Origin of the sequence: Hymenobacter sp. YC55 (genome assembly GCF_029433095.1) — a bacterium.
Taxonomy (GTDB): Bacteria; Bacteroidota; Bacteroidia; order Cytophagales; family Hymenobacteraceae; genus Hymenobacter.
This window is the reverse complement of sequence record NZ_JARNTX010000002.1, coordinates 1,554,230-1,669,572: the sequence shown is the minus strand read 5'-3', so window position 1 is coordinate 1,669,572 and position 115,343 is coordinate 1,554,230. Positions and strand designations below refer to the sequence as shown.

Here is a 115,343-nt window from a genome sequence, read left to right as displayed (position 1 = left end):
ATCTAACAGTGTTTCGGCTTTGTCAAGCCTCTATCAAAAAAATTTGTTCTATGGTAGAACCTGTAAGGCAAGCATACCTAGACAAAATTTAGACCACCAAGGTGTACCCCATAGTGTACAAGGTATTAAACAAAAAAGGAGCGCTTGGGCGCCCCTTCTTAGATATATGAATCTGGTTTTATCTATAGTTGAGATGTAAGGTACTTACTCGGTCTGGGCCTACGCTAACGATGCTAATAGGCACCTCTAAGTAATTCTCTAGAAACTGTACGTAATCCTTCAGTTCGGCAGGAAGGGACTGAGGGTCAGTCAGCTTTTGCAATTCGGTTTTCCAACCTGGCAGACTCTTATATACAGGCTTCATAGTCTGCAAATCGCCATGGTCAGGCAGATGGTCTGTTTGCTGGCCGTCCGGATACTCGTAATGGGTGCACACGTAGATTTCGTCAAACTCATCTAAGACGTCAGCCTTCATTAGATGAATCTCAGTGACTCCATTAAGCATGATACTATACCGTAAAGCGGGTAGATCTATCCAGCCACAACGACGTGGCCGTCCTGTAGTAGAGCCAAACTCACTGCCTGCTTTGCGTATTTGCTCTCCTACTTCATCGAGTAATTCAGTTGGGAAAGGGCCACTACCTACTCGAGTGCAGTAGGCTTTACTAATGCCATAGACTTTATCTATATGGCGGGGGGCAATACCCAAACCCGTACAAGCGCCAGCTACTATCGTACTAGATGAGGTGACGTAAGGATACGTACCGAAATCAACATCCAACAGGGAGCCCTGAGCACCTTCTGCGAGAATTTTTTTGCCTTGCTTTAATAGGTCATTTAACAGATACTCGGTATCCGTAAGTTGAAGGCTGCGCAGGAATTCGACAGCAGAGAAGAAGTCAGCTTCTAGCGCTTCAATTTCTAGCTCCTTGTTGTGAAAAGCAGCTAATGTGGCATGGCGAGCCACGGCTTCTTCATAACGCTGCTGGAAATCCGGCAATAGTACGTCACCTACACGCAAGCCCGTGCGACCAATTTTATCTTGGTAAGTAGGACCTATACCTTTCAAGGTAGAACCTATTTTGCTACCTCCGCGGGCATCTTCGCTAATACGGTCGAGGGCACGGTGCGAAGGAAGGATAAGTTGTGCTTTCTTCGAGATATATAAGTTGGCTGCCCAATTGATACCCCGATCTGTCAATTTTTGGAGCTCCTGCCGAAACACAACCGGGTCGAGAACAACGCCGTTGCCTACAACATTCAGGATGTGGGGATGAAAAATTCCGGAAGGCACTTGGTGTAAGACGTGCTTAACGCCACCGAAGGTAAGGGTGTGACCAGCGTTAGGTCCTCCTTGGAAACGGGCTACTACATCGTAAGTGGGGGCTAGTACATCCACAATTTTACCTTTTCCTTCGTCGCCCCACTGTAAGCCTACTAAAACGTCAACTGGCATTAATTCGAAGCTTTCAATTGTTGAGCGGCGGCGGAATCGTCGTCGGCAATAGAGAAAATAGCGTTGAGCTTGGTGAGAGCTAGCATTTTGCGCGGATGGTCGGCGGGATTAATGAGAACTAGTTCTCCTCCACGACTGCGAAATTTGGTGAGCAATGACACCAGCACCCCGATACCAGTGCTGTTTATGTAGCGCACCTCCGACAGATCGACTGCACAATGGCGCAACTCATCGCCAAGATGCTGATCAACCGACTGAAGGAGCTGCTGAGTATCGGGGCTACCGATAAGGTCGCCGGAGAGGCGCACGAAGAGGATGCCGTCTTGAACGGCAGTTTCTGTTTTCATTCGGCTTGAGAGCGGGTGGCGGCTTTGGCACGGCAGTCGCCGCACACGCCATAAAGGTTCAAAGAGTGGTGCAAGATATGGAAGTTGAGTAACTCCCCTACCATCGTCTGGATGCCATGGATGCGAGGGTCACAAAACTCAACCACCTTGTGGCACTCTGTGCATATCACGTGGTCGTGCTGCCGGTACCCATATGACTTCTCGTATTGGGCAAGATTACGTCCGAACTGGTGCTTGCTAACAAGGCCGTGCTCCACCAGCAAATCGAGGGTGTTATATACTGTAGCACGGCTCACTTGTAAGCCCTGCCCTTTCATACCAGCAAACAGCTCTTCTACGTCGAAGTGACCGGTACGAGAATAAATCTCCTCCAGAATAGCATAGCGCTCCGACGTTTTGCGCAAGCCTTTATTTTCGAGGTACGCGGTGAAGATCTTTTTGACCTCCTCGTACTTTTCTTTATCAAGCATTTTGTGTGACCTTATATACAAGGAGTACTGCAAAGCTACAATACAACATGCATAACCTTAAAAGCTCCATCATAAGATGCCTTTTCCGCTAACAGTTATATACTGTTTTAAACTTTGGCTCTTTGTTAAGACTATTTAAGACTAAATGCTTACTTAAGAATCGAACCGCTCAACTAGCAACACCCCGTTTACCTTGGAAAGGCGTTGGATGAGTTTAGTAAGGTGGTCGGTATCATTGACGAAAACCATAATCTGCCCTTCAAACATACCATCATCCGAATCGATAGTGATGGAGCGCATGTTCACTTTGAGGCTATTACTGATGATGCGTGTCACATCATTTACTAGTCCTACCCTATCGGAGCCTTTAATGCGTAAACCAGCGAGGAAAGCAAGCTCCAACTGATCGGTCCACTTTGCGCGCACAATGCGGTTGCCGTAATTGGACATCATCTTCACTGCTTTCGGACAAGAAGTACGATGGATAACGATACCTGCTTCTGTTTCGAAGCCGAACACATCATCGCCGGGGATAGGGTTGCAACAAGGCGCGATGGTGTAATCAAACTTATCGGTTCGTTCGCCAATAACAAGCATGTTGGCACTAAGCCCTCGGATTTTCTGAACCTCGTGGTCGAATGCTTTGGGCTCTAGTTTAGACGGTAGACGGGGAGCTTCCGTAGTGGGGTCGAAAAGGTCAGTTTTGATTTCGCGACCGTCAATCTGGCCGATGGCTACGCGGTAGAAGAACTCTTGCGCATTATAGGTATGAAAGTGTGCGAGCAAGCGGTTGAAGTTGTCCTGCGTGTATTCGACTCCAAGTAGCTCTAGCCGCTTCTCCACAAGGAAGCGGCCATCTTCAGCCTTGCTACGTTTATCATCACGCAGCCACTCCTTGATTTTCGAGCGGGCTTTGGACGTAATGACATATTGTAGCCATTCTTCCGTAGGCTTCTGCTTGTGCGACGTCAAAATTTCGACTTGGTCGCCGTTGTGAAGTTGGTAGCTCAGCGGTTGCAGTTTCTGGTTGACCTTGGCCCCCAAGCACTGCAACCCAATGTGCGTGTGAATTTCGAAGGCGAAGTCTAAAGCGGTAGACTTATCAGGCAGAATGAGCAGCTTGCCTTTGGGTGTAAAGGCATAAACTTCTTTTACAAACAGGTTCTGGCGGAACTCGTCCATAAACTCTAGAGCACTAGAGTTATTGGTTTCGAGCATCTCACGCACCTTGTTGATCCAGACTTCTAGCGTGGACTCCGGCTGAATGGCGCCGGTATCCTTGTATTTCCAGTGAGCAGCGTAGCCTTTCTCCGCAATTTCATCCATGCGGCGTGAGCGAATCTGCACTTCGACCCACTGCCCAGCACGAGACATAACAGTGGTATGTAAACTCTCATAGCCATTGGCTTTGGGCGTACTTACCCAGTCGCGCAGCCGATCAGGGTTAGGCTGGTAGAAGTCCGTCACGATAGAATATACTTGCCAGCAGGCTGCTTTTTCCTGCTCGTGTGGCACATCCAGAATTACGCGGATGGCAAACAGATCATACACCTCGTCGAAGGTGATGTTTTGCTTGCGCATCTTTTTTAGAATGGAATAGATGCTTTTAGGGCGGCCTTTAATTTCAAAGGTGAACCCTTGGGCTTTCAGCTCCTCGTCGATAGGGAGCACAAACTCCTTGATAAAGCGGTTGCGGGCACTACGGCTTTGGCGCACCCGGTTCACCAACTCATTATATACGTCGGTATCCGTGTATTTTAAATGGAGGTCTTCTAGCTCCGTTTTGATGGCATATAGACCAAGACGGTGGGCCAGCGGGGCGTAGAGGTAGATAGTTTCCGAGGAAATCTTGAGTTGCTTGTGGCGCGGCATCGAGTCGAGGGTCCGCATGTTGTGCAGCCTGTCAGCCAGCTTGATCAGGATGACACGCACATCTTCGGAGAGCGTGAGCAGCATCTTGCGGAAGTTCTCGGCTTGCTCGGAGGTGCCGTACTCGAAAACGCCGGAGATTTTGGTTAGGCCATCTACTATACGGGCCACCTTGGAACCAAACTCCCGCTCTACATCGGCAATTTCCCACGGTGTATCTTCAACTACATCGTGTAGTAAGGCCGCCACAATGCTGGTAGTGCCGAGGCCAATTTCTTCTACTACTATCTGGGCTACTGCCAGCGGGTGCAGAATGTAAGGCTCGCCAGACTTGCGGCGCATCTCTTTGTGAGCCTCCAATGAGGTATTGAAGGCCTTCTTTATTAGTCGGGCGTCGCCTTCCTGTAAGTAAGGCTTAGCGGTGCGGAGGAGGCGGCGGTAGTGGCGCAGAATTTCTTGGCGCTCTACTTCGGGGTCAATTAAGGTGGCCATGATGCATGGGCAGCGCCGGAGCGCCAAAGTCAATAAACACTAAAGTACGAAGAGGGGGGCGGCTTATGAACAAGTAGCAGCACGGAAAAGGTTGACTACTGCTTGGCGAAGCCTTTTGCAATTCCTTCTTTAAATAAATAACACTGCCATCGACCCGTCTGCAAGAGAACAGGATTCCCTTCTAACTCTATTGGTATCATGTCCCTTATGTATCACCAGCTGCTGCACTAGGAGGTTTAAGCAAGGGCAATAAGAACCCGTGGAAACTCTTTTTAAATTTTATGCTAGAGGTTGCGTTTGGTTTTTCGAAGAGCTTGCGTAGCTTTGCGCCCCCGAGGCGAATGGCCTTGAGGCGGATGTGGCGAAATTGGTAGACGTGCCAGACTTAGGATCTGGTGCCGCAAGGCGTGTGGGTTCGAGTCCCTCCATCCGCACATTTTTTTAAACATCATCGAAAACGCCCCGAGCCCTCAACCCAACCGTTGGGGGTTTCTTTTTCCCGGTTTCGGTGTCTTTTACCCGTAGTTTACCTTTAACCGACGCCCCGCTTTGGACATCACCTTAGATAAAAAAGACGACCAACTGAGTGCCATCCTGACAGTAAACCTCAAGGAAGCGGATTACGCTCCTGCTGTAGATGCCAAGCTGAAGGACTATAGTAAGAAGGCGCAAATCAAAGGGTTCCGCCCCGGCAAGGTTCCGGCCACGCTGGTGCGTAAAATGTACGGCAAAGGCATTCTGGCCGATGAAATCAATTCTTTGCTTGGCAAAGCTGTTGACGGCTATATCAAAGAAAACAACCTCAAGATTCTAGGTGAGCCTCTTCCTGTGCCAACCGACGTGAATTTTGACACCGAGAAAGAATTCTCCTTCCCCTTCGAACTAGGTTTACTACCTGATTTCGAGCTACCTGCTGACCAAAGCATTACTGTTGACCGCCACAAAGTAGAGCTGGACGAGGCTACGCTGCAGGAAACCTACGAGCAAATTGAGCGTCAGTTCGGTGAGAGCACCAACCCTGAGGTTTCGGAAGCTGGCGACTCCTTATATGGCAAGCTGAAGAAAGCTGACGAAGAAGGCGACGGCCGTCCAGTGCTTTTCCCTATCAAGAAGGTGAAGAACGGGGCTGACAAGTTCGTAGGTCTCAAGCCTGAAGACACTGTTACGTTCGACCTGAAAGAAGCTTTTGACAGTGACGCTGCTACCATTGCCAGCGTTACGGGCCTGAGCAAGGAAGATGCTGAAGCTGTAGAAGGCGAATACGTGTTGAGCGTAGAAAAAATTAACCGCACAACGCCAGCCGAGCTAAATCAGGAGCTGTTCGACAAGGTGTTCGGCAAGGACATCGTGACCTCGAAAGAGGAGTTCGACCAGAAAGTACGCGAAACGGTACAGGAAAATTATGACCGGGAAGCTGACAACTTGATCAACCGCACCATCATCGATAAGATGGTAGAGGCGACTACGGTGCAGATTCCAACCGAGTTCTTCAAGAAGTGGCTGGTACGTGCCAACGAAGGCAAACTGACTACTGAGCAGGTAGAAGAGCACTACACCGACTACGAGAAGGAGTTGAAGTGGTCGATGATCCGCAACAAAGTAGTTGAGGAGCAAGGCCTAAAGGTAGAGAACCAGGAAATCTTGGATCGTACGATGCAGAAGATCCTTGGTCAGTTCAACATGGAGATGACGCCGGAACTGGAAGAATCGGTACGCGGATTTGCTGACAACTACCTGCGTCAGGAGAACGGCAAGAACTACGTACAGGAGTATGAGGCCATTCTGGCAGAGAAAGTAGTGGAAAACCTACGCGGCAAAGTTGTTGTTAACGACAACCCGATTACGGCCGAAGGCTTCCGCAATCAAAACGCTGGCTAACCCTAGCGTTCCGGTTTTTCAACCAACAAAAAAGCCCTTACTTGCCGTATGGGCTTTTTTGTTTTCGAGAAGCTAGAAGTCAGGAGCTGGATGTTAGAATATTCTGGCTGTTTATGCGTCCTAGACTCTACCCTCTCTCCTAGTTCCTAGCTTCTACATTACTAACTCCTTTTTTCCTGTCATGCTGAATAAACAAGAGTTCCGCAAGTTCGCTGTGAAAGGCCAGGGCCTCAGCGGCCTAGGTGTGGATCAGTATCTGCATCATATTGAAGGTCAAGCTGCCGGTTTGGTGCTGCCTACCAACATGACCCGTTCGGTTATTGAAGAGCGTCCGACGCGTTTCGCGGAGATTGACGTGTTTTCGCGTCTGATCATGGACCGGATCGTGTTCTTAGGCACAGCCGTCGACGACTATATTGCCAATATTATTACGGCTCAGTTCCTGTTTCTCGAGTCGGTAGACGCGAAGAAGGACATCCTACTTTACATCAATTCACCCGGTGGTTCGGTGTATGCTGGTCTCGGCATTTATGACACCATGCAGTACGTAAACCCCGACGTAGCAACGATCTGCACAGGTCTTGCTGCCTCTATGGGAGCCGTATTGCTGGCTGGCGGTGCTAAAGACAAACGCTCTGCCCTGCCTCACGCCCGCGTTATGATTCACCAGCCTTCGGGTGGCGCACAAGGTCAGTCGTCGGACATTGAAATCACAGCCCGTGAGATTCTGAAGCTCAAGAAAGAGCTGTACGACATTTTGGCGCAGCACACTGGCAAAACCTACCAGGAAATCCACGACAACTCGGACCGCGACTACTGGATGCGTGCCGATGAGGCCAAAGAGTATGGCCTGATTGACGAGGTACTGGAAAAGAAGAAGGCTTAGGCTTTATCTTACTTTCAGTTGAAGGCAAAAATCAGGTTTGATTGCTCGTCTTTTTCGCTTAGATTTCTCCTTGACTGGAACCTGTTTAGAAAAGAAAAGCTCGCTTCGGCGGGCTTTTCCTTTTTATAGGGACCTACCGTGCAGGCACTTTTTTCCTGGTGTACGGCGTTGGCCTTTTCGTACCTTTGAGGTAGGTTACTGAAATTAGCTTATCCTCCTCTACTCTGAGAGTTCCTTAACAATGGCAGATATAACGTGCTCCTTCTGCGGCAAGAGCAAAAAAGACGTTTCGGTTATGATTTCCGGCATCAACGCTCACATTTGTGAGCGGTGTGTAGGGCAGGCCCAACAAATTCTCAACGAGGAGAATAAGATTCGATCTAACTCGAAGACACCAAAGTTTAATTTGGTGAAGCCGCGGGAGATGAAGGAGTATCTCGACCAATACGTAGTAGGCCAGGATGAAGCAAAAAAGGTGATGTCGGTAGCGGTGTACAACCACTACAAGCGCCTCATGCAGAAGCCGCAGAAAGACGACGTAGTGATTGAGAAGTCTAACATTATTATGGTAGGCGAAACTGGCACGGGCAAGACGTTCCTGACCCGAATGCTAGCTAATATCCTCCAAGTACCTTTCTGCATTGCAGACGCAACCGTACTAACTGAGGCAGGCTACGTGGGCGAAGATGTAGAAAGCATCCTGACCCGCCTGCTACAAGCTGCCGATTACAATGTAGAAGCGGCTGAGCGCGGCATCGTTTACATCGACGAAATCGATAAGATTGCCCGCAAGAGCGACAATCCGAGCATCACGCGTGATGTAAGCGGCGAGGGCGTGCAGCAGGCCATGCTGAAGCTATTAGAGGGCACTACGGTAAACGTACCCCCACACGGTGGCCGCAAGCATCCCGAGCAAAAGATGATTACGGTGAACACCGAGAATATCCTCTTTATATGTGGTGGGGCTTTTGTAGGAATTGAGCGCATCATCAAGAACCGCCTCAACACCAAGCCAATTGGTTTCGCCAAAACGCAACTCGAAGAGAAGGTTGATACAGAGAACTTCCTGCGCTATGTAACGGCTCAGGATTTGAAAGCTTTCGGCTTGATTCCGGAGCTTATTGGCCGTCTGCCCGTGCTGACGCACCTCAACCCACTCGACCACGCCACGCTGCGTAAAATCCTGACGGAGCCTAAGAACTCTATCGTGAAGCAGTATCAGCGGCTGTTCGACATGGAAGGCATTCAGCTCTCTTTCACGGAAGGGGCTCTAGAATACATCGTTATAAAGGCTGATGAATATCGTCTTGGTGCTCGTGGCCTCCGCTCCATCTGCGAAGGCATTATGACGGATGCTATGTTCGATATGCCTTCGGAAATAGACCCTAAAGAACTGGTTATTGATCTGGAGTATGCTCGTAGCAAGTTCGAGCAGTCGCCTATGAAGCAGTTGAGAGCCGCGTAATATCTCACTTAGACTTAAGAAAAAGCCCGAACTAGGTAGCCGATCGGCTTTCCTAGTTCGGGCTTTTGTTTGCAAGTGCAAATTGACTTCAGAGAGTATTAGTTCTCAAGGAAACGATGCAGGTTTTTATAGAAGCCTACAGGCGTTAAGTATTCTTCCCACACCTCTCTTGCTCTCTTCTGCATTTCAAGAAACTCTTCCTCAGAAATTTTACTGTGGAATTCCTGCACAATAGCATCTACTTTATCTACGTCTTTTTCCTCCACCCAAACGCAATACTTTTTCCAGTCGATCATTTCATCGAACGGCAGTGCGCTATCAGTGTCTACAAACACAGGAATACGACCGCAACACAATGTCTCGAAGAAACGAACGGAATTATTACCTATACCCCGAATACATAAAGTGTAGTCGCTCTCCAGAATATTTTCTACGAAGTTTTTTCTGAAATCGAAATTACTTTCTGTTGTGTTACCAGTGTTTAAGCCCCCAGTAGGTCCAAACGCAAAATTGCTTTTCAATATAAAGTTTGGAGTGATTTTGTTAGACTTCTGTAGTCCTATAATTGACCGGGCTCTGTAGGAGTGAGATATTTTATCTGGGAATTTTTGCAGTAAGCCAGCGTAATTAGCAGCTAATTTTAAGCTACTAATTATTTTCTCACGGCTCATCTTGATGTTCAACGGTGGCGCATAACCACAAAAACCTATTACTGGCTTAACGCCTTTTTTACGGGGCCGCGGTTTGCCGTCATTATACTTTTCTAGAAAATCCTCGAAAAAATGCGGCCACGAATGTATATTCTTGGCTTGGGTGGATTTACTTATTGCGCTGTTAAACAGAATAGCATTCTTAACGGGTATATTGATGTGCAACACATCATGCCCGACAAAAATTAATATCTTCTTATTATGGCTTTCAACTTTTTGAATAAAGGGAGCTATTTTCTTTTCAAACCCTGCTTGATCAAATAAAACGTCGTAGAAGATAGGCAGCAAACAGGCATCACATTCTTCTATGCTTGTTAATTCAATAAGGTCTTTACCAATTCGCTGATATTCATCAAAGCGGCCTTGCCGAACCGCACCAGATTCATCTTCTTTATTAAAAGTGCCTACGAAGGGAATAAGCAATTCTATTGGATGGCCCTTGTCTAAAAGACTTAAATCTGTGTGAAGCTTAAGTTTCATATTTACCTTTTCAGAGGTTTTGATTTTAGGTCTTAGAAGTCAGGCTATGCTATTCGGGCACATTATAAGCATATATAAGCTATACTTATTGAAATGAAGCAAGAAGCATTTCCTCGGGTTCAACCCGACTGACTCGTTTACTTCTGCAAGTAACCAATCATTAGTTTCGCTGCCTTTTCGGCTGCTCGTTGCTGGCCTAGCTTCTCCCGTATTTCGGCATAGCCCGCCTTTTGCCGGATTATAAACTCATCGTCGGTTAGAATCTTGCGAAGCTCTTTCACAAGGTTGCGTGAGTTAAACTCGCCTTGAATAAGCTCTTTTACTACTTCCCTATCGGCAATTAAATTCACCAAAGAGATATAGGGCACTTTGATGACGGCCTTACCAATGGCGTAGGAAACAGCGCTGGTGCGGTAGCAAACCACTTGCGGTACACCAAACAAAGCTGTTTCGAGGGTGGCGGTACCGCTGGTGACTAGAGCCGCGGTGGCGTGAGCAAGTAGGTCGTACGTCTCGTTGAAGAGGATGCGGACGTTGTTGCGCTCGAAATGGGCATAGTAATTCCGGTCGAGGTTATCGACGCCGGCTACTATGAACTGGTAATCGAGGAAAGGCGGCAGGATGGCTACCATTTCATAGAGCATTTCCTCTATTTCCTGCTTGCGCGAACCAGGCAATACGGCCACAATCTTGCGGCTCGGATCGAGGTTGTTGCGCTGATAGAAGTCATTGCTTTTCTGGTGTTCGGCTACAGCATCGGCGGTGGGGTTGCCAATGTAGTCGACCCCGTAGCCGAAACGTTGGTAGAATTCCTGCTCGAAAGGCAGGATGACGAACATCCGGTCGACGATTTTTTTGACGGTGTGAACCCGGCCCTGGTTCCAAGCCCATATTTTGGGCGAGATGTAGTAGAACACCTTGATGCCATGCTCCTTGGCAAACCGGGCGACCCGCAGGTTGAAACCGGCGTAATCAATCAGAATCAAGACGTCCGGCTGGTAGGCTAGCAGGTCGCGCTGACATTCTTTCAGGTAACCACGAAACTTGAGAATACTCGTGGCCGCTTCCCAGAAACCCATAATGGCCATTTCCTGGTAGTGGTGCACGAGCGTGCCGCCTTCGGCCTTCATCATGTCGCCGCCCCAACCCCGAAACTCTGCCTCAGGGTCTTGCTGGTGCAAGTTTCGCATCAAGTTGGCGGCGTGAAAGTCGCCGGACCGTTCGCCAGCTATCAGGTAGTACTTCAATGAGTTAAATGGTTGAATTGTTGAACTGTTAAATGACTGAGCCGTCGACTTCGCTGGCTTTGAGCGGGCATCACGCACTGGTCAGCCATTCAACCATTTATTCGCCGAGGTATTCTACGAAATTGCGGGGCGTTTCGTAGAGCTTGATGCTGTGCAAACGGGCGGTGGAAATCCGCTCGATTTCGGGTTCTAGAATCTTCCAGAAAGCAATGGCTAAGTTTTCGGTGCTGGCCATTTGGTCTTGCATGAAGGGCACATCGAGGTTGAGGTTTTTGTGGTCAACCTGGTCGATGATGTGCTCCCGAATGAGTGTGCTGAGTTGCTTGAGGTCGATTACGAAGCCAGTTTCCGGGTCGGGTTTCCCCTTCACGGTCACGATAAGGTCGAAGTTATGGCCGTGCCAGTTGGTGTTGGCACAGGGGCCGAACACCTCACGGTTCCGCTCCTCACTCCACTTCGGGTTGTAGAGTTTGTGGGCCGCATTGAAGTGTTCCTGCCGACTGATGTAAATCATTGGGTATTGCTTGTTGATGGCTGATTGCTGGAAAAGGCCGTCCTCCCGTGTGTTCCGTACTCTAAATCAAGCGGCAACAAAGGTCTTTTTACCTGGCAGACTCCTCTTTACTGACGCAAAGAGGGAAGGACTACCAGCCAAGAGGCTACTCCTACTGGAGACGGAAAGTCGGCATCAGCCTTTATTTCGCAGCAAATATACGAAGAACGGTACGCCGAATAGGGCTGTGACCAAGCCGACGGGTAAGCCAGCCGGCGGATAAAGCAGCCGAGCCAACAGGTCGCATGCTAGTAGGAAGTTGCCGCCGAGCAATACGCAGAACAGCGCATTGGCCCGACCAGTGACGCCCAAAAGCCACCGGGTGAGGTGTGGTACAACTAGCCCGACAAAGCCTACTGGCCCACACAAAGCAACTACGCAGCCGGTCAGGACGGAGGCCATGAGCAGTAGCAACCAACGGGTACGGGCCACATCAACGCCCAGCCCTTGGGCTCTTTCCTCCCCTAGTAGCAGAATGTTCAAGTCCTTTTGCAGAAAGAGGAACAGCCCCAAAGACGCCACCAAGGCTACAGCCGGATAAGGCAATACGGTCCAACCAGCCCGCTCGAAGCTGCCGGCAGCCCAGAACGTGATGCTCCGTAGCTTCTCCTGCGTGGAAGACAGAAACGTGAATACTCCGCCAATAGCGATAGTTAGTGAACCTATAGCTACTCCCGCCAGCAATAGCTGCGTGGGAATAATTCGTCCTCGCTGCGTGCCGACGGCTACTACCACCAATGTAGTACCTAACGCGCCACCAAGGGCAAACAGAGGCGGCAGGTAGAAACCACCTAAGGTGAGAGTCGGTAAGAAAGAAAAGCAGAAAATGGCGCCTAGCGAGGCGCCTGAAGCCGTTCCGAGCAAGTAAGGATCAGCCAACGGATTGTTGACCATGGCCTGCATAAGGTAACCACTGAATGCCAATCCGCCCCCGGCCAGCAAGGCCAGCAAGATGCGGGGCAGCCGAAGCTCCACCAGTACCAAATGCATGGGGTCCTGCGGATTATACTGCGTGAGGGCGCGGCCAATAAGCGCATAATCGGTGTCGTAGCTACCTACCCGCATGCCCACAACGACCAGCACAAGTGTCAGGAGCAGGCTGGCCAAAATCCAGGGCAAGGCGGGTCTGTTCATGTAGGTTACTGCGGTTGGATGGGCAGGCGGCTTGATGGGTATTAGTGGCTGCTTATAATTCGCTGGAGTTCACGGACCGATTCTACTACCCGAGGCCCGGGACGCTCCATGAGGTTGCCGGTGATGCCGTACACGCGGCGCGTTTGGTAGGCGTTGATGCGCTTGAGTTCGGGGTAGTTTTTGAAAAAGGTGCTATCCAACTTGCCAAAGCTGCCACCGATGAGCACATCTGGGTTTAGCTTCAGAATATACTCGCGGGTGAGGGCTGGATAAGGCTGCGCAAATTTTTCGGTTACGGCATTCTGGCCACCTGCAACTCGTATTTTATCAGTGAACAGCGTGTTTTGGCCGTACACGTAAATGGGGTCTTGCCATGTAATAGCCAGTACGCGCGGCCGTTGCTGGTTGGGCGGCGCAGTTTGGGTTATAGCCGTTAGCTCTGCTTGTAACGAATCGGTTAGGCGGCGGGCTTGGGGTTGCCGGTGCAGGATGCGCCCCATGTCGCGCAGTCCGCGGAACACGTCGGGTAGCGTCTGGAACCGTTGGTAGTAAACCGGAATGCCGAAGCTGGCGAGCCGGGCCGCGTCGTCGAGGGAGGTGATGCCTTCCACAGTAAACACGATGTCGGGGTGCAGGGCCACAAGTTTCTCCATGTCCAGCGGATAGCTGTTGACGATGGGTTTGCGCAAGACGGCAGCTGGATAATCGCAGTTCTGGGTGCGGGCAATGATGGTGGCGGTGTCGGCTACAGCGTACAACATTTCGGTGGCCGAGGGCGCCAAGGCCATAATGCGGCGCGGCTGAGCGGCCACGGTAAGTTGACGGCCTAGATCGTCGCGGAGCTGCTGTGTTTGTGGTTGGGTGGTAGCGGCGCCAGGAGTTGTGTTCGGGCTGGAACGGTCGGGCTGGCAGGCCATTGGCAACCAAAGCAATGGCAATAACTTCAGGAACTGGCGCAGTGAGGGAAGCATGGCCGCAAAGGTAAGAGCCAGACAGTGCCGCGGCGGGAAGCTTTTGGCGTCAAAACGGGTTGGCTCGGCACGCAGGCTTCTGCTTAGTGAAGAGCCCTAGTATGCATTGAATTCTGCTAGCCCAGGCACTGCTTTGGGAGGCAGTCAATAAAATTGATGATACTTTTGGTGAAAACTCTGCCTTATGATAGTTGTCACCGGAGCGGCCGGCTTTATTGCTAGCTGCCTTGTTACTCGCCTCAACGCCGCCAAATTCAACGACATCGTGGTGGTGGATAACTTTGCCGTAGAGCAGAAGCTCGCCAATCTCAAAGGCAAGCATTTGCGCGAATACGTGGACCGCACCGAGTTCTTCGACTGGCTAGATACCAACCACGAAGAGGTGGAATTCATCTTCCACCTCGGAGCCCGCACCGATACCACCGAGCAAGACCGGGCCGTGCTGGATTTGTTGAATCTTAACTACTCCAAGCAAATGTGGCAGGCCTGCTGCCGCTACCAGTTGCCGCTGGTGTACGCTTCGTCGGCAGCTACCTACGGCTCGGGCACCCTCGGCTACTCCGACCAAGACGACGCACTACTGCCGCTTTACCGACCGCTCAACCCGTACGGCGACTCGAAAAACGAATTCGATAACTGGGCTGTCAATCAAACAGAAAAGCCTTTCTTCTGGGCTGGATTGAAGTTTTTCAACGTCTACGGTCCCAACGAGTACCACAAGGGCCGGATGGCGTCGGTGATCATGCATGCCTTCCAGCAAATTCAAAAGACTGGCTCAATGGTACTGTTTCGCTCGCACAACCCCGACTATACCGACGGCGGTCAAATGCGCGACTTTGTGTATGTGAAAGACGTGGTGGAAGTGTGCTACTTTCTGATGCACCACCGCCAGCAGTCGGGCATCTACAACCTAGGCACCGGCGAGGCACGCACTTTCATGGACTTGGCCCTGAACACCTTCGCAGCCCTTGGCCGCACCGCCGACATCCAGTTCCGCGACACTCCCGAGGACATCCGCGACAAGTACCAATACTTCACGCAAGCCGACATGAGCAAGCTGCGCAGCATTGGCTACGACCGGCCTTTCACCTCGCTCGAAGACGGTGTGCAAGATTATGTGCGCAACTATCTGGTGCCAGGTGTCTACCTGTAATTGCATCGGAATGTCTCTCTTGTCCTACAAGAACGACTGTCATTCCAACGCAGGAGGAATCTGAGTTTAACCATTCCACGGTAATACCAGATTCCCCTGCGTCGGAGTGACAGTCGTTTTAGTTGAATAAACAGAACCAGGAAACTCATAGCTGGGCTAGCAGTTCTATGTAGACGCCATAGTTGTTGAGGTTCTGTCATCTTTGCGCTCTGCACTCCTAACTACTTTGTCTTGCAGCAACGCACCATTACAATTTTAGGCGGCGGGTTTTCGGGCTCGATGTTAGCAATTCAGTTGGCGCACCTGCGCCAGCCGCTAAATGGCACCGTACATGTGGTAGAACCGCGCCCGGTGCTAGGGCCCGGTTTGGCCTACCTCGACCGACGGCCGGAGCATTTGCTCAACGTGCGGGCTCCCAACATAAGCGCCTTCCCCGACCAGCCCAACCATTTTGTCGACTGGCTGCACGCAACAGGGAGGCCGGTTTGTGAAAACAATTTTTGCCCCCGCCAGACCTACGGGCGCTATCTGCAGGACTTAACGGCCTCTATACTGGCTGGCCCCGCCGCCAACGGCCTTCGGGTTGAGTGGCACCAGCAGGCTGCCGTAGGCGTGGAGGCATCAAGCCAGCAAAAAGCTACGGTGCGCCTCGCCGACGGCACCGAAATCCAGAGCGACATGGTAGTGCTGGCCCTTGGCAACTATCCGCCGCCACTAGTAGCTAGAAATGGCCTCTCCCACCCAGGTTTTCACAATAACCCGTGGGCCGAAGGCGCACTACGCAACATCGAACTCGACGATGAAGTCTTGCTTATTGGCTCGGGGCTAACGGCGGTAGACGTGGTACTAGGCCTGCGCGCCGATGGGCACCGGGGCCTTATTACAGCGGTATCGCGCAACAAATGGTGGCCAGTTAGCCATCAGTGGTATGACGCGCCTTATCCCAGCTTCTATGAGGCCAAGTTACGAGGCTTGCATACCGTTGGGGAAGTGGTAGCCGCGGTTCGCCAACAGGTTCGGCAGGCAGCCGAGCAGGACATTCCCTGGCGGGCCGTTTTCGACTCAATGCGGCCTCACTTAGGTGTTATTTGGGCGGCTTGGCCGTTGGTAGAGCAGGCTCGCTTTATACGGCACCTAGCTTCTTTGTGGTCGGTGCTGCGGCACCGAAGCCCGCCCCAAAACGATGCCGCCCTGCACGAGCTAATGGCTACCGGCCAACTGCAAATGCGAAGCGGCCGAGTACGAGGCATTGAGCCCGCTGGCGATATGCTGCGCGTTGAAATCGAGCGGCAAGGTACCAGCACCTACCTCACGCCTCAGCACGTAATCAACTGTACGGGCCCCCTGCTGGATTACACCCGTATTCCAGACCCGCTGGTGGTTCAGCTGCGGTCGGCCGGGCACCTGCAGCCTGACCCGCTGCGGCTAGGTATTCTTACCGATGAACACGGTGCGCTCCTAAACGCCGTTGGGGAAGCTTCTCCCTTGTTTTTCACCTTGGGCCCAAGTCGTCGACCAGCCTATTTTGAATCGACGGCGGTGCCGGAGCTGCGCCAGCAAGCTGTAGCGCTGGCGCAAGAGCTAGGCTGCCGCTGGGCTGCCAGCCAATAAAGGCTTATTATTTCTGCCTTGGCAGCTATAAAAAGAAAGACCGGGCTCGTGAGTCCGGTCTTTTCGTAGGTGGTAGTAGCGTTCCAATTAAGCAGCCAGTTCGTCTTCGTCGGGGTAAAGCGGCAGCACTGGCACTTCAGGCGCGGCCGGCAACGCAGGTATAAGCGAAGGTGCAACTGTGTAGGCCGCATTGTTGCGGCGCAGGGCGCGCATCAACAGATATCTGTATTTCTCCGCGTCGGCGAGGGCAGCTTCTACGGCGCGAAGCGCATCGTTGTAGGCTACTACAGGCACCGATTCGGCAGATTCGCCCGTAGGATACGTCAGGTCAAAAACCGGGCATTGCAGGTATTCAGCGGGCGTTTTCATATGAGCAAGTGTCTTAAAAGCAGGGTTGAATTTCTATATGACTACAACAGATTGACTGGTATTTTCATTCCGTGAGTAGCCATTATTTCAACCCTTATCATGATATACAACGACCTGTATATCAATTCTTTATATTCAAAACTATTTTGCCAAACTGAAGGCTATCCTCCATGTGGCGCAAGGCCGTTTCGCCCTCACCTAGTAGGAAAATTTGATCTACTACGGGTACTAGTTGGTGCTGCTCAAAGAAGCGCACCATTTCTGTGAAATCTTGTTCGGTACCCATAGTAGATCCAAGCAAGGAAAGCTGCTTCCAGAATACTTTGCGTACGGCTAAGTCGGGCACGTTGCCGTTGGTAGCACCGTAGAATACGATCCGGCCGCCAGGATTTGCAGCATCGAGTAAGTCGCCGAAGCCGGGGCCACCAGCGCTGTCCACTACTACGTCGAATCCGCCGCCGGCTTGCTGGCTGAGGGTAATAGGCCACTTCTCGGCTTTGTAGCTAATGCCGCCTTTGGCCCCGAGGGCTACAGCTTTTTCAATCTTCTCTTCCGAGCCCGACGTCACCCACACCTCAGCGCCGGCGGCTATTGCCATTTGCAGAGCTAGCAAGGCCACGCCCCCTCCTATCCCGTTGATCAGGACTCGTTCGCCTGCTTGCAACGCGGCCCGCGTGAACAGCGCTCGGTAAGCAGTAACACCGCCTAGCGGCAGCGCTGCCGCCTGCTCGAAGGACAAGTGCGCGGGCTTACCTAGCACGTACTGTGCTGGTACGCATACATACTCGGCAAATGTGCCATCGTGCGGGAGCCCCAAAATGGTGAAATCGCGGCCTTGGGCGGCCGGATTGTTGCCCCAGTTATGACTAGGATTGATAAGCACTTCCTGCCCCCGCAAACTCTGATCGACGCCCTCGCCTACTTCCGTTACAATGCCTGCCCCATCAGCTCCTAGAATAATGGGAAACTTCAGGCCCGCGTATTGCCCCTTCTGAATCCAGACGTCGCGGTGGTTGAGGGCGGCGGCGTGCAACTGCACTTGCACCTGCCCCGGGCCAGGCTGGGGCGTAGGCACCTCGCGTAATTGAACTACTTGATTGATACCATCAAGAACAAGAGCTTGCATGAGCTGGAAACTAGGTGAGAAAGTTGCGGATGCGGTTTAAAAAACGAAGCTATAAAAAACGCTGCCGAAGGGCAGGTGTAGGCAGCATACAGGCGTCGCGGTGGCCGAACCACTGGTAGCGGTGTCGGGCCACAAAGCGGTATACCCAATCGCGCATGGGGCGGGGTACTAGTATGGCGGCATACAGCCACGACCACAGCCCGCTTAGCTGCCGCAGGATGCGCAGGGCCGCCGTGGAGTGCGTGTACACCCGGTCTTGCTCGATGAGTATCACGGTTTCGGGCTCTACTACCGGGGGTAGACCGTGCGTGGCGAGTAGCTTCCGTCCGGCCTCCGACTGCAAAGACGTGAAGTGAAATCGGCCCGTAGGATCGTGATTGATAACAAACTGCACGAAGCCGTTGCAGAGGTTGCAAACGCCATCAAACAGAATAATAGCAGAGGTAGAAGCCATAGAGCGCAATATTTTATAAGAAAGAGCATCTGCTAGAAAGTAGCAGTGGGTAGCAGCAGTACGTATACTGCAGCGAGCCGTTCGGATTCTATAATCGAAAAGACGGTAGACAATTGGGAGCTAAACTTCACTGTTTCTTAATATTACATTATATAGATGTACTAAGATCATAATTATGTTTAAACATCTGAATTATAAGTAGTTTACGCATTTTTTACTCATATCCTTAATATTAAAATAGGTATTAATTCATTCCCATAAACTCATTTGCATTAAGAGTATGCCCGTATAGCGAAAGAAGTTTTCCGCCACCTTAACATCTTTCTGCGCTATGAAAAAAACCTGGCTCCTGGCCATTCCGGCCGCCATCCTGAGCTTATCGTTGGGTATGACCTCCTGCGATGACGACGACGGAACTACAACTCCATCTACCACCTCGGGTTCCACTAGCGGAACCACATCTGGTACTACTTCCGGCACCACTACTGGCACTACAAGCGGTACTACCACATCAGGTACTACCAGCGGCACCACCACAAGCGGCACGACTACTTCAGGCACGACTGCTGGCACCACTACCTCAGGTACAACTAGTGGTACCACTACTTCCGGCACTACTACAAGTGGTACGACCACTGCAGGCACGACAGCCGGTTCAACTACTGGTACAACCTCGGGCACTACGAGCGGAACTACCACATCAGGCACTACAACGAGTGGCACTACTGCTGGTAGCACTACCGGCACTACATCAGGCACTACGGCCGGTTCAACAACCGGAACTACCTCTGGCACGACGGCTGGCTCTACTACCGGAACCACCTCTGGCACTACCGCCGGATCAACGACTGGAACCACTTCAGGTACTACAGCCGGGTCAACTACAGGTACCACAAGCGGTACCACCGGTGGCACTACTGCTGGTAGCACAACGGGCGGAACTACTTCGGGTACCACTGGCGGTACTACGTCAGGCTCCACGACAGGTGGCACTACCTCGGGTACTACATCTGGCTCAACGACCAGCACGACTTCAGGCACTACAGCTGGTTCGACTACCGGAACTACTTCGGGTTCGACTGGCGGTTCAACTACCGGCGGTACTACATCAGGCACTACTTCTGGCTCAACAACCGGTGGCACCACGTCGGGTGGTGGTACCACTTCAGGAGGCGGCACTACCTCGGGTGGTGGCACTACTTCGGGCGGCGGCACCACCGGCGGCGGTGGGGGTGGCGGCACTACCTGATTGTTCTGTTAATCTGCGCTCGGCCGCACAAATGGCTCCAACTTTGGACCATCTGTGCGGCCGACTCGTAGAAGGGTGCTATTCACATCTTTCCACTTTCCTTCCTTTTTATGTACAGACCACGTTTCAACTTCTTGGCAGCCGCCCTTTTTGGCGCGGCACTTTCTTTCAGCTCTTGTGGCGGCAATGGCAGCGCCTCCGAGTCGAGCACTGGCTCGGGTGATGTAGCCACCGATTCCGATGCCAATGGCAGCTCCGATATCAATGGCACTTCCAACACGGCCATGGATTCGATGAGCACCGGCGATGTATCTAAGGGTGATGACGCAGCCGCTGGCGGGGAAGCCGGAGGCGCAGGAGGAGGCAGTTCAACGTCTGGCACCACGGGTAGCACTACCAACGGCGGCACCATGAGCAACGGCCCTGTTTCGACGGGTACGGGCAGTGGCAGCACCAGTGGTACTACTGGAGCAGCTGGCGGATCAGGCGGTACTACCGCCGGAACTGGCAGCAGTTCGACGACCGGCCAATAGCCTCAGAACTCAATAAAATTCGGGCAATGAGTTGATTATGCGCACGTATCAGTAACTCTTGCCCCGTATAAACCCGTAGACGTGGACTGAATCGGTAGCTCAGCCGGTGTTTACCGCTGTTTTCTTCCTCAGAAAAATTCAGTATTAATTCAAACTGCATTTTTCAACCATGACGAGCTAAATAGTCGTAGAAGACCCCATTGCCACCCTCCACCTAATTGATTCCACATCCACCTTGTTTTTCCTAGCTATGAAAAAGTCTTCATTCTTCCTCTCCGCCGCTTTCGTTGCCGCACTAGTAGCTTCTTCCAGCGTATCTGCATTAGCTCAAACCACCACTGGCGGTAGCACTTCGGGTTCTACTTCAGGCTCTACTACCGGTTCAACATCAGGTACCACCGCTGGTCGTACCACAAGCGGTTCTACTTCAGGCACAACAGCCGGCCGCACTACTAGCGGTTCGACCACTACAGGTACTACGTCGGGCTCAGGCTCGATGACAGCTGGTAGCACCAGCGGTTCGATGACTTCGGGCACTACTAGCGGCTCGTCGACTATGGGTACCACTTCGGGCTCCACGTCTGGTTCGTTGACTTCGGGTACTACCTCGGGCACTACCACCGGTACCACTTCGGGCACTACAGCTGGTTCTACTTCGGGTTCGCTGACCTCGGGCAGCACTTCCGGCTCGGTAACGTCGGGTACTACTAGCGGCAGCGGTTCGATGACTTCGGGCACTACGTCTGGTTCGGGCTCGATGACGTCGGGTAGCACTAGCGGCTCGTCTACTTCGTCTACTTCAGGCCGTACTACTAGCCGTTCTAAATCTGGCAGCAAAAACACAGGTCGTAGCACCAGCGGCAGCACTTCAGGCTCTTCCACGGGCGGTACTACTTCAGGCTCTACCAGCGGCAGCACTACCCGCTAAGGGAAATGCCGACTTACCTTTTTTAGTCGGTTGAAAGGGCGGAAAGGCTGATCATCTGAAACGGTGGTTGCCTTTCCGCCTTTTTTTGGCTTTCCGTCTCTGAGTTGCCCTACCTTACCTATGCTCCAACTGCTTACTGTTCTTCGTCGTCCTTTTGTTTTCGATTTGCGCGCCCTAGCTCTGTTGCGAGTGGCCGTGGCGGCCGTAGTATTAGTTGACTTAGGCATTCGGAGTACAGATCTCGAAGCGCTTTACTCCAATATGGGAGTGCTGCCGCTCCAAGTGCTATTCGAGCACAACTGGAATCCCTACGAATTTTCGTTGCACAGTAGCAGCGGCTTGTGGCAGGTACAGGCGGTTCTGTTCCTGATAGCCGCCGTGGCAGGCGTTGCCATGCTGCTAGGCTACAAAACCCGGCTGGCTACGGCCGTATCGTGGGTATTGCTGGTTTCGTTGCAAAACCGCAACCCGCTTATCTCCCAGGGCGGCGACGATTTACTCCGAATGCTACTATTCTGGGGCTTCTTTCTGCCGTGGGGCCGCGTCTACTCCTTGGACGCGCGCAAACGCCCCGCCCCTACCGACCTACATTACTTTAGTGCTGCTACTATAGCGTACGTAGTGCAACTGGCGCTGGTGTACTGGTGCACGGCGCTGCTTAAAAGTGGCGCTGAATGGAGCAGAGAGTACACAGCCATTTATTATGCACTCAGCCTCGACCAAGTGCTGATGCCTGGCGGAAAGCTCATTTATCCGTATCCGGACTTGCTGAAGGCTCTGACCTTCATGACGTATTACCTGGAAAAATTTCTGCCCTTCGTGCTGTTTTTGCCGTTCTGGGTGCCTTTCTGGCGCATACTGTTTGTGGTCATCATGTTTGGCTTCCACCTCGGTATTAGCCTGACGTTGTTTGTGGGCCTGTTTTTCCTGATCAACATGGCCTCGGTACTTGGCTTGCTGCCGCCCGTTGCTATGGAGTGGTTGGAGCGCCGCTTGGTGCCGGCCACGCAGCGGTTAGGGCCACGCGTAGCCGCGCGGTTGGCTCCTTTGCAAAACCGCTTGGCTACTTGGCGCCCCGTCAAAGTACAGGTCACGTCTTCGATGGAGCTTTCCGAGGGTTTTCACCGGTTGCTGCGCGCGATGCGCAATGGCCTCGTAACCGGCATTCTGGTATATGTATGCTGGTGGAACCTCGACAATATCGTTGACCCGCGCTGGACGATGGGCGAAGGATTCCGGTGGATAGGCTACTTGGTGCGCGTCGATCAGCACTGGGGTATGTTTGCGCCTACCGTGTTCAAGGATGATGGGTGGTACATCTTGGATGGCACCACCGTCGATGGCCGTCACCTCGACCTGAACCGCAAGGGCGCGCCCACCACGTACGAGAAGCCGGAGTCGGTGATGCGGCTGTTCAAGAACGACCGGTGGCGTAAGTATTCGGAAAACTACTTGTTTGTCTCGAACACCTACATGCGCCCCTACTACTGCAATTACCTATTGCGCATTTGGAGTGAAAATCCGTCGCACCCGCCCCTGCGCCACCTCGACGTTATCTACATGAAAGAGGTGTCGTTGCCTGACTACAAAGTACCAACTCCGACGCGGGAGGTGCTCTGCGGCTGCGACGCCGAACTGCCCCCTCCTACCACGCCCGACACCGCAACTGCTAAACCAAACTAGCCTCTTGGGTTGCTTTGGCTTCGCTATGAGCGGCGTGTGTGGCAATAAGCTTTGCTAATTGATACAGTCTTTCCACTGCCGTTAATTTTCCACCCTTACCCTAACAACTATGTCCAACAAAGCCAACCGCGCCAGCACCCCCGCGCTCCAACACGTTACGGCGGGTTTGTGGGGTCTGCGCGACGTATTTACGAATCTGTACTTTGTGCGCGACTCTGATCTTCCCACCGATTCATGGGTGCTTATTGACGCCGGCCTTCCAGGTTCGGGCGAAAAAATACAGCGCTCTGCTGAAGCAATCTTCGGGCAGAACAACCCACCCGCTGCTATCCTGCTCACCCACGGCCACTTCGACCACATCGGTGCTATAGGGCATTTGCTGAAGGTTTGGCCTAATGCGCCGGTGTACGCTCACCCACTGGAATTGCCTTACCTCACAGGCCGCTCTTCGTATCCGCCACCAGACCCAACGGTGGGCGGCGCTATGTCGGCCATGTCGTTTTTGTATCCCAAGAAGCCCATCGACCTAGGCACCCGCGTACACGCGCTGCCCACCGATGGCACAGTGCCTGAGCTGCCGGGTTGGCGCTGGGTGCATACGCCCGGCCATACGCCGGGCCACGTCTCGTTTTTTCGGGAACATGACCACGTGCTGGTAGCCGGCGACGCCTTCGTGACGGTAGAAGCCGAGTCGGGCTTGGCCACCTGGACGCAAAAGCAGGAAGTGAATGGCCCACCCGCTTATTTCACTCCCGACTGGCAGCACGCTCGTCATTCTGTGGCTTTGCTGGCGGGTTTGGCGCCTTCCTTGGCAGCCACCGGCCACGGCATTCCAATGGAAGGCGCGGAACTGCGCCAACAACTCGCCGACTTAGTCGAGCACTTCGATGAGAAAGCCGTGCCGGTTCGTGGCCGCTACGTAGGCCATCCTGCCATAGCCAACGAAAATGGGGTGGTATCGGTACCACCAGCGGCGCCTACTAACTTGCCGGTGTGGCTAGTTGGTGCAGGCCTAGCAGTAGCGGGCGGTATTTGGCTGTCACGCAACCGCGACAAAATTTCTGGTTATAAGACCAGCTCCAAAAAACAACAGGCCCACTCGTCGTCTACTATATACCGAGGCTAGGTCAATTGAAGTATCCTTGCCCCGTTTCTCTCTGCCCGGAGAGAAACGGGGCATATTTTTTAGGGCTCAGTGCCAGCATGCTGCGCTTATTACGTGCCTTATAAACCGAAGGCAGCCATACAGTGAAGACGGGACTGCTGGGGCACTCTTCCTGAAACCGCAACCGCAGTGCCTTGCGGTACGTTCGCAGAAACGGCGGGTGCTGCCCCAACGGCTTGCACTCGTGTCTCCTTCGTTTTGTCTACCATCCAACCTAATACCTTATGAAACGTCTTCCCCATTTGCTGGCGCTGCTGGCCATAGTAGTACTTTCGGCCTGCGATGCGCAAAATTCACCCGGCAAAGACCCTGCTCGCGAGCAAGACTTTAGTACCATGCCGCCCGCCACCGCCAACGAAACCGACCGCGACAGCATTTCATCCCAAGAACGGGTCGAGAAACCCATTGGCAAAGGGTCGGCTGCCGATCAGGCCGCTTCTGGCTCAGGCAGTATGCAACAAGCTCCCGGCGACGTTAGCTCGCCTACCAGCCAAATTCCAACAGAGTCGCCTGAAGTGAAAGGCACGGCCCGAAAGGCCGAGTAGCCTCAGCCTAATAGTAAATGCAAAAGCCCCGCCGATTTCGAATCAGCGGGGCTTTTCCGTTTTAACGATAGGCTACAGCGCCCGGCCAGCCGGCGAACCAGCATCGGTACCTTTCGATAAGGCCAGCCCGGCTACAAGCACCAGCAAATCCTCGACTCCACCAACTACCGAAACAGGCAACCCGGATTGGGCCGCCGATTCTTTGCGCAGGAATAGGCTGCCGTAGGTAGCGGCTACTGCTACGGCACCGCCTACCAAGGCCCCTTTAACGACGCTGTCGTGGTTGACTTTGTAGAGTGTGGCACCAATCAAGGCTCCTGATAGTAAGCGGCCCGTCAGAATGGGGGGCGAAGTACGGTCGGGGGCCTGGGGCAGTTTGTCGCCCACCATTTCACCGGCGGCCATGAGTTTGAGGCCGGCCGCCACCCAAGGCTTTTGCAGCAGCCGCAAAGGCGAATTGGCCAGGGCACGCGGATTAAACTTGCTGAGGTTGTCGCTGAGTAGTGCTGGGGCGGTTATGCTCCGGAAGCCAGCCAGAGCGCCCAAGCCTACGGTTTGCCAAAAATACTTCTGCATGATGATAAGGAAGTCAGTGGAAGAAAAGCTCTTCCTTCAACGGCAAATCGACACTTTAGACCAAAGGTTGGGGCTGCTTCTTTTTCAGCGAAGCACAAACACGGCTGTTTCGCCTTTTTACTTTCACTCAGTGTTCTCAGAGCATTTCAAGCGCCAGCTTTCAACAAGCGTTTTGGCATACGCGCAACACCCTGGGCTTCCTTACCCAGTGCTGTTGGCCTTAACTCCTAGCCAGCATAGCACAAATACGATATTTGCTATGTATTTTTATTTAGTAAGGTTAACGTAAACAGCTGTTTAGCTTATTATAAACGAGCACAACACACTCATTTCAATGTTTCCTAAACGTTATCAAAATGTTATGCAAGCATCATTCATTTAGGCGTAACATACCTTCGCAGTCAAATTCAGAAGAAGTACTTCTGATAAATAACCGCTCTTTTACTACCGTGTATGAAAAACAGACTACTCCTGTTTCTGCTGTTAAGCTTTATGCTTTCAAGCAGTTTTGTTGGGTTGGCACAAGGCGTGACTACCTCCGCTATGAAAGGATTGGTACTTGACAGCAAGGGCCAGCCTTTGCCCGGTGCCACCGTGGTGGCCACCCACTTGCCTACCGGCACCAAGTATGGCACTACCACCCGCGACAACGGCCAATACGACTTGCTGAACATGCGCGTCGGGGGCCCTTATGAGTTGGTAGTTTCGTTTATCGGCTCGCAGACGTACACCGACACGGGTATCCAGCTGGCGCTAGGCAAGACCTTCGAGAGCAAGGTTACCCTCGCCGATGCCTCCCAAGCGCTGGGGGAAGTGGTGGTGAAAGGCAACCGCGACGGCCAAATCAACAAGGACCGCACCGGGGCTTCTACCAACATCAACAACAACGCCATCCGGACGCTGCCTACCATCAGCCGCTCGCAGGAAGACTTTACGCGCCTCACGCCGCAAAGCAGCGGCCTAAGCTTTGGCGGGCGCAACACGCTCTACAACAACTTCTCGCTCGACGGCTCTATCTTCAACAACTCGTTTGGCCTTGATGCTCCCACACCGGGTGGCCAAACCAACTCGCAACCGGTGTCGCTGGATGCTATTGAGCAGCTGGAAGTAAGCTTGGCGCCGTACGATGTGCGGCAGGGCGGCTTTACCGGCGCCGGGGTGAATGCCGTAACCAAGAGCGGTACCAACGATTTCAAAGGCACGGTATACACCTTTCTGCGCAACGAAAGCCTGATTGGCGAGAAAGTTGGGGACGTAAAAATTACGAACCCGGACCTGAAATTCAACCAAACGGGCTTCGCGCTCGGTGGCCCCATCCTTAAAAACAAGCTGTTCTTCTTCACCAACGCCGAAATCACGCGGCGCGATGACCCCGGCCTGACGTTCCGGCCCGCCAGCAGCCCCACCGAGGCGCAAGCAGCCCTCAACGGCTCGGCCAATGGGGTGAGCCGGGTGCTGGAAAGTGACTTGATTGCCATCCGGCAGCGCCTGATTGACACTTACGGCTACGACCCTGGTTCGTACCAGGGCTTCACCTACCGCACCTACAGCGACAAGTTTCTGGTGAAGTTCGACTGGAACATCAACGCCAAGAACACCTTCTCCCTGCGCTACAACTACTTGAAAAGCTACCGTGAGCAGGGGCCCCACCCTATTGCCATTGCGCCTTCTTCGCGGGTGCAAGGCGTGAATACGCTGCAATACTCTAATTCGGGCTACACCATCAACAACGACCTGAACTCCGTGGTGGGTGAGTTGAACTCGCGCTTTGGCGAGAAGTTCAGCAACAAAGCGCAGCTTAGCTTCTCGGCCTTCCGTGACTACCGCGAGCTGCCCAATGCCCCGCTTTTCCCCATGCTCGACATTACCCGCAACGGCACTACGTATGTGACCGTGGGCACCGAGCAGTTTTCGGCCGAGAACCGGCTCGACCAGAACATCCTGCAATTCACCGACAACCTGAGCTATTTTGCTGGAGCCCACGTGCTGACGGCCGGCGTCACGTACGAGCAATTCAACTTCGTCAACGACTTCAACCTAGCTCGCTACGGCTACCCCTTCTTCGGGGGGATAGATGTGGACCGGTTCTTCCAGGTGACGGACCGCTCAAACCCAGCTTTTGTGGACCTCAACGCTGTAGCCGCCGCTGGCGGCCGCAACCGGGTGAAATCGGTGGACGTGAACGTGGCGCAACTTGCCTTGTATGCGCAAGACGAATGGAACGTGACGCCTGCCTTCAAGCTGACGCTCGGTGTACGGGCCGACATGCCCATCTACAACACCGACGTAGCGCCCAACCCGCAAATTGCCGCCGCACCCCTGCTTGATTCCGAAGGCCGGCCGACGCAAGTTGACGTAACCAAGTTTCCGAAGGCAACCCCACTCTTCTCGCCGCGGCTAGGCTTCAACTACGCCATCGAAAACGACCTCACCACCCAAATTCGGGGCGGTACGGGCATTTTCACCGGTCGCATTCCGTTTGTGTGGATCAGCAACCAAGCCTCTAACTCGCAGTTCGACCCCAACGGTTACACGTTCCAGATCAACGGCACGGCCCGCGACTTTAAGTTTCCGCAGGTGTGGCGCTCCAACTTGGCTATCGACCAAGAGCTGCCGGGCGGCATTGTGGCTACGCTGGAAGGCATTTATTCCAAGGACCGCAACGCAGCCATTCACCGCAACTACAACTTCGTGACGCCTACCCAGCAGCTGGCAGGCGCCGACAACCGCTTGATTTACCCCACGGCAGGCCCGCGGATTACGCCGGGCTTCACCGGTCCCGACGGGCAGTTTAGCTTCCTGGATGCCGGCGTGATTGTATTGGAAAACACCAACAAAGGCTTTCAGTACAATCTGACTGGGCAACTAAAGAAAGACTTCGACAATGGGCTGTACGTGCAAGCCGCCTATACCTACACGAAGGCCAAAGATGTGACGTCGAACCCCGGCGAAATTGCGGCCGATGCCTACCAGCGTAACCCTGTGGTTGGCAATGCCAACAATCCGCAACTGGCGTACAGCGACTTTGGCTTGCGGCACCGCGTTATTGGAGCGGCTGGCAAGCGCTTCGCTTATGCCGATGACCGATTGGCCACCACCATCAGCTTCTTCTTTGAGGCGGCGCAAGGCAACCGCTTCTCCTACACCTATGCCGGCGACCTGAACCGCGACGGCATCCCTGGCAACGACCTGTTGTTTGTGCCCGCCTCCCGCGACCAAATCAACTTGGTGGACATCCGCGACCAGAGCGGTAACGTGCTCGTGACGGCTGCGCAGCAGTGGGAGCAGTTAAATGCTTACATCAACCAGGACGACTACCTATCGAACCGCCGTGGTGGTTATACCGAGCGCAACGGCGCCATCAGCCCCTGGTACACGCAACTCGATGCCCGGATACTCCAGGACTTCTCGGTGAAAACCGGCGAGCGGAAACACACGCTACAACTGAGCCTCGACGTGCAGAACCTTGGCAACCTGCTTAACTCGGATTGGGGCGTGCGGCGCGTGTATGCTAACAACCGCTTCATTGAAACCAGCTACCTGCCCTCTGCTCCCGACGCGCCCATCTACCAGTTCCGCGGTGGCAACCAAACCTTCATCAACAACACCGACCTGAACAGCCGCTGGCGCGCTCAGGTGGGTTTGCGCTACATCTTCGATTAAGACGAGCCTATTCCTAAAAAAGCCCCGGCGCAGCTTGCTCCGGGGCTTTTTTGTGTGGTTTAAGTAGGGGGCTACTCCTTGCTGGCGGGTGCCGGTTTCACTTGCGGCCCCTGCCCCGGCCGGGCATAGGCAAAAGCACCCACCGGCGAGGCCCGGTAATAGGTATCGAGGCCAGACACACACACATCGTCAACGGCGGGCAGGTCGAGAGTACCATCGGGGAGCAGCACGTTCTCGGGAAGGTAGATGTGCTCGACGGTGCCTACTATCAGCACCGTGCCGTTATGAATGGGTAGCTCTTCCTTGAGCCGCAGCCCGATGCTAATCTTGCTTTCGGCGGCGTAAGGCGCCGGAAAATCTTCGCGGAACTCGGGTGTGAAGTGGCACTGCTCGAACTCGGATTGGTCGGCGGGGAAGTCGGCGGAGGTATAGTGCGCCTGCGCCACGAACCCGGCGTGCACGTGGTTGATGGTGAAGCAACCGGTGGTTTTCAGGTTCTGGTAGGTATGGCGCGGCACCGTGGTGGGCCGCGTAACAATACCCAGCACCGCCGGCGCCGACCCCAAATGAATAACCGAACTGAAAATAGCCAGGTTGGTAAAGCCGTCCGCATCGGCGGTACCAATCAGGTTGGTGGGCTTGTAGCCGGGCAGGGCGTTGATGAGGTTGAGACGATACACCTTCTCGAAAGCCTGAAGGTCGGCGGGGGTAATGTGGCGCATACAGAAGGTGAAATGGTAAGCCGGCACAAGGCCGAAAAGGGCAAAAGCTGAGTGGAGCAAGCAAAACTCTTTCGGGAAGGAGAATGCCGCAGCTCCTACAGACGCAACTACGAATTGAATTGTGGCCTGCAAAAAAGCAAAACCAGCATACAAAGGTTTAACAAAGGCCGTGGGCTGTTCGGGCAGCTGAATTCCTGCTTATGCGTCACCCAAGGCCCGCAAGTTTCGTTAGTAGATCTTACGCATTTCATCTAACCTCGACCTTAAAATGGCCAACGCAACTGAAACTTCTTTCGACGCCACTTACTCTTTAGGCGGCGATATTACAGTGAACCGCATGGGCTACGGCGCCATGCGCATTACCGGCGACGGTATCTGGGGCCCACCCCAAGACCACGACGAATCTATCCGGGTGCTACAGCGGGCGGTGGAACTAGGTGTCAACTTCATCGACACCGCCGACAGCTATGGCCCCAACGTATCGGAGGAGCTGATTGCGGAGGCACTGCATCCGTATCGGGAGGGCCTGCTGATTGCAACCAAAGGCGGACTGCTGCGTACCGGCCCCAACCAATGGCCCATTGATGCCAGCCCCAACCACCTGCGCGAAGCCCTGGAAGGCAGCCTGAAACGCCTGAAGCTCGACCAGATTGACTTGTATCAGCTGCACCGCATCGATCCAGAAGTACCTTTCGAGCAAACGCTGGAATTCTTGCAGCAAGCGCAGGAAGAAGGCTTGGTGAAGCACATCGGCTTGTCGGAAGTAACGGTCGAGCAAATCCAAAAGGCTCAGGAGTACGTGAAGGTGGTATCGGTGCAGAACATGTACAGCGTCGACAACCGCAAATGGGAGGCAGAACTCAACTTCACCGAGCAGAACGGTATTGCGTTCATTCCGTGGTACCCGCTGAGTGGTGGCAACACCCAAGCCCTCGACAAGCTCACGCAGATCGGCCAGAAATACAACGCCACTAAACAGCAAGTGGCCCTGAGCTGGCTGTTGCACCGCGCCCCCAACATTCTGCTCATTCCTGGCACCTCGAAAGTGAAGCACCTCGAAGAGAACATGCAAGCTGCATCCATTGCGCTTTCGCCGGAAGACATGAGCGAGCTAGATTCGCTCAATCCTGCTTAAAGTAGGCAAGTAGCTACAATAAAAAGGGTCTTGTTTCTATTAGCAGAAACAAGACCCTTTTTTGCTAAGTACAGGGCGTATTACCGCTGCCCGTATGCCCAGGTATCCATTTTGCGCTCCAGCACCGAGAGAGGCATGACCCCATCTTTCAGCAGCTCATCGTGGAAGTCGGCCAGGTGGAAGTGCTCTTTGTTTTGGCCGGCGTACTGTTCGCGTAGCTTGTTCTTTTGAGGCCCAAGCTGCTTCTGGTACTTTTCGCGCAGCTCCCGAATCTTCAAGGCCCCAATCTTATAGCTCAACGCCTGCCCCGGAATGGCCATGTACCGTTCAATTTCGGCTGTAGCACCTTCCTCGCTGATGGCTTCGTTTTCCATCATATAGGCAATGGCCTGCTCGCGGGTCATGTTTTTGGTGTGCATGGCCACATCGACTACCAGGCGCACGGCGCGGTGCATCTCGTCGCCGAGGGCACCCATGTACTGGTAAGGGTCGGTGTAGAGGCCTAGCTCTTTGCCTAGGCTTTCAGTATACAGCGCCCAGCCTTCGCCCATGGCCCCGTACCAAGCAAACCGGCGGAACTTCGGTAGATTCTCGTTTTCCTGTTGCAGCGAAATCTGGTAGTGGTGGCCGGGAATGGCTTCGTGCAAAAACAACGACTCCATACCCGACGTCACGTTGAACGTCTTGGCATCGACAATCGGAATGTAGAAGATGCCCGGCCGGGATCCGTCGGGGCTACCTTGGTTGTATTCGGCTGAGGCCGAGGCGGCGCGGAAGGCCTCCGTCTGCCGGATTTCAAACGGCGTCTTGGGCGTGCGCCCAAACATCTTGGGCAGGTTGGGCGTGATTTTAGCCTGAATTGTGCGGAAGGCGTTGAGCACGTCTTCGGGCTTTTGGTAAGGCATCAGCTTGGGGTCAGTCTTCAGCGAGGCGAAGAAAGCTTTCAAGTCACCCTTGAAGCCGACTTGTGCTTTTACCTTCTCCATTTCGGTGCGGATACGCTTCACCTCAGCTAAACCCGTCTGGTAGATTTCCTCCGGCGTTTTGTCGGTGGTGGTCCAGTTCTTTACGTAGTAGCGGTAGATTTCTGGCCCGCCGGGCACCGCCGAAATACCAGTAGTGGGTCGAGCTTGGGGCAGATACTCCTTCTCGAGGAAGTTGCCGAGCTTCTGGTACGTAGGCACCAGTTCCTCCAGGATGGCCTTCTTGTATTCAGCCGTAATGCGCTGCTGATCTTCCGCCGATACTTCTTTCGGGAACCGGTTGATGGGACCGTAGAACAAGCTCTTGGTCGGGTCGGTCACCACCAAGTCGCGCATTTGCGGAATCATCTTTTGCACCAGCGCTTTGGGTAGCACCACCCCGGCCTTCATACCCTGCCGGAAATTGGCAATAGCCGAATCGCCCCACACCGAGAACCCACGTACCCGGCCAAGCCAGTTGTCGTAGTCCTTAGCCGTTTTGAAAGGTTGTATGCCCTCGCCCGAGCCATATTGTCCCATGGTGATAGGCAGGCCCCAAAACTGCTGAAACGGCATCATCCAGGTGTTCAGCTTCAGCCCCTCCAGCTTGGTTTCGAGGTCGTACTGAAAGATGTCGTAGCTGATTTTGTCGTTTTCCGACAGTTTCTCGCGGTCAAATTTCTTGAGGCCATCCAGGTACTTCTGGTAGAAGGTCTGAACCTGCTGGCGAAAGGCGCGCGTTTGGTCGTTGGGGAGTTGGTCGTTGTAGCGGTTGTCGCCCTGGGTGGTGGCGTCGAGCGGAAACAGGCGGGCCTGCTCTTCCCAATACCCGGCAAAAAGGTCCGGCAAGTTCTTGATTTTGGCCACGTCGGTTTCAATGGGCGTGCTGCCATCGGCAGCGGGTTTTTGCTGGTTGCAAGCGCCTAGCAAGGTCACGGCCAGCAGGCCAGTAAAGGCAAACTTCTTCATGTAGAAAGTACAACAAGGTTTCGAAGCCAAAAGGTAAGGGGTTTGCGCGGTTCACAGAACAACTAAACATTCGCCTCGCCCTATCCTTTCGGCTAAAACCCTAAAAAGCCCGTAAGGGACATCCTCACGGGCTTTTTAGGGTTCAGGCTTTTAACAAAAGATGTTAGTTCCTTCTTAGTTGACGGTCATGAATTTCTTGTTTACTACTCCCTGCGACGTAACAGCTTGCACCATATACACGCGGTTTTCTGCGCCACCCGTCATGGGCACTGTGCGCGTCACGAGGCCAGTAGCACCGTCAGACAACGTTTCCGTGTAAAGCACCCGGCCCATAGCATCGAGCACCCGCAGTTGCTGCAACGTACCGGGCGTCTGCATGACAATGTTGAGGCTGCCTTGGCTGCCATATGCTTCTAGCTGTTGCGCCGTCTCTCCTACTTGCACCGGAATCACCTGCGAGTACGTGAAAGTGCCGTCGAGGTCGGTTTGCTTTAGGCGGTAGTAATTAAGCCCGCTGCGCATGCTATGGTCAACTGCTTCGTACTCGCGGCGGGCAGCAGAGGTGCCAGCAGCCGGTACCAAGGCCACGGAGCTGAAGTTTTTGCCATCAGAAGAACGCTCTACCGAGAAATTGGCAGCATCCTTCTCCGATGCCGTAGCCCAACGGACTACCACCTGCTTGTTGTCGTACTTGGCACTGAAGCTCACTAGCTCCACGGGTAGAGGCGCCAGCGCCTCGCAATCAATATTCACCCCATCTACTATAACATTAGCAAAATTGAGGTTACGCAAAGCATTCGGGTTACCAAGCACTCGGCCTGTTACCCGGAGTGAACCTTGCGCAGGAAAGCCCGCATTGATACTACTGTTGCCCTGCGTAACGTTCAAATTGCCTTTGACCTCCAACGAGGAGGAGATAACCATGTCGGTATTATTGCTAAATGTTAAGCACGAAGCTGTTTGGATAGGAGCATCAATTATTCCCTCTGCCTTATAAAACTCCAGTTTGTAGAGGTTCAGAGGTAGGTCGGTAGCAGAGGTGTGCTTTACTACTTCAATGCGTAATTGAGCATTCCCGCCAGCAGGAGTTGCTTTTTCTCCAATTGACAACGTGTATCGACCATTATGAGCCAGCGAACCATTCGCCCCTACAACCAGCCTACCATCCCGACCAGATACGGTATAATCTACGTCAAGAACAATAGGGTGTACAACGTTCACAATATTGTTAGCATCAGAAACAGGATGAACATTAGGGATGAGGCGGTTTCTTTCATCCCTTGCCTCCCAAATGTTGGCATCAGTCCAAGTGCCACTCGCCTTTGATGTGTATGTTATTAATGGCGTCTGTGGCCCCTGTGCCCTCGACTCCACCACAGAGCCAAACAGGCAAAAGAAAGCTAAAAAGACAGTGAGTAAGGTCGTTTTCATAGTAATTGTGTTTGACGAAGCAGGACTTAATTCTTCGGCAAATTACGCTTACTACAAGTTTATGATGCCTAAACTGCACAGATACAGCTAGATACATATAAATTGAAATAATTCAATCCAATTTATAATGATTATAATATTTTAAGTCATTTATCTAATAGATGACAATGGGGCATTATTATATTATAATAATCCAAGAAAATCAATACAATAAAAAATTCAATTCTATAGAAGTATCGTCTGATTTTTCTAGATAAAATCCAGCAGACGAAGCGGAGATAGTAGGGCTAATTGTTGGGCTAACCTTTCCCAATATAAATCTCGACTGTATTTTTAAAAAGCTAGGCGGTTGCCTTATCCAACACTTTTTCCGTGGACAATAAAAAAGTCAAAAGCGCTGCTTGCAATGGCACTCCTTGAGCAGTAATACGTTGCAGTCCATTGCTCTAACCACAAGATACTAGAACAAGATAACTGTTTCGGAGTAGATTGGTTATAGAAGCTTTTCTAATTTACCTCTCAAGCATTTCCTCATGGAATCAATAACCGGAAAAAATGCCCTTGTAACGGGCGCCGGCAAGGGCATCGGTCGGGCTATAGCTATTGCCTTAGCCCAGGAAGGTGTAAATGTGGCGTTGCTCGCGCGCACCGAAGCTCAACTGCAACAAGTTGCGCAGGAAATTGAAGCTCTAGGCGTGAAAACTGCCATCGTAACGGCCGACGTAGCCAACCGGGCCGCCGTGGAAGCCGCCGTAGCCCAAGCCGAAGCTGCACTCGGCACCATCGACATCCTCATCAACAATGCGGGCATCGGTACCTTCGCCAAGCTTGTTGATATGGACCCCACCGAGTGGGAGCAAATCGTGCAGGTGAATCTGTTCGGTACGTATTACGCCACCCGCGCCGTGCTACCAGGCATGATAGCGCGCGAAACCGGCGACATTATCAACATCTCCTCTACTGCTGGCTTGCGGGGTGCGGCTACTACCAGCGCCTACAGTGCTTCTAAATTCGCGGTGATGGGCCTTACCGAGTCCCTGATGCAAGAAGTGCGCAAGCACAACATCCGGGTGTCTGCTCTTACGCCAAGTACCGTAGCCACCGAGTTGGCCATCAGCAACAAGCTCACCGACGGCAACCCCGACAAGGTGATGCAGCCCGAGGACCTAGCCGAGTTTGTGGTGTCGCAGCTCAAGCTCAACCGCCGCATCTTCATCAAGGAAGCCGGGATGTGGAGCACCAACCCGTAGGTGATTTGACTAACAAAAAAGGCCGCCTTGCTAAGCAAAGCGGCCTTTTTTGTTGAACAAGGTGTTGAGGCTTACTTTGGATCTGCCTTCTTGACCATGGTCCCGAACGCACCTTTCTTCTCGAAAGAAGCTACCACTTCGTCCTCGACGGGGGTGCGCTGAACGACGGGGTTGTTGGCCCAGAACTCGGGGTCGTACTTGGTGGCCTTAATGGTTTCCAGGTCCCGGTCGTCGAGGCTGGCGCGGGCATACGGAATTTTGGTGGGCGTGGTGGACGTGTCGTAGAAGTAGGTGAACGACGTCACGCTTAGGGGCACGGTGCCGGTTTTGGTGCCGGTTACCAAGTCGGCCGTCAAATCCACCTGCATGTGGTCGAGGGGTGAAACGGGCGCATCCGACGGCTGAAACACCATGTCGACGGACAGCTTGGGGTTCTTGAATTTCTGGTTGGGGTTGCTCGACGTAGCCGTGAAACTAGGCTGCGTCATCTTGTAGCGCACAATCTTGTTGGTCTCGATATTAATCCAGATGGTGCCAGAAGATTGATACTTGATTTCGGGCCGGGTCTCGAAGGTTATTTCGGCAATAGTGCTGCTGTCTTGGTCGAGCAGGCCTTTCAGCTCCAACAGATAGTTCTTCACGGTGTTGGGGCTAAGTAGCGCCAACGATTTGGTGCTGTCCATACCGGCATCGTAGAGGCCGTAGCGGCGGGTGTAAATAGAGAAGTTGCTGAAGGCCGTGGCGGCTTGCTTAGCGGCATAGCGTCCTTGCGCAACGGTTGTGCCCTCGATACGCGCCGGGTTAGACTTCACGTTCCACACCACTTCCTGCAGTTCGGTGGGCTCGTTGCTGATGCGCGTGAGCTGGCGGTAGTACGCCTTGCCGTAGAATTTCTTGGAGTAATTGCTTTGAAGCTGCCGGAAAGCCTTTTCCACCAGCTGGAAAGGGTAGCTGTTCACTTTCACTTCGGGCAACGCCACTGTAGCCGGTGCCAGCGCTACTTGCAGGGGCGTAGTGTAGTTGGCCTGCGTCACGCGCACGGTGTCGCGCAAGTGGCCTAGCTCCGAGAAAACCAGGGTGCGGGGCACATCTTTGAGCACCAGCGTAAACTCGCCGTTGGCGTTGCTGGCGGTGCCATTGGTGGTACCCGTCACCGAGATACTCACGAAGGGGAGCACCTCCTTGGTTTCTTTGTCGGTGATGGTGCCGCGTACCGTGTACTGCGCCATAGCGGCAGAGTTCAGGCCGAGCAAGGCCACCAGGAAAAATCCGCTCGTCAGCAGCAAGCGCAACGACGACCTACGGAACGTAGAAAAAACAGACGATAACAAGGCGAGACAGATTAAATGAATACGAGAGAAGACAGTTCTAAAACGGAGTTTAATGCTTGAAACATATACCGACACTACAAAGGTAGATTCGGACACGGTTTCGAAAACGGAAAAAGTGAAGACTTCTCTCCTCAATACAAATACAATACCGATAAAGCGCAGCTTCTTACGGTTGAGCACGATACGTTTTTCTTCATCTGCGTAAACTAGGCGGGCCCTATCTTGGTCCTATCAATGCTACTTTTCCTTTCCTCACTCCTACTTTCCACGTCATGCTGAAGCGAGATTTTTTGAAAAACGGTCTAATGACCATGGTTGGTGCCCTAGTAAGCCCTGCCTTGCTAGCCCGCGCCCACGACGAAAAGCTGCTCCGCGAAGCCCGTGCTACTCCTATTGCCGACGGACCTTTCACGCTACCGGCTCTGCCATATGCCTTCAATGCCTTGGAGCCGCATATTGATGCGCGCACTATGGAAGTTCACCACGATGCGCACCACAAAACTTACGTTTCGAAGCTGAACGAGGCAGTAGCTGGCAAACCACAAGAGAAAATGTCGTTGGCCGATCTGCTGGCTTCGGCTAGCAAGCAAACCGATGCGGTGCGCAACAATGCCGGGGGCCACTTCAACCACTCGATGTTCTGGCAATTGCTGTCGGCCAAGGGCGGCGGGCAGCCTACGGGCACCCTGGCCACGGCCATCACCAGCACTTTCGGCTCGTTCGATAAGTTCAAGGAGCAGTTTGCAACAGCGGCCACCAGCCGCTTCGGTTCGGGTTGGGCTTGGTTGAGCGCCGACAACACCGGTAAGCTCTTTATTTCCTCGACTCCCAACCAAGACAACCCGCTCATGGACATAGCTGGCATCCAGCACGGCACGCCCGTACTCGGCCTCGATGTGTGGGAGCACGCCTATTACCTGAAGTACCAGAACAAGCGCCCCGAGTACGTGGCCGCCTTCTGGAACGTGGTAAACTGGCCTGAAGCAAACCGCCGCTTCGAAGCCGTGAAAAAAGGCTAGTGTTGCTGGTGCTTCCCATCTAGCATCGGGAAGAGCCAGCAAGCTTGCACTACTAGAAAAGCCCGCTGGAATGTCCGGCGGGCTTTTTTATGCGCTCCAGAAGGCGCAACAGGGCAGTTTCTTACGGCCTTGCAGTCTATCGCACTGCGGTAATTAACATAGTCTTTACCACCTCGGTATGCAGCAACCAGATGTAGTCTCCCATCTTTGTAGCATGAAAAAATATCTGTTATTCCTGCTATCGGCTGGTTTGCTACTGAATGGACCTGCCACGCAAGCCCAAAGCAAAAAAGAACTGACAGTAGCATTCGGCTCTTGCAACCGCATCGACTTGCCGCAACCGCTCTGGCCCGTTATTGCCAACGACAAGCCAGACGTCTGGATCTGGCTCGGCGACAACATCTACGGCGACACCGACAACATGGCCGTGCTCAAGCAGAAGTACGACACGCAGTTCAACCTACCCGGCTACGCTCAGTTTCGGGCGCAAGTACCCACCATCATTGGCACCTGGGACGACCACGACTACGGTCGCAACGACAGCAACAAAACCTATCCTTATAAGAAACAAAGCCAGCAAGTAGCCCTCGATTTTCTGCAAGAGCCCGCCAACACGCCCCGCCGCCAGCAGGAAGGCATCTACACGTCCTACGAATACAAAGTGGGCAAGAAAAAAGTGAAGGTAATTCTACTCGACGACCGGTACTTCCAAGATACGCTCTACCGCGATGCGCAGCAGGTGTACCAGCCCAACCCCACCGGCGACGTTCTCGGCGAAACGCAGTGGCAGTGGCTACAGCAGCAGCTCACCAACAGTACCGCCGACGCCCACATCATCGGGTCGGGCATTCAGTTTCTGCCCCAGCAGCACCGTTTCGAGAAGTGGGCCAACTTCCCGGCGGCCCGTCAGCGCCTGCTTACGCTGCTAGCCAGTTCCCACGCAAAGGGCGTGTTACTGGTTAGCGGTGATAGGCACATTGGTGAAATATCGAAAATGACGGTGCCGGGCGTGGCATATCCAGTGTACGAGGTGACTTCCAGTGGCCTTACCCACCCCGCAGCCAACAATAAGGGCGAGCCCAACGACTTGCGGGTTGGTCCGCTGGTTAACCAAAAGCACTACGGGTTGTTCCTTTTTCGGGAGCAAGGCAAGAAGCTACTGGTAACCGCCGCGCTGAAAGGCGAGGACGGCAAGGTTATTTATTCAGAAGATATTGAGGTTAAAAACTAGTTGCGTTACTCTTGGCACGCACCAACGAAAAGGTCCGGTGGATATTCCACCGGACCTTTCTGTGTTTCAAGCGTCTGTTTACTTCTTCACAAACCGCTGCGTGGTAACGGCGCCCTTGCTGTTCACCCACACCGACACACGCCCGGCTCCAACGAACCCACCGACAACTCCACTCCCCGCATACCTCTCGCACTGCCATTACAGCTAAGCCTTTAGCGTCCTTTAGCAATAACTAATGCAGCTTTAAAGAGATATTCGCTTACAGTTGTTTACTATGTACCTATCCAGTTGAAAGGCGTTAATAATTTGCTTCATAATATTTATTGCAAATAATAAAGTCCGATAGGTTCTAGCGCCTATCGGACTCATTGTATATAATCTTATTGTATTATCAAACTCAAGTAATACTTATTCTAAGCAGCATATTCTTGCGCGTATGTTTTGCTTGCTAAGGCTTTTGCCTCGTATTCCGTCCATTTTTTCTGCTTTGGCAAAGTGCCTGTGAAATCTTTCACTGGATAATTTATTTTATTAATACTGTACACAAGTAAAGCAATTTCTTTGCAGCATAATTCCGGCCATTTAATTACTTGCTCTTCCGAAAATCGAATAACGGCCCATCGGTTTTCAACAAAGAAGTTATTTCTATCATCATCCTTTCCCACACAGTGCATAGGCTTGCCGTGCTTTTCATCATACGGTTCGTCAACCTCAATAGCAATGAACAAGCCGGTTTCATCGTGGTAAACAAAATCAGGATAGTAACTGATGTTATACTTCTCGCCGTCTAATACATCTAGCTTTTTATCGGTCTGAATTGCATTGCCGAAACATTCCGCTAAGTATGTATGAAACATTATTGCATGCTTACCTCTAGTGATGTGGCGTTCATCATCCGACGTAATGGTTTTCGGCTTTCTAACAGCACCAAAGAATTGCTGCAATAAAGCCAATCTGTATTCCCACAATTTATCTGCGGGAAACATAACTTTTAATTGCTTTTGATATTCTGCTACTCGCACATCGTAGGCAGCGGCATAAGCTCGGGCCGCATGATATTTATCGAGCGCAAACCGGAAACGCATTTTAATCAGCAAATATGAAATTGCTGATAAGGCAAGCGCCCAGCCTATTACGTACACGTTTTGCAACAACAGATAAAGCGCAAAGCATATACCAGCAACCCACGCGTACAACGACAACACGTTGGGGTTATAAGGGAATACGGGCGGTTCGGGCGGTGCCGGTGCCACTAAGTTGTTGGGAGGCAGTTCTTGCAGGATGCTATGAATAGCAGTGTTGACATGAACTTCCGGGTAATGATACTTCCTAGGTACTCCTTGAGGTAACATAACTGGCTTGCAATAGGTGTGGTGAGAGGAGCAGACGAAGCTCAACTGTATGCTCAGCAAGCACAGAGTGCCCTTAGCCCACTACCAGAGGGGCTTCTGTTCGCTAAGCATCAGCAAGGCTTACTATTTTATGTTCCAAAAATACAACATTATTAAATCAGTTACATATAGGTTTATGAATAATTAATAGAGAAATTTTAAAATAAATTTCTGGCTAGCTACCCGCCGCTTCACGCGTAAAGACCTGTAATGCTCTAAATTCGCCTTTCAACCCTTACCGCTTCATCTTGTCTACTCGCTGTACTCTCTCGCTTCTGTGGCTTCTGTTGCTACTCGTGCCCGATGCCTTTGCCCAACGCCGACAGCAACCCACTCCGAAGAAGAGCCACACCCAAACCATCACTCGCCGTACGCCAACCAGCTCGAAAGCTTCCGCCACAAAAGCCCGAGCGAAAAAAGCTGCGCCGGTAGCCAAAAAGATCAACCAGCCCGTTCCGTTTGCCCGGCAGCTAAAAAGTTCGCGCTGGGTTGACTCGGTGATGAAAACGCTTACTCCTGACCAGCGGGTGGCGCAGTTGTTTATGGTAGCGGCGTATTCCAACCGCAAGCGTATCGACGAAGACTCTATCACGACCCTGATTCAGCAGTATGGCATTGGCGGCTTGGTGGTTTTCCAGGGCGGCCCGGTGCGGCAGAGCCGACTCCTGAACCGCTACCAAAGCCAAAGCAAAGTGCCTCTGCTGGTGGCCATGGACGCCGAATGGGGCGTGGGCATGCGCCTCGACAGCGTGCAGCGCTTCCCCTACCAGATGAGTATGGGCGGTGTCCGCGACAATCAGCTTATCTATGATATGGGCACCGAAGTGGCGTCGCAGTTCAAGCGGCTGGGGATGCACGTCAATTTTGCGCCGGTGGTGGACGTGAACAACAACGCCGCCAACCCGGTCATTGGCTTCCGAAGCTGGGGCGAAGACCGGCAGAGCGTCACCGAGAAAAGCTACCTCTACATGAAGGGCATGCAGGATGCTAACATCCTGGCCGTAGCCAAACACTTCCCCGGCCACGGCGACACCGACACCGACTCGCACCTGGCCCTGCCGCTACTGCGCATCGACCGGAAGCGGATTGACACGCTGGAACTGTTTCCGTTTCGGGACTTAATGCGGCGCGGCCTCGGCGGCATGATGGTGGCTCACCTCAACATTCCGGCCCTTGATACCACGGGCATGCCCTCTACGCTTTCCAAGCCCATCACCACGGGCCTGCTCAAGCAGAAGCTAGGGTTTGAAGGCGTCATTTTCACCGATGCCATGAACATGAAGGGCGTCATCAGCAAGTACCCGCCCGGCGACGCCGATGTGCGGGCGCTGCTAGCCGGCAACGACGTGCTGGAATTCTCGAAGAACGTGCCGCTGGCCCTGAAAATGGTGCGCGCGGCCGTCGACAGCGGACTGATTTCGCAAGCCGACCTCGATGCTCGTTGCCGCAAGGTGCTGGCGCTGAAAGAGTGGGCAGGCCTCAACAAGTACAAGCCTATTCCACTGAAAAACATCATTGCCGACCTCAACACGCCGCACGCGCAGTACCTAAGCCAGCGTCTCACCGAGCTAAGCGTGACGGTGCTGCGCAACCAGAAAAACCTTCTGCCCCTCCAACGCCTCGATACGCTGCGGCTGGCCACGCTCACCATCGGCACCAAGGACACCACCGATTTCCAGCGCATGGTGGCCGATTACGCACCCGTGCGCCACTATTGGATGTCGGCCACGCCCACGCTGGATGAGCTAACCAAGATGCGTGAGACGCTGAAACCCTACAATGTGCTGCTGGTGGGTATGAACAACCTCGGCCGCTTACCAGCCACCAACTTCGGTGTAACGGCCGAGGCCAACGTGCTGCTGCGCGAGCTTGGCCGGCCGGGGCAAAAGCTGGTGGTGTCGGTGTTCGGTTCGGCCTACGCGGTAGCCAAGATCCGAGACCTGGACCGCGCCGATGCGGTGGTGCTGGCGTATCAGGAAAGCAAGAATGCGCAGGACGTAACCGCCGAAGTGATTTTCGGGGGCATATCGGCCACCGGCAAGCTGCCCGTAACTGTATCGGACCGGTACAGCTACGGTACTGGGCTTACTACGCAGGGCGGCACGCGACTGCGCTACAGCTTCCCCGAGGCGGTGGGCATGAACAACAACCTCGAAGCCCGCGTGGACTCTATTATGAATGGGGCACTGGCCGCCCGAGCTTTCCCCGGAGCCGAGGTGCTGATTGCGCGGCGTGGTACGGTGGTGTTGCGCAAAAGCTACGGCACCCACACCTTCGCCGACGCGCCCTCGCAGGGTGGCCGACCCAGCCGCGCCGTTCGCAACACCGACCTCTACGACTTAGCCTCCCTGACCAAAGTATCGGCGGCGCTGCCGGCCCTGATGAAGCTGCAAGACCAAGGCAAATTCAACCCCGACATGACCTTGGGTCAGCTTTTCCCGGAGTTTGTGGGCACCAACAAGCAAGACCTGAAGCTGCGCGACGTGCTGACGCACCAAGCCCGCCTGAAAGCCTGGATTCCGTTCTGGAAAGACTACACCAAGCCGCGCGGCATTTTCAATGCGTTGTTCGGCAACAGCCCGGATGCTAAAGACGTGTCGCTCACAAAGCCCTCGGAGCTGAGCCGGCGCTTTTTCCGTCCCGACTCCTCGGGCCGCTTCCCGCTGCGTGCGGCCACCGGGTTGTGGGCGCGCAAGGATTTCCCGGAGCGCATCACCAAGGCCATTGCCGAGTCGCCACTGAATGAGAAGCCGGGCTATGTGTACTCGGATTTGTCGTTCATCATGTATCCGCGGTTCGTGCAGTCGGCCACGGGTAAGCCGCTGGCGCAGTTTATCAACGACGAGATTTATAAGCCGCTCGGCGCTACTACGCTCGGCTACAACCCCACCCGCCGCTTCCCGCTCAGCCGCATCACGCCCACCGAATACGACTCGCTGTTTCGCCACCAACTACTACAAGGCACCGTTGATGACGAAGGTGCAGCCCTGCTCGGTGGTTTCTCGGGCCACGCCGGCCTTTTCGGCAATGCCAACGACTTGGCTAAAATCGTGCAACTGTACGCCTGGAACGGCAAGTATGGTGGTCAGCAGTTGCTTAAAGCCGAAACGCTAACCGAGTACACCCGCTGCCAGTTCTGCCCCGACAACCGCCGGGCCCTTGGCTTCGACAGGCCGGCGGCCAATCCTGCGGTCAATTCGGCCAAAAGCGCGTCGCCGCTGAGCTACGGCCACACGGGCTTCACGGGCACCTACTTCTGGGTTGATCCGAAAGAGGAAATCGTCTGCATTGTGCTTACCAACCGCGTAAATCCAACGCGCCGCAACAACAAGCTTTCCAGCCTCAACGTCCGGACCAACGTGCTGCAGGTAGCGCTGGAGAGCGTGCGGCCAGTGCAGAAGCTGAAGGTCGAGACGACGGTGGAGCAGTAAGCTATTCCAGTTATTAATACATAAGAAGGGAGGTTCCTCCTAGTCGCTGATCGACTAGGAGGAACCTCCCTTCTTCATTCTCACAAAATAATAACTTGTATATATCGTAACTCATCCGTTACATTTAACTATCAATTCTTTACCCAAAGGATTGTTTTTATACAGAGGCGTGGAGAGACAGGCTCGACGAAACGCCGGCAACCTCTGGAACATCCGGAACGGTGCCAACCGAAGGTCAGCGCAGCTACGCGCTGACTATATAAAAACAAGTTGCCGTGGATCTTTTCTTCCTCTTCCCTTCCCTGCCTACCCACCTCGTTGCGAATTTGCCGACGTGTTGTTGTTTGGTGTACCCGGCCGGTAGTGGTTGTTGAAGAACCCTATTTTTTAAGTTGGCGCTACTAGCAGATTAGCTTCTGCTAAGGGGTGCTAGTTTGTCGGCCTTACTGGCCTTACGGCGGCTTTTCTACCGCTGCTCCTTTTCTGCTTCCTGGTTTAGCTGATGGTGCTGCTATGCCCACCTACTTGCGCAAGCGGGGCGGGGCACAGGCATTGTGATGGAACGGCAGCACCGGCAGTTGTCACAGGCTATTGAAGCTTTGATTTCGCTTTTTCTATTTCTCACTTTTTCCATTCACTTATGAGCAACCAGTTGCAGGTACTTACGCGTGAGCAGGCTCCAGAGGGAGCCAAGGCCACTTTTGATGGATTGCAGGGCAAACTTGGTTTTGTGCCCAATCTGTATGCCACCTTCGCGCACTCCCCCGCGGCCCTAAACGGCTCTATCGGGTTTGGCACGGCGCTAAGCAAGGGCGAGCTAAACGGGCGCGAAATCGAAACGATTTATCTGGCTGCCTCCGAAGCCAATGAGTGCGACTATTGCGTGGCCGCGCATACCACCGTGGGCAAGCTGCAAGGTCTGACCGAAGAGGAAACTATTGCGGTGCGCACCGCCAACAGTTCCGACGCCCGCCTCAACGCTGTAGCCGCGCTTACCCTCGACATCGTCGGCAACAATGGCCGCCCTTCCCAAACCAGCCTCGAACAATTCTTTGCCGCTGGCTACAGCAAGGCGGCGCTGGTGGAGCTGATTGGCTTTGTGGCGCTGAACACCTTCAACAACTACGTGCAGCATATTGCCCAGGTACCCATCGACTGGCCCGCTGCCCAGCCGCTACCCGCTTAGTCCTAATCCTAAACCCAAACCAGCATTCCACAGCATGAGTCAGATTCTAGAAGAAGTTCTCGCTGCCAACCAGCAGTATCAAGCCGACTTCGGCGAAAAGGGGGCACTTGCTTTGCCGCCAGCCCGGCATTTCGCCATCCTGACGTGCATGGATGCCCACCTCGATCCGGCCAAATACGCAGGCCTTGCCGAAGGTGATGCGCACGTCATTCGCAACGCCGGCGGCCGGGCCAGCGACGATGCGATTCGCTCTTTGGTTATTTCCTACAAGCTACTTGGTACCAAGGAGTTCTTTGTAATCCACCATACCGACTGCGGCATGCAGTATTTCACCGACGACATCATGCGCGACTTGCTGGCTAGCAGCCTGGAAACAGCTACGGTTGATGCCAGCGGCTGGCACGACGTAGGCCAGGGCCCTGGCTCCCCCGAGGCGCAACACATTGCCTTTCTAACCTTCAAAAATCTGGAGCAAAGCGTGGTAGATGATGTGCAACGTATCCGGCAACACCCCTTGGTACCCGCCACCATTGCTGTGTACGGCTATATCTACGACGTAAAAAGCGGCCAGCTTATTGAAGTACCCGCGGCTATCCAAATAGGACAAGCAAAAAGCTAGGCGCCGCACAGGCAAGTAGTTCCTCGTAGCCTTGCTTCCATTAAGTCAATAAAAAGCCCCCACTGGCAGCAGTGGGGGCTTTTTGCATGGAGTAGTTGAAAGACTTTAGGAATTTCCCTTTACCACAAGAGTTGCTTGTACCAGCTGGCTTACTTAGCGTTCAGCAACTGAGAAACTGGCTGCTGCTGTTGGTGCAACCAATCCAAACACTCGCCTTCCGTGGTGCACAGACTCAAGCGAAAGGATTTGCCTGCATAAGTTGCTGACTCCAACGGCGCCCCATTCACCTCGAAGTCCTTGCGCAAATCCGGCGACATGAAGTACACCACACACACCGGAGTACTTAACTCAGCTGTAACCTTAGGATAATAGGTTTCCTTAAGCCACTGCTGGGTTTCCGGGGCACTGGAGTGGCACCGCCGCACATCAAGCAGCCAAAAACTTGCCTTTTCTTTACGAGAGGCAATTAACAACTCCTCGTAACCACGACGGGATTCAACTGGAGTAACGGGACGCAGCCATCGACCTACTAATATGTGTGTGTCGCAGTTGTAGGTGACTGTTAAGAAATCGGATGCAGTATAATCGAGGTACATAGGATAATAAGAGGAAGGCAATTCTTCCACTTTTTCCTTTTACGATAAAAGCTGAACTATGGCTGACTTTTACCTCGTAAATTCCTATTTGCCTGAATAAAATCAATTTATAAGAAGGCGAGCAAGCCTTGAAGGCGGCAAACAAAGCAGTCAAGGCTTCTTCTCCAAGCTCAAACAAGTACACTACTACGAGCCAGAAACTACCTTTTTCTGGTGTAGCAACCACCTAGCCAGGTTTGCGTGCTTGCTGCTGCGCACTGCCTTCACTGAAATATTGCTCAGCCAACTAAAGCACTGCCGTATTGGGTGGTTGCAGACTAATAGTTGACGGCACGGTTTTGTGTCGCTTTGCGTGCCCGTGCTTCTTGCTTGGCATAGCAGTGCCAACACCACTTTTTTTGCTCAAGCTTGGCTTACAGCAGCGGAAACAACGATTTTTTGGTAGCTTGTTTGGCATCTATCCCACCATTCCCCGCCGCTCTATGTTAGGTCTGATGATGAACGAGCCCCTGCGCATTGCGGGGCTACTGGAGTACGCCGCCAAGTGGCACGCCGATACCGAAGTTGTGTCGCGCATGCCGGAAGGCCTGATTCACCGCTACACCTACGCCGACCTAGGCCGCCGCAGTCGGCAGGTAGCTAATGTCTTAACTGAGCTTGGGGTCCGCCGGGGCACCCGCGTGGGCACCTTGGCCTGGAACACGCACCGCCATCTGGAGCTGTACTATGGTATTTCGGGCATGGGGGCGGTTTGCCACACCATCAACCCCCGGCTGTTTTTCGAGCAACTGGTATATATCATCAACCACGCCGAGGACCAGGTGCTGTTTTTCGACCTCACCTTTCTGCCGCTGGCCGAAAAGCTAGTACCACACTGCCCCACCGTGGAAAGCTGGGTACTAATGACCGACCGGGCCCATATGCCCGACACGGAGTTTCCGGGCGGCTTGCACTGCTACGAAGACCTGATAGCCGCCCAATCCGCCGACTTCGAGTGGCCAGTATTCGACGAAAACACCGCTTCTTCTCTCTGCTACACCTCCGGCACCACCGACCAGCCTAAGGGCGTGCTCTACTCGCACCGTTCTACCTTGCTGCACTCCTACGCCGCCTCCCTGCCCGACTGTTTCAACTGCTCGGCCCGCGACGTGGTATTGCCCGTGGTCCCCATGTTTCACGTCAACGCCTGGGGCATTCCGTATGCGGCACCGCTCAACGGCTGCAAACTAGTAATGCCCGGTCCCGGCCTGGATGCGGCTAGTTTGTATGAACTGTATGAGCAGGAAGGTGTCACGTTCACGGCGGGTGTACCCACCATCTGGTTTGGGCTGCTGACGTTTATGCGCGAGAAAAAACTGCAATTCAGCACTCTCAAGCGCATGATTGTGGGTGGCGCCTCCTGCCCGCCGGCGCTCCTTAAAGCGTTTGATGAAGAGTTGGGCGTGGAGATTCGGCACGCCTGGGGCATGAGCGAAACCTCGCCCCTCGGCACGGTCTGTACCCTCAAAACCAAACATCTGTCGCTGAGCGAAGACGAGCAATTTGCCATTCAAACCAAGCAAGGCCGCTCGGTTTTCGGCATCGACATGAAGATAGTGGACGACGAAGGCAAAGAGCTACCCACCGACGGCCTTGCCTTCGGCGACCTGCTGGTGCGCGGGCCATTCGTAGTAGCCGAGTATTTCCGGGCCAACCATCCGGGCGAGCTAACCAGGTCCGGCTGGTTCCGCACCGGCGACGTAGCCACCATCGACCCCGACGGCTTCATGCAAATAACCGACCGGTCGAAAGACGTTATCAAGTCGGGCGGCGAGTGGATTTCCAGCATCGAGCTAGAGAACTTGGCTATAGCTCATCCCCAAGTAGCTGAGGCTGCTGTCATTGGAGTGCCCCACCCCAAATGGAGCGAGCGGCCCCTACTCGTGGTAGTCCGCAAACCCGACGCCACCGTGAGCAAGGAAGAACTTCTGAACTACTACGATGGCAAAGTAGCCACTTGGTGGAAGCCCGATGCCGTGGAATTCGTAAACGAACTGCCGCACACGGCCACTGGCAAGCTATTGAAAACCAAGTTGCGGCAGGATTTTGCAGGCTACACGTTTCAGTGAGTTACTCAAAGCTTCTCACGCCGAAAGGCCGCCAGACCGAGCTTAAACTCAGCCTGACGGCCTTTCGGTGTTTATTTAAGCGTATCAACGAGCTTAGGTCAAGCCTATTCTGGTTTTGCGGGTGGCTGGCTTGTGGGTGGTTGGGTGGCAGGCTGCTGCGCCTTCATCTTCTCCCCGATAACCTGCTGTAGCTCTGGCAGGTGCTCTTGCACGCGCTTCTGCCCTATTTCTACGCCAGCCATCATGAGCTGCGGCATTTTCTCAATGGTTTTGCGGCCGGTAGGCGTCTGGTAGAACTTGGTTAGCTCCTTTAGCTCCTTCTCCGTGAACTCCTTGGTGTAGAGTGAGGTAATATCTTCTTTGATGGCCTGCCAACCCATGTACTTCGTGATAAAGGCGCGCATTTCGGGTTCCACCGCCTTCATTTCAGGACGCTGGGCTATTTGCGCCTCCAACATTTGATTCATCATGGAGGTGGTGTTCTTCTCACTTCCCGTTACAACGAGCAGTTCTTCAGCGGCTTTGCGGTGGCTGGCCGAAACCGGCGCGGCCGAGGCCGTAGCCGTGGAAGTTGTTGATTGGGCATTCACGATTGGGGCCGCCAGCAAAAGACTGGCCGCCAGTATCCACAGTTTTTTCATAACGGAAGTACGGAAATTCCTACGTCTTGGCAGGAACAACCGGCTACTCCTACTTCAGACCTTGATGATGATTTGCTTCTTATACATCACCCATAAGATGCCCAACCAAATCAGAACGCACACAATAGCCCCGGCCAGCGAAGCATTAATCGGGCTGAAATACGGCGTGAAAAAAGTGGTGTAGAGCCAGGTTTTGAGAGGCACATGGGCTCCCGTTACCTCGATACTATTAAGCGACTTGGCCACAATAGCCGACAGGAAAAACACCGTAATGGCATTGACGCCATACACCAGTGCTGGCGTAGTAAATCGGCGGTAGCCTTGCACATCGGTCAGCCAATAAAGGCCCGCCAGGGTGGCCATGGCCAGTCCGCCAGCGTAAAGCACAAAGGAGCTTGTCCAGAGTGCCTTGTTGATAGGAAACCATCCGTTCCAGATAAGGCCCAAAATAACGGCCGCCCCGCCTGCTACAAAAAGCCACGCCACCCGAGTGGCCGGGTCCACGTCTTTGCGGCGCAGCCACTGCCCGGTGAGCATGCCCAGCAAGCCAGTGCCTACGGCCGGCAGCGTGCCGAGCAGTCCTTCCGGGTCCCAGGTGCGGCTGCTCGACCACAGGTGGTTCTCGGTGAAAACCAGCCGATCCAGCCACGCGCCTAGGTTGGTGCTAGCTTCCAAGTTGGCTGGTCCGAAACCGGGCACCGGCACCACTTGCATCAGCACGTTGTAGAAAATCAAACTGAAAGCCAGCAACCCAATTTGCTGCCGCCGAGTGGTTTTCAGAAACAGGATTCCGCAGATCAAAAACACCCACGAAATCCGCGCCAGCACCCCCGGAATCCGCACCGTCTCGAACTCGAACTTCGGGAACAGCGCCGAAAGCAGCCCAAGCCCAAACAAGATGGCTGAACGCTTCAGTATCCGCACCATCGTGCGCCCGTGCGCTTCGGGCTGCCGCCGCGCCCCATCCAGTGCATACACGATACTCACCCCCACTATGAAGAGAAAGAACGGAAATATTAGGTCGGTAGGCGTGCAGCCGTGCCAGTGCGCATGCTCCAGCGGCGCATAAATGTGCCCCCAATCCCCCGGATTGTTGACCAGTATCATGGCTGCCACCGTGATACCACGGAACACGTCGAGCGAGATAAGCCGCGCCGGCTGCGACGCTTCAACCAACGGCTGAGCATGCGTAGTTTCGACAGCAGCCTGGGTAGTAGTTTGCATGAGGAGGTTAAATGAACGGCTACATAGAGCCAGCAACTTACATTAACTTGTAGATGGGCGCGGTGCTACTAAGAGTAAAAATAAACTAGCAGTTCTCCTCCTCGAAAGGAGAAGAACTGCCAGAAATTTCTAGTCCTAAACCAGAAGTTTAAATAGCCGGGTCTTCGGGAGTAGCGGGGTTGTTTTCGCGCTCTACCCGCGGATACGGGAAGAAGTTGCGGTTACGCTCCGCACCAGTGCTGCCAGGACCAGGGCGGTTGAAGCGACGGTTATCCTCGAGGCGAAACCCTTGAAAAGCTAGCTCAACTTGTCGGTTGCGGTAGATGTCCAGCAGAATAGCGTCTTGCGTAAGGCCCCCCGCATAGGGAGGCAGCCCTGCGCCGGGAGGCGCCGTGGGCAAGTTATTGACGACCGTAGCAGCAGCAGTGCTAGTACGCACCCGATTTAATTCCGTCACGGCGTTAACTAGGTCGTTTTTACGGGCGTACGCTTCAGCCCGGATCAACAGCATTTCGCCGGGTACGTACACCGGAACAGGCGCAGAGCTGGCGGTATAGAACCCAGTACCACGGTTCTGGGTTGAGGTAGGGTTGGCGCGGGTGTAAAACGGAATCCGCCGGTCGTTGGCTTCAGGAGCCAAGGGCCCCGTCAACCCTAAATTCACATCCGTTGGCTCAAAAACGTTGCGGTTACCGAAAGCTACCTCGAATACCGCATTGCGGGCCAAATCGTCGAAGGTGAAATACGACCGGCTGCTCAGGTCCACACGCCCAGCGGCGGCAATAGCTTTGTCGTAGTCGCCTGCTAGTAGGCTATAGCGAGCAATGAGGGCCTGCAACGTATTGGGCAAGTTGATACCGCCAATGATTTTACTGTTGAAATCAGCCGATACCGGCGTGGAAGTGAGTTGGGTAGCTGCCGCTTCTAATTGTGTTACTGCTGACTGCAACGCGGCCACCCGGTCAACGAAAGGCGCATTTTCCTGCGTTACGATGGGTATTTGCTGGAAATACTGTGCCAGCGTGCCCAAGGCCAGGGCCCGAAAAATACTAGCATAGGCCACGACACCGCTACGCGTGGCTGGGTCGGCGGCATTGTTGGCATTGGCTAACACTAAGTCGGCATTGGCACGTACCAACTGCGACTGGGTCCAAAGGTTGCGCACTACACCATTGAGGTTGGTGACGTTGCCGGCGCCAAGACTAACGTTATACTCCTCGATGTTACCGACGTTGATTATTGTTAGCTCTCGGGTAGTCAGTCCCCCGGCAGCCACCGTGTTGTAGAGGGGACTAAGAGCCCCGCCTGTGGTGAAGCGCGATTGCATGCCGTTGCATACCGTAATCAAACCGTCGGAATTGGAGAGCACCTGCTCATCGCTGGCCGTACTCGGGTTGAGGTATTCCTTGTTGCAGCTACCCATCGTAAACGACAGGACAGCCAACACTACTAGTATCTTTTTCATGAGAAGACGAAATATTGGAAGCTAGAACCTGTGGCTAGAAAGTAGCCGACAAACGGAGCTGATAAGTGCGCGGAATGGGCACGTTGCCGAAGTCAATGGCTCGCAGCAAGTCAGAGGAACCACCCGCGCTGGTTTCGGGGTCAAAGCCCTTATAATCATCCCATGAGTACAGGTTCCGGCCTATCAACGACACGTTGATGTTGCTGATGAACTTGCTGATGGTAGGCAGCGTGTAGGTAAGCGCTGTTTCGCGCAACTTCACAAACGAGCCATCATCAATGCGAAACTCTTGTGTGTTGTAGACAGAGAAGATGTAGCCGCGCGGCAAGTCACCCCGCAATTCTTTTTCGGCTAAGTCACCGAGGCCAACACCTTGGCGCGTGCGATAATCGGCATTGAACACATCTACGCCTTGCACTGCATCAAACAACACCCGCAACGAGAGCTTCTTATACGTGAAATTGGTGCTGAATGAACCGGTCCAGTCAGGGTTCGGGTTACCAATAATGACGTTGGCAATGCTGGTGCCTTGAGCATAACTGGGCTGACCATTAGCCTCCCGGGCAGTGGTAAAGCTAATATCACCCGTCGACTGACCGGTAGCGCGCTCGTCCTGTGGGAAGCCTTGAGGCGTAAGCAGAAGCGAGCCGTCAGGATTACGAGCATATGCGGAGCCGTAGAACACGCCGGCTGGCTGCCCGTTGATTAGATACACCGGCGCGCCCGCTACGTTGTCGACGGAGGTGGCCGTTGAGCCCACCAGATCCACAATCTTGTTGCGGTTACGGCTGAAGATGGCCGTGAAATCCCAGCTGAAATCAGCAGTTCTTACGGGTGTGGCACTCAATTGCAGTTCCACGCCCTTGTTGTTGAGCCGGGCTACGTTTTCGATGATAGAAGAGCCACCGCGCGAAGGCGAAATTGGTCGATTTACCACCAAATCCTTGGTTTTTTGATTGTACACCGTCACGCCCAGGCCCAGTCGATCGTTCAAAAAGCCCAGGTCAGCTCCTAGTTCCAACTCGGCCACCCGCTCTGGCCGTACCCGCGGGTTGGCCAACTGTGCATTGGGCACAAACGTGGCGCGGCCCTGGAAAGCAACCGGCGTAAACTGGTAGAAACGGTCATATGCGCCAATTCCGTTCAAGTTGCCAGCCTCGCCGTAGCTGGCCCGTAGCTTGAGGGTATTGAAGGCCTTAGCGTAGCCGGCGTTCTTCCATAAGTCTAAATCAGAGACAACCAATGAACCACTCACTTTAGGGTAATATTGGTTGGTTTCCGAAGGCGAAAATTTCGACGAACGGTCGCGCCGCACGGCCCCTGTCACGAAGGCCAGGTTGCGGAAGCCGAACGTAGCCTGCCCGAAAATACCGCTCAAGTCAAACTGTTCTAGCCCGTAGCCAGAAGCCACCGTGGTGCTCCCCGAACCGCTGACAGTAGTAATGAACGGCGCCTGGTTTTGCCCCTGGGTACGCACTAGCTCGCCACGCAGATACTGGTAGCTGTAGCCGGCCAGCACCGTCACTTTCACGTCCTCAGTGAGTTGTCGGTCGTAGCCTAGGTTCACGTCGGAGTTCAGCTGGAGCACGTTGTTGTTAGCGTTGGCCGCGAAACCGTTGGGGTAGCGCGCCAAGGGTAGACCTGCCGTAGCTTGGTATGGATACGGCCGGATGTAGTTCTGGCCTGCCTGCGAGTAGGTATCCACCCCTAGAATGTAGTCGAGCGAGAAGCCTTTGAATGGCGTCAGGTTGATTTGCAAGTCGCTGATGGTGCGGTTGATGCGCTGCGTAAACTTCATGTCCTCGATGGTGGACAGTGGGTTGACGCGAGTAGGCTCTACGGCCAGCAGGTTGCCGCTGGCATCACGCTGATTGATGTCGTAGATGTTGTTGGTGATGTTGATGGAGTTGATGGGGCTGTAGAACACATTGCCATTGGCCTTCTCGTTGGAGAAGCTGTTGTTGTAGGCCACCCCTACTGAAGCACGCGCCCAGGTGGCGAGGCGCTGGTCTACTCTGGCTCGCACGTTGTAGCGTGTGAAATCCGTCCCCTCGATAATGCCCTGGTTTTTCAAGTAACCTACTGACACCAGGTACTGCGTCCGATCAGCCCCGCCTGCCACCGACGCGCCATTGTCGGTACCGTAGCCGGTCCGGAAAACGTCGTTGAAATAGTTATAGCGAGATACATCCACAAGGTTAGTGGCCAGCTGAGTGACGGCACCCGCCCGCGTGATGCCCGTGGTGGTAGTGCCGGGGTTGGCAGCTAGTTGCTGAGCCGTGGGTGCCCCAATGGTGTAGAGGCGCAGCCCCGCGAAGCCAAACTGCTTGCCGTACGTGTTCACCGGCACCGATTTGCGCAGCTCATTTATATTGAAGCTAGTGTATACCGATACCCGCGCCGCGCCCGTTGTGCCACGTTTGGTGGTAATGAGCACCACGCCATTGGACGCCCGCGAGCCGTATTGCGCTGCGGCGGCCGCCCCGTTGATGACGTTGATACTGGCAATATCGTTGGGGTTGAGGTCAGCTAGGCGGTTCTGCCCGGCGCTGGCTGTCCCAATGCCGTTATCATTGGCTGCCGCCAGCTGCGACACGTTGGTGCTGTTGTTACTCACAATTACCCCGTCAATTACATACAACGGGTCGGAGGAGCCTGCCAACGAATGGATGCCCCGCAGCCGCACGGAAAGCGAGCCTGAGGGGTCGCCGGAGTTCTGCACAATCTGGGCGCCGGGAAGTTTGCCTTGCAGGGCGTTGAGCGCGCCGCCAGTACCGGTTTGTTCTAGGTCGCGGGCCGTTACGGTGCTGATGGCGTTGCCCAATTCGCGCTTGTTTACGCTGATAGTGGAGCCAATTATTACTACGTCGTCCAGATTCTGGCGGGCTTCCGCTAGCGCAATATCGGTGCTTACGGAAGGGGTACTTCCTAGCGTTATCGGCCGGGACTGCGCTTTATAGCCGATAGTAGAAAACGTGAGCGTGTAGGCGCCGGGCTTCACTCGCACGGGCAACGTGTAGTTGCCTTCGGCGTTGGTGGCGGTGCCTAGGGTGGTGCCACCTAGCAGCACCGTAGTACCGGGCACCCCTTGGCCTCGCTCGTCCGTGACTCGGCCTTGTAGGGTGTAGGCTTGGCTACCATCAGTTTGCGCCAGGGCCGTTGTGTGCAATAAGGTGCCAGCAAGAGGCCAAGCCAATGTTAGCGCCAGCCTCGCAATAGGGTAGGTGTTTCGCATACTTTAGGAAAGGAAAAAGTGGTGTGGGAATTTGGGGAAAGCGTTGTTAATATAGGATTTATGTGATACTACAGAAGCGCCACATACTGTCTCAAAAGCAGCGTCACGAGCAAAAGAGCAGAGCCTACCGCACATCATCTCCAGCTTACATCACAATGTGTTCCTTATAGTAGGAACTGGTAATCTTGCTTAAATCAACTCGACGGCCATCATCCTCATCAGAGAAAGCAAAAAGCTAAATCAATGCATCATTTCAGCGGTCAAACCTCAACGCTACAGCATGCTAAGTCTGTAAGGCGTTTGCTTGTAACGACTGGCCATATTACAAGAATTACTAGAAATGCACACCGCACAACCAACTCGTAATCTTAGAATACTCAGACTGGAACGCGGGTGGTAGCGGCAACGTGGACCATAGGAGTAAGCCGGTGTAGTGGACAGGAAAGCTGAGGCTTTTCAAAGGACATTCAAAATCAAAAATTACTAAATTAAATCCCATATATAGTTGGTTACACATGACGAGCTTTCTAGTTTAGGCTTTGCTTAGGTTACTTAATTGTGACCAAACCCATGCTTTTAACTCGATAGGGGTCTGAAGGCAGCCTGTTACTTCAGCTTTTCCCTGATGCTCGTCACTTGGTTTTGTTGTCTACCGTCTAATCAGAACCGATACTAATCCGGCCGGAATTCGCCTGCGCATAGCAGCTGAGCTCCGGCCGGCCGCTTTTCACCCCTCTACTCTTTCACATTCACCCTCTCTTCTCTCTATGAAAAGACTTTACTTGCTGCCTGCCAGCTTGTGCGTGCTCGTGGCTCCGCCCGGTTTTGCTCAGGCGCAGCGCACCATCACCGGTGTGGTCACCTCGGCAGCTGACCGGAGCCCGTTGCCGGGCGTAACGGTTCTAGTTAAGGGCACTACCATTGGTACCAGCACTGGCCCCGATGGCCGCTACACGCTGCAAGCTGCAACCGGCAATACGCTCTCCTTCAGCTTTATCGGGTACACCACGCTGGAGCGCGCCGTTGGCGAAGAAAGCACGCTGGATGTGGGCTTAAGCGAGAATACCACGGAGCTGAAAGACGTAGTAGTAACGGGCTACAACATTGCGCAGGACAGACGTGATATTGTGACGGCGGTGCAGGAAGTGAAATCCAAAGACATCATCGACTCGCGCCAAACCAACGTCGTGAATGCCTTGCAGGGCAAAGTAGCGGGCGTGAATATCACCTCGTCGGGTGGGGCGCCGGGCGAAGGCTCCGCCATCGTGATTCGGGGCGGCACTTCGCTCGACGGCGACAACCAGCCCCTGTTCATCATCGACGGTATCATTATGGATAACTCGTCGTTTCAGGAAAGCACCGCACCAGGGGCCGGGTCGCAGTTTAATGGCCAACTGGGCCGCTCCGTGGGCACGCCCAACCGTGCCGGCGACATCAACCCCGAAGACATTGCCAGCATTACGGTGCTAAAAGGCCCGGCCGCGGCCGCGCTCTACGGACTACGAGCTGCCAATGGGGCTGTGGTTATTACCACCAAAAAAGGCGTAGCGGGCCGCACGACGCTCAGCTACCGTACTCAGTTTTCGGTGGATGAAGTGAACCGACTGCCTAAAATTCAGCGCGAGTATGGGCAAGGTTCCGAAGGGGTGTTTGATGGCACCACGCGTAACTCGTGGGGGCCACGCTTTCAGCCAGGTCAACCAGTTTATAACAACCTGAGCGACTTTTTCGAGAAAGGCTACGCGTACCAGCACTTCCTCAATATGTCGGGCGGTACGGAAAAGGCAACTTTCTTCGTATCCGCTTCTCGGCTCGACCAATCGGGCGTGACGCCGGAAAACAAGTACGACAAGACAACGGTGCGCATGTCGGGCACGGCCCAGATTTCGCCTAAGCTGAGCGTCACAGCCTCGGCCCAGTACCTGAACTCGGGCGGACGGCGCACACTACAAGGGCCTGGACTTCTGACTACAGCCGGCAGTTCGACGGGAGGCTTTTTGCTGAGCCTATTGAACTGGCCCCAGAACGATGATGCTCGCAACTACCTTAATGCCGACGGCACCCGCCGCCGCTTGCTACCGCCCAACAACGGCATTGATGCCGACGCCGATAACCCGTATTGGACGGCCCGCTTCAACCCCCAGACCGACCGCACCAACCGCTTCATTGGGAACACGCAGCTAAGTTATCAGCCTTTCAAGTTTCTGACCCTGAGCCACAATATTGGTACCGACATAGCCAATACCCAATCCAGGTCGGTGCGAGCAGTTGGCACGTCGCAGGCTAGTAACCAGAACGGTGGCATTGCCGAAACGGTAGACTTCAACCGTCTACTAACGGCTACCACGCTGGCGTCCTTCAACCACACTATCAACGAGAACTTCCGCGGTACGCTGGTGCTTGGCAATACCATCGAGCAGAGCCGCGACGAAGCCGTGGACTACGTTGGCTTGGTTTTTCAGAACCCAACGTTTGTCAGCATCAACAATACTGTAAACCGCGGCGTGTTGCAGCGTGTAGCGGTGCGCCGCTTGATCGGCAATTTTGCTCGTCTGAGCGCTACTTTGTATGACCAGGTGACGGTGGAATTGCAGGGCCGCTACGACCAATCCTCTACCCTACCCCGCCCCGACGAAGGCAAAATCTTCGGCAAGGGCTTCGGGTATGGTTCGGCGGCTTTGGGCTACGAGTTCACCCGCACGCTGGGCCTGGAACAGAACAGGATTCTGAACTTCGGCAAGATTCGGGCGTCGGTGGCGGAAGTGGGCCGCGACACGGGTCCGTACCGCGTGCAGTCGCCGCTAACCACCAACACCTATATCGGGGGCGGCTTCCGCAACGACTTCTTCGGCTCGAACCCCCTTCTGAAGCCGGAGCGCACCCGTTCGTATGAGGCCGGTATCAACCTGCAATTCCTGCAAAACCGCCTCGGCCTCGACTTCAACTACTATTTCTCGCGCACCAAAGATCAGCTGATTGCGCCTCGCGTAAGTCAGGCTACCGGCTACATTCTGCAGTACATCAACGGTGGGGTAGTTACCAACGAAGGCCAAGAAATAACCCTGAACGGCACCCCTATCAAAGATGCGGGTGGTTTCACCTGGGATATTCTGGCTAACTTCTACCACAACACCAACCGCACAGAGTCGCTGCCCTACCCGCTAACGGTGGTATTCCAGTCCGACGCCTTTATCACCAACGTCCACCAAGGCGGCGCTTTCCTAGGTCAGCCCATAACGGGTATTGGCGCTTATGATTTCCAGCGGGTAACAAACCCTGATAGCCCTGATTTCGGCAAAATCTTGATTAACGGCACCACGGGCTACCCCATTCCGGGCACTACATTTATTTATGCTGGCAACCGGGCACCGCGCTTTACCACGCAACTCACCAACACGTTCACGTACAAAGCCTTGTCGATGAGCTTCTTGCTGGACTTCCGGGTGGGTGGCAAGGTAATCAATGGCAACGACCTGTACTCTACGGGCACTGGTCTCAGCGCCCGTACCGCTGACCGCTACAAGCAGGTGGTATTCGACGGGGTAATAGCCAACTCTGATGGCACTTACACGCAGAACAACCGCACAGTTGAGCTTACGCAGACGTATTACCGCACTATTCTTGGGGCAGTGGGCACACCTTTCATAGAAGACGCCTCTTGGACGCGGCTACGCTACGTGACGCTCAGCTACTCGCTGCCTACTTCGCTGCTTAGCAAAACCAGCTTCTTGAAGGCAATTGAGTTGAACGTAACCGGCCGCAACCTCATGCTGCTCACCAAATACAGCGGTGCCGACCCCGAAACGGCAGCGGCCGGGTCTGGCGTGCGTGGGGGTGGCTCCAACGGCTTCGACTACGGCAATGTGCCCGCCACGCGCGGCGTGGATATGGGCTTGCGGGTGACGTTCTAATTGTCTAATAGCTGAGTTGTTGAATGGCTTATTAAACAAATAAGCATTTAGCAATCAAGCAATTGATTTATACATTTCAGATGAAAAAATACCTTCTTTTCCTGGGGTTGCTGCTGGGTGGTAGCGCCCTCACGTCGTGCGAGAGTTACCTCGACGTGAACGATAACCCGAACAACCCGTCCGAAACGACTCCCAACTTCTTGTTGCCTAGCATCATCAGCAATGGCATCCAGACCCAGATGTTTACGGCGCTGCGTACGCCTTTTATCGAGCAATACGTGGTGAGCCGCACCATCAACAGCGGCGGCAACGACCAGTACCGCTTCACCAACGCCCAGAGCACTAACACCTTCAACTACTCCTACTTTCAGTCGGGCGGCAATATTCCGCCCATGATAGCGGCGGCGCAGGCCGAAGGCTCGGCGTATTATGTGGGCGCTGGCAAGATTATGCAGGCTCTCATTTTGGCCCACCTCACCGACATGATGGGTGATGTGCCCTACACGGAGGCGTATCAAGGAGGGGCCAACTTCAAGCCGAAGTACGACTCACAGGAACAGATTTACGCCACGGTAAATCAGTTGCTCGACGAGGGCATTGTGGAAATGAGCAAGGATGCCAGCCAGAATACGCGCCCATTCTATACCACTACGCCCAGCGAGAGTGGCGACATTCTGTACAAAGGCGACGTAAAAAAATGGATCAGACTGGCATATTCGCTGAAGGCCCGTCAGCTTCAACACCTCACGAAGAAGGCTAGCTACGATCCGAATGCCGTGCTGGCGTTGGTAGACAAAGGCTTTTTGAACAGCGCCGACGACGCGCAGATCCAGTATCAGACCGCCATTGCGCCCTTAGCCAATACCACCAACATCTTTGGCACTACCCGCGCCAACTTCGGTACGGCCACTTATTCCACCAACTTTATTAAGTACCTGAACGGCACTACGTTTCCGGGAGTCACGGACCCGCGCTTCGGCATTATGGCGCCGACTACCAGCACTGGGTCCTCGCCGGGAGTTGGCACTACGGTTGGCACGAACGTCATTCCAAACTCCAACAATACCACCGATTTCTACGCCAGCTGGTACGCCCGCGACTTAGGCTATTTCGAGGTTATCACCTACCACGAGTTGAAGTTTATTGAAGCCGAAGCTGCCTTTAAAGCCGGTAATAGGGGGCGCGCCCTGACAGCCTACAAGGCAGGTATTCGAGCCCATATGACCAAGATAGGTGCTGGAGGCACATTCAGCGCGCCAGCCATCACGTTTCCAACTATCACACCGGCTCAAATTGATGCCTATCTGGCTAGTCCTGCCGTCGCGCAGACGGAAGCGCAGTTGGCTTCGTCCAACAACCCCAACCTGCCGCGTGCCATTATGGAGCAGAAGTATATTGCCATGTTCCTGAACCCAGAATCGTGGTCGGATATGCGGCGCTACGACTTCAGTTCGAATGTGTACGTGAACTTAGAATATCCGACGGGCAACGGTGTAAATCCGAGCTTAAGTGCCGCCACCGATCCTACGCAACGCTTCCCGCGTCGGATGCTGCCTGGGGCCACCGAAACGCTCTACAGTCCCGACGAAGTGGCTCGCCTATTCTCCGAAGCAGGCGCCACCAACAACGACGACTATGTGGGCAAGCCGCTGTGGTGGGACCGTCCTTAACCGGCAACCTGGCGGTATTTTCTTTGGCTATTTTTCCTGAAGCGAATGATATTTTCTAAACTTTCCCGCGCTGCAGTTCTCCTATTACCGGCGTTGGCGGTGTTGGCCAGCAGCTGCGAAAAGGAGCTGGATACTTACTACACCGAGGTGAGTCCGCAGCTGCCTACTTTTTCTACCAACGCGCTGGGCACAGCTACCAAGTACGCACCCGGCGAGATAGTGCAGTTCGAGTTGCGCTTTGCCGAGCAAACTGCTCCCCTCAGTGAAATCCGCATTTTGCAAAAAGTTGAGCCTGGCCGCGACTCCACGCTGGTGCAGACTATTCCCTATCGGGCAGCCTTCTCCCGTATTCGGCAATCGGATACGCTGCTTGTCAACTACACTGTACCCGCTGGGCAGAACAAGGCAAACGTGCGGGTTGACGCCGTGTTGGTGAGCCAGAACGGGCAAACCAAGACGCGTACGTTCAGCTTCCGTTTGGCGCAAGCCACACCTACCATTCGCGTGAACAACGTAAGCAACGTAACGGCCCCCAGCACGATTACGCCCGTTCCCGGCGACGTAGTGCGTTACCCGGTCGTGTTGAACGAAGGAGGCATTACGACTGCCACTGCCATTACCTCCACCGGCACTTTGTTCAAGGACCTTGATAGTTTGATTACGTACGTGAAAGTAGGTAGCGGCGACGAACGCCGCTTTGCCCGCCAACGAGTACCTGTGGCTGGTACGCAGAGCGGTGCAGCTACCACCGTGAATGTGGATCTGACTTTGCCACCCGGCAGCAGCGGCCAACCCGTTGTGTTCCGGTTTGAGGCCAAAAGCCGTTACCAAGAGCGCACTCCCCCGCTGGCTGCTACTTTCCGCACGGCTACTATTACGGCGCCTGCTCTCACCCCCGGTACGTCTACCGCACTAGCCGCGGCGCGCACGGTTACGCTTTCGTACACCGGTACCACCGGCGGCGACTTAGCTGCTTACGATCTTACTTCGTTTATGCCAGTACCAGCTACCGGGGCTGCTAGCAGCAAGGACCTTGCTATTACCAGTACGGCCAGCAATGCAGTGCGTCTGCAAGCCCTAAACCCCACTACGGGCACGCCTGCGCCCGTTCCTACCCGCTTCTTCCGCTATACTACGGGCGGTGCCGCAGCATATACCAGTGCCACGCTCAACAGCATTCGGCAAGCGTTCCTGACTGCTCCGGCTGCCAACCAAGTAACCACGCTCGATAACGTGGTGGTAGGTGACGTGGTTATTGCCCGTGTGCGTGGCCTCGACCAGTACGTCATCTTCACGGTGGCAGGTATCAACCGAACCTCCCCCACCGATGCAGCCGTAACGCTGGCAGTAAAGGCACTGTAGCAATTTGTGTTTGTTGCATCATAAAAAAGGCTCTGCTATTGATAGCAGAGCCTTTTTTATGATGCAACAAACCAGCCAGCCGGTTGCCCGCGCTGCATTAGTCCGCTACGCTATACCTTATTCTGTCCGAAGCCGGCTATGTAGATGATTTTCTTCGTTACTGTATCCGGCTCATTCAGTGTTCGGTGAAAATCTTCGACAGATAATCTGGGCAATAGGCTGCAACTCTTGAGCTGCTTTTGTGTTTCTACATCCATAAGCACCCACCCGGCGTTTATCCCGAAAGTGCCTTACCAGTTCCTACTGGTACTGGCCGCCAGATGGTAGCGTAGCTGATTTAGAAACCAAGTATAGGCTTCAACTAAGTCAGCTATGCCACCACCTGGTTTTTCGGAAAGCTTAAGCAGCATCAGTAACACAAGGCCTCCCTCGCTATAGCGAAGGAGGCTTTTGCTATATACTTATAAAGCTGACCAGGAAATCAATCAACCTTCTCCATACCGTCATGCTGAGCGAAGCCGGAGGCGTAGTCGAAGCATCTGGCTAGTGTGGTAACTCCTTTATGAGCTCAACGAGTCGAGCGAGATGCTTCGACTGCGCTCAGCATGACGGGCAGGTGATTTCCTGGAACAGCTTCGTTACTTCGTTTATTAGCTTAAGTAGAGTTGAAAAACCTAGCGTCCGCCGAAAATTCTTCGGAAGAATCCGCCGCGCTTTTTACGAGGCTTGATCTTCGTCTTGATTTTGGTAATGCTACCTGCCGAAGTGCTGATGCGCGTGGTAGTGGAGCGAGGCGTTGATGGGGTGGGCCGAGGTGGCGTAGTAGCCACGGGCGGCACAGCGGGCGGCACGGGCGCCGGGTTAGCGGAAGCTTGCGCTACAATAATCTCGACGGGGCGGCCCGTGGTACGCACGTTTACGGGGCGGCTCTCATTGTGCAGCCTATCTACGGCGGTAAGGTAATAAGCGTAGCCAAGGCCCGAGCGGGCGGTGGTATCCACGTAAGCCAAGCCAGCACCGGGACGCGGACGCAACACGGTCAGGATGTGGCGCGGATCGTCGGGAGTGGGCGTTTCGTTTTCGGCGAAGCGGTAGAGCACATAGTAGGCCGCTAGGTCGCCGTCGGGGGCAATGGGGGCAGGCTGCCAGGTGAGGGTATTGGCTTTGGGAGAGGCCGTAACCACCAAGTTCTGCGCGGGACGGGGCGGTACAGCATCCAGCCAAGGCATCGTCGGGACGAGGGCCGGGTAGCGGAACAGGTTCAGGCGTAACGAATCGGCGGCGTGCCGGGGATTCACCAGCAACGACTTCGAGCTGAAGAACACGCTACCCTGCACATCGGCGGGGAAAGAGCGGTTCATCCGGACTTGCCGGGGCAGTTCCCGGTTGCCGAGCCAGGCCGTGTCGCGGCGGCTGGTTTCCAGCATGCGGTAGGCCCCCTGCCCGATGTAAAGATGCCGCCCAAACCGGTTGCGCGACCACCATTCCAGCAGCACCGGATACGCCGCCACTTTGAAGCTGCTGCTCCAGTAGAGTTGCGGCAAAATGTAATCAACCCACCCCTGACGCGTCCACTCCCGAGCATCGGCATACAAGCCAGAGTAGCCTTCGAAAGCCGACGTAGCCGAGCCCTCCGGGTCGTTGCGCTGGTTCATCCAAACCCCGAACGGCGACACCCCGAATTTCACCCAGCGCTTGGTGTGCTGGATCGAGTCGTGCAGGTCGCGGATGAGCACGTTTACGTTTTGGCGGCGCCAGTTGGGCAGTGTGAGGTTGTCGGGGTTGAACTGCGCGAAAGCCGCTTCATCGTGAATGACTTGGCCCGCCTCCGGATACGGGTAGAAGTAGTCGTCGAAGTGTACACCGTCGATGTCGTAGCGGCGCACCACGTCCATGATGATGCGGTTGATGTACTGACGCACTTCCGGTAAACCGGGGTTGTAGAGCAATTTGCCCGCATAGCGCAGAAACCACTCCGGATGCTGCCGAAACGGGTGATTCGGGGCCAGCCGGCGCGTCACCGAATCCATGGAAGCCCGATAAGGATTAAACCAAGCGTGGAATTCCATGCCCCGGTTGTGCGCTTCTTCGATGAGGAAGGGCAACGGGTCGTAGGCCGGATTGGGCGCTTTGCCTTGGGTACCGGTCAGCCACCGGCTCCAGGGTTCCAGGCTGCTTTGGTAGAAAGCATCGGAGGCGGGACGGACTTGCACAAATACCGCGTTGATGCCGTTGCGCTGCTGTAGGTCCAGCATGCGGCGGTATTCGCGGCGCTGCTGCTCGGGGGTAAGGTTGCGGGAACTGGGCCAGTCGATGTTTTCCACGGTGGCAATCCAAACGCCGCGTAGTTCGCGTTTGGGGGGCACATCGGCAAGGGCGGGGCGTGCAGAAACAGCCAGTAGGCCTACAATAGAAACAAAAAAAGCAAGAAGCCGGCCGGCGGCAAACAAATGGGACATCAGCACGAAAAGGGAATCAGGCTGCAAATTAGCGCCTCCTCGCCGTATATCACTACTGTTTTGGTTGGCTAAGAACTACTTGCCACCGCAATACCGTTGCGCCGCACCACAAACCCAATCCGGAATAACCCGCTGAGCATGTTCACTTCATAGACCACATCAGTACCGTCTTCCACCACCGTGAAGATGTGAGGACTCACAAACAGGAAGCTTTTTTTGTCGGATACGACCTGCCCATTATAAGTAATTCTTTCCCGGCCGTTCCAGAAGCTAGCCTCGATATCAAAGTGGTGCCCGTGGGTAGTTACAGTGAATTTTTTCATGCGCTGCCTTGCCAGTTATATCTGAATCTGCCTGAATATAAACGAATGGCTTGCCTTCTTCAAACGCTATATCCAATTGCAACTACTTAGTTGAGGGCAATGCGGTGAACGGAATATCCAATAAGTCGAACTCGGCCCACCGCGCAAAGTCGAAGTGCCACCACTCCGCTGGGTAGTTCACGAAGTGGAAAGCCGCCATGGTATCTAGTAGCAACGTACGGTTACGGCGCGCCTCGGCTGCTACGGGCTCGTAGGCAGCATGGGCGGCGGGCGTCAGATCATCGAAATCGGCGGGCATGCGCAACGGCTGGCCGGTGGCATCCACTAGCCCTACATCCACGGAGCAGCCGCGGTTGTGCCGGGAGCCGCGCCACGGTGGGGCCGCGTAGGTTTCGTCCTGAATTTGGTTCCAGAACCGCACCGTGACGCTGTACGGCCGGTAGGCATCGAACACCACCAACCCCACGCCATGCACGGCCAAGGCCGCTTGCACCTGCTGCAACGCTGCGGCTGCGGGGGCACGCAGAAACGCTGCAGCCGTTGGGTACAGGGCCTCGCCTAGTACGTTGGAAACCGTGGCGTAGCGAATATCAAGCTGAATACCAGGAATTGCGTCCCGCAGGTTCACCAGCTTGGTTTCGGGGTGTAGGTGAACTTGTTGCTGGTAAGCGGACACGTCAGTAACTACCGCCAAGCCATAGGCATTGGGTGTTGGGAAGGTGAAGGCCGTAGGTGTCATGGCGCGTCCTCCCCTACTACGTTGTAGTTGAGCTGAAATCGGCTGAGGTTGGCCGGCTGGCGGCACGGGCGTTGTCGCTCGTAGTTATACACCGCCTGGCCTAAGTCGCGCAGGAAAGGGAAGCCGATGGTGTCGTAATCGTAGTGGTCGTCGTTGAGCACGCCGTCGGCGTTGACGTAGATGACGGCGGCCAGCAGAAACTCCACGCCGTGTTCGAAGTCGGCTACGTAGGCATTGTCGATGAGGAAGCCGTACGCCTGCCCGATCTTGTTGAAGACCCGTACGCCCGGTGGCAGCGGCGCAATGCCCCCACCGCCCAGCAGAAACTTAGCGTAGGTATCGGGAAAGTGCGCCGCATCGTAGCGCGGGGCGCGGCTTTCGCGGGGCAGCATCGACAGGTAGCGGTACAGGAACTGGTAGTCGTCGGGGGCCAGCGCAAAGCGGTGCTTGGCGGGCGTGGCTTCTGGAAACAGCAAAGCTCGCAGCACCTGCTGCTGCTCGGGCAGCGGGAAGTTGTTTTTAACGCTGAAGTCGAATGGCGTCTCCACTCGTTTATCGCCCTGCAAATAGGCCTGACCAATCCGAATATCCTGCGCCGCCAGCTTTGGGAGCGGCTGGCTATTGTAGGCAGAAGGCTGCATGTAGAGCGGTTGCGTGAGGACAGTATCGGCGTAAAAAGCCAGCGGGTTGGTGTGGCGCGAGCCGGGCTCTTCGTCACCGACGGAAAGTCGATGAATCAGCCGGGTACGGCGCAGGCCAAGGCTACGCAGCTTGTCATTCAGCTCCTGCTGCCCCACAAACTCATAGAGCCGGTTGTAGGCATCATTGTCGCTCACTAGCAGCACCTTGCGCACGTACTGCCCCACACTGGCCCGGCCCGAGGCCGCCGAAGAATCGCGCAACACGCGGGTTTGGCCGGCAAAAGCGGAATCTATCCGCAGCGGGGAGGCGGCCGTAAGCCCGGGCACCTGCGCCCGCAGGCTCCGCAGCTTTGCTAGTGCTAAAGCCGCCGCTGGCAGCTTCACGGTGCTAGCCGGATAGAAATACTGCCGTGCCGACGCACCATAACGGAACGTACGAAAGTGCGGCTTGCCTTCGGCGTCGCGGTTGATTTGCGTGTACAGAATCTGAAGCCGATACGCCGCCGGATTGCGCAGTACGCGCCCAAACCGGGCCGTATCGGCCTGAAGCAGGCGGGGCAACGGGTTGCCTTGCGCCCACCCCAAAACCGGCAACAGCAGCGCCACGACCACTGCTCCCATCTTTAAATGCGAAATACATCTCATGTAGCCGGAAGATAGAATTCTTCGGGCTATAGGAGGGCATGGTTTGTTGCCTTTAGCGTACCCCTCTCCCGGCCCTCTCTGCTTAACGCGCAGAATCCCCCGGGAGAGGGTTGTTATAATTAAGCAGAGGGGGTTGGGGTGGGGTATCTATTAGCTAACTGGGTGCAGCAAATGATTCCAGCGAATTTTGTGTAGAAAATCGCCGTACGGGTCTAACGACAGCCAAACGAACACTGCTTTGCCTACTACATGGTCCTCGGGCACGAAGCCCCAAAACCGCGAATCTTCGGAGTTGTGGCGGTTGTCACCCATCATGAAATAGTAGTTCTGCTTGATGGTGTATTGCTTGAGAGGCTGGCCGTTCTGCTGAATCATGCCGTCCTTCCACGTGATACCATCGTTGTGCTCGTATTGCGCTACGATTTTGTAATACATAGCGGCGTTGTCGGGTGTAAGCGTAATGGTCTGGCCCTTTTTGGGTACCGGCAGTTTGCCGTAGTTATCGAGTTGCCAATGGTGCGGTGCGGCGCTTACCGCATTCGACACGTGAAAATCGGCGGCATCCGGAAACAAGGTCAAGTCGGGCACATGGGTGTCGGTTACGGTGAGGGCCTTCACGTAGGGCTGCTTCCGAAAGTACTCGGCCACGCTGGCCGTGCAGCTTATGGCAAACCCCTGTTTGCCGGTTTCGGGGTCGGTAACTGCTTGGGGAATGCCGTCGGGCTGGTTGTAGTCTACCACGCCCTGGCTGTGCAAGGCTTGCCGGACATCGTCATTCGGGGTTTCAACCTCCATGAAGTAATTGGTCTGCGGTTGGCCAGCTGCCTCGCCTGGTTTGCCGTTGAGAAACACTTGGCCGTTGCGGATTTCTAGGGTGTCGCCCGCCACTGCCACGCAGCGCTTGATTAGGTGCGTACGCTGGTCGGCGGGCACTTGCTGCTCGTGCGGCACATGAAACACCACCACGTCATTCCGCTGAATAGAGCTGAAGCCGGGGAAACGGTACGTAGGCAATTGAATCAGGTCGGAGTAGCTTTTGATGCCCAAAACCGATTGATGCGTCAGGGGGATTTGAAGCGGCGTTTGCGGCGTGATAGGACCATAATGCAACCGGCTCACAAATAGATAGTCGCCCACCAGCAGCGAATTCTCCATGCTGGGCGTAGGAATATGGTAGGCCTCAACGGCCGACCAACGAATCAAGGTGGCCGCTCCAACAGCAAAAACCAAGGCATTGCGCCACTCGCGAAATGCACTTTGGGGTTTCGGGGAAGGGGCTTTGCCGCTGTGCTTGGAGCTAAAAAGGTTCATGGCGAAGTGTTGAGGTTAGATAGAAACTCACTAGCCTTAACTCATTCCCCGAACGCTATATTGTATTTCTACCTTCTAAATCTTCTCCTCCATTCTGTGGCAAAACGAAGCCGTTTGTCAGCGGAACCCGGAAGCTGGTTTACACTGCTTCAACAGAAAAGCGGCGTATGACAAGAGAATGAGTATCCTCCTGCCATACGCCGCTCATGTGCTTCTAAAAGAAGTACGGTTCTCTACTTATTCAGCTCCTTGGTCTTCTATGGGGCTGCCGTCGGGGGCGGAGTTGGGGCCGCCTTCCATGCCGTTAGTTTGGCCTGCATTGCCATATTCGCCGCGAATGCCCGAGCCGTCGCCCATGTTTTCCTGGGTGCTAGTGGCTTCAGGGTTACCGCTGGCATTGGGGTCGGGGTCGTCCTGGCCCGGTACGCGGCCGGCGGTGCTCATTTGGCTAGCTTGGTTTTTGGCAGCTTCTTCTTGCTGCTTATCTGAGGTAGGATCTTGCTGATCGTTTGCCATAGTAGTGGGGTTGTTGAAGGGAGATAGGATATTACAAGTTCACTTTACCGGTTTCGCCGCCCGATACGCCAGTACCGCTGCTGATGGAGTTGCCGCCAACGTCGCCATCCTGGGCGTTGCCGGGGGCATCATAGTTAGGCGCGCCTGAACGCACACGGGCTCCGGCGATTTCCTTGCCGCCTTCGGTACCGCCACTGCCGGAGTTGTCGTCGGCGTTGTTGCCGGTATCGGGGCCGCCGGGCGCTTGGCGGCCTTCAGGCTGCCGCTGGTCCGTTTGCGAGCTGCTAGCTTCGGGCAGGTTGCTGGCGTCGATGGGTTGTTCGGTGGGCTTATCCATGGGTTGAAAGTGTTTCGGTGAGTGGATGCGCAAAGAGCTCTACAGGCTATACGCGGCTACGGCCGGCGCGTTCACCGAGGAGGCATGGTAGTACGGAGGCTTTTCCAGAACTTGGGAACTGCTTCTTTCTAAGTTATCCGCGTTTTGTTTTCGTATGTCTACTTTACCTCCTGACTCTTTATCCCAAAAGACCGATAGCGAATTGCTATTTCTGGCGCAGCACCCCGAGCTATACCATGCCGACCTAATTGCCGCTGCCCGCCGCGAACTACGCCGCCGCGGCATCAGCCCCGACCCGGCACAGCCCGAGCCGCTTCCCCGCGAAAACTACATTCTGCCTTATCAGGAAGAGCATGAGCCAAGCCTGTGGCAACGTCCCACGCCGTGGGTGGTTGTGTTAGCCGTGCTGCTCATCGGCGGCGTTCTATACTGGAATAACATGCAGAAGCAAGCCTCCCAAGCCGTGGCAGCGCAACAGGAGGAGGAAGGACCTATCGAGCTAGAAACTGTGCAAACTCATCTTATTCCTACGTTCGATTCGCTTACCCGCACTCAAATTGCGCAAGAGTTGCGGCAGCTTTCTCCGTCTGCCCTGAGCGAGGATACTACGGCTACCCGCAAATACAAGCTGCTCGCCACCCGCTACTGGAACGCCGAGAATCAGTCCACTTACTTGTTCAAGCAATTGAAAGGCAACGCCGACGATGTTGCCTTGGCCAGACAGGCACCTGTAGTCATTGAAGAGTGGCGCCGGCTCACGAAGGCCCTCGTGTACAACCACGGCCTCACTGCTACCCTAGCCGAGCGCATGGACCTGATGCGCCAAGCCGCTTATTTGCGCATCGAGACGCTGCAGGAAGTTGCCCGTCGGGCTCAAAACGACCAGGTTATCGTTGACCCCGACATCATTCATCTGGCCGATTCTGCTGCGCAGATGCGGGAGTCGCTGCTGAGCCGCGCAAAGTGGACCGGCCGGCTTCGTCGCGCTACGTTCTAAAGTTTTCGGCAGTGCGCCACGTTGTACATAAACGCGCCTAGCATTAGGGCTGCTGCATTTGCCAGCGGCGTATCAGAAAATTTACGACTGACTATCAAGCCCTGACCGTAGCCAACGGTCAGGGCTTGTGTCATTTTGTGCGTTGTGTTGTTAATGTAAATGCAGGGTATTCTTGTCCTGCCCAAGCTACATTACACGGGTTCTTTATGCCCTTTGAAGATAAAACCGACGCGGAGCTGCTGTATTTGGCGCAGCATGGGGCACGCTACTCCCCGGCCGTGGCCAACGCAGCCGTGCAGGAATTACAGCGCCGCGGATTGATACCAACCGAGCTCCCCGCACCGCCCTCGCCCACCCCAGTTCCCCCGCCCAAACCAGCCGAAAGCTGGCTGCTCCAACTAGGCCGCTTAGTGAAAGGCATCGCCTGGCCGCATCAGGGCTACTTCATCACGCCTCTACTAATTCTTGCTAATCTGCTGGTATTTCTGCTGATGGGGCTGAGTGGGGTGAATCTGCTCAATCCGGCTGGGTCTGATCTGGTGGCTTGGGGATCCAACTTCTCTGCTCTGGTTCCAACGCAGCCTTGGCGGCTGCTTACCAGTGTGTTTTTGCACGGCGGCCCAGCGCACCTACTTCTCAACCTGAGTGCGCTCCTGCTATTAGGCTTGCTGGCTGAAGCAAAAGTGGGCCGCGGCGCCTGGCTACTTGTTTACTTGTTAAGTGGCATCGGCGGCAGCCTGACGAGTTGGTGGTGGCACGCTGGCGGTATTAATTCGGTCGGCGCTTCGGGAGCAATTTTTGGGCTATACGGGCTGCTCCTGGCCTTGCTGCTAACTCGCACGTATTTCAAAACCCGCCAAGATCGGGCGGCCATCATTGGGCTGTTGCTTTACTTCGCGCTCGGCAGCTTAGTAGGCGGTCTAGAAGGCCCCAATACCGACAATGCAGCCCATATCGGAGGCTTGCTGACTGGCTTTGGAGTGGGCTTGATATTGGGAGTGGCAAATAGCAAAACTCGCTGACTACAAGCTTTTATGCTTTAAGAAGCAATAGTTGAGTATTAAGTAAATCAAATTTTTACTTTTACAAATACAACTAAATAGTCCTCTTCTTTATCTAGTAGGCAAAGAGCACCTCCCTTCCCAATCAACTTTCACCCATGAGAGCAACTCTACTTGCGCTAGTAACCGCCAGTCTCGGCTTATTCACATCAACTACCACTTCAGCACAAGCCATATCCAACGGCACGTTCGAAACTTGGGTATCTCGCAGAGGGCTAGAGGTTCCCTTTAGCTGGACGACTGTGGATGAAGGCATCGAGTCATCTCCTGCTGGCGGTTTTTACAACACGGTTACGGCTTCTAAAGATGGTAGTAGCCATGCTGGCACGTATGCAGCAAAACTAGAAACGAAATCTGATCCGCTCTTTAGTACGCTTTTCGGGCCAGTTCCGGGAGGTCTGCTACTCGGTACAGCGGACTTCAACTCCGTTACTGATGTGCTAGCCGACCGTGATATAAGCGGTGTCGGCGGGCTGCCTTTCACTACCCGTGCGGCCAACATGCAGTTTTATTACAAGCTGACAGGTAATAATGCCTTACCCGATTCGGCTTACGCTATTGTGGCACTAACCCGCACTACCGGCGGTACCACCCAAACTATTGCGTCTGGCAGTCTGCGCTTGTTGCCTGCGGCAGCTTATACCTTGGCTAGCGTACCCCTGCAATACACTTCTGCCCTTACCCCCGATTCCATTCACATTGCTTTTGCATCGGGGCTTGCTGATACGCGCACGGCCGGTACCACGCTCTTCGTCGACGATGTGGTGATGACCGGAATAGTGTCTGCAACCAAGAATCCAGCGTTGGAAGCTGCACTAACTGTTTATCCTAACCCTAGCTCGAACAGCGAGTTTCGATTGACCTCCCCTACCAAGCCAACCGTAGCAACCGCCCCTTACACCATCACTGACGCAACGGGTCATGTGGTACGCACATCGGCAGCAGCACCAGCCAGCTTGGCCAATGGTCGGCCGCTAGAACTGCGTGGCTTACCGGCAGGTGTGTATATGCTGCAACTAAATACGTCTGAGGGTCTGCTTACCCGCAAGCTGCTGATTCCCTAGTAGCTTCCAATAATAAGGCTGTCTCCTTCCACTCCCGCCGCCGGATGATACCAGCGGCGGGAGTGGTTTTTTGGTATCATTGGAAAAGCTTAAAAAAGAATAAATAATTACGGGCACGCACAAGCAGCTAGCGGGCAGTTTAGCAACCTATGGCCCCGGTCAGTTGTAGTAGTTATTCGGGACGTATCTTTTATTGCCCGCCCCGCCTGAATTACCGACGCACAACACCTGATTCTGTGACCGACGACCAGCTACCCGACAACTCCTTGCCCGACCCGCAAGACGGAAAGCAACCCTCGAGGTGGCAGCGCGCAGTGGCGGCTGTTGGTCGAGTGGCGGTGGCGCCTTTCAACACGGCTGGCTACCTCTACCGGACTGGCCAGCAAAACCGCCACTTCACGCTTCCAGTGCTCAATGGTGCCTTCGGCGACCAACTTGCCGAGCGCCACGACCGGCGAGCTATTCAGATGAGCTTCCGTCGCCACGGTGCTGATGTATCGGTGGCAATGTTGCGGTTAGAGCCAACAGCCGAGGGGCGCCCGCGCAAAACGGTGGTGTTTCTGCATGGCCTGATGGGCGATGAGGTGATCTGGCAAGCAGGTTCACCGGAAGGCCTGCGTTACGGGCCACGCCTACAGCAAGATACGGGTGCCCATTGCCTCTACGTTCGCTACAACTCGGGCCTGCACATCTCCAAGAATGGCAAGCAGCTCAACCTACTTCTCAGTGAACTACTCGCCACGTTTCCCGACGCTATTGGCGACTTAGTATTGGTAGGGCACAGCATGGGGGGACTTGTCATTCGCAGTGCGGGTTACTATGCAGCCTTACTACCACACGCTCCGAAGCAGGAAGTTTCAACCACCAACCAAGCCGAGCACAGCCACGCTCTCCACTCAGAAACTAGTGCGCCGCTCCCTCAACCCAGCAATTGGCTGGCGCACCTACGCGACGTGTTCCTGTTAGGGGTGCCCAACGACGGCTCGTTTCTGGAGCAGAACAGCCATTTTACGTCGGTGGTGCTTCGCAAAATCAACTTGCGCCCCACCCGCTTTATTAGTGGCCTTATCGATAAGCGCAGCAACGGCATCAAGGATCTGCGGCATGCTATTCTGGTCGATGAGGATTGGCAAGACCCACACGCCAACGACCTATTTCCGCCGCGCACGTTGGTGCCGCCCCTGCCGGGCGTGCGTTACCATGTGCTGGTTGGGTCCTTGCTCAAATCTGCCAACTCGGCCCTCCACGACTACTTCGGTGATGGGCTAGTAGGCGCGGGCAGCGCCCTCGGCCGTGTTTTCGGCGACCCGGCCCTGCCGCCGGAACAGCAAATCAGCACCCGCGTATTTTCCAAGCTTCACCACGGCACCCTGCTTAGCAACCAAGAAGTGTATCAGTACCTGCGGGACCGAATTAACCAAACGAGAAGCTAGTCCTTAGCGTGCGACTTAATCCAGGCTTGCATGGCTTCGAGGGCCGCGGGAGCCATTACCGGACGCGGCTGCCCGTTGATGAGCGGCCATTCAGTGGTTGGTGCCTGAAACAAGTGGTTGATGTTATCGAGCTTCTGCACCGTCACCTGTTTGTTAGCCTTCAAGCCTTTGGCTAGCAAGTCCAGGTTTGTTTGAGCCTCCACCATGTCGTCGCCGGTACCGTGCATCAGCAGAACGGCACCGCGTACATTGGCTAGGGAAGCTTGCGGATCGAAGTTGAGGTAATTGCGGTACCAAGGCGCCGTAAGACGAGCCGCCGCCGCGTGTACCGCATCCAAGCGCATGTTCGGGTTGTCTTGCTGAATCATGTTGGCCACAATGGCTTGTGCTTGGTTGTTGTCAGCCGTCTGGCGGATAATTTCCAGCATAGCTCGGCGGCGTTTGCGCAAGGCATCGATGCGCTTACGGTCCTCGCCTTTCTGCCGCATGCGCTGCTGCTCCAAGAAGGTTTCCACCTGTGCTACGTTGGAACCCGAGGCGCGCAGTTGCTCGGCTTGCCGACGCGCTGCTTCACGGGCCAACTCCTGGCGGCGGGCTAACCCTAATAGAGCCGTATCAGCTACGCCAGAGCGCAGCAGCAAAGAGGGCCTTTGCTCAGCCAGTGTCTCCCGACCCGACAAACCCGTGGCGGCTAGCGCCACTACAAAGGTGGGAGCCAAGGGCTGGGCGGCGGCCAACAAGGCTATGTTACCACCTTCGCCGTGCCCCACCATCCCAAGATGCGCAATATCAATGAGTGGCCGAGTACGCAGAAAACCTAGTGCTGCCTGAGCGTCGCGTACGCGGTCAGCAGTAGTTACCGTAGCTGAATCGCCGGCCGATTGCCCGATGCCTCGGTCATCGAGACGTAACACTGCAATACCACGGCGAGTAAGGAAGTCAGCTAAGTTGCCAGCTAGGGCGTAGTCGCCATATACCGCGTCGCGGGTTTGCGTGTCGAGGTCTGAAAGCAGCACCACTGCCGGGAAAGGTCCTTCACCGGCAGGTATGGTGAGTGTGCCGGCCAAACTCAGGTGGTCAATAGTATTGGGCACCTTCACTTCTTCGACGCGGTAAGGTGGCGGGAACTTGAAAGTTTTGGGAGCGGCCGTAGTAGCCGGGGGTATAAACAACAGCGTAAGCGGAGCCGAGTAGCCCGTTTGCTGCCATATACCCAAAAGCTGCTGCCCATCGGCCGAGCGCCGACCCACAAAGCGGCAGCCTGCTTGCTCGGCTTCAAAGGTGAGCGTGTCGCCACGTGGGGTTACGGTCATGGGCTCCCGGTTGACACGCTGCATAGGTACATCTAGCACTGCAAACCGATTTCCATCAGCTAGTTCCGTTACCGTAATCATCATTGGCAAACTACCGCCGGGCACCGTTAAGGCTCCTTTCCACTGCCCCTCTAGCGAATAACGCTTGGCGGTCGGCGCCTGAGCTTGCGCCTGCGCGCAAATAGTAAAGCCGAGTAGCATCAGCACAAACCAGTTCCATAAGGATCTGGAAACCAACTTTTTCATGATTAGTATAATAGGAACTATAGCCTTTTAACAGAGCTTGGTTGCAATCCAGCCCACCTACTCGACGAGCAGATGGGCTGAAGTTTAAATATGCTGCAAGTACGTTATTTGGCTTTAAGCTCAACCGTACAATTCGTTGGAGCTTGGCAAAAAGGCGACAAGAATGAGGTTTCGACTGACTAATGTGAATACCCCATTATGGGCGCAAAACCCGGTCGATGACGTGCACAATACCGTTGGTAGCCTGCACATCCGGTATCACCATATTAGCAGGTGCCGCGTTGCCGGCGCCTTTCACAGTCAGCACGCCGTTAGTGAATGCGCCCAATTGTAAAGGTGCCCCACCAAACGAACGTACAGTGGAGTTATCGGGAAGTTCGGGGGTAAACTTGGCGCCGTCAGCAAGAACGTGCGTGGCAAGCACAGCCGTTACCACATCTTTAGGCAGCTTACGAATATCTGCTGGCACATTGAGCGGCACGCCAAGATCAGTACCCAGGTTTTTGAATGCTTGATCGGTAGGCGCAAACACCGTTAGATTGGGCGTGTTGGAAAGCGTACCAGCTAAGTCGCAATACAGCACGGCTTCTACCAGAAAAGTTAGCTCTGGATTGGTAAAGACGGCCGAACTCTGTAACGCCAAAGCCGATTGCACTACATCAACCTTGGTTGCCAATAGGACCTTATCAATCACGTGAATGGTACCATTGGCTGCTTGTACATCAGTGGCCAGAATGCGCGAGCCATTCACGTACAGATTGTTGCCTTTGCTGATAATGCGACGTTGCGGCCCTAGCGCTGACGCTGATGTTGCTCCAGCTTTCAAAGCACTGCCTGCTATCGTGCCATTGCCAACATGGTAGAACAATGTATTCTTAAGGAAAGGCTGTTGCAAACCAAGCAAATCGCTAGCTGAATTGAGGCCTAGCTTGGAGAAAGCAGCATTAGTTGGTGCAAAAACCGTGTAGTTACCTTCTCCCTTAGGATCATTAGGATTTTTATTAGATAAAATTCCGGCAACATCACCCCGTATAGCCGCATCTTCCAAAACCTGAAAGTCGGGATTGGAAACGGCGATACTAGCAATTGTAGGATTAACTTCCTCTTTCTTATCGCAGCTTGACAACGCCAGTGCACCGACCAATAAACTACCACACCAAGTGAATATGTTTTTTTTCATATGTAATTGTTTGTTATACAAGATTATACTGCAACCGACTATTGCAATCCCACAAATTTCACCGAGCAGGTTTGCCTAACAAACGAAATTTTAATGCTTTCGGATTGTACAGAAGCTAAATCCGATCAACACCTTAATTTCGTAGCTCAACAAGTATAAATTCAAGGAATAGCAAAGAACACTACGAAGGTATTATATTTGAATAATGTTCAGCTATTATTCGCTTAGGTTTGCTTCCAAATCATACTTTTATGCAAAAAATCTACCGTTCTCTACTTCTTCTCTCACTTTCCAGCTTAGGCGGCCTATCGGCTGCTAGTGCACAAAGCTTGGTCAGCGGCTTTATGGCTGGTAAAGGCCATGGCTCAGTGGTCGTTTCGGGTACGGTGGAGCGTTATTCCAGTGTTTATTTGGCCCCCACGAAGATTGATAAGGTGCCAATCTTTGATGAGGTTAGAGTTAGCTCTCTTAACCTGTATGGCAACTATGGCATCAGCGACAAGCTGGAAGCCGTAGTGAGTTTGCCTTACATCGAATCCAAGGGCAACGCCGATGAGCAGGTGGTAAAGGCGCAGAACTACACCAACCGGCGCGCCGGATTGCAAGACCTAACTGTGCTGCTCAAAGGCAAAGTTCTGACCCATGAGATAGGTACTAACGTGCTCGACATCTTAGCTGTAGTCAGTGCTAGCACTCCAGTAAGTGATTATAAATCGGAGGAAGGCTTAGGCTATATTATTGCCATCGGCAACCACGCAAAAAAGGCAACGGTTTCTGGCGTGGCTCACCTCAAAACGGTGTCAGGAGTTTTCTTTACGGGCCAGGCGGGCTACAGCGTGCGCGACAACAGCGCACCGAATGCTTTTGTAGCGGAAACCAAAGTTGGGTATGCTGGCCCAAAGCTCTACGTGGATGCACTAGCCGCTTTTCAGCATTCCGAAAAGGATGGCACTGATATTTTGCAGCCTGGCTTCACCGGCTTCTTTCCTGCCACGCGTGTTAACTATGTACGCTTAGGCGCTAGCGCATTTCGGCCACTAGCTAAAGGCTTTGGTTTGACAGTGGGCGTGAATACGTATGTGGCCGGCCGCAACCTAGGCAAGTCAACTGGTGTTTCGGGCGGTATAGCTTATAATTTCTAGTTCTAGCTTAAACTGGACCCGATATACACGCTCAACAAAAAGCCCTGCTACTTCCAAGTAGCAGGGCTTTTTGTTGAGCGTACTAGAAGCTTTTCTATTCGATTACCAACTCTGTGAAATTAGCCTCGACCACTACTCCAGGCAGCTTAAGGCCGGTTTCGAGAGTTACTTCCTGCACTTCAAGGGGCTGCCCATCAACGACGAAGCTAGTGGCGCCGAAGGGCAAGCCGTGGAATACCACCTGGTAGCGTGTGAAGCTAGGCTGATAGGCTCCATCTATACTTTGCTGAAGCGCCAAGTTCTTATCAGTGCCCGCTACCGTGAAGCGGCGGGTGGTGCTGTGGCCTTCGAGGTAACCGTAGCCTTCGCCACCGTCGTCGTAGAGGACGCTGTTTTGCTGGCCGGCCTTATAGTAGACGTGCAAGGTCACTTCTTCTATAACCAGCTCGCCTACATACTGCTGCACCGGGTAGAAGGGAAGTACAGCTCCGGCGCGGACGAACAGGGGAATTCGGTCGAGACCAGCGGTGGCCCATACTTCGGCGCCGCCCGATTTGGGCTCGTCGGTGTAGTAGTAGAACCAGTCGCCGCGCGGCAGGTACATCCAACGACCATCGACGCCCGCTTGCGTGATCGGGCAAATCAGCAGATGGTCGCCGAGGCTGAATTCAGCCATGCGGAGGTAGGTCTCGGTATCGTTCTGGTCGAGGAAGGGCAGCGGGCGCAGCATAGGCGTACCCTGCTGTACATACTGCCAGAACGTGGTGTACATGTACGGCAGCAAGCGGTAACGCAATTCAATAAAGCGTTTGGCTAGCCCAGCAGCCTCTTCACCAAACGACCAGGGCTCTTGGTCGCCGTGGTCGCCGGAACTGTGGGTCCGGAAGAATGGGTGAAATGCGCCCAGCGCCACCCAGCGCACGTACAGTTCGGCGTCGGGCGTATCGATGAAGCCCCCAATGTCGGAACCTACAAAGCTGAAACCCGACACGCTCAGGCGCTGGCACTGAATATTGGCCAGCCACAGGTGCTCCCAAGAGGCAATGTTGTCACCCGTCCAGGCCGAGGAATAGCGCTGCCCACCCGCGTAGGTGCTGCGCGTGATGCTAAAAGGCCGATTGGGGTAGCTGAACTGCTTGACGCCGGCGGCCGTAGCGCGGGCCATCTGCATGCCATATACATTGTGCGCCTTTTTGTGCGAAGCCGGGTGGCCTTCGTAGTGGAAACGCACATCGTCGGGGAAGGTGCCTTTTTCGAACACCGCCGGCTCGTTCATATCGTTCCAGACGCCTTTCACGCCGTCTTCCTGAATCAGGCCTTTGAACAGACCCGCCCACCACTCGCGCACTTCGGGGCGCGTGTAGTCGGGGAAGTTGCAGAGCCCAGGCCACACCGAGCCTTTCATCAGCGGCCCATCAGCGCGGCGGCAGAAATAATCGTTGGCCAGGGCCTCGGTATAGACGCTGTACTCGGGGTCAATCTTGATGCCCGGGTCGATAATGACAATGGTTTTGAAGCCATCGGCGGCCAGTTCCTGCACCATGCGCTTCGGTTCGGGAAAGTGCTTCGGGCTCCAGGTGAAACACCGGTAGCCGTCCATGTAGTCGATGTCGAGGTAGAGCGCATCGCAGGGAATCTGCCGGTCGCGGAAGCCTTGGGCAATGGCTTTCACATTGCTTTCGGGGTAGTAGCTCCACTTGCACTGATGGTAGCCCAGGGCCCAGAGCGGCGGCATTTCGGGTGGGCACGTCAGACGCGTGTACTCCTGCGTGACTTCGAGCAGGGAGGGGCCGTAGATGAAATAGTAGTTCATCTCACCGCCTTGGGCCCAGAAGCTGGTAACGTCGGCGCGCTCGGCCGCAAAATCGAAGGTGGTCCGGAAAGAATTGTCGAAGAAGATGCCGTGCCCGATGCGCTGCTGCAATTCCAGGTAGAACGGGATATTTTTATACAGCGGATCGGTGCCCTTAACGTAGCCGTACGTATCGGTTCCCCAATTAGTGAAGCGCCGACCCCGTAGGTTCATGTTGTCGGGCTTGTCGCCGAGGCCGTAGTAGCAGACGCCGCTTTGCACCTGCTTGCTCATCTTCACGATGTCGTTGCCGGAGTCGTAGTCGTACTCCCAATGGAAACCTTTATCGTCTTCCATCAGTACCAAACCTGAACGGTTGAGCACGCGCGTTCTCAAGCCTTCTTTTGAAACGGTGCAGATTAGGCGGTCGGTGGTGATACGGAAGTGGTCGGTTTTTTCGCGAAACTCCAAAAAAACGGGAGCTTGTCGGGAGGGCACTCCTTCGGGAAAAGCGTAGCTAAAATCGGGGGCAAATCCATTGTCGGTGGCGAAGCGAAACCGCAGCACCTTATCGGTAATTACCTCGATTCGCAACTGAACTCCATTGTCGCAACGGAAAAGAAAATCGGTGCCTTCTTGATGATTGGCAACTACTTGGCCAGGAAAGAACTCCTGTTTTGCTTTCGCGGCCAGGTCGTTCACCATATAGTTTTGGCCCTGGAAATTATTATCGTTCATATAGGATATGCAGGTACTGAAAGAAGCAGCAGAAGAATTTAGATGAGAGTTGAGCAAGCCCAAAAAAGTCCTGTTCAGCTTGTAAAGGTAAAAATGAATCCCACGAATTTTACCTAACATTGACCATCATTCCCTATAATTGCCCTAGCGGCCCTGCTAGTGCATTTTTTGGGTAATACCGCTCCCGTTTGCCGCGCTCATGAAAACTAACCCACTAAAGGTGCTACTGCTAGGTTGGGACACCCCCAACGTGTCCGCAGAAGTTGTACCGCCAACCACTGCCCTACTCCAAGCTCTAGCGCCCCGCGCCGAACTGACGCTGCTGCTGCCGCGCATTTCCGAGCCGATGCGACTTTCCAGCCATGTTCAAACCACCAGCCTTGGCAACCTAACCGCCGAAGAACTGGTGCTGCTGGAGGCGCTCTACGAATCCGATAAGTCGCAGACCCTGCAATGGCCTGCATCGCCTTACCTCGGTGCCTCAATCAACCAGGAAGACAATCCGAACGGAGTGCCTGCGGCGCCCTATATTGGTCGTACTGAGGAAGAGACAAACACGCCGTTCGCTTCGCCAGCCCTCGAATTTGCCGCACCGGATGAGGTATCGGCGGGCACAGTGGGGATTGGCGAGGCAGCGGACCTTGCTTCTGATAATGTTGCACCGTACTCGGAAACCGAAGAGGTTTCTAGCACGGAAGTGGCAGCGCAGCCTACCGAAGCGCCAAGTGCTCCTATCAACGACGCCGCCCCGGCCGAAGTGGTCCCAACTGGCTGGATGACGGAATTGCCGATTCACCAATCCATTTTGGATGTGGCAACTGCTGCTTTGCAAGCCCTGCCAACTGACGATGCCAGTCTGAACTTCCGCGTTATTCAATACGCACGGCTAGCTACTCGACTAGCTGCCAGCCAGGATTTCGCGGTGATTTATGCCTCCGATTGGCAGTCGTGGCTGGCGGGCATGGAGATTCGGCAGCTTACGGGCAAGCCGCTGGTGCTGCACGTGTACAGCCTGGCCCAAGAGCGCAACACCCCCGCCGACCGTGGTTGGGTGATGGAACTGGAGCGCATTGCTCTGCGCCGCGCCGACTTGGTCTTGACTTCTACTGCCGATTTGGCTTTGCGCGTGATAGAGCTACACGATGTAGCCCCGCAGCGTGTGCGCCGCTTAAGCCGTGCTGCTACCCAAGAAGCGGACCTCCTGGCCGAAACCATTTTGTCGGCATTGCGGGAAGTGTCTCGATGAACATGCAGGGATGAGGAAAACTGTACGCAAGTAGACAATCTTTTAGACTGCCCCGGTTAGATACGCCCCCGTGCTACCTTTGTAGCGCGCACTGCTTTGCGCGCTACACTTTGCGTTTTTTCTATGGCTGATTCTCAGGAACAGGTTTTCGATGCCGAATTAGAGCTGCACCCCAGCGACGGAGGCGTGTTTCTTTTCATTCCCTTCAGTGTGCCCGACGTCTTTGGGCAGCGCGGGCAAGTACACGTGCGCGGCACCCTCGACGGCTTTCCGTTCCGCTTGCCACTTACCCTCGACGAAGACGGCCACCACGTTTTATCGGTGAACAAGCAACTGCGCAATGCCGTTGGTAAAACGTGGGGTATGCCGGTGCACGTAACAATGACGCTGGACACCGACGAGCCTGGCTTCACTATCCCCGACGACTTGGCCCGTGCCCTCGACCGGGCTGGCTTGCGCGCCAAGTTCGACGAGCTAGCGTATCCGCACCGTCGTGAATATGTGCAATGGGTGGAGCGCGCCAAAAAGCCCGAAGCCCGCATCCGCCGCATCCAAGAAGTGGTGGAAGGCGCGGAAGCAGGCAAGAAACTGAGTTAACTTTAATTGTCTTAAAAAGCCCGTCGTGCTTGGCACGACGGGCTTTTTCGTTAGTCCCTATCCTATCCGCATCAGCACCAAGGCTGTGCGGTTGGTGACGTAGAGGCTGAGCTTTTCCAGGCCTTCCTCTTCGAATGTTTCATAGGTCAGAGAGGTATCCACGCGGTTGTGACCACCAAACTCGGGGGCATCGGTGCTGAGCAGGATGCGGTAGCGGCCGGATTTCGGCACGAAGAAATGGTAATCGGGGATGCTCTTCGACACGTGGAAGTTGAACACGAAAACCAACGGTCCCCGCTCGAATATCAGCACCTGATTGACGGTATCGATATTGAGTTGGTGCGCGGCAGGGTGGGCCAGCAAATGGTTCTTGCGGGCTAACGTGAGCTGCGCGTGGTCGAAGGCCAGCAGCTGTTGAAACTTGAGGTCCGGGTTTTCAGCCAGGCTCCACTGGCGGCGGGCAAAATGGTAGCTCCAGTTGTTGCCTTCGCGTGGGAAGTCCACCCATTCCGGATGGCCAAACTCGTTGCCGATAAAGTTGAGGTAGGCCTCACCGCCGAGGCTCAGCGTCAGCAACCGAATAAGCTTGTGCAGCGCAACGCCCCGGTCGGTTATCGGGTCGGGGTCGTCTTTGCGCATGTGCTCGTAGATGGCTTTGTCGAGCAGCCAGTGCGAAAGGGTTTTGTCACCGACCAAAGCTTGGTCGTGGCTTTCGGCGTAGGCTACCGTTTTCTCTCCGGCGCGGCGGTTAGTTAGCACGTACCACAGGTCGTGCAGGTTCCAGTCTTCGTCGCGGGTGTGCTTGAGTAGTTTGATCCAGTAATCGGGGATGCCCATACCCAGGCGGTAATCGAACCCAACGCCTCCTTCCAGAACCGGGCGGCACAGGCCAGGCAGGCCGCTCATGTCTTCGGCAATCAGCAGGGCCCCTTTTTTCAGTTCGTGTACCAGCGTGGTAGCAAGTTGCAGGTACAGAATAGCATCTTCATCGGCTTCGGGCCCAAAATACTGCTCGTAGCCGCTGAAAGCTACTCCTTCGCCGTGATGGTGGTAGAGCATACTTGTCACGCCATCAAATCGGAAACCATCGAAGTGGTATTCTTCCAGCCAGTAGCGTAGGTTGCTGAGCAGAAAGCGCTGCACCTCGGGCTTGCCGTAGTCGAAAAGCTTGGAATCCCAGCCAGGGTGGTTGCCACGCGGGCCGGGGTGGAAATATTGGTTGCCGGAGCCATCGAAATCCGCCAAGCCCTCGGCCTCATTCTTCACGGCGTGCGAATGCACGATGTCCAGGAGCACCGCTATACCGCGCTGGTGCGCTTCGTTGATCAAATATTTCAGATCCTCGGGGGTGCCGAAGCGGGAACTGGCCGCAAAGAAGTTGGCGACGTGGTAGCCAAACGAGCCATAATAGGGGTGCTCCATCACGGCCATGAGCTGCACGCAGTTGTAGCCACCGTCGTGGATACGAGGCAAAATATTGTCGGCAAACTCGCGGTAGGTACCTACCCGCTCGTCCTCGGTAGCCATGCCCACGTGCGCCTCATAAATCAGCGGCTCCTTGACGTGGTTGTGGATGCGAAACTTCTGGTCCGTCCAGACGAAGGGCTTCTCGGGGCGCCAGAGCTGGCCGGCAAAGTCGTGGGTGTACTCGTCTTGCACGGCGCGGTGCAGCGTGGCTGGCAGCCGGTCTTTGCCGCCCTTGGCCGTCCGGACGTGCACCTTGAAGCGGCTGCCGTGCGTAAGGCGGTCTTTGTAGTCTCTATCGGGCAGAAAAACTTCCCAAACCCCATCCTCGCCGCGCGTGAGCAAGGTATTATGCCGGTCCCAGCCGTTGAAGTCACCGATGAGCGACAAAGATTCCGCGGCTGGCGCCCACTCCCGGTACCAGAAGCCCCGCCGCCGCGAATCGTAGTTGAGGCCCAGGTGGTGGTGCGAAGAAGCAAACTTGCTCAGAGAACCCCACTTACCCTTGATTTCGTCGAGGCGCTGATTCAGGCGCGTGAGGCGGCGGCGCAATACGGGCTCGAAAGGCATGAGCCAGGGATCTTGCTGCACCAAGGGAAGATGGGGCGTTTTCAGAGCTGGAATAAGCATGTCGGGAGCCATAAGAGCGGAAGTAAGAGCGTGAGCCGGTAAGATAGGAAGGTATACGAAGGTACAAGGCAGCTGAACGTCAGGCCCGCAAGATGCAGGCGCTGCCTCGGGGCAATTTTATGGAAATTCTAGGACCAGATGGTGCGGCATCGTATACTCGCTCTGCTTGTATGCAGAAGCTCATGCTTCGCGGCACCTTGACTTACGCTTGCTCTATGAAACGACATTTTCTCCCGCTGGCCCTGGCCGGACTACTGTTTTCGTGCACCACAGGGCAGCGGCCGGAGGCAGTTACCACGCCGGCAGCCACTACTACTCTAGCAGCTCCCATTCCGGCTGCTACTCCCGTCGTGACGGAGCAGGCCATGGTGGTTTCGGCGCATCCGGAGGCTACGCGCATTGGGGTGGAAATTTTGCGCCGGGGTGGCAATGCCTATGATGCCGCGGTAGCCGTGCAGTTTGCCTTGGCGGTGGCATTGCCTACGGCCGGTAATATTGGCGGGGGTGGCTTCTTGCTGTATCGGGGCGCCGATGGCACCGAGGGCGCCCTCGACTTTCGGGAAACAGCACCAGCCGCCGCCACGCGCGACATGTACCTCGACCCACAGGGCAACGTAATACCCGACCTAAGCACGCTTGGCCACTTGGCAGCTGGCGTACCGGGAACCGTGGCAGGCATGGAGGCGGTGCATAAGAAGTTAGGCAAGCTGCCGTGGCGCGACGTGGTGCAGCCCGCCGTGGACCTAGCCGCCCAAGGCTTGAAGCTCACCGAAAAAGAAGCCAATGGCCTTAACAGTCAGCGAGAAAATTTCCTGAAGTATAACCCAACTACCCCACCGGCCTACGTCCGCCCCGACGGTGCCACCCGCCCCTGGCAAGCCGGCGACGTTATCAAATACCCAGACTTAGCCAGCACCCTGGGCCGCATCCGCGACCAAGGCCGCGCCGGATTTTATAGTGGCAAAACGGCCGACCTATTGGTGGCCGAAATGCAGCGCGGCAAGGGCATCATCAGCAAGAAGGACCTAGCTAACTACCAACCTAAATGGCGCATTCCGCTGCACGGCCAATACCGTGGCTATGATGTACAGACTTTCCCACCGCCTAGCTCGGGCGGTGTGGCACTGCTGCAAATGCTGCAAATGCTGGAGTTCTTTGACTTAGCTAAAGCAGGTTGGCACTCCCCGCAGGCCACGCACTGGATTACGGAAGCCGAGCGCCGCGTCTATGCCGACCGCGCCACTTACCTCGGCGACCCGGATTTTGGACGCGTGCCCGTGGAGCAGCTTCTCGCTAAGCCTTACAACCAGCAGCGCATGGCTTCCACCCTGCCCTACCGCGCTACGCCGAGCGCCGAAGTAGCGGCTGGCGCTGGATTGCCCGGCTACGAATCTGACCAAACCACGCACTACAACATTGTGGATGCCACTGGCAACGCGGTGAGTTGCACCACCACGCTCAACGGTGGCTACGGCAGCAAAGTAGTAGTGGCCGGGGCGGGTTTCTTGCTCAACAACGAAATGGACGACTTCAGTAGCAAGCCCGGTACCCCCAACGCCTACGGTTTGGTTGGGGGCGCGGCCAACGCCATTGCGCCCGGCAAGCGCATGCTGTCCTCGATGACGCCCACCATTCTCACCAAAAACCAGAAACTGGCCATGGTTGTGGGTACTCCCGGCGGCAGCACCATCATCACCAGCGTCATGCAGGCCATTCTTCACACCATCGACTATGGCATGAACGCGCAGCAAGCCGTAGCCGTGCCGCGCCTGCACCATCAGTGGCTCCCCGACTATATCGATGTAGAAGCAAAGGCACTGCTACCCGCCGCCGAAGATTCCTTACGGGCCCGGGGCTACAAACTCAATCCGCGCGGCGCGTGGGGCCGCATGGAAGTAATTCGGGTGCTACCCGACGGCAAACTGGAAGGCGGCGCCGATCCCCGCGGCGACGACATGGCGGCTGGCTACTAAGCTTTCTATACACTTTGGTTTACTAACACAACGGCCTACTTCCCTGATGCGGAAGTAGGCCGTTGTGGCGTTGGGCTTGCTAATTGCGCGAAGCCGCTACCGGTTATTGCTGTTGCAAGTCGCGCTGGTGTTGCAGGTTGCGGGCTGCGTCGGTGAGGGCCTTGGATAGCTCGTCGAGCGAGTTGATAAAGCGCGGGTTGGCGTTGTCGACGATGCTGTTGATGTGCTCGGCTAGAGTTTGCAGCGTGTCGCTGATGGGGTTAGGGTCGGTGCCACTGAGGTAGCCTTTTAGCTGCACCAAATCGGCGGCGATGGTGGCGTGGGCCGTTTCGCCAGAAGCGCGCAGCATCTGAATCCAGCCATCAATGTTTTTATGGGCAAGGTCGAGGGCTTGGGCAAGGTCGCCGCTGCGGAAAATGCGGAGGGATGCTTCGAGTTGGTCGGCGCTGGCAGAATGTGAAACAGACATAGTGTAAAGGGGTTCGGTGGAAAGTAAGGAACCCTTATTTACTGCATCCCCAGCGTTAGGGTTGGCAAAGGCCGACTATTTTCAATTACCGTTCAGCTTACGATTCCAAGCTAAATAATCGTGTATCCGCGCCATAACTAAAGGCAGTAGTTACCTAGTTAGGTTCTCGCGCTTCCTTTTGCCCCATCTGACGTGATGCTACAAAAACAAAGGCCGGCCCTACTCCTTGAAAGAGCAGGGCCGGCCTGAATTTTATACGCTACTATTTTAGTATTGAAAACTTAACAGTCTTGCTAAGATACCTTGAGGTTGCCCGACGCAGTAATTAGGGTCTGGCCTAAGTGACGCAGATGGTCGCCGGTTTCGCCGTGCATATCCCGCGCGGCCAGCGAAGTATCCTGCCCCAGCTGCTGGAGCGAAGCCGCTATGGCGGGCCGGTCGTCGCGCTCTACGTGGGTACGAAGGGAACGGAGCTGGTTTTGAATACCTATCAGAGCCGAACCACCGAGGCCATCGAGGGCTGCAATCCAATTGTCGATAGCCCCAAGGCCTGCGTCGACTGGGTGCGCACCAGGATGCTCGAACGTGTGGTAGATGCTACGGATGGTTTCTTCGATGCGGTCGTTATGGTTCATGGGAAAGGAAGTTTGGGAGATGACAGGAAATCTTACCCGACTGTACGCCGCCCGGCCAACAGGCGTTGCAATACCTGCTTTGCAGAAGCCCACAAGCCAATGTTAGCTGGGCTATATCGGCCCTGAATAACATGCGGCAAATCGTATATATTGTCACTCGCGAGTTGGCTTATTTTTTCAATACACGCCGCTCAGTTGCTGATACCCTTGCTAGTAGCACTGGCTACGGCCATATGGTTTACTTCACTGCTTGCCTCTATGTATACCAATAAGACCTTTCCCCTGCGCATTATTCTGTTTTTCTGCTGGCGCGAGCTGCTGTGGTTTACGCTGCTGAGTGTAGCCGTATTAGTGGCTTATAAGGGGCTTGGTTGGACGTTTATCGCCATTCCATTTTTGCCGGTAGCTACCATCGGTACGGCGGTGGCCTTCTATGTGGGCTTCAAAAACAACTCCTCGTACGAGCGGCTTTGGGAGGCCCGACGCATCTGGGGCGCCATCACCAACGCCAGCCGGTCGTGGGCTACGCTGGTGAACACGACGGTAGGCCGCGAGCAGTACGACGAGAACCCCGACGCCATAATTCGGCTGCGGCGGCAGCTAATTCTGCGGCAAGTAGGCTGGGTAAATGCGCTGCGGCTCCAACTTCGGCGGCGGGTGCTCTGGCAGGAAGACCCCAGGGTGAGGTCGTTGCACGTGAAGCTGGTGGAACAGCAGCACCGGCAGGCCGAGGAAATGCACAGTACGCTAGAGCCGTTTCTGCCGTCCTTCGAGCTGGCCTGCACCGACTGCGGAGCCAGCAACGTACCCAACCTGTTGCTGCAAGCCCACGCCACGCAACTTGCCGAACTGAAAACCCGCGGCCTGCTCGATCCTTTCGAGCACAACACGCTGTCGGCCCTGCTAGTGGAGTGCTTCGCCCAACAAGGTGCTGCCGAGCGGATTAAGAGCTTCCCTTTTCCGCGGCAGTACGCTCACTTCAGCACCATCTTTGTTTGCTTGTTCACGTTCCTGCTGCCTTTCGCGCTAATCGGCGAAATGGCTAAGTTTGGTCCCAATGCCGTGTGGCTTGCGCTACCCTTCAGCATACTTATTTCCTGGGTTTTCTTTTCCATGGAATCTATCGGTGACGCCAGCGAAAACCCCTTCGAAAACGGCCTCAATGATGTGCCCATGACGGCCATCTGCCGCAACATCGAAATCGACCTGCGCGAGCTACTCGGCGACGCCCCACTACCCGAACGTATTCAGGCTGTGGATGGCGTGCTGCTTTAAGGTGGGGCAGCAGGAAGTTTGACATTCTGCTTGCGCAGGCAAAACATCAAACTCATTACTTCACAGTTTCACGGCTACTATGGCAAAGGCCAGCTGGAAATCGTTGCGGATGGCGTAGGAACCTAGGTTTTGAAAGAAGCTGCTGGAGTTATAATTCACCCCGAACTGCGTGCGGTCGATGGTGGCGGTGCCCTTGATGCGCAGTTGGCCGTCGGGCAGACGCTCCAGAGCTAAGGGAAACTGGATGGGCTTGGTGATGCCTTTGACGGTGAGTTGACCTACGGCCATATCGCCTTTCATTTCGCGCAGCACAAACACGGCCGTCGGATACTTTTCGATATCAAAAAAGTCGGCGCCGCGCAGGTGTTCGGTTAGCTTGGCATCTTGATGTTTGATGCTGCTCATATCGAATTCAAACCGGGCATTGCGCAAGGTCTGGCCATCGTACTCGAAGGCACCACGACGCAGCTGCATGGACCCAGTAGGTGCCCAGGTACCGGCTTCGGCATGACCAGTCCAGGTGAGCTGGCTGGTGGTCAGATTGGCTTGGTACGTGGTGGCCGCTGGCTGAAAAGAGACGAGCGAGAAGAAAAGCAGGAAGGCAAGGACAGGTTTCATATAGGAAAAGGCGAAAAAGTGACAAACCAAGAAAAGTGAAGCGGGCGGTTTAGCGGACAGTGGCTTCTGTTTCGATGAGGCCGGTGCCTTTATAGAGTTTGCCGGTTTTGTCTTTGGCCAGCACGTACCAGAGGGCATCGCCGCCGTAGAGGCGATGGGCGCTGTCGGCATAGCGGTAATTTTTCTCGAACGTGTAGGTCTGGCCGGCCTGTAGCCGCGCACCGGGGCAGCGGAATAGCTCGGCAAACTCCGCCTGGGTTTCCCTCATGTTGGCCTTCCAGCCCTCCGCATTATACCAGATGAAGCTGCCGCATTCCACCACTTCCAGCTCCCCTACTTCTGAGCGAATCATGGTGTTGTGCTTCCAGACGTAGCCGCCCGGCTGCTCGGGGTTAGGCTCCGGATAAACAGGATTGGGCGTGTGCCAGAGCGTAATACCTACCGGCACCTGCCGCAGCTTGTCGGGCAGTACGCGGCTATGATTCGACCAAGCCGAAGGGGCAGCAGCCGTGGTTTGGGCCAGCAGGGCGGCGGTGGGGGCAGCCAACAGGGCAGCCAGCAAGAGCAGTGTTTTCATGGTCATACCGGGTTGAAGTATGACCCAAAAGTGGCAACCCGCATTGCCCCGAACGCCCCGAATCCAGCATTGGAACGCCCCATATCATGATATGGGCGCTATTGCAAGAAGCTAAAAGCTATTTGTTCTCGCTTCTTATTCACCTACTCGGTAGTCGCGGGGGGCTACGCCGGTAAACTGCTTGAAGATGCGGTTGAAGGTGGTCTTGGAATTGAAGCCGCTCTCGAAGGCAATGCCAAGTAGGGTTAGCCGCCGCGCGTCGGGGGTGGCGAGGCGGCGTTTCACTTCCGCCACTCGGTAGCTGTTCACCAGGTCGTTGAAGGACTGGCCGAAACCGTTGTTGACGGTGAAGGAAATAAGCCGGGGTGCCAGTCCTGTATGCTCCGACAACTCGGCCAGCGTGAGCGTAGGATTTAAATACAAATGCTCGTCTTCCAGTGCCCGCCGGATACGCGCCACCACGGCCTCGTCTACCGCCGTAGCAGCGAGTTTCACCACTGGCGCTGCTACGCTGGTTTCACCCTGAATACTCGCAGCTGATTCATTGGTATTATGCACACCAGCCGCAACGGCCCGAGCGTACTCGCCTGGCGAAGGCACATCCACGGCCGGTTCTGGCGCGGTTGAAGCGGCGGCAACCGGCACGAAGGAATCTGGCTCTTCTTCCGGGGCGAAGCGGACCGCCTGCATATCGGCTTGACGTAGGCCCACTACTCCTATCAGGAACACCACTACGCCAAGTAGTTCGGTGGAGTAGTCGTAGCGGTAGTAAAGCCCGAAGAACTCGCGTAGTACCAGCTCAACTAGCCATTGCACGCTTACCACTGCCACCAGCACCAGCAGCGTGCGCAGCCACAGCAACCGCAGCTGCGACGTTTCCGAGAAATTGTCGAGTAGCCAGCGGCGGTACTGGCGCAACAGGCGCAAGCTCAGCACCAAGTAAATGGTTAGGGAAAGCCAGGTCCCCACAAACTCCACCCGGTAGGTATAAGGCCGGTGGATAGTTTGCCAAAACCAGTTGCGGGTTTCGTAGTCTTGCCAGCGCAGCCAGCCGTAGAGTGCCGCCTGTACCAGCACCGGCACGAAGTGCCACCAATAGCGCACTTCCCACCGAAAATCATGATTGATCAGGCTGCGCACGTAGAAATACAGCAACGGCCCGAAGGCAAACGAGTAGTAGATAGGAGCGAAATACCAGTTTGGGTTTTGCGCGTAGATGTTAGCCACCCGGAAAAAGCCATCGAGCAGCCACAGCGCAATAGCCAGCATCAGCAGAGCCAGAAAGCGGTTGGGCAACTGGTTGGCGCGAGCCAGCCCCAATAGTCCCGCCGCAAACACGGCCTGGGCTATAACCGCAAACAGGAGCACGACTAAGGGCGTAAGCGGTAGCTGCATAAAACCAGAGAAAGACAAAAAAGCACGCCGGATATTGCGGGCCCGTAACGTACTCTTGCTACCAGTAAAATAGTGGTTTCTTTAGTGTCTCGCACCTGGCCCGCATGAAACAGAAAATCCGGGAATGGCTGCGCCGGTACTTGCCCGCCGAAATCTTATCCATGGCCGCCACGCTGGTGGGTGCTTGGCTAACGCTGCACAGCACCCACAGCCAGTTGAGCGCCGCCTTGGCGGGCACCTGGGCCGGCAACGTGGCGTACTTCGGGTATCTGCTGGGGCAAGATGTACTGCTGGCCCGCCGCGCCTGTCACGCCCAAAACAGACCGTACACGCGCCGCATCTTCGGGCGCAACGTGCGGGCACTGGCAGTGGAGTTCGGGCTAGCCGAGGTGCTGGATAGTCTGCTTATTCGCCCGGCGCTTATGTTTTATCTACCCCGCTGGCTCGGCAACTTTGGGGCCGGCATCGTGCTGGCGAAGCTGCTAGCCGACGTCACGTTCTATGTTCCGGCCATTCTGAGCTACGAACTCAGCAAGAAGCGGCTGCGCAATTTCGGTGATGAATAACGGCAAAACGAAGTCCGCTAGCAGCTAAGGTGAGAGGTGCAAACACTAATTAGCGCGGTAAAACTAGCTCCTTTGCCCTTTTTGGACGTAGTACCCCTTACTAGCATAGCTCACTTCAGTGTTCGTACCATGTCAGCAACAGACTCTTCTACATTAGCGGCGTTGCAGCAACGCTGCCCGCGCTGCCACCAAGGTCGGCTATTCACTTACTCAGCCTTCAACCTGACCAAGTTCGCCGACATGCCGGCCGCATGCCCAGTATGCGGACAAGCTTATGAACCGGAACCAGGCTTCTATTGGGGTGCTATGTACATCAGCTTTGCTTTCTCAACGGGCATCATGCTGGTTGTGGGGTTTGGTGTGTACTTCCTGCTCAACGACCCCGATACATGGGTATACATTGTAAGTGTGGCGGTGGCATCGGTGCTGCTTACGCCGCTTAGCTTGCGTTATTCGCGCACCCTAATGCTGTATTGGTTTGGCGGCGTGCACTACGACCCCGACCGGGCAGGCACGTCGCGTCGGTCTGCTTAACGGCATATCCTTTTTTGCGGTAGAGGCTACTAAACGAGGACGCTTTCAATTAATGTTGCCTATACCATCGGCACTACATATGAAGTAGCAATACGCTTACTTGAAGGCAATTACTCACCAAAACCCGCCCAAGAGCGGGTTTTGTGTTTTTCCAGTATGCCTGTTCATGTATAGCAGAAGGCGGAGCAGTGTGACTTCGGTTCTGACGCACCGCCTCCTTAGGTGTGGGTGGTTCGGGCCACCAGTATTTCGTTCAAAATTATTGCTTTTCAAGCTTTAAAGCCAGGCCTAAATCATCCTGCACCACCTGGTGACAAGGCTAGTACTCGCTTGCCCAAAGACTTGATAACGTGCCGATTGCCAAATCCATGCTTGTGGTTAACACCTACCGAAAAACGAGTTGCTAAAACTATTTAGCAAGCAGCTACGGCACTTTATCACAGCAAACTTTACTCCCTAAGTTCTATATTCGGATACACTGAGGTGTGCGAGTCAAACCATTAAAAGGCAACCCATTATCAACCTAACCTTACTCTTATGATTAGTTCATTCAGAATAAACGGAGTGGTGCTCTTGTGCTTGCTCCAGATGATCATTGTTCCCTCTATGGGCCAAATAAAATGGCCGGCCGGTCAACTGCTTCCCTCCTTTCCGGAGCCGGCCAAAACGCAGGATTTAATTTATCTACGCGAAGCTACTTCCCGCTGGGAAGCGGAAGGTTCGTCGCTTGGCCACGGCACGGGGCGCTTGGAAAGCGACGGGTGGCTTTGCCAGACGGGCATTGACGAGCCCAATCGGCATATGATTTATGGGCCCTACGATACCAGCGTACCAGCTGGACCGAATGTGGCCGAGTTTCGCTTGAAGGTCGACAACAATACCGCCAACAACGATTCGATAGTGGACCTTGATGTTCGGAATGCCACCACGGGCCAGACGCTGGCCAAGCGCACACTCACCCGCCGGCAATTCCCCATAGCTTCCGACTACACCAACTTTACGCTGCCGTTTACGATGCCGGCGGCCAATCAATCGTTGGAAATACGCGTGTTTTGGCGCGGCACTTCCTACACGAAAGTGGATTGGGTTGGGCTGCAGCAAAATCAATCGTCTGCCGAAATGTACTTGTTTGCGTCGCTGAAAGGCATCGTAAACAAGAAACAGCCGCGCATCTTTTCGTACGAAGGCGACGCCTATGCGGAAGGCCCCTACACGTGGTTGGAGTCGTTGGGGTTGAATTGGTCTGAACCCGCGGATAAGTGGGACCTTATCACCAAGTATCGGAGCGAGGTATCGGGCCTGATCGTGTATGATCCCGCGCAGATTCACACCGTGAACCTGGCAACGCTATTGGCCAAGGATAAAAAAGCCCTCATTGCCTCGCCAGACTTGGTATCCCGGCTTACCGCTTCGCCCTACAACTTACCAGTCTTGCTTGATTTGCGCGGCCAGTTTAGCAGCAAACTGCAAGTATATCAGACCATCTACAGCAAGTACTGGCCTAAGCTTGACCATCGGCTGCTGATTGGGTTGAATCCGGATACCCACAAATCAGCCCTACGGGAGTACGCAACGGCGCTCGGGGCCGCAGTTATCTGGCTCGACCCGAAAGTGGCCGGTGAGAGTGAGCTCCTGAACAGCTTCTTGGCCTCGATGCCAGCCGGCTCGAACGTGATGGGATGGTGGCCCGAGGAACAACCCGGTGTGGAGCGGGCCTCTAGCTACGGCATTGCCACCATTGCCAGCGACTACGCCACCAACCTGACCATGCACAGCGGGATGCCTCGGAAAATAAACCTCAAGCCTATACCACCGAAACCCGCCCTACAAAACAAGATCTACGTTGCATTCATCTTGAGTGACGGCGACAACCTACAGTACGTCGAGCACCTGATGCGCAAGCTGTGGAATAACCAGGACCGAGGATCGGTGCCAATGGGCTGGACTCTGTCGCCGGCCATGCTGGATGCCATGCCGGGCGCCCTGAACTACTACTGGCAAACCGCTACCGCCAACGACAACCTGATTTCGGGTCCTTCGGGCTACGGCTACACTTACCCGAACAGCTTTCCTGATCAGAATTCACTGAACCAGTTTGTGGCAAAAACGGAGGAGTATAATCGGCGGGCGGGCTTCCGGGTTGTCACGGTTTGGAATACCATCATCGGGGGTATCAACGAGAATGTCGGCCAGAGCTTCGCGGAGAAAGCGCCGTCTTTACTTGGGTTGACCGGCCAAAACACAGGGGGCGGCCTGACCATCTACAAGCAGAGTTTGCCGGGCATGGCGCTTTCCTGCAATTACTGCACAAACGAACAAGCCATGAAAGACCACATTGCCAGTGCCTCGGCCGGGTGGGATGGCAACTCCCCACGCTTCGTAATTATTCAAGCGCAGCCCTGGACCGATGTAAAGCCCTCCAATTTCAAGAACGTGGCCACCTCGCTCAACACCGATTATGTGGTGGTGCGGCCTGACCACATTTTCCAACTTATCCGTGAGGCAAATGGCCTCCCAACCGACCCCGGCAGCAAATCCGCCGTGGCACGCACAAGTGTAGATAGCGAGTCGAAGGCTTTGGTGGGCAGAGGCGAAATGAGGCTGTATCCGAATCCCGCTTCCAGTGAGCTAACAATTACTGGAATAGCTGAAAATGCCGAAGTAACGGTCTATGATCTTACCGGAAAAGTGATGGTAAGCACCACGCGGATAGCACCAAACCAGCCTGTCGTTCATGTAAAAAACTTGAAGCCCGGCACCTATTTGCTTAAAGCGGAAGGAAAGGAAAGCAAGGTGTTCAAGTTTGTAAAAGAGTAACAACTCCTTAAGCTAGCTACGTCAAGCAACCTTCTTCGTCATGAAGTGAAACCCCGTGCCGCCGTAGTGTGGCACGGGGTTTTTAGTTGGAAAATCCAGTGACTGTTTTCCGCCGTTGCCCTGAAAGGCGTAGCTTGCTTTCCTCATTTGCACGCGCCCAACCAATGAAAACAACCTCCTTTGCCCTGCTCGCTGCCTTGTGGCTGCCCGCCGGATTAGCTACAGCACAGTCAACGAAAAAACCTGCGCCAGCCGCTAAAGCCACTGCCACGACAGCCGCCGCTTCTACTACGGCCTCGGCGCCCCTAGCCAAGCTCTTCGACACCTACTGGGAAGACCGCGCCAAGCTGTTTCCGCTCAACGCCACCAGCCAGGGCGACAACCGCTACAACGACCAGCTACCCAACGACCAAACCCGCGCTTTCCGGCAGCAACAACAGCAGTTTTACCAGCAGTACTTAACGTCGCTCAAGCAGTTCAACCGAAGCAAGTTGTCGGCTGAGGATCAAGTGAGCTACGACATCTTCCAGTACGAAATGGAAAGCCGGCTCAATGGGTTGAAGCTGAACAGCTGGATGATGCCGTTTGCGCAGTTCTATAGCTTGCCTAATACGCTCGGTCAGTTGGGCGCGGGCACCGGCGCGCAGCCCTTCAAAACCGTGAAAGACTACGACGATTGGCTGAAGCGTATCGGGCAGTTTCCGGTGTGGGCCGACTCGGCCGTTAGCAACTTCCGGCAGGGCATGAAGGCGGGCGTCGTGCTGCCGCGGGCCCTGGTGCTGAAAATGGTGCCGCAGCTACAAGCCCAGATCACCACTGATGCCAGTAAGAGCCTGTTCTACGGTCCTATCACGCGGATGCCGGCCAGCTTCTCGGAAGCCGACAAAACCCGCCTGACGGCCGCGTATCAGCAGGCCATTCTTACCCAACTGGTACCCACCTACCGCAAGCTGGCCGACTTTCTACAAACCGAGTACCTACCCAAAGCCCGCACCAGCACCGGCCTGGCTGCTGTGCCCGGCGGCACCGAAATGTATGCCTACAACGTGCGGCTGATGACCACCACCGACCGCGCCCCCGACGCCATCTACCAAACTGGCCTGAGCGAGGTAAAGCGCATTCGAACCGAGATGGAAGCGGTAAAGAAGCAAGTGGCTTTTCAAGGCGACTTACCGGCCTTCTTCACCTACTTGAATTCCGAGCCAAAGTTTACGCCTTACAAAACACCCGAAGACGTGCTTAACGCCTTCCGCGCCATCCAGGCCCGCATCACGCCCAACCTGCCCAAGCTGTTTGGCCGCACGCCGAAGTCGCCATTCGAGATTCGCCAGACTGAAGCGTTCCGGGCCGCTACCGCCTCGGCCGAGTACAACCGCGGCACCCCCGACGGCTCGCGGCCCGGCATTTTCTACGTGCCCATTCTCGATGCCACCAAGTTCAATACCACGTCGGGCATGGAGTCGTTGTTTGCGCACGAAGCCATTCCGGGCCATCACTACCAGTTGTCGTTGCAGCAGGAAAACACGGGCTTGCCCAAATTCCGCCGCTTCGCCTCCTATCCGGCCTTCAGTGAAGGGTGGGCCTTGTACTGTGAAAGCCTGGGGCCGGAGCTAGGCCTTTACGCGGACCCCTACCAGAAAATTGGTGCCTTGGGTGACGAAATTCACCGCGCTATTCGCTTGGTAGTAGACGTGGGTATGCACTCTAAAAACATGACCCGCGAAGAAGCCATCAAGTACATGATGGACAACGAACCCATCAGCGAGCAAGGTGCCACCGCCGAAATTGAACGCTACATGGCCATTCCTGGGCAAGCGCTAGCCTACAAAACGGGCGCCCTCAAGCTGCGCGAACTGCGCGACCGGTACGCCAAACAGCTAGGCTCCAAGTTCGACCTCCGCGCCTTCCACGACGAAGTATTAGCCGGTGGCAGCATGCCCCTAGCCGTACTAGAACGCAAAATGGACGCCTGGGCCGCTCGGCAGAAGTAAACTTAAAAGTTCGGCTTGATACCCCACATGATCAGCGTGGTAGCTGAGCATGTGGGGTATCAAGCCAGGCACCAAAGCATCTGGCGAACTGAGGTTGCCAAACTACCTGTCATGCTGAGCGAAGCCGGAGGCGAAGTCGAAGCATCTCGCGTGCTGACGTTGTGGTACTAACAATGATTCGAGCGAGATGCTTCGACTCCGCTCAGCATGACAATAGTATAACAATGGCAGCACGGTCAGCACGCGAGATGCTTCGGCTGCGCTCAGCATGACAGTTTAATACTTGTTAGTTGCTGCTTCTATGGTAGAACATCCTATGGTAGAAAAACCTATTGGCCAATGATGACTAGCCTTCTTCTCGCTCAGTATGCTTTGGTGCAAAGTGCCCGCGGCGCGTTGCTCGACTACTGCGCTACGCTGACACCCACTGACTTTATTGCTCCCGTACCAGCTTTCAACAACAGCAGCCTGCGCGACTTGCTGGTGCATGTAGCAAATGTGTATTGGCACTGGCTAGGAGTTGTGGCGCAAGGCAAGCCTCGCTCCTATTTCGACCCGGCCACAACTCTTGATGTAGCCGCAGTACATCAACTGTATCAGGAAGTGGATACTTTGGTAGCCGCGTATGGCGCCTACGTCGGAGATCAGTGGCAAATGGCGAAGCCATACACAGTTTCGCGCCGCTCCGAGCCACTACTGCTGACGCCGCTGGCACTGTTCACTCACGTAGTCACGCACGAGTTTCACCACAAAGGCCAATTGCTTAGCATGAGCCGGCAACTAGGCTACACCCCCGTTGACACCGACGTTATCCGGTTTTGACCTGTTCTGGTTCCTTAGGCATCAGGAGAAAGGATAATATCAACGGCAGCGCTTTCAACTGTCAGCAACCCGTTCTGCGTAGGCACAGGCAGTTTTAGTTGTTTCAAAAAGCCTCCGCACTGTGTTAAATCCTGCTTTACACCCCGACTCGCATCTGTTCCAAGTACAGCACCCGGCTTGGGCAACTCATACCAGCATCTACGAAGTAAATTTGCGCCAGTATACGCCAGAGGGCACATTTCAAGCTTTCGAGGCGCATTTGCCGCGCTTGGCTGATATGGGCGTGGGCATTATCTGGCTGATGCCGATTCACCCGATTGGCGCCGTGAACCGCAAGGGCACGTTGGGCAGCCAGTATGCCGTGCAGGACTATTACGGCGTGAACCCGGAGTTCGGCACACTCGACGATTTGCGTCACCTTGTGCAAGCCGCCCACGAACTTGGCCTCTACGTGCTGATTGATTGGGTAGCCAACCACACCGCCTGGGACAATCCGCTCGTGGCTGAACATCCGGAATGGTACACCCGCGACGCAGCCGGCAATTTTGTGCCGCCCATCCCCGACTGGCACGATGTAATCGACCTCGACTACAACCAGCCAGCCCTGCGCCGCTACATGACCGATGCGCTGCTGTACTGGGTGCGCGAAGCCGACATCGACGGCTACCGGTGCGACGTAGCCGGCCTCGTGCCCACCGATTTCTGGGATGCTGCCCGCCAGGAGTTAGACCAAGTGAAGCCCATATTCATGCTGGCTGAATGGGACGAGTTGTACCCCTCGGGTGGCCTCACCTGGGAAGAATTCGACGGCAATACCCGTCTGCTCGAACGCGCTTTCGACATGACGTTTGGCTTGCGCCTGCACTACCTACTCGACCACATTGCCGAGGGCAAGCAGCCACTCCACGACATCGATGTTTACCTGGCCGCCGAGCGAGCTAAATATCCGCCGAGCGTGTACCTGATGCACTTCACCAGCAACCACGATGTAAACAGTTGGGATGGCACCGAGTACGAACGACTAGGTACCAACGCTCTGCCCTTCGCGGTGCTGACCGCCTTGCTGCCGGGTATGCCACTCGTGTACAGCGGGCAAGAAGCGGCGCTGCAAAAACGGCTGGCCTTCTTCGACCGGGACCCCATAGACTGGCAAGACTACCCACTACAGGACTTTTACACCAAGCTGCTGCAACTCAACAAGCGCCACCCCGCCCTGCACAACGGCGTCTTAGAAAGCCGCTTCGAGCGCCTGCCCTCCGCCCCCGACGTGTACGCCTTCATTCGCCGCCACGAGGAGGCGGCTGTGCTTGCTGCCATCAATATAGCCGCCACGCCACAGCAGCTGACGCTACCTGCTGAAGCTGCAGGTATCTACTACGACGTGTTCAGCGGCGAAAAACTAGAACTGCAAGCCGGATCTGAGCTATCGGTTTCGCCCCACGGCTGGCGGGTGCTAGAGCGGGTGTAGGCAACTATTGCGGCGACAGTAGTTGCAGTTCCGCCAAGATATCCTCGGTAATCGCCCGGCGGCCCGGAATGAACTTGGTATCGGCAACGGTACGGCCGGGTTGGGGCTCGGCATTGAGGGCGAAGTAGAACGTGCGGCCATCGGTGCGCTCCAGCCAGCCCACAAACCAACCATTGTCGATGGGGGCAGCCAGGCCAACTGCCCTCCCAGTCCAGCCGGTTTTGCCGTAGAGGCGGTAGCCAGCCGTGCGGCGGAGTTCAAGCAGGGCTTTGGTTGTCTGCTGATGTTCACGCGTGGCAGGCAGCTGGTTGGCATACAGGCGCCGCAGGAAATCAATTTGCTGAAACTGGGTGATGCGCGAAGAGCCCGTGAGCCAGAAGCTGTCGACGGTAGCCTCCGTTACCCGCATTGCACCGAACCGCAAGTTGGACAGCTTTTCGTTGTAGCGTTTGGCGCCCACGCCACGCGCTATCTGCTGGTAGCACGGTACGCAGGAAACGCGCAGCGCCTGGGCCAGCGTCATGTCTTGGTTCCACTGCGGAAAGCTCCGTTTCTGGCCGTCCCATTTCATGATCTGGCTGGTATCTTGAATTACACCAGTTTCCAAGCCGATGATGGTGTTGGGAATCTTGAAGGTGGAGGCGGGCAGGAACCCTTGGCGGCAGCGCTTCAGGTCATAGGCGGTGAAGCGGGCAGCTTGCTCATCATACAGCAAAAAGGATCCTTGCAGACCGTATTGGCTGAAATGCTTCTGGAAGTTCCGCTCCACTATTGATGGCGCGGGGGCTGGTTGTATCCAGAGCAGAAGCAGCGAAATCAGGAATAGGAACCGCATAGCAAACAGGAGGATGAAGGGGCAGCAAGTTAAAAGCTAGCTGCTCACTTTTTTCTTTCCTTAGGCCTGCTCTCCCTGCTTCAGCCGTGGGCACGACCGTATCTTTCACTCAAGAGAAAGTACTTTCCTAGCTAAGTTCAAACCTCTGTTGATGAGTGCAATTTCAGAATGAGAATCCCGATCCTAGATTTTTTCCCGAATTGAAATTTTCAGCTTTTGCAGACATAAGGAATATACAAAACATAACACGCTGATTAAAATGACTTAGCCATAGTTTTCAGCTTTATGTTACAGAATTATTACTACGTGGTACGAAGAATGCAGGAAGAGTAGCGCACTCCAATTCTCTTGACCATGAAACTAACTCACCACGAATTTCTCACGTTACCGCCTGAGGAGCAATGTGGCTACTTGTTTAGCCATGGAACCTACTTAGCTGGTCGGCCAGAAGGCAACTACAGCATCAACCTCTACTATATGGGCACTTATTACTGTGAGCTATGGATGGAGCAGACTTGCCCAGAGCTAGACTTCTTTCGCACGTTCACCAATCAGCGCTGCCTTGAGCCTTACCTTCTACAACTAGATTTGCCTTTAGAGCCTAGCATTATCAATCGGCAGCAGGACCGCAAACCCTAAAGCATAAGCCTCATAACATGCAGCCCTGGTAGCGAGGAGTGAAGTACTAACTCCCGCTGCCAGGGCTGTTTACTTATAGAATTTTAGAACCCAATTCCGGATTTGCAGTTTGATAGCGTGTTCTGGCTGCTCGTGTGAGTGGCCTTATTCATTCTACCGATATGCAACATCGTGAACTAGGCCGCTCTGGCCTCCATATTGCGCCGCTCGTATTGGGCGGCAACGTCTTTGGCTGGACGGCCGACGAAGCCACTTCTTTTCAGATTTTAGATGCCTTCGTGGCAGGTGGCGGCAACGCCATTGATACCGCCGATGGCTACTCCGTGTGGGTACCCGGCCATCAAGGCGGCGAATCGGAAACCATCATCGGCAAGTGGCTCAAGCAGCGCGGCCGCCGCGACGACGTGGTAATTGCCACCAAAGTAGGGTGGGAAGTGAATCCCGAAAACAAAGGTCTTGCCAAAAACTACATTTTGCGGGCCGTAGAAAACTCCCTGAAGCGCCTCCAAACCGACTATATCGACCTCTACCAGTCGCACAAAGACGACCCGACCGTGCCCGTAGAGGAAACCCTAGAAGCGTATGCGCAGCTAGTGAAACAAGGAAAAGTACGCGCTATTGGAGCTTCCAACTTCACGGCCGAGCGCCTGCGCGAATCAGTGGAAGCTAGTGCTGCGCATGGTTTCCCACGCTACGAGTCGCTACAGCCGCTCTACAACCTTTACGACCGAGCGGAATTCGAGCAGCAGCTACTGCCGTTGCTCCAAGAGCACCACATCGGCGTGATACCGTATTACGGACTGGCGGCCGGCTTTCTCACCGGCAAATACCGCTCGGAAGCCGACCTTCAGAAGAGCGCCCGGGGCGGCGGAGTGGGTCAGAAATACCTCAATGAAAAAGGCCTTACTATCCTGCGCGCCCTCGACGCAGTAGCGGCTCGCCAGCAAGCCACACCGGCCCAGGTGGCCTTGGCTTGGATAATGGCCCAACCCGGCCTGACGGCTCCTATTGCCAGCGCCACTAGCGTCGAGCAAGTGACAGAACTCCTGAAAGCCACCGAACTGCAACTAAATGCTCAGGATTTGCAGGAGCTAGGTGAAGCTAGTTCCTAACCGCTGCATGAAGTGCTAGCCAAAGGGCAGCCTTCTTAGTCTTTCTTGACGCCAGTGTCTTACGCAAGGCACTGGCGTTTTTGGTACCAGAGTTTGAAGCTCTGCAGCAGGCTTTTAAGATTTACAAACCTTCGTAATACTCTGATGTATTGCTGGATACCTACAGATATCTTTCATACTTGACCCGTCGGCAGTTTGCGAACTAGCGTTTGCGGCCCTACTTTCACTTGTTTGCCTTTGTAGGCCCGTCCTCGTTCACCCTTGTATGATCATCCGCGAAGCTACTTCCCAAGACCTCGACGAGTTGTACCGGCTGTGGTGCGAACTGATGGAAATGCACCAAGCCTACCACCCCGTCTTTGGTTACTATCGGGCCGCCAAAGCGGAATTGCGGCGCCTGCTGCGCGACCGGCTTTACGAGGCCTATACTCGCATTTTTGTGGTAGAAAAACCGGGTGGGCTAGCGGGCTTGCTGGTGGCCACCTACCAGATTGGGAGCCGGGGCATGCACTTCCACCGCCGTGGCTACATTGCCGAAACCATTGTAGAGGAAGCACACCGGCGGCAGGGCATGGGCCGGGCGCTCTTCAATTCGGCCAAAGCCTGGCTTACCGTGCAAGGAGCCGACCACCTCGAATTGCAAGTAGCCGTAGCTAACCCGGCAGCGCAGCAATTTTGGGCGGCCCAAGGCTTCACGGTTACCACACAGCACATGATACTGCCCATGATTGAGCTGTAGGGCAGCAACCCCGCCAAGGGCGGTGCGCTTCTAGCTCAACAAGTACCAAACAGAACAGTAGGGTATTGCGTTAGGAAGACCTGCGCTTTTGCGCTTTTCACTTTCTGGCCTGTCTACCTATGCTTCTTGCAGCTTTTATTGAACCCTTCGATTGGAATAGATTTTTGCTCTCGGATAAGGCGCCGCCGCTCTATCTACTGGAAATAGCGCTGCGCTGCCTGCTAACCTACCTGCTGGTACTCGGCGCATTGCGCGTAACCGGGCGGCGCGGAGTACGGCAACTGTCCATCTTCGAGTTGAGCATTATTCTAGCTTTGGGGTCGGCCGCTGGTGATGCCATGTTCTACGACGACGTGCCGATGCTGCACGTATTGGTGGTGTTTGTGATGGTGTCGGCGCTTTATTTGGTTTTCAACCGGCTCACCGAGAAATACCCTGGCTTCAGTGACTGGCTGGAAGGCGCGCCCGTGCTGCTAGTAGAAAATGGCGAGATTAACCTAGCCAATTTTAATAAGCAGAAGCTCACGCAGAAAGAGCTCTTTGGCGAGTTGCGGCAGCACCAGGTAGAACACCTCGGTCAAGTACGCCGAGCCTATATCGAAGCCACAGGCAATCTCAGCGCTTTCTTTTTCGAAGATGCCGAAGTCCGACCCGGCTTGCCCATTTGGCCCGAGGGGTTGAAGCATCCGCCTCGCCAAATTGAAAAAGCCGGCCCGCATGCCTGCACCTTTTGCGGCCACGTGCAAGAGTTACCCCACGGCACCGCCCAATGCACCGTTTGCCACAGCGATACATGGTTGGCAGTATGTACTACCAAACGCACGGCCTAATGTGTAACCCATCAGACTTGCTCGGCAGGTCGAGCAGCAGCTAGTTGCTTGACCAGCCACCCTACCACATCGGCATCTACTTGGTCGCGGCACTCGTCCAGCCCATGCCGGCAACCAGGGTATAGCAAGATTTCTTTGGGTTCCTGCGCCCGCTCATAAATGCTTCGGGAGCAGGCATCCGACAGGATTTCGTCGGCAGTGCCGTGCAGCACCAGTAAGGCTCGGGGACTGACGCGCGGGGCTAGATCGGTGCCGTAGGTTTGGCTGCTCATGGCCACCACGGCTACCACTTCATTGCTCAGCGCCCCTGCACTCACCACCACGGCTCCGCCAAACGAGTGGCCTACCAGCGCAACCGCCCCGTAGCCGAGTTGCCGCACCAGATATTGCACCCCAAGCAGGGTGTCCACTACGCAGTCTTCGAGGTAATTGGGCTTGCGGTAGTGCAGGCGCAGCGAGGCAATACCTTGTGCAGCTAACTGGCCAGCCAGCCGGGGATACATGCCCCACGCCGGCCCATCGAGGCCGCCGCCGGCTCCCCCCACCCACACCACTGCGGCTGCTCCCGCTCCGGCCGGGTGCAAACGGGCCGTAATCAGGCCCGCGTTGGTTTGCATGGCTAGCGCCTCTACCCCGTGCTCGTCGGTGCCTTCAACCGTTACGGCTTCCAACACAAATTCTTTTTCCTGTCGCCGTGCCATACCTGTCTAGCTACTGTTAGTCGTCTACACGGGTGTACTGATACGGCTTGAAATTGATGCTGTAGAGGTTGGGGCAACTCCACCTTACACTGGAGCTAAGGCTGCTGTGGTTTCCTGGTTTCTTAGCCTGCCTTCCCGCCTAGACTAACGGTATTGCATACCTTCACCAGCACTTGCTGCTACTATCGCAGCTCTTTTTACTGTCTGCTTTTTCTTTAACCGTCACCAGTAACAACGTATGGTTGGCCTGCTCCACGTTCATCACATTGCCATCATTTGCCAGGATTACGCCGTATCCAAGCGGTTCTACACCGAAGTGCTCGGGCTGGAAATTATTCGGGAAGTGCACCGCGCCGAGCGGCAGTCATGGAAGCTGGATCTGGCGCTGCAAGGGCAGTACATTATCGAATTGTTTTCCTTCCCGGAACCGCCACCCCGCCCGAGCCGCCCCGAAGCTGCCGGCTTGCGTCACTTGGCCTTCGCCGTAGCCGACCTAGATGCTACCGTGCGCGGCCTGGATGCCCACGGTGTAGTCTCGGAGCCCATTCGGGTCGATGAGTTTACCGGCCGGCGTTTCACCTTCATTCAAGACCCCGACGGGCTGCCACTGGAATTTTACGAGGGGTAATCCGGACTTGCATTCTATACGTCAATCCAGCCCGGAATCTATGTAAGTACGTTGCGCTGGATGGCTGTTGCCTTGACTTGGTAGCAGGGAGTTATGGTCGTTTTTTATTGGTTTTTCCTATAGGACTCGGCATTCCGTTTTACCTTGCCTCCGTTATGCCCGAACCACAGCAGCCGCTTCCGTACCTCATCATTGACTTCGATAGCACGTTCACGCAAGTAGAAGGTCTCGACGAACTAGCCGATATTGCCTTGGATGGCCACCCCGACCGAGAAAAAGTAGTCGGCGCCATCCGCGCCCTCACCGACCGGGGCATGAGCGGCGAGTTGAATTTCTCGGAGTCGTTGAAGCAGCGGCTGGCGCTACTGCCCGCGCATCAGCAGCACCTAGCACCCTTGGTGGCCCGGCTGAAAGGCAAGGTTTCGGAGAGTATAGCCCGCAACCGAGGCTTCTTCGAGCAGTTTCGGGGGCGGGTGTATATCGTGAGCAGTGGTTTCCGCGAGTTTATTGAGCCGGTAGTGGCCGAGTACGGCATTGCCGCCGACTTCGTGCTGGCCAATACGTTCACCTACGCCCCCGACGGTAGCATCAACGGCTTCGATGCCAACAACATTCTGAGCCGCGACGGGGGCAAAATCGAGCAACTGCGCCAGCTCGACCTCCTTGGCGACGTGTATGTACTCGGCGACGGGTACACCGACTACCAGATCCGGGAAGCAGGCCTTGCCAACCGCTTCTACGCCTTCACCGAAAACGTAACCCGCGACGCCGTCGTGGCCCGCGCCGATGAAGTGCTGCCTTCCTTCGACGAATTTCTCTACCAGAACAAGCTTCCCATGACCCTTTCGTACCCCAAAAACCGCATCAAGGTCCTGCTGCTCGAAAACCCCGACGTCCGCGCCGCCGAACTGTTTCGTCAGGAAGGCTACCAAGTGGAAACCATTCCCGGCGGCCTCGACGAAGATGAATTGGTGCAGCACATCGAAGGCGTGAGCATCTTGGGTATTCGCAGCAAAACCAACGTGACGCCCCGCGTACTGGAAGCTGCCAACCGCCTGATTGCGGTGGGTGCGTTCTGCATCGGCACCAACCAGATTGACTTGGCCGGCTGTATGAAGAAAGGCGTGGCGGTGTTCAACGCGCCGTTCAGCAACACCCGCTCGGTAGTGGAATTGGCGCTAGGCGAAATCATCATGCTAGCCCGCCGCATTCCCGACAAAAACCCGAAGATGCACCGCGGCGAGTGGGACAAGTCGGCGAAGGGTTCGTTTGAAATCCGGGGCAAAACGCTTGGCATCGTGGGCTACGGTAATATCGGCAGCCAGCTGTCGGTGGTAGCCGAGGCAGTCGGAATGAAAGTAGTGTACTATGACGTGGCCGAAAAGCTGCAGCTTGGCAACGCCGTGAAGTGCCGCACCTTGGAAGAACTGCTGCGCCAATCCGACGTAGTAACGCTGCACGTGGATGGCCGCAAGGAAAACACCAACCTCTTCGGAGCCAGCGAATTAGCTATGATGAAGCCCGGGGCGCTGCTGCTCAACAACAGCCGCGGCCACATCGTGGACCTGCCTGCCCTGGCCGACGTGCTCCGCTCCGGCCACCTCGGCGGTGCCGCCGTCGACGTGTTTCCGTACGAGCCGAAAACCAACCAGGAGAGCTTCGAGAGTGAGCTGCGCGGCCTGCCCAACGTGCTTTTGACGCCCCACATCGGCGGTAGCACGGCCGAGGCGCAGCGCAACATTGCCGAGTTCGTGCCGGAGCGCATCATGCAGTACATCAACACCGGCAACACGCAGCAGAGCGTCAACTTCCCCAACATTCAGCTACCTGAGCAGCAGGCGCACCGTCTCATTCACATCCACGCCAACGTACCCGGCGTGCTGGCCCGCATCAACAACGTGCTGGCCGCTCACCACGTCAACATTCTCGGCCAGTACCTGAAAACCAACGAGCACATCGGCTACGTGATTACCGACATCGACAAGCAGTACGAGCAGGAAGTAATCGGCGAGCTGCGCAAAGTGGAGCACACCATCAAGTTCCGGGTGCTGTACTAAAATGGCCTTAGATGACCAGAAGGCAAGTTTGAAAAAACTACTAGGCCATAGCGGTAGGCTACTCTTTTGGCCAGGGTTATTCTTTCTTGCCTTAGGCTTAACTCTAACATACAGAGGGGTTGAGAGCTTCACTTATCCAGGTCACACAGGTACGCCTGCTATGCTCTATTGGCTTAGTGGCAGTTTCATTGTTCTGGCAACTCTTCGGACTACACTTGCCCGATCTGATGAAGCTGCTATGCAGCGTAAAGCCCTGAACAAGGCCGTCAACCAGCGCCGTAAGGTTCGTAATAAGAGTAAGAAACGGTTTAGATAAATGCTTCTTTGACATTCTCATAGCAGAATTCTACTTCATGAATAATACATGGAAGAACATAGACAATGGCTTACTTTAAGCTTTTGTATTCCAAGTATTTACTTGCGACAGGCCTACTCGTTCTAGCAGCCGCAGTCGGCTGGTTTTATATGAAATCATCTTCAGGCTGGAGTTCCGAAGCTTCTATACCTGAGGAATTATATCAGCGTCAGATTTTGTCTGCTGCCGGGCGCGACGAGCTGTTAACACGCATGCGCCTAGGCAAGCTTCGTATTCAGGAACAGGATGAATTAACTCAAACCATTGAGGAAGAAAGCAGCAATAGTCCGGCTGCTATTCTTGCTTTTTGTGCCGAGGCCTTCGCTGCTGAGTTTGATTACAGAACACTAGATACAGAAGCTATGACCGTGGCTCTTGCCTCTGCATCAGATAGCACTAGTGATATAAAGAGTTCGGAAGCAAAGACTAAATACGAGCAAGCTCAACAACGATTCAAAGGCGATACAGCAGCCTTTCAACAATGGTACTATGAGCAGCTCCCGGCTCGGCTCAAGATTGAGCAAGCTATTGCAGCCGAGGATTCGATGCTTCAAATGGGGTGGACCATTTATCCGCCGCTTACCCAGCCGGCTTTGCATCATTGGATACATGAAAAGCGCAGCGTATTGGGGAAAACCCGCACCCGAACAGTGCAAGATTTATACGAGCTTAACTTGATCGACGCTACCGCATACAAACAATTACAAAGCTTACTCAAGCAAGACCGATTGCCGACAGAGGTGCAAGTTTGCCAAAAGGCCGCTGAACTCGCGCTGCATCACGCCAAGTATGCTAAAAACAAAGCCAAGCAACTCCGGTGGCTGCAACGCCTACAGCAAGCTGGCTTACTTTCTGATTCACAACACCTACGCTTGCTTCGTGAATATCAGCCGTACCAGCTGAAAGAGCCTTTTGAATTGTTGGCTTACTGCGAGCATAGCCAAATAATTGACTTACGGCATATGAGCCGGAAGCCGCAGGAGTTATATCCCATTCTTTTTGCGAAGCTCTCTACTGTACTCCCAAACTTTCACTTTACCGATTTGAAAGTAACAGTAGCAGTGAAGGATGACCATTCAGACCTTCTGACACAAAACGTTACCATCAGTTTCTGGGCTGATGGCCGACTTTACGAAAACACCTTTTTTCAAGCGTATCAGCGCAAAGACGGCACCGACCCCACTTCACCCCTCGGAGCAGAAGTAGGCGAGTATTTCCATCAAAGCATCAACCGATGGTTGGCCGACCAAAACTCGCTTCTTCGTCTTTATCAAGCCCACACGCCGGATGCTCAGTCAATATACGGCAACGAGCGGCTAGGTTTGATTGCTTTAACAAATGAGCAACGCAAGCTGTGGGGTACCAAGTCCTACTTCTTATCCTCTGAGTCTCACGACAACCGCTTTACTTCGGTCAACATCGAGAAGCTAATAATTTGGTACCAAAAGTTAGGGCTGCTCTCTCATCTTTCCCCAACTCAACTAGCTGAAGGTCGGCAGGAGGCATTACGGGGCGAAAAAACTGATTTTGCGCAAGTGCTGAGCTGCTTTCCAAATGTCATTTACGAATTGGATTGGGAATCTGCTAACCCACCTTATCCATACGACAGAGTCACCCGCCGATTCGCAGCTATTTCACGCGGTGCATTCGTTCCTGTTGACGTGCAAGACGGATTCGGCGCTACATACCCGGAAAAAGAAAGGGTATCATTCGGCTTTCAACTGCGTCAACAGACTTATCGCACTCAACTAAAAGTGCAGTCCGATTGGTTGGATTCCGAGTTTTTCGAGTTAATAAAGCGTGCTATGCAAGAACAGTACGGTAACGGCAATTTTTATCCTTGTCTGGCAGGAGAAGCCTACATTTTTCTTACGCCTCAGCAATACACAGATTTGCAAAAAGCACAACCCGAACTATTCGCTGTAACTAGCACGGACGAATAACTGCTGCCCAAGTCAGTTCTCTCCCTCAACATCACCAGCATGATGCTCATGCATCATTATCGGGTTCGCCAGCGTGATAGCCGACATCGACAAGCAGTACGAGCAGGAAGTAATCGGCGAGTTGCGCAAAGTGGAACACACCATCAAGTTCCGCGTGCTGTACTAGATAATTGAGGTTTACTAATTTTCCATCTAATCAGGAGGTTGTCATGCTGCGCTTGTCGAAGCATGACATTCTACTTTTGCCTGTTGTCCACAGCTTAGCCAACTGCCTATTCCTTGGTAGCGTAGTTCTGCTGAAAACCTAATGCACATGGAAGCAAACGAGAATGGTGCGCAATTCCTCAAGGCCATCCGGCTTATTAACACCGATGATGAACAGTGCACATTTGAGCTAGGTAAGCTTCCGATTCAAGCGCACATAGCAGCTACTTACTTTTTTGGCAAGACCGAAGTAAGCAATGAACATAAGCCTCATCCTGCTCCCCGTACGCAGTTTGTCGTCACGCCTAAAGGCAATCTGCGCTTCACGGTAAGCAACGGCGACACATTTATTGTCGAGCCTGGCATTATTCTTCTGGCGGAAGACACCAAAGGCCCTGGCCACAGTTGGGAGCTACTGGAGGGGGATACTTGGGAACGACTTTATATTCCTTTCGCCCCCGGCACCAACCACGGCTTTATCCCCGACAAGGATATAACGTCAAACAGTAAGTAGCCTACTGCCCTTGCTGTGGAGCCCGAGGCCGTTGGAGGTACAGGCGACGCTAATCTTGTAATAGTATTCTCGGCACCTACTCTTCTAGCCGCTTCTCGTAATTGTAGTCGCTGAAAGGAATCCGGCCGAAGTCGCGGACGGTTTCGACGTGGGTTTCGACTTTTTCGGGGTCGGCGGCGTGGAAACTGTCGCCGCCTTCGCGGTGCAGGTACCACTGTTTGTTGGCGGGGGCGTATTTGAAGGTACTTATGTGGGTCCAGCGCCAACCGCTGCCGCCGTAGTGCTCCACGGAGAAGAAGCCTTTTTTGATGGTGATGCCCTGATACGGGTCGCCCATCATGCCGCCGCAGCCAGAACACATAACGGCCCGGTCGTTGCGGGCAGCTAGCTGGTAGCGGTGGTTGGGTTGGCCGAGCAGCAGCAGTAAAGGACGGGTGAGCGTGTCGCCCATTGCGGAGGTATCGGCATCTACGCGTTGGAGCACGAGCGCCTTATCGGGCAAAGCATCTAGGTTCAGGTCGCCGGAGGTAACTTCGAGCAGGTTATACCCGGTCGGAATAAACGGTGCTAGCTGCTGCACCGAATCAGGAGCAGCAGTGGGCTCACCTTTTCTTGCTGCACTGGCTACCAGCTTTTGGTTGGCTGGTACCGCATCAGCAGGCACGGGGGCTTCCATTCGCGTTTTTGACTGCTTTTGGCAGGCGTTGAGGCCAACTACCAGAAACAGTGCTTGAATGATGCAGGCGTACTTATTTCTCATGTTGCTTGAATAGCTGAAGATAGATAAGAAGCAACTGGTATGCGCGGCGCAAATTGGAATAAGCAGCTAGGTTTTCAGCCTTCGTATTGAATTGCATTTCAGACAGTTGCAATTGCAAGGTTCGCTGACTACCTTCCTATATAATCGGCTGCTATGAAAACGTATCTACTTGGTCTACTGCTAGTACTGGGCTTATCTGCAAGTGCCCAAAAACCGATGTCCTTCACACTGAAAGGCACGATTGGCAAGCTAAATCCACCAGCCAAAATATTCCTGTTGCAGGATGGCAACTTCAATGACTTTGCCATTCTGCACAATGGTGCTTTCGAGTTGAAAGGCACTGTAGATGCTCCCCAATATACAATGTTGCTACTGGTGCCAAGTGGGAAACTAAATGATGCTTATACTGGCCCTAGCATAGACCGCACTTTCTTTTTCCTGGGAGAAGGATCTACCTTCTTCCATAGTGCTGACTCCTTAAAGAATGCTAAAATCACGGGGGCCAAGCTAACGACGGAATACGAGAATTTGCAGGCATTGCTGCAGCCAATCAACAACAAGATGCAGGCTCTGATGGCACAATATCCGGCGGCGCCGGAGCAGCAGTCACCAGAACTCATGAAGCGTTTGGAGGCCCAGAAGGAAGCCCTTACACAAGAGCGCAATCAGCAAACCGAGACTTTTATTAAAGCTAATCCGGAATCGTACGTAAGTCTAGATGCATTGCAGCGAATGGGTGGTCCGATTCCGCAGTATGCGAAAATAGCGCCTCTTTATAACGCGTTATCGCCTACCATTCGGAATAGCCAGGATGGCCGCGCATACGGTGCACGACTGCAGGTTATTAAAGCAGCCATCATTGGCACACAGCACCCCGACGACCCAGCAGTGAAACTAGCCGTCGAGAGGTACGAGGAAGGGCAAGAAAAAATTCTTAGCGAAAAACGTGAGTTGCAGAACGAGGAGCGCAACAAGCAGCGTGCAGCCTACATTAAGGCTAACCCCAACTCGTATGAGAGCTTGGAAGCGTTGAAGGAAATGGCTGGTCCTGTACCAGATTATGCGAAGGTAATGCCGCTCTACAACGTGCTGGCTCCCGCGGTAAAAAATACCCCGGAGGGCAAAGCATACGGCCAGATGCTGGAGAACATCAAAGTTGTTTCTGTTGGGGCACAAGCGCCCAACTTCACTCAAAATACGCCTGATGGCAAGGAAGTATCGTTGGCTGATTACCGTGGCAAATACGTGTTGGTGGATTTTTGGGCTTCCTGGTGCGGCCCTTGTCGGGCAGAAAATCCCAACCTTACTAAAGTCTACAACGAATACAAAAACCGCAACTTCGACATTCTGGGCGTGTCGCTCGACGATGAGAAGGACCGGGCCAAATGGCTGAGAGCCATCAAGGACGACCAGTTAGCTTGGACGCAAGTATCTGACTTAAAAGGGCGGAGTAATGAGGTTGCTACGCGCTACTTTGTGCAGGCTATTCCGCAGAACTTCTTGGTGGGCCCTACCGGCAAGATCGTGGCTACTAACCTGCGCGGCGACGACCTAAAGGCGACCTTAGCACGATATATCAAATAGGTCCTTGCTGGCTGCTTGCCTCTCTGTGAGTTGCTCTCCTTCTGTTTAATGAAGAGGCGGTATTGACATTAGATCCTGTATTATCACAGCCGTTCCCGTACCTGCGTCAGCACCCGCTCCATTTCCTTGCGGACTTCGCTGGTTTCCACCACGTGGTTGTTGTTCATAAAACTGAAGGCCAACAGCCGGCCCGAACGAGTACGCAGATAGCCCACAAGGTTGTGGTTGTTGGTGAGCGTGCCGGTTTTGCCCCACAGCCATGGGCCGTGTGGGTCGCGGTACACGCGGCGCAGTGTACCATGGCCTCCCCCGGCAGCTAAGAGGCTGAGCAGACGCTTTTCGGGCACTTCTTGGTGCAGCTTTAGCAACAGCGCCACCATGGTACGCGGCGTAACGAGGTTGAGGCGCGAGAGGCCAGAGCCATCCACCCAGCGCGGCGCATCGGGTAGGTTGGCTAGAAACAGGGTACGCATAACGCGAATTGGCCGACTGGTACTGAGCGAGTCGTCTCCTATCCGGCTCGAGCACATAAGCAAGAGCTGCTCTGCCAGAAAATTGTCGCTCACCTGCAACATGCGGCGGTACAGCGAATCGGCCGGTAACCCTTTCACCACCTGAATGCTGTCTTGCGCACGCAGGCGGAAGGTCACTGTACCTACAGGACGGTGCAAGGTGTCTTGCAGTAGTTCGAGCAGCAGCGCCGGACTAGTACGAAAGGGCGTTTCATCCACCCAATTTTTAGTGATAGGAAAGAAGGCAAACCGATTCTCCATTTCCGGGCGGCGCACATGGTCGTCGGCGGGGTTGGGCGTACCAACCGGAACGGGCTGTGTCAGTGGCCCAAAGAAACGCGGGTACACGCGGGGTCGGGGCTTACCGGCAGTGGCGTAGAAGCGCACGGTGTGACCGTAGATCGGGAAGGGGCCCCTCTCGGGCTGGAAGTAGTAGTTGTAGTCGTCCCAGGTCCAGCCGGGGCCGTAGGCGGTTACATTCGGAATTTCGGCGTAGAATAGCTTTTCCGGACGAGTACGCAAAAGGTCTAGCGCCCGGCGGCTCGGTACGTCGCCGTGCAGCAAGGTAGGGTCGCCAGTGCCCCAGAAGATTAGGGAGTCGTGGCGCACCACGTAGCGCAGGCTAGGCAACGAGTCGGAGAGCATGTGCAGCCCCGTGTACAAGCTAAACAGCTTCATCACGCTGGCGGGCGTGAAGTACCTCTCGGCATTCAGCTCAAACACTTTGGCGCCAGTAGTTGCGTCGGTGAGACACACGCCCACATTGTGCTGCCGCAGCACCGCCGAATTCTGCAGTAGTTGGGTCAGCCAGGCCGGGTTTACAAAACTTGCCGGCGCGACAGGAGCCGGGGCCACCTGAGCCCAAATCGGCAGTACAACCAAACACAACACGCTCACAAATAGGGCGCGACGAACAACCAGAAAAACCGACATCAAAGACAAGAACAGGCAAAAGGTGTTGCAACATGGGCAAAAGCGTCCTGCTTTTCAACTTTCTGCCCTGCCGGAATCTTCCAGCGAAGCCGCTCCACCTGTTCTGCTTTTCAGGCAAAGCAGGAAGCCAGCCCAAGTGCATGGGTTGCGCAACCTGAAGCGCAGATGCAGCTATGCATAAGCAAGTTGCTTTGGCGCCTAAAGTTTGCTGGCTGTTTCGTTTATACTTTAGCGAGCTAGTAGTCTGTGCTACAAGATCATGGCAATTCGTGCTTAACCCTTGCTATACCGCAACCTCACCTAGACCTAGGAGTATGTTAAGCTGTATTGCTCATCTAGTTTTTGCTTCCTATGTCTTTCACCAACGAACTACTCAATACAGTGCTGCGTCATGCCGGCCAAGAGGTATCACGTAAAGAATTCTTGTCTTTAGCCGGCCGCGGGCTGGCAGTGGGCGTTGCGGCGGGCACGCTCGCCAGTTGCCAATCCGATGGCGCTTCGAGTGCCGTGGCGGGCACCCCTACCACCGGTACACCGGCCTCCGAAGTCAACGCCAATACTGTTTATACCTCCCCCGATGGACAGAAAGTACCTTCGTCGGAAGCTGTTTCGCCACCTGCCAAGGTGCCGAGCGAGTTAGATAAACCTATTGAACTAGAGGCCTGGAAGTCGGATGTAGACCCAAAATCGGGGCCTACTCCTACCCCCATGCCTCCCGACAAGCGCGTAGGCTACGCCTTGGTAGGGCTTGGACACCTCACGCTGGAAGAAATTCTGCCGGCTTTCGGGGAGTGTAAGAAGTCGAAACCGGTGGCGCTGGTGAGCGGCTCGCCGGAAAAGCTAAAGAAGGTGGCGCAACAGTACGGCATCAAGCCCGAAAGCTGCTACGGCTACGAAAACTACGACAAACTCAAGGACAACCCGGAGGTGCAGGTTATCTACATTGTGCTGCCCAATTCCATGCACGCCGAGTACACGGTGCGCGGCGCGCAAGCCGGCAAGCACATCCTGTGCGAAAAGCCCATGGCCAGTTCTTCCGCCGAATGCCAGCTTATGATTGACGCTTGCAAAAAGGCCAACAAAAAGCTGATGGTAGCCTACCGCATTCAGTACGAGCCCTACAATCGGCTGGTGCGCGACATGATTCGTGACAACAAGTTCGGTAAGACCAAGTACATCCAAACCCAAAACAGCCAGAGTTCCGCCAACCCCAACCACTGGCGCCACAAGAAAGACCTAGCTGGCGGCGGCTCCCTCCCCGACATTGGCCTATACTGCCTGAACACCAGCCGCTTCCTGCTCGGCACCGAGCCGACCGAAGTATTTGCGTATTCGTACAGCACGCCCGGCAATCCATTATTTAAAGAAGTAGAGGAGCATATGTCGTGGCAGATGCGTTTTCCCGACGGCATCATCGTCGACAGCATTACGCACTACAACACTCACGATTCGCGCTACTACCGGGTGAACTCCGAGCGGGGCTGGCTGCACCTCGACAACGCCTACGCCTACACTGGCCAACGGCTGCAAACCTCGCACGCCGAGGGTCCGGCTAAAATGCAGAACCAAATTACCATCGAGTCGAAAAACCAGTTCGCCACCGAAATGGACCACTTTTCCGAGTGCGTCATGAACGATAAGCCGCCGCATACGCCCGGCGAGGAAGGCTTGCAGGATCACCGCATCATGGAGGCAATTTACCAGTCAGCCCGCGAAGGCAAGCCAGTGAAACTCACTCCCGTACAAGGCACTGACGTCTTCCGCGGCCCCGAGCCCAAGCAGGCGTAAACAAGAGTAAAGCAAAAAGAAGCTATGTAAAGGTCAGAAAACTACCTCTATCCCCTCTTCAGGTAAGGCAGGGATAGAGGTGGTTGACTGCTTGCAGTCTGGTATTGTTAAACTATCGGTCATGCTGAGCGCAGCCGAAGCATCTCGCGCGCTGCCGTTGTCAAAGTACCTGTCATGCTGAGCGCAGTCGAAGCATCTCGCTCGAATCGTTGCAATGGCAAAAGGGTGTACCACACTAGCGAGATGCTTCGGCTGCGCTCAGCATGACGTTTTCTAGGTTGTTCTAGAGTTTC

At 54.7% G+C, this 115,343-nt stretch carries 91 protein-coding genes, 1 tRNA gene and 1 riboswitch; of the genes, 48 read left to right on the top strand and 44 right to left on the bottom strand.

Translation table 11 applies throughout. The annotated features are described in order from the left end of the window. Positions 1–178: 178 nt before the first annotated feature. The 4 genes from P1X16_RS20300 to P1X16_RS20285 all read right to left on the bottom strand — a co-directional run bounded on the left by P1X16_RS20300 (position 179) and on the right by P1X16_RS20285 (position 4,634). Positions 179–1,456, bottom strand: coding sequence for an adenylosuccinate synthase (locus P1X16_RS20300; protein WP_277232935.1), 1,278 nt, complete (start codon positions 1,454–1,456; stop codon positions 179–181). Further along, positions 1,456–1,803, bottom strand: coding sequence for an STAS domain-containing protein (locus tag P1X16_RS20295; RefSeq protein ID WP_277232932.1), 348 nt, complete (start codon positions 1,801–1,803; stop codon positions 1,456–1,458). Before P1X16_RS20295 ends, P1X16_RS20300 begins: the two co-directional genes overlap by 1 nt. Then, entirely contained in the window at positions 1,800–2,273 is a 474-nt protein-coding gene (locus P1X16_RS20290; protein WP_277232928.1) for a transcriptional repressor, read from the bottom strand. The genes P1X16_RS20295 and P1X16_RS20290 overlap by 4 nt, the downstream gene beginning before the upstream one ends. 153 nt (positions 2,274–2,426) lie before the next feature. Beyond that, positions 2,427–4,634 carry a bifunctional (p)ppGpp synthetase/guanosine-3',5'-bis(diphosphate) 3'-pyrophosphohydrolase gene (locus P1X16_RS20285; RefSeq protein WP_277232925.1) on the bottom strand — a complete coding sequence of 736 codons (2,208 nt, stop codon included), beginning with the start codon at positions 4,632–4,634 and terminating at the stop codon, positions 2,427–2,429. A 352-nt stretch (positions 4,635–4,986) separates the two neighbouring features. Here P1X16_RS20285 and P1X16_RS20280 point away from each other — a divergent pair. From P1X16_RS20280 to clpX, 4 genes are all read left to right on the top strand, one after another. Further along, a tRNA-Leu gene (locus tag P1X16_RS20280) sits at positions 4,987–5,068 on the top strand. Between the two features lie 115 nt (positions 5,069–5,183). After that, positions 5,184–6,512 carry a trigger factor gene (gene tig / locus P1X16_RS20275; RefSeq protein ID WP_277232922.1) on the top strand — a complete coding sequence of 443 codons (1,329 nt, stop codon included), beginning with the start codon at positions 5,184–5,186 and terminating at the stop codon, positions 6,510–6,512. 181 nt (positions 6,513–6,693) lie between these two features. Further along, on the top strand, positions 6,694–7,398 hold the full coding sequence (locus tag P1X16_RS20270; protein ID WP_277232920.1) for an ATP-dependent Clp protease proteolytic subunit: 705 nt from the start codon (positions 6,694–6,696) through the stop codon (positions 7,396–7,398). A gap of 241 nt (positions 7,399–7,639) precedes the next feature. Further along, the gene (gene clpX / locus P1X16_RS20265) at positions 7,640–8,863 is read left to right on the top strand and encodes an ATP-dependent Clp protease ATP-binding subunit ClpX (RefSeq protein WP_277232917.1); all 1,224 of its coding nucleotides are present in this window, start codon (positions 7,640–7,642) and stop codon (positions 8,861–8,863) included. Positions 8,864–8,961: 98 nt separating this feature from the next. On the opposite strand, the gene P1X16_RS20260 is transcribed toward clpX, so the two are convergent. The 5 genes from P1X16_RS20260 to P1X16_RS20240 all read right to left on the bottom strand — a co-directional run bounded on the left by P1X16_RS20260 (position 8,962) and on the right by P1X16_RS20240 (position 13,958). Next, the gene (locus P1X16_RS20260; protein WP_277232913.1) at positions 8,962–10,053 is read right to left on the bottom strand and encodes an exostosin family protein; all 1,092 of its coding nucleotides are present in this window, start codon (positions 10,051–10,053) and stop codon (positions 8,962–8,964) included. 137 nt (positions 10,054–10,190) lie between these two features. Beyond that, on the bottom strand, positions 10,191–11,300 hold the full coding sequence (gene lpxB / locus P1X16_RS20255) for a lipid-A-disaccharide synthase (RefSeq protein WP_277232911.1): 1,110 nt from the start codon (positions 11,298–11,300) through the stop codon (positions 10,191–10,193). A gap of 97 nt (positions 11,301–11,397) precedes the next feature. Next, positions 11,398–11,814 carry a 6-carboxytetrahydropterin synthase gene (locus P1X16_RS20250; protein WP_277232908.1) on the bottom strand — a complete coding sequence of 139 codons (417 nt, stop codon included), beginning with the start codon at positions 11,812–11,814 and terminating at the stop codon, positions 11,398–11,400. A 174-nt stretch (positions 11,815–11,988) separates the two neighbouring features. Beyond that, positions 11,989–12,987 carry an iron ABC transporter permease gene (locus tag P1X16_RS20245; RefSeq protein ID WP_277232906.1) on the bottom strand — a complete coding sequence of 333 codons (999 nt, stop codon included), beginning with the start codon at positions 12,985–12,987 and terminating at the stop codon, positions 11,989–11,991. 41 nt (positions 12,988–13,028) lie between these two features. Continuing rightward, positions 13,029–13,958, bottom strand: coding sequence for a helical backbone metal receptor (locus P1X16_RS20240; protein ID WP_277232904.1), 930 nt, complete (start codon positions 13,956–13,958; stop codon positions 13,029–13,031). 184 nt (positions 13,959–14,142) lie between these two features. On the opposite strand from P1X16_RS20240, the gene rfaD reads away from it, so the two are divergent. Together rfaD and P1X16_RS20230 are read left to right on the top strand one after the other, a co-directional pair. Then, positions 14,143–15,111: an ADP-glyceromanno-heptose 6-epimerase gene (gene rfaD / locus P1X16_RS20235; RefSeq protein WP_277232902.1), complete on the top strand. Its 969-nt coding sequence runs from the start codon at positions 14,143–14,145 to the stop codon at positions 15,109–15,111. Between the two features lie 231 nt (positions 15,112–15,342). Continuing rightward, a complete protein-coding gene (locus P1X16_RS20230) occupies positions 15,343–16,722 on the top strand; it encodes an FAD/NAD(P)-binding protein (protein WP_277232899.1) in 1,380 nt (459 codons plus the stop codon). An 87-nt stretch (positions 16,723–16,809) separates the two neighbouring features. Here P1X16_RS20230 and P1X16_RS20225 read toward each other — a convergent pair whose 3' ends face one another. The 3 genes from P1X16_RS20225 to P1X16_RS20215 form a co-directional block, all read right to left on the bottom strand. Next, entirely contained in the window at positions 16,810–17,091 is a 282-nt protein-coding gene (locus P1X16_RS20225) for a hypothetical protein (RefSeq protein WP_277232897.1), read from the bottom strand. A gap of 121 nt (positions 17,092–17,212) precedes the next feature. Beyond that, positions 17,213–18,217, bottom strand: coding sequence for a zinc-binding dehydrogenase (locus P1X16_RS20220; protein WP_277232895.1), 1,005 nt, complete (start codon positions 18,215–18,217; stop codon positions 17,213–17,215). 49 nt (positions 18,218–18,266) lie between these two features. Continuing rightward, positions 18,267–18,671: a thiol-disulfide oxidoreductase DCC family protein gene (locus P1X16_RS20215; protein WP_277232893.1), complete on the bottom strand. Its 405-nt coding sequence runs from the start codon at positions 18,669–18,671 to the stop codon at positions 18,267–18,269. A gap of 331 nt (positions 18,672–19,002) precedes the next feature. Here P1X16_RS20215 and P1X16_RS20210 point away from each other — a divergent pair, with 331 nt between their 5' ends. Continuing rightward, positions 19,003–19,920 (top strand): hypothetical protein, encoded by a 918-nt coding sequence (locus P1X16_RS20210; RefSeq protein WP_277232891.1) that lies wholly within the window; start codon positions 19,003–19,005, stop codon positions 19,918–19,920. 110 nt (positions 19,921–20,030) lie between these two features. After that, positions 20,031–20,453: a hypothetical protein gene (locus P1X16_RS20205; RefSeq protein WP_277232890.1), complete on the top strand. Its 423-nt coding sequence runs from the start codon at positions 20,031–20,033 to the stop codon at positions 20,451–20,453. Positions 20,454–20,780: 327 nt separating this feature from the next. Here P1X16_RS20205 and P1X16_RS20200 read toward each other — a convergent pair whose 3' ends face one another. Beyond that, positions 20,781–21,371: a hypothetical protein gene (locus tag P1X16_RS20200; RefSeq protein WP_277232887.1), complete on the bottom strand. Its 591-nt coding sequence runs from the start codon at positions 21,369–21,371 to the stop codon at positions 20,781–20,783. A gap of 130 nt (positions 21,372–21,501) precedes the next feature. On the opposite strand from P1X16_RS20200, the gene P1X16_RS20195 reads away from it, so the two are divergent. From P1X16_RS20195 to P1X16_RS20185, 3 genes are all read left to right on the top strand, one after another. Continuing rightward, positions 21,502–23,064: an HTTM domain-containing protein gene (locus P1X16_RS20195; protein WP_277232883.1), complete on the top strand. Its 1,563-nt coding sequence runs from the start codon at positions 21,502–21,504 to the stop codon at positions 23,062–23,064. A 109-nt stretch (positions 23,065–23,173) separates the two neighbouring features. Beyond that, positions 23,174–24,190: an MBL fold metallo-hydrolase gene (locus P1X16_RS20190; RefSeq protein ID WP_277232881.1), complete on the top strand. Its 1,017-nt coding sequence runs from the start codon at positions 23,174–23,176 to the stop codon at positions 24,188–24,190. Between the two features lie 263 nt (positions 24,191–24,453). After that, a complete protein-coding gene (locus tag P1X16_RS20185) occupies positions 24,454–24,774 on the top strand; it encodes a hypothetical protein (protein ID WP_277232878.1) in 321 nt (106 codons plus the stop codon). A gap of 72 nt (positions 24,775–24,846) precedes the next feature. On the opposite strand, the gene P1X16_RS20180 is transcribed toward P1X16_RS20185, so the two are convergent. Further along, positions 24,847–25,350: a DUF4126 family protein gene (locus tag P1X16_RS20180; protein WP_277232875.1), complete on the bottom strand. Its 504-nt coding sequence runs from the start codon at positions 25,348–25,350 to the stop codon at positions 24,847–24,849. A 453-nt stretch (positions 25,351–25,803) separates the two neighbouring features. Here P1X16_RS20180 and P1X16_RS20175 point away from each other — a divergent pair, with 453 nt between their 5' ends. Further along, positions 25,804–29,013: a carboxypeptidase regulatory-like domain-containing protein gene (locus tag P1X16_RS20175; RefSeq protein ID WP_277232872.1), complete on the top strand. Its 3,210-nt coding sequence runs from the start codon at positions 25,804–25,806 to the stop codon at positions 29,011–29,013. A gap of 71 nt (positions 29,014–29,084) precedes the next feature. Here P1X16_RS20175 and P1X16_RS20170 read toward each other — a convergent pair whose 3' ends face one another. Then, positions 29,085–29,735 carry a flavin reductase gene (locus tag P1X16_RS20170; RefSeq protein ID WP_277232870.1) on the bottom strand — a complete coding sequence of 217 codons (651 nt, stop codon included), beginning with the start codon at positions 29,733–29,735 and terminating at the stop codon, positions 29,085–29,087. A 268-nt stretch (positions 29,736–30,003) separates the two neighbouring features. Here P1X16_RS20170 and P1X16_RS20165 point away from each other — a divergent pair, with 268 nt between their 5' ends. Continuing rightward, a complete protein-coding gene (locus tag P1X16_RS20165) occupies positions 30,004–30,870 on the top strand; it encodes an aldo/keto reductase (protein ID WP_277232868.1) in 867 nt (288 codons plus the stop codon). Between the two features lie 80 nt (positions 30,871–30,950). Here the strand turns inward: P1X16_RS20165 and P1X16_RS20160 are convergent, their stop codons facing one another. Then, positions 30,951–32,801: a DUF885 domain-containing protein gene (locus tag P1X16_RS20160; RefSeq protein WP_277232866.1), complete on the bottom strand. Its 1,851-nt coding sequence runs from the start codon at positions 32,799–32,801 to the stop codon at positions 30,951–30,953. A 174-nt stretch (positions 32,802–32,975) separates the two neighbouring features. Beyond that, positions 32,976–34,022: a hypothetical protein gene (locus P1X16_RS20155; RefSeq protein ID WP_277232864.1), complete on the bottom strand. Its 1,047-nt coding sequence runs from the start codon at positions 34,020–34,022 to the stop codon at positions 32,976–32,978. 743 nt (positions 34,023–34,765) lie between these two features. On the opposite strand from P1X16_RS20155, the gene P1X16_RS20150 reads away from it, so the two are divergent. Next, positions 34,766–35,482: a 3-ketoacyl-ACP reductase gene (locus P1X16_RS20150; RefSeq protein ID WP_277232862.1), complete on the top strand. Its 717-nt coding sequence runs from the start codon at positions 34,766–34,768 to the stop codon at positions 35,480–35,482. 71 nt (positions 35,483–35,553) lie between these two features. Here the strand turns inward: P1X16_RS20150 and P1X16_RS20145 are convergent, their stop codons facing one another. Beyond that, positions 35,554–36,813 carry a carboxypeptidase-like regulatory domain-containing protein gene (locus P1X16_RS20145; RefSeq protein ID WP_277232860.1) on the bottom strand — a complete coding sequence of 420 codons (1,260 nt, stop codon included), beginning with the start codon at positions 36,811–36,813 and terminating at the stop codon, positions 35,554–35,556. A gap of 272 nt (positions 36,814–37,085) precedes the next feature. Here P1X16_RS20145 and P1X16_RS20140 point away from each other — a divergent pair, with 272 nt between their 5' ends. Together P1X16_RS20140 and P1X16_RS20135 are read left to right on the top strand one after the other, a co-directional pair. Further along, positions 37,086–37,832 (top strand): superoxide dismutase, encoded by a 747-nt coding sequence (locus P1X16_RS20140; protein WP_277232857.1) that lies wholly within the window; start codon positions 37,086–37,088, stop codon positions 37,830–37,832. Between the two features lie 214 nt (positions 37,833–38,046). Next, a complete protein-coding gene (locus P1X16_RS20135) occupies positions 38,047–39,063 on the top strand; it encodes an alkaline phosphatase D family protein (RefSeq protein ID WP_277232855.1) in 1,017 nt (338 codons plus the stop codon). A 413-nt stretch (positions 39,064–39,476) separates the two neighbouring features. On the opposite strand, the gene P1X16_RS20130 is transcribed toward P1X16_RS20135, so the two are convergent. Next, positions 39,477–40,415 carry a hypothetical protein gene (locus P1X16_RS20130; RefSeq protein ID WP_277232853.1) on the bottom strand — a complete coding sequence of 313 codons (939 nt, stop codon included), beginning with the start codon at positions 40,413–40,415 and terminating at the stop codon, positions 39,477–39,479. A gap of 287 nt (positions 40,416–40,702) precedes the next feature. Here P1X16_RS20130 and P1X16_RS20125 point away from each other — a divergent pair, with 287 nt between their 5' ends. From P1X16_RS20125 to P1X16_RS20115, 3 genes are all read left to right on the top strand, one after another. Continuing rightward, on the top strand, positions 40,703–43,885 hold the full coding sequence (locus tag P1X16_RS20125; RefSeq protein ID WP_277232849.1) for a glycoside hydrolase family 3 N-terminal domain-containing protein: 3,183 nt from the start codon (positions 40,703–40,705) through the stop codon (positions 43,883–43,885). A gap of 154 nt (positions 43,886–44,039) precedes the next feature. After that, positions 44,040–44,151, top strand: a riboswitch (SAM riboswitch). Between the two features lie 374 nt (positions 44,152–44,525). Then, positions 44,526–45,071 carry a carboxymuconolactone decarboxylase family protein gene (locus P1X16_RS20120; protein WP_277232846.1) on the top strand — a complete coding sequence of 182 codons (546 nt, stop codon included), beginning with the start codon at positions 44,526–44,528 and terminating at the stop codon, positions 45,069–45,071. 34 nt (positions 45,072–45,105) lie between these two features. Further along, complete coding sequence (locus P1X16_RS20115; protein ID WP_277232842.1) at positions 45,106–45,690, top strand: carbonic anhydrase; 585 nt, start codon at positions 45,106–45,108, stop codon at positions 45,688–45,690. A gap of 149 nt (positions 45,691–45,839) precedes the next feature. Here P1X16_RS20115 and P1X16_RS20110 read toward each other — a convergent pair whose 3' ends face one another. Next, positions 45,840–46,286: a hypothetical protein gene (locus P1X16_RS20110; protein WP_277232839.1), complete on the bottom strand. Its 447-nt coding sequence runs from the start codon at positions 46,284–46,286 to the stop codon at positions 45,840–45,842. 380 nt (positions 46,287–46,666) lie between these two features. Here P1X16_RS20110 and P1X16_RS20105 point away from each other — a divergent pair, with 380 nt between their 5' ends. Next, positions 46,667–48,394 (top strand): 3-(methylthio)propionyl-CoA ligase, encoded by a 1,728-nt coding sequence (locus P1X16_RS20105; protein WP_277232836.1) that lies wholly within the window; start codon positions 46,667–46,669, stop codon positions 48,392–48,394. Positions 48,395–48,498: 104 nt separating this feature from the next. Here P1X16_RS20105 and P1X16_RS20100 read toward each other — a convergent pair whose 3' ends face one another. From P1X16_RS20100 to P1X16_RS20085, 4 genes are all read right to left on the bottom strand, one after another. After that, complete coding sequence (locus tag P1X16_RS20100; protein WP_277232834.1) at positions 48,499–49,035, bottom strand: DUF2059 domain-containing protein; 537 nt, start codon at positions 49,033–49,035, stop codon at positions 48,499–48,501. A gap of 54 nt (positions 49,036–49,089) precedes the next feature. Beyond that, on the bottom strand, positions 49,090–50,259 hold the full coding sequence (locus tag P1X16_RS20095) for a heparan-alpha-glucosaminide N-acetyltransferase domain-containing protein (RefSeq protein WP_277232833.1): 1,170 nt from the start codon (positions 50,257–50,259) through the stop codon (positions 49,090–49,092). Positions 50,260–50,407: 148 nt separating this feature from the next. Beyond that, positions 50,408–51,724, bottom strand: coding sequence for a RagB/SusD family nutrient uptake outer membrane protein (locus P1X16_RS20090; protein WP_277232832.1), 1,317 nt, complete (start codon positions 51,722–51,724; stop codon positions 50,408–50,410). 34 nt (positions 51,725–51,758) lie between these two features. Continuing rightward, positions 51,759–54,959: a SusC/RagA family TonB-linked outer membrane protein gene (locus tag P1X16_RS20085; protein ID WP_277232830.1), complete on the bottom strand. Its 3,201-nt coding sequence runs from the start codon at positions 54,957–54,959 to the stop codon at positions 51,759–51,761. Between the two features lie 767 nt (positions 54,960–55,726). Between P1X16_RS20085 and P1X16_RS20080 the strand changes: the two genes are divergently transcribed. The 3 genes from P1X16_RS20080 to P1X16_RS20070 all read left to right on the top strand — a co-directional run bounded on the left by P1X16_RS20080 (position 55,727) and on the right by P1X16_RS20070 (position 61,902). Then, the gene (locus P1X16_RS20080) at positions 55,727–58,870 is read left to right on the top strand and encodes a SusC/RagA family TonB-linked outer membrane protein (protein ID WP_277232829.1); all 3,144 of its coding nucleotides are present in this window, start codon (positions 55,727–55,729) and stop codon (positions 58,868–58,870) included. 80 nt (positions 58,871–58,950) lie between these two features. After that, positions 58,951–60,540 (top strand): SusD/RagB family nutrient-binding outer membrane lipoprotein, encoded by a 1,590-nt coding sequence (locus tag P1X16_RS20075; RefSeq protein ID WP_277232825.1) that lies wholly within the window; start codon positions 58,951–58,953, stop codon positions 60,538–60,540. A gap of 45 nt (positions 60,541–60,585) precedes the next feature. Beyond that, complete coding sequence (locus P1X16_RS20070) at positions 60,586–61,902, top strand: hypothetical protein (protein ID WP_277232822.1); 1,317 nt, start codon at positions 60,586–60,588, stop codon at positions 61,900–61,902. Between the two features lie 674 nt (positions 61,903–62,576). On the opposite strand, the gene P1X16_RS20065 is transcribed toward P1X16_RS20070, so the two are convergent. The 7 genes from P1X16_RS20065 to P1X16_RS20035 form a co-directional block, all read right to left on the bottom strand. Continuing rightward, positions 62,577–64,361, bottom strand: coding sequence for a family 10 glycosylhydrolase (locus P1X16_RS20065; RefSeq protein ID WP_277232818.1), 1,785 nt, complete (start codon positions 64,359–64,361; stop codon positions 62,577–62,579). 68 nt (positions 64,362–64,429) lie between these two features. Beyond that, positions 64,430–64,684 (bottom strand): hypothetical protein, encoded by a 255-nt coding sequence (locus P1X16_RS20060; RefSeq protein WP_277232815.1) that lies wholly within the window; start codon positions 64,682–64,684, stop codon positions 64,430–64,432. An 82-nt stretch (positions 64,685–64,766) separates the two neighbouring features. Next, a complete protein-coding gene (locus tag P1X16_RS20055; RefSeq protein ID WP_277232812.1) occupies positions 64,767–65,423 on the bottom strand; it encodes a M15 family metallopeptidase in 657 nt (218 codons plus the stop codon). Next, entirely contained in the window at positions 65,420–66,709 is a 1,290-nt protein-coding gene (locus tag P1X16_RS20050) for a serine hydrolase (RefSeq protein WP_277232809.1), read from the bottom strand. Before P1X16_RS20050 ends, P1X16_RS20055 begins: the two co-directional genes overlap by 4 nt. A gap of 150 nt (positions 66,710–66,859) precedes the next feature. Beyond that, positions 66,860–68,020: a signal peptidase I gene (gene lepB, locus P1X16_RS20045; protein WP_277232806.1), complete on the bottom strand. Its 1,161-nt coding sequence runs from the start codon at positions 68,018–68,020 to the stop codon at positions 66,860–66,862. Positions 68,021–68,257: 237 nt separating this feature from the next. Then, positions 68,258–68,536 (bottom strand): hypothetical protein, encoded by a 279-nt coding sequence (locus tag P1X16_RS20040; RefSeq protein ID WP_277232803.1) that lies wholly within the window; start codon positions 68,534–68,536, stop codon positions 68,258–68,260. Between the two features lie 31 nt (positions 68,537–68,567). Next, positions 68,568–68,873 (bottom strand): hypothetical protein, encoded by a 306-nt coding sequence (locus P1X16_RS20035; RefSeq protein WP_277232800.1) that lies wholly within the window; start codon positions 68,871–68,873, stop codon positions 68,568–68,570. Positions 68,874–69,027: 154 nt separating this feature from the next. On the opposite strand from P1X16_RS20035, the gene P1X16_RS20030 reads away from it, so the two are divergent. From P1X16_RS20030 to P1X16_RS20015, 4 genes are all read left to right on the top strand, one after another. Continuing rightward, positions 69,028–69,870 (top strand): hypothetical protein, encoded by an 843-nt coding sequence (locus P1X16_RS20030; protein ID WP_277232797.1) that lies wholly within the window; start codon positions 69,028–69,030, stop codon positions 69,868–69,870. A 206-nt stretch (positions 69,871–70,076) separates the two neighbouring features. Further along, positions 70,077–70,892, top strand: coding sequence for a rhomboid family intramembrane serine protease (locus P1X16_RS20025; protein ID WP_277232794.1), 816 nt, complete (start codon positions 70,077–70,079; stop codon positions 70,890–70,892). Between the two features lie 137 nt (positions 70,893–71,029). Further along, positions 71,030–71,995 (top strand): T9SS type A sorting domain-containing protein, encoded by a 966-nt coding sequence (locus P1X16_RS20020; protein WP_277232791.1) that lies wholly within the window; start codon positions 71,030–71,032, stop codon positions 71,993–71,995. A 236-nt stretch (positions 71,996–72,231) separates the two neighbouring features. After that, complete coding sequence (locus tag P1X16_RS20015) at positions 72,232–73,428, top strand: alpha/beta hydrolase (RefSeq protein ID WP_277232788.1); 1,197 nt, start codon at positions 72,232–72,234, stop codon at positions 73,426–73,428. Here P1X16_RS20015 and P1X16_RS20010 read toward each other — a convergent pair. Then, entirely contained in the window at positions 73,425–74,987 is a 1,563-nt protein-coding gene (locus P1X16_RS20010; protein WP_277232786.1) for an alpha/beta hydrolase, read from the bottom strand. The two genes, P1X16_RS20015 and P1X16_RS20010, sit on opposite strands and share 4 nt — an antisense overlap. Before the next feature lie 196 nt (positions 74,988–75,183). After that, the gene (locus tag P1X16_RS20005; protein ID WP_277232784.1) at positions 75,184–76,167 is read right to left on the bottom strand and encodes a fasciclin domain-containing protein; all 984 of its coding nucleotides are present in this window, start codon (positions 76,165–76,167) and stop codon (positions 75,184–75,186) included. Positions 76,168–76,418: 251 nt separating this feature from the next. Between P1X16_RS20005 and P1X16_RS20000 the strand changes: the two genes are divergently transcribed. Then, positions 76,419–77,309 (top strand): hypothetical protein, encoded by an 891-nt coding sequence (locus tag P1X16_RS20000; RefSeq protein ID WP_277232781.1) that lies wholly within the window; start codon positions 76,419–76,421, stop codon positions 77,307–77,309. 94 nt (positions 77,310–77,403) lie between these two features. On the opposite strand, the gene P1X16_RS19995 is transcribed toward P1X16_RS20000, so the two are convergent. Beyond that, entirely contained in the window at positions 77,404–79,839 is a 2,436-nt protein-coding gene (locus P1X16_RS19995; RefSeq protein ID WP_277232779.1) for a TIM-barrel domain-containing protein, read from the bottom strand. A gap of 199 nt (positions 79,840–80,038) precedes the next feature. On the opposite strand from P1X16_RS19995, the gene P1X16_RS19990 reads away from it, so the two are divergent. Then, a complete protein-coding gene (locus P1X16_RS19990) occupies positions 80,039–81,085 on the top strand; it encodes a glycosyltransferase (RefSeq protein WP_277232777.1) in 1,047 nt (348 codons plus the stop codon). A 123-nt stretch (positions 81,086–81,208) separates the two neighbouring features. Next, on the top strand, positions 81,209–81,682 hold the full coding sequence (locus P1X16_RS19985; RefSeq protein WP_277232774.1) for a YdeI/OmpD-associated family protein: 474 nt from the start codon (positions 81,209–81,211) through the stop codon (positions 81,680–81,682). A gap of 57 nt (positions 81,683–81,739) precedes the next feature. Here P1X16_RS19985 and P1X16_RS19980 read toward each other — a convergent pair whose 3' ends face one another. Further along, a complete protein-coding gene (locus P1X16_RS19980; protein ID WP_277232772.1) occupies positions 81,740–83,788 on the bottom strand; it encodes an alpha-amylase family glycosyl hydrolase in 2,049 nt (682 codons plus the stop codon). 203 nt (positions 83,789–83,991) lie between these two features. Here P1X16_RS19980 and ggt point away from each other — a divergent pair, with 203 nt between their 5' ends. Continuing rightward, positions 83,992–85,749 (top strand): gamma-glutamyltransferase, encoded by a 1,758-nt coding sequence (gene ggt, locus P1X16_RS19975; RefSeq protein ID WP_277232770.1) that lies wholly within the window; start codon positions 83,992–83,994, stop codon positions 85,747–85,749. 103 nt (positions 85,750–85,852) lie between these two features. Here ggt and P1X16_RS19970 read toward each other — a convergent pair whose 3' ends face one another. Together P1X16_RS19970 and P1X16_RS19965 are read right to left on the bottom strand one after the other, a co-directional pair. Then, entirely contained in the window at positions 85,853–86,218 is a 366-nt protein-coding gene (locus P1X16_RS19970) for a hypothetical protein (protein ID WP_277232768.1), read from the bottom strand. Positions 86,219–86,511: 293 nt separating this feature from the next. Further along, the gene (locus tag P1X16_RS19965) at positions 86,512–86,853 is read right to left on the bottom strand and encodes a hypothetical protein (protein ID WP_277232766.1); all 342 of its coding nucleotides are present in this window, start codon (positions 86,851–86,853) and stop codon (positions 86,512–86,514) included. Between the two features lie 258 nt (positions 86,854–87,111). Between P1X16_RS19965 and P1X16_RS19960 the strand changes: the two genes are divergently transcribed. Then, complete coding sequence (locus tag P1X16_RS19960; protein ID WP_277232763.1) at positions 87,112–88,128, top strand: bestrophin family ion channel; 1,017 nt, start codon at positions 87,112–87,114, stop codon at positions 88,126–88,128. Positions 88,129–88,188: 60 nt separating this feature from the next. On the opposite strand, the gene P1X16_RS19955 is transcribed toward P1X16_RS19960, so the two are convergent. The 3 genes from P1X16_RS19955 to P1X16_RS19945 all read right to left on the bottom strand — a co-directional run bounded on the left by P1X16_RS19955 (position 88,189) and on the right by P1X16_RS19945 (position 90,718). Continuing rightward, on the bottom strand, positions 88,189–88,746 hold the full coding sequence (locus tag P1X16_RS19955; RefSeq protein ID WP_277232759.1) for a YceI family protein: 558 nt from the start codon (positions 88,744–88,746) through the stop codon (positions 88,189–88,191). A 49-nt stretch (positions 88,747–88,795) separates the two neighbouring features. Next, complete coding sequence (locus tag P1X16_RS19950) at positions 88,796–89,323, bottom strand: hypothetical protein (RefSeq protein ID WP_277232756.1); 528 nt, start codon at positions 89,321–89,323, stop codon at positions 88,796–88,798. Between the two features lie 135 nt (positions 89,324–89,458). Beyond that, the gene (locus tag P1X16_RS19945) at positions 89,459–90,718 is read right to left on the bottom strand and encodes an AraC family transcriptional regulator (protein WP_277232751.1); all 1,260 of its coding nucleotides are present in this window, start codon (positions 90,716–90,718) and stop codon (positions 89,459–89,461) included. 104 nt (positions 90,719–90,822) lie between these two features. Here P1X16_RS19945 and P1X16_RS19940 point away from each other — a divergent pair, with 104 nt between their 5' ends. From P1X16_RS19940 to P1X16_RS19915, 6 genes are all read left to right on the top strand, one after another. Beyond that, positions 90,823–91,284, top strand: a complete 462-nt coding sequence (locus tag P1X16_RS19940; protein WP_277232748.1) for a hypothetical protein — start codon at positions 90,823–90,825, stop codon at positions 91,282–91,284. 129 nt (positions 91,285–91,413) lie between these two features. Beyond that, positions 91,414–91,818 (top strand): DUF983 domain-containing protein, encoded by a 405-nt coding sequence (locus P1X16_RS19935; protein WP_245119173.1) that lies wholly within the window; start codon positions 91,414–91,416, stop codon positions 91,816–91,818. Between the two features lie 537 nt (positions 91,819–92,355). Then, complete coding sequence (locus P1X16_RS19930; RefSeq protein WP_277232743.1) at positions 92,356–94,635, top strand: T9SS type A sorting domain-containing protein; 2,280 nt, start codon at positions 92,356–92,358, stop codon at positions 94,633–94,635. Positions 94,636–94,799: 164 nt separating this feature from the next. Then, positions 94,800–96,626: a DUF885 domain-containing protein gene (locus P1X16_RS19925; RefSeq protein WP_277232741.1), complete on the top strand. Its 1,827-nt coding sequence runs from the start codon at positions 94,800–94,802 to the stop codon at positions 96,624–96,626. A 339-nt stretch (positions 96,627–96,965) separates the two neighbouring features. Beyond that, positions 96,966–97,448, top strand: a complete 483-nt coding sequence (locus P1X16_RS19920; RefSeq protein WP_277232738.1) for a DinB family protein — start codon at positions 96,966–96,968, stop codon at positions 97,446–97,448. Between the two features lie 121 nt (positions 97,449–97,569). Then, positions 97,570–98,916, top strand: coding sequence for an alpha-amylase family glycosyl hydrolase (locus P1X16_RS19915; RefSeq protein WP_277232735.1), 1,347 nt, complete (start codon positions 97,570–97,572; stop codon positions 98,914–98,916). A gap of 4 nt (positions 98,917–98,920) precedes the next feature. Here the strand turns inward: P1X16_RS19915 and blaOXA are convergent, their stop codons facing one another. Further along, the gene (gene blaOXA, locus P1X16_RS19910; protein WP_277232732.1) at positions 98,921–99,751 is read right to left on the bottom strand and encodes a class D beta-lactamase; all 831 of its coding nucleotides are present in this window, start codon (positions 99,749–99,751) and stop codon (positions 98,921–98,923) included. Between the two features lie 354 nt (positions 99,752–100,105). Between blaOXA and P1X16_RS19905 the strand changes: the two genes are divergently transcribed. The 4 genes from P1X16_RS19905 to P1X16_RS19890 all read left to right on the top strand — a co-directional run bounded on the left by P1X16_RS19905 (position 100,106) and on the right by P1X16_RS19890 (position 103,071). Further along, entirely contained in the window at positions 100,106–100,390 is a 285-nt protein-coding gene (locus tag P1X16_RS19905) for a hypothetical protein (protein WP_277232729.1), read from the top strand. Between the two features lie 161 nt (positions 100,391–100,551). Then, a complete protein-coding gene (locus P1X16_RS19900) occupies positions 100,552–101,502 on the top strand; it encodes an aldo/keto reductase (RefSeq protein WP_277232725.1) in 951 nt (316 codons plus the stop codon). Positions 101,503–101,767: 265 nt separating this feature from the next. Continuing rightward, a complete protein-coding gene (locus P1X16_RS19895) occupies positions 101,768–102,241 on the top strand; it encodes a GNAT family N-acetyltransferase (RefSeq protein ID WP_277232723.1) in 474 nt (157 codons plus the stop codon). Between the two features lie 119 nt (positions 102,242–102,360). After that, on the top strand, positions 102,361–103,071 hold the full coding sequence (locus P1X16_RS19890; RefSeq protein WP_277232720.1) for a DUF421 domain-containing protein: 711 nt from the start codon (positions 102,361–102,363) through the stop codon (positions 103,069–103,071). A gap of 11 nt (positions 103,072–103,082) precedes the next feature. Here the strand turns inward: P1X16_RS19890 and P1X16_RS19885 are convergent, their stop codons facing one another. After that, positions 103,083–103,772 (bottom strand): alpha/beta hydrolase, encoded by a 690-nt coding sequence (locus P1X16_RS19885; protein WP_277232717.1) that lies wholly within the window; start codon positions 103,770–103,772, stop codon positions 103,083–103,085. Positions 103,773–104,010: 238 nt separating this feature from the next. Between P1X16_RS19885 and P1X16_RS19880 the strand changes: the two genes are divergently transcribed. From P1X16_RS19880 to P1X16_RS19865, 4 genes are all read left to right on the top strand, one after another. Continuing rightward, complete coding sequence (locus tag P1X16_RS19880) at positions 104,011–104,400, top strand: VOC family protein (RefSeq protein WP_277232715.1); 390 nt, start codon at positions 104,011–104,013, stop codon at positions 104,398–104,400. 155 nt (positions 104,401–104,555) lie between these two features. Further along, positions 104,556–106,457 carry a phosphoglycerate dehydrogenase gene (gene serA, locus P1X16_RS19875; protein ID WP_277232713.1) on the top strand — a complete coding sequence of 634 codons (1,902 nt, stop codon included), beginning with the start codon at positions 104,556–104,558 and terminating at the stop codon, positions 106,455–106,457. Positions 106,458–106,922: 465 nt separating this feature from the next. Continuing rightward, entirely contained in the window at positions 106,923–108,755 is a 1,833-nt protein-coding gene (locus P1X16_RS19870; RefSeq protein WP_277232710.1) for a hypothetical protein, read from the top strand. 313 nt (positions 108,756–109,068) lie between these two features. Continuing rightward, the gene (locus tag P1X16_RS19865; protein WP_277232708.1) at positions 109,069–109,473 is read left to right on the top strand and encodes a hypothetical protein; all 405 of its coding nucleotides are present in this window, start codon (positions 109,069–109,071) and stop codon (positions 109,471–109,473) included. A 76-nt stretch (positions 109,474–109,549) separates the two neighbouring features. Here P1X16_RS19865 and P1X16_RS19860 read toward each other — a convergent pair whose 3' ends face one another. Beyond that, complete coding sequence (locus P1X16_RS19860) at positions 109,550–110,233, bottom strand: hypothetical protein (RefSeq protein ID WP_277232705.1); 684 nt, start codon at positions 110,231–110,233, stop codon at positions 109,550–109,552. Between the two features lie 216 nt (positions 110,234–110,449). Between P1X16_RS19860 and P1X16_RS19855 the strand changes: the two genes are divergently transcribed. Continuing rightward, complete coding sequence (locus P1X16_RS19855) at positions 110,450–111,817, top strand: redoxin domain-containing protein (RefSeq protein WP_277232702.1); 1,368 nt, start codon at positions 110,450–110,452, stop codon at positions 111,815–111,817. Between the two features lie 83 nt (positions 111,818–111,900). Here P1X16_RS19855 and P1X16_RS19850 read toward each other — a convergent pair whose 3' ends face one another. Beyond that, positions 111,901–113,262, bottom strand: coding sequence for a D-alanyl-D-alanine carboxypeptidase (locus P1X16_RS19850; RefSeq protein WP_277232700.1), 1,362 nt, complete (start codon positions 113,260–113,262; stop codon positions 111,901–111,903). Between the two features lie 351 nt (positions 113,263–113,613). Here P1X16_RS19850 and P1X16_RS19845 point away from each other — a divergent pair, with 351 nt between their 5' ends. Next, positions 113,614–115,050: a Gfo/Idh/MocA family oxidoreductase gene (locus P1X16_RS19845; protein ID WP_277232697.1), complete on the top strand. Its 1,437-nt coding sequence runs from the start codon at positions 113,614–113,616 to the stop codon at positions 115,048–115,050. Positions 115,051–115,343: the final 293 nt, after the last annotated feature.

What these genes read in the sequence shown, in the direction of transcription:
- P1X16_RS20300 (WP_277232935.1), bottom strand. Translation starts at nt 1,456, where the DNA reads ATGCCAGTTGACGTTTTAGTAGGCTTACAGTGGGGCGACGAAGGAAAA.
- P1X16_RS20295 (WP_277232932.1), bottom strand. Translation starts at nt 1,803, where the DNA reads ATGAAAACAGAAACTGCCGTTCAAGACGGCATCCTCTTCGTGCGCCTC.
- P1X16_RS20290 (WP_277232928.1), bottom strand. Translation starts at nt 2,273, where the DNA reads ATGCTTGATAAAGAAAAGTACGAGGAGGTCAAAAAGATCTTCACCGCG.
- P1X16_RS20285 (WP_277232925.1), bottom strand. Translation starts at nt 4,634, where the DNA reads ATGGCCACCTTAATTGACCCCGAAGTAGAGCGCCAAGAAATTCTGCGC.
- P1X16_RS20270 (WP_277232920.1), top strand. Translation starts at nt 6,694, where the DNA reads ATGCTGAATAAACAAGAGTTCCGCAAGTTCGCTGTGAAAGGCCAGGGC.
- clpX (WP_277232917.1), top strand. Translation starts at nt 7,640, where the DNA reads ATGGCAGATATAACGTGCTCCTTCTGCGGCAAGAGCAAAAAAGACGTT.
- P1X16_RS20260 (WP_277232913.1), bottom strand. Translation starts at nt 10,053, where the DNA reads ATGAAACTTAAGCTTCACACAGATTTAAGTCTTTTAGACAAGGGCCAT.
- P1X16_RS20250 (WP_277232908.1), bottom strand. Translation starts at nt 11,814, where the DNA reads ATGATTTACATCAGTCGGCAGGAACACTTCAATGCGGCCCACAAACTC.
- P1X16_RS20245 (WP_277232906.1), bottom strand. Translation starts at nt 12,987, where the DNA reads ATGAACAGACCCGCCTTGCCCTGGATTTTGGCCAGCCTGCTCCTGACA.
- P1X16_RS20240 (WP_277232904.1), bottom strand. Translation starts at nt 13,958, where the DNA reads ATGCTTCCCTCACTGCGCCAGTTCCTGAAGTTATTGCCATTGCTTTGG.
- rfaD (WP_277232902.1), top strand. Translation starts at nt 14,143, where the DNA reads ATGATAGTTGTCACCGGAGCGGCCGGCTTTATTGCTAGCTGCCTTGTT.
- P1X16_RS20225 (WP_277232897.1), bottom strand. Translation starts at nt 17,091, where the DNA reads ATGAAAACGCCCGCTGAATACCTGCAATGCCCGGTTTTTGACCTGACG.
- P1X16_RS20220 (WP_277232895.1), bottom strand. Translation starts at nt 18,217, where the DNA reads ATGCAAGCTCTTGTTCTTGATGGTATCAATCAAGTAGTTCAATTACGC.
- P1X16_RS20215 (WP_277232893.1), bottom strand. Translation starts at nt 18,671, where the DNA reads ATGGCTTCTACCTCTGCTATTATTCTGTTTGATGGCGTTTGCAACCTC.
- P1X16_RS20210 (WP_277232891.1), top strand. Translation starts at nt 19,003, where the DNA reads ATGAAAAAAACCTGGCTCCTGGCCATTCCGGCCGCCATCCTGAGCTTA.
- P1X16_RS20205 (WP_277232890.1), top strand. Translation starts at nt 20,031, where the DNA reads ATGTACAGACCACGTTTCAACTTCTTGGCAGCCGCCCTTTTTGGCGCG.
- P1X16_RS20195 (WP_277232883.1), top strand. Translation starts at nt 21,502, where the DNA reads ATGCTCCAACTGCTTACTGTTCTTCGTCGTCCTTTTGTTTTCGATTTG.
- P1X16_RS20190 (WP_277232881.1), top strand. Translation starts at nt 23,174, where the DNA reads ATGTCCAACAAAGCCAACCGCGCCAGCACCCCCGCGCTCCAACACGTT.
- P1X16_RS20185 (WP_277232878.1), top strand. Translation starts at nt 24,454, where the DNA reads ATGAAACGTCTTCCCCATTTGCTGGCGCTGCTGGCCATAGTAGTACTT.
- P1X16_RS20180 (WP_277232875.1), bottom strand. Translation starts at nt 25,350, where the DNA reads ATGCAGAAGTATTTTTGGCAAACCGTAGGCTTGGGCGCTCTGGCTGGC.
- P1X16_RS20175 (WP_277232872.1), top strand. Translation starts at nt 25,804, where the DNA reads ATGAAAAACAGACTACTCCTGTTTCTGCTGTTAAGCTTTATGCTTTCA.
- P1X16_RS20170 (WP_277232870.1), bottom strand. Translation starts at nt 29,735, where the DNA reads ATGCGCCACATTACCCCCGCCGACCTTCAGGCTTTCGAGAAGGTGTAT.
- P1X16_RS20165 (WP_277232868.1), top strand. Translation starts at nt 30,004, where the DNA reads ATGGCCAACGCAACTGAAACTTCTTTCGACGCCACTTACTCTTTAGGC.
- P1X16_RS20160 (WP_277232866.1), bottom strand. Translation starts at nt 32,801, where the DNA reads ATGAAGAAGTTTGCCTTTACTGGCCTGCTGGCCGTGACCTTGCTAGGC.
- P1X16_RS20150 (WP_277232862.1), top strand. Translation starts at nt 34,766, where the DNA reads ATGGAATCAATAACCGGAAAAAATGCCCTTGTAACGGGCGCCGGCAAG.
- P1X16_RS20140 (WP_277232857.1), top strand. Translation starts at nt 37,086, where the DNA reads ATGCTGAAGCGAGATTTTTTGAAAAACGGTCTAATGACCATGGTTGGT.
- P1X16_RS20135 (WP_277232855.1), top strand. Translation starts at nt 38,047, where the DNA reads ATGAAAAAATATCTGTTATTCCTGCTATCGGCTGGTTTGCTACTGAAT.
- P1X16_RS20130 (WP_277232853.1), bottom strand. Translation starts at nt 40,415, where the DNA reads ATGTTACCTCAAGGAGTACCTAGGAAGTATCATTACCCGGAAGTTCAT.
- P1X16_RS20120 (WP_277232846.1), top strand. Translation starts at nt 44,526, where the DNA reads ATGAGCAACCAGTTGCAGGTACTTACGCGTGAGCAGGCTCCAGAGGGA.
- P1X16_RS20115 (WP_277232842.1), top strand. Translation starts at nt 45,106, where the DNA reads ATGAGTCAGATTCTAGAAGAAGTTCTCGCTGCCAACCAGCAGTATCAA.
- P1X16_RS20110 (WP_277232839.1), bottom strand. Translation starts at nt 46,286, where the DNA reads ATGTACCTCGATTATACTGCATCCGATTTCTTAACAGTCACCTACAAC.
- P1X16_RS20100 (WP_277232834.1), bottom strand. Translation starts at nt 49,035, where the DNA reads ATGAAAAAACTGTGGATACTGGCGGCCAGTCTTTTGCTGGCGGCCCCA.
- P1X16_RS20095 (WP_277232833.1), bottom strand. Translation starts at nt 50,259, where the DNA reads ATGCAAACTACTACCCAGGCTGCTGTCGAAACTACGCATGCTCAGCCG.
- P1X16_RS20090 (WP_277232832.1), bottom strand. Translation starts at nt 51,724, where the DNA reads ATGAAAAAGATACTAGTAGTGTTGGCTGTCCTGTCGTTTACGATGGGT.
- P1X16_RS20085 (WP_277232830.1), bottom strand. Translation starts at nt 54,959, where the DNA reads ATGCGAAACACCTACCCTATTGCGAGGCTGGCGCTAACATTGGCTTGG.
- P1X16_RS20080 (WP_277232829.1), top strand. Translation starts at nt 55,727, where the DNA reads ATGAAAAGACTTTACTTGCTGCCTGCCAGCTTGTGCGTGCTCGTGGCT.
- P1X16_RS20075 (WP_277232825.1), top strand. Translation starts at nt 58,951, where the DNA reads ATGAAAAAATACCTTCTTTTCCTGGGGTTGCTGCTGGGTGGTAGCGCC.
- P1X16_RS20070 (WP_277232822.1), top strand. Translation starts at nt 60,586, where the DNA reads ATGATATTTTCTAAACTTTCCCGCGCTGCAGTTCTCCTATTACCGGCG.
- P1X16_RS20065 (WP_277232818.1), bottom strand. Translation starts at nt 64,361, where the DNA reads ATGTCCCATTTGTTTGCCGCCGGCCGGCTTCTTGCTTTTTTTGTTTCT.
- P1X16_RS20060 (WP_277232815.1), bottom strand. Translation starts at nt 64,684, where the DNA reads ATGAAAAAATTCACTGTAACTACCCACGGGCACCACTTTGATATCGAG.
- P1X16_RS20055 (WP_277232812.1), bottom strand. Translation starts at nt 65,423, where the DNA reads ATGACACCTACGGCCTTCACCTTCCCAACACCCAATGCCTATGGCTTG.
- P1X16_RS20050 (WP_277232809.1), bottom strand. Translation starts at nt 66,709, where the DNA reads ATGAGATGTATTTCGCATTTAAAGATGGGAGCAGTGGTCGTGGCGCTG.
- lepB (WP_277232806.1), bottom strand. Translation starts at nt 68,020, where the DNA reads ATGAACCTTTTTAGCTCCAAGCACAGCGGCAAAGCCCCTTCCCCGAAA.
- P1X16_RS20040 (WP_277232803.1), bottom strand. Translation starts at nt 68,536, where the DNA reads ATGGCAAACGATCAGCAAGATCCTACCTCAGATAAGCAGCAAGAAGAA.
- P1X16_RS20035 (WP_277232800.1), bottom strand. Translation starts at nt 68,873, where the DNA reads ATGGATAAGCCCACCGAACAACCCATCGACGCCAGCAACCTGCCCGAA.
- P1X16_RS20030 (WP_277232797.1), top strand. Translation starts at nt 69,028, where the DNA reads ATGTCTACTTTACCTCCTGACTCTTTATCCCAAAAGACCGATAGCGAA.
- P1X16_RS20025 (WP_277232794.1), top strand. Translation starts at nt 70,077, where the DNA reads ATGCCCTTTGAAGATAAAACCGACGCGGAGCTGCTGTATTTGGCGCAG.
- P1X16_RS20020 (WP_277232791.1), top strand. Translation starts at nt 71,030, where the DNA reads ATGAGAGCAACTCTACTTGCGCTAGTAACCGCCAGTCTCGGCTTATTC.
- P1X16_RS20010 (WP_277232786.1), bottom strand. Translation starts at nt 74,987, where the DNA reads ATGAAAAAGTTGGTTTCCAGATCCTTATGGAACTGGTTTGTGCTGATG.
- P1X16_RS20005 (WP_277232784.1), bottom strand. Translation starts at nt 76,167, where the DNA reads ATGAAAAAAAACATATTCACTTGGTGTGGTAGTTTATTGGTCGGTGCA.
- P1X16_RS20000 (WP_277232781.1), top strand. Translation starts at nt 76,419, where the DNA reads ATGCAAAAAATCTACCGTTCTCTACTTCTTCTCTCACTTTCCAGCTTA.
- P1X16_RS19995 (WP_277232779.1), bottom strand. Translation starts at nt 79,839, where the DNA reads ATGAACGATAATAATTTCCAGGGCCAAAACTATATGGTGAACGACCTG.
- P1X16_RS19990 (WP_277232777.1), top strand. Translation starts at nt 80,039, where the DNA reads ATGAAAACTAACCCACTAAAGGTGCTACTGCTAGGTTGGGACACCCCC.
- P1X16_RS19985 (WP_277232774.1), top strand. Translation starts at nt 81,209, where the DNA reads ATGGCTGATTCTCAGGAACAGGTTTTCGATGCCGAATTAGAGCTGCAC.
- P1X16_RS19980 (WP_277232772.1), bottom strand. Translation starts at nt 83,788, where the DNA reads ATGGCTCCCGACATGCTTATTCCAGCTCTGAAAACGCCCCATCTTCCC.
- ggt (WP_277232770.1), top strand. Translation starts at nt 83,992, where the DNA reads ATGAAACGACATTTTCTCCCGCTGGCCCTGGCCGGACTACTGTTTTCG.
- P1X16_RS19970 (WP_277232768.1), bottom strand. Translation starts at nt 86,218, where the DNA reads ATGTCTGTTTCACATTCTGCCAGCGCCGACCAACTCGAAGCATCCCTC.
- P1X16_RS19965 (WP_277232766.1), bottom strand. Translation starts at nt 86,853, where the DNA reads ATGAACCATAACGACCGCATCGAAGAAACCATCCGTAGCATCTACCAC.
- P1X16_RS19960 (WP_277232763.1), top strand. Translation starts at nt 87,112, where the DNA reads ATGTATACCAATAAGACCTTTCCCCTGCGCATTATTCTGTTTTTCTGC.
- P1X16_RS19955 (WP_277232759.1), bottom strand. Translation starts at nt 88,746, where the DNA reads ATGAAACCTGTCCTTGCCTTCCTGCTTTTCTTCTCGCTCGTCTCTTTT.
- P1X16_RS19950 (WP_277232756.1), bottom strand. Translation starts at nt 89,323, where the DNA reads ATGAAAACACTGCTCTTGCTGGCTGCCCTGTTGGCTGCCCCCACCGCC.
- P1X16_RS19945 (WP_277232751.1), bottom strand. Translation starts at nt 90,718, where the DNA reads ATGCAGCTACCGCTTACGCCCTTAGTCGTGCTCCTGTTTGCGGTTATA.
- P1X16_RS19940 (WP_277232748.1), top strand. Translation starts at nt 90,823, where the DNA reads ATGAAACAGAAAATCCGGGAATGGCTGCGCCGGTACTTGCCCGCCGAA.
- P1X16_RS19935 (WP_245119173.1), top strand. Translation starts at nt 91,414, where the DNA reads ATGTCAGCAACAGACTCTTCTACATTAGCGGCGTTGCAGCAACGCTGC.
- P1X16_RS19930 (WP_277232743.1), top strand. Translation starts at nt 92,356, where the DNA reads ATGATTAGTTCATTCAGAATAAACGGAGTGGTGCTCTTGTGCTTGCTC.
- P1X16_RS19925 (WP_277232741.1), top strand. Translation starts at nt 94,800, where the DNA reads ATGAAAACAACCTCCTTTGCCCTGCTCGCTGCCTTGTGGCTGCCCGCC.
- P1X16_RS19920 (WP_277232738.1), top strand. Translation starts at nt 96,966, where the DNA reads ATGATGACTAGCCTTCTTCTCGCTCAGTATGCTTTGGTGCAAAGTGCC.
- blaOXA (WP_277232732.1), bottom strand. Translation starts at nt 99,751, where the DNA reads ATGCGGTTCCTATTCCTGATTTCGCTGCTTCTGCTCTGGATACAACCA.
- P1X16_RS19905 (WP_277232729.1), top strand. Translation starts at nt 100,106, where the DNA reads ATGAAACTAACTCACCACGAATTTCTCACGTTACCGCCTGAGGAGCAA.
- P1X16_RS19900 (WP_277232725.1), top strand. Translation starts at nt 100,552, where the DNA reads ATGCAACATCGTGAACTAGGCCGCTCTGGCCTCCATATTGCGCCGCTC.
- P1X16_RS19895 (WP_277232723.1), top strand. Translation starts at nt 101,768, where the DNA reads ATGATCATCCGCGAAGCTACTTCCCAAGACCTCGACGAGTTGTACCGG.
- P1X16_RS19890 (WP_277232720.1), top strand. Translation starts at nt 102,361, where the DNA reads ATGCTTCTTGCAGCTTTTATTGAACCCTTCGATTGGAATAGATTTTTG.
- P1X16_RS19885 (WP_277232717.1), bottom strand. Translation starts at nt 103,772, where the DNA reads ATGGCACGGCGACAGGAAAAAGAATTTGTGTTGGAAGCCGTAACGGTT.
- P1X16_RS19880 (WP_277232715.1), top strand. Translation starts at nt 104,011, where the DNA reads ATGGTTGGCCTGCTCCACGTTCATCACATTGCCATCATTTGCCAGGAT.
- serA (WP_277232713.1), top strand. Translation starts at nt 104,556, where the DNA reads ATGCCCGAACCACAGCAGCCGCTTCCGTACCTCATCATTGACTTCGAT.
- P1X16_RS19870 (WP_277232710.1), top strand. Translation starts at nt 106,923, where the DNA reads ATGAAATCATCTTCAGGCTGGAGTTCCGAAGCTTCTATACCTGAGGAA.
- P1X16_RS19865 (WP_277232708.1), top strand. Translation starts at nt 109,069, where the DNA reads ATGGAAGCAAACGAGAATGGTGCGCAATTCCTCAAGGCCATCCGGCTT.
- P1X16_RS19860 (WP_277232705.1), bottom strand. Translation starts at nt 110,233, where the DNA reads ATGAGAAATAAGTACGCCTGCATCATTCAAGCACTGTTTCTGGTAGTT.
- P1X16_RS19855 (WP_277232702.1), top strand. Translation starts at nt 110,450, where the DNA reads ATGTCCTTCACACTGAAAGGCACGATTGGCAAGCTAAATCCACCAGCC.
- P1X16_RS19850 (WP_277232700.1), bottom strand. Translation starts at nt 113,262, where the DNA reads ATGTCGGTTTTTCTGGTTGTTCGTCGCGCCCTATTTGTGAGCGTGTTG.
- P1X16_RS19845 (WP_277232697.1), top strand. Translation starts at nt 113,614, where the DNA reads ATGTCTTTCACCAACGAACTACTCAATACAGTGCTGCGTCATGCCGGC.